The 115,343-nt window shown below is 50.1% G+C and carries 102 protein-coding genes and 2 riboswitches (2 of these 104 running past the window's edge); of the genes, 55 read left to right on the forward strand and 47 right to left on the reverse strand.

Features of this window, described 5'->3' with window-relative positions; genetic code table 11:
• The 7 genes from EP073_RS03050 to EP073_RS03080 all read right to left on the reverse strand — a co-directional run.
• Positions 1 to 666, reverse strand: the 5' portion of a protein-coding gene (locus EP073_RS03050) for an acyl-CoA dehydratase activase (protein ID WP_128465698.1). It extends 84 nt beyond the left edge of the window; only the first 666 of its 750 coding nucleotides appear in the window; the start codon lies at positions 664 to 666; its stop codon lies off the left edge, out of view.
• Positions 656 to 1,654 (reverse strand): 2-hydroxyacyl-CoA dehydratase family protein, encoded by a 999-nt coding sequence (locus tag EP073_RS03055; protein ID WP_128465699.1) that lies wholly within the window; start codon positions 1,652 to 1,654, stop codon positions 656 to 658. The genes EP073_RS03050 and EP073_RS03055 overlap by 11 nt, the downstream gene beginning before the upstream one ends.
• Positions 1,651 to 1,938 (reverse strand): hypothetical protein, encoded by a 288-nt coding sequence (locus EP073_RS03060; protein ID WP_128465700.1) that lies wholly within the window; start codon positions 1,936 to 1,938, stop codon positions 1,651 to 1,653. The genes EP073_RS03055 and EP073_RS03060 overlap by 4 nt, the downstream gene beginning before the upstream one ends.
• 94 nt (positions 1,939 to 2,032) lie before the next feature.
• Positions 2,033 to 2,329, reverse strand: coding sequence for an FAD assembly factor SdhE (locus tag EP073_RS03065; protein ID WP_128465701.1), 297 nt, complete (start codon positions 2,327 to 2,329; stop codon positions 2,033 to 2,035).
• Positions 2,326 to 5,148, reverse strand: coding sequence for a cache domain-containing protein (locus EP073_RS03070; RefSeq protein ID WP_128465702.1), 2,823 nt, complete (start codon positions 5,146 to 5,148; stop codon positions 2,326 to 2,328). Before EP073_RS03070 ends, EP073_RS03065 begins: the two co-directional genes overlap by 4 nt.
• 69 nt (positions 5,149 to 5,217) lie before the next feature.
• Positions 5,218 to 6,792 carry an NFACT RNA binding domain-containing protein gene (locus EP073_RS03075; protein ID WP_128465703.1) on the reverse strand — a complete coding sequence of 525 codons (1,575 nt, stop codon included), beginning with the start codon at positions 6,790 to 6,792 and terminating at the stop codon, positions 5,218 to 5,220.
• Entirely contained in the window at positions 6,792 to 7,877 is a 1,086-nt protein-coding gene (locus EP073_RS03080; RefSeq protein WP_128465704.1) for a type IV pilus twitching motility protein PilT, read from the reverse strand. The genes EP073_RS03075 and EP073_RS03080 overlap by 1 nt, the downstream gene beginning before the upstream one ends.
• 311 nt (positions 7,878 to 8,188) lie before the next feature.
• Here EP073_RS03080 and EP073_RS03085 point away from each other — a divergent pair, with 311 nt between their 5' ends.
• Positions 8,189 to 10,012, forward strand: a complete 1,824-nt coding sequence (locus EP073_RS03085; RefSeq protein ID WP_128465705.1) for a hypothetical protein — start codon at positions 8,189 to 8,191, stop codon at positions 10,010 to 10,012.
• A 179-nt stretch (positions 10,013 to 10,191) separates the two neighbouring features.
• On the opposite strand, the gene EP073_RS03090 is transcribed toward EP073_RS03085, so the two are convergent.
• From EP073_RS03090 to EP073_RS03125, 8 genes are all read right to left on the reverse strand, one after another.
• On the reverse strand, positions 10,192 to 10,449 hold the full coding sequence (locus EP073_RS03090; RefSeq protein WP_241654040.1) for a metal-sensitive transcriptional regulator: 258 nt from the start codon (positions 10,447 to 10,449) through the stop codon (positions 10,192 to 10,194).
• A complete protein-coding gene (gene copZ, locus EP073_RS03095; protein ID WP_128465707.1) occupies positions 10,446 to 10,655 on the reverse strand; it encodes a copper chaperone CopZ in 210 nt (69 codons plus the stop codon). Before copZ ends, EP073_RS03090 begins: the two co-directional genes overlap by 4 nt.
• A complete protein-coding gene (locus tag EP073_RS03100; RefSeq protein WP_128465708.1) occupies positions 10,655 to 12,820 on the reverse strand; it encodes a heavy metal translocating P-type ATPase in 2,166 nt (721 codons plus the stop codon). The genes copZ and EP073_RS03100 overlap by 1 nt, the downstream gene beginning before the upstream one ends.
• A 71-nt stretch (positions 12,821 to 12,891) precedes the next feature.
• Complete coding sequence (locus EP073_RS03105) at positions 12,892 to 13,302, reverse strand: response regulator transcription factor (RefSeq protein WP_128465709.1); 411 nt, start codon at positions 13,300 to 13,302, stop codon at positions 12,892 to 12,894.
• Between the two features lie 51 nt (positions 13,303 to 13,353).
• Positions 13,354 to 14,607 (reverse strand): YhjD/YihY/BrkB family envelope integrity protein, encoded by a 1,254-nt coding sequence (locus EP073_RS03110; protein ID WP_164885253.1) that lies wholly within the window; start codon positions 14,605 to 14,607, stop codon positions 13,354 to 13,356.
• Positions 14,608 to 14,635: 28 nt separating this feature from the next.
• Positions 14,636 to 15,508 (reverse strand): M15 family metallopeptidase, encoded by an 873-nt coding sequence (locus EP073_RS03115; RefSeq protein WP_128465711.1) that lies wholly within the window; start codon positions 15,506 to 15,508, stop codon positions 14,636 to 14,638.
• 18 nt (positions 15,509 to 15,526) lie between these two features.
• On the reverse strand, positions 15,527 to 16,009 hold the full coding sequence (locus EP073_RS03120; protein WP_128465712.1) for a hypothetical protein: 483 nt from the start codon (positions 16,007 to 16,009) through the stop codon (positions 15,527 to 15,529).
• 158 nt (positions 16,010 to 16,167) lie between these two features.
• Entirely contained in the window at positions 16,168 to 16,410 is a 243-nt protein-coding gene (locus EP073_RS03125; RefSeq protein WP_128465713.1) for a hypothetical protein, read from the reverse strand.
• 426 nt (positions 16,411 to 16,836) lie between these two features.
• On the opposite strand from EP073_RS03125, the gene EP073_RS03130 reads away from it, so the two are divergent.
• From EP073_RS03130 to EP073_RS03150, 5 genes are read left to right on the forward strand one after another with little or no spacing between them, the layout of a single operon-like run.
• Positions 16,837 to 18,543 (forward strand): FAD-dependent oxidoreductase, encoded by a 1,707-nt coding sequence (locus EP073_RS03130; protein ID WP_128465714.1) that lies wholly within the window; start codon positions 16,837 to 16,839, stop codon positions 18,541 to 18,543.
• Between the two features lies 1 nt (position 18,544).
• Positions 18,545 to 19,738: a class II glutamine amidotransferase domain-containing protein gene (locus EP073_RS03135; protein WP_128465715.1), complete on the forward strand. Its 1,194-nt coding sequence runs from the start codon at positions 18,545 to 18,547 to the stop codon at positions 19,736 to 19,738.
• Complete coding sequence (locus tag EP073_RS03140) at positions 19,731 to 22,454, forward strand: glutamate synthase-related protein (RefSeq protein WP_128465716.1); 2,724 nt, start codon at positions 19,731 to 19,733, stop codon at positions 22,452 to 22,454. Before EP073_RS03135 ends, EP073_RS03140 begins: the two co-directional genes overlap by 8 nt.
• A 59-nt stretch (positions 22,455 to 22,513) precedes the next feature.
• On the forward strand, positions 22,514 to 23,296 hold the full coding sequence (locus EP073_RS03145; protein WP_128465717.1) for a helix-turn-helix domain-containing protein: 783 nt from the start codon (positions 22,514 to 22,516) through the stop codon (positions 23,294 to 23,296).
• Positions 23,297 to 23,299: 3 nt separating this feature from the next.
• On the forward strand, positions 23,300 to 23,761 hold the full coding sequence (locus EP073_RS03150) for a VOC family protein (RefSeq protein ID WP_128465718.1): 462 nt from the start codon (positions 23,300 to 23,302) through the stop codon (positions 23,759 to 23,761).
• Between the two features lie 20 nt (positions 23,762 to 23,781).
• Here the strand turns inward: EP073_RS03150 and cowN are convergent, their stop codons facing one another.
• Both cowN and EP073_RS03160 read right to left on the reverse strand, forming a co-directional pair.
• Entirely contained in the window at positions 23,782 to 24,102 is a 321-nt protein-coding gene (cowN, locus tag EP073_RS03155) for a N(2)-fixation sustaining protein CowN (RefSeq protein ID WP_128465719.1), read from the reverse strand.
• A 147-nt stretch (positions 24,103 to 24,249) separates the two neighbouring features.
• Positions 24,250 to 24,666: a CoA-binding protein gene (locus EP073_RS03160; protein WP_128465720.1), complete on the reverse strand. Its 417-nt coding sequence runs from the start codon at positions 24,664 to 24,666 to the stop codon at positions 24,250 to 24,252.
• A gap of 69 nt (positions 24,667 to 24,735) precedes the next feature.
• Here EP073_RS03160 and EP073_RS03165 point away from each other — a divergent pair, with 69 nt between their 5' ends.
• Positions 24,736 to 25,359 carry a flagellar hook-basal body complex protein gene (locus EP073_RS03165; protein WP_164885254.1) on the forward strand — a complete coding sequence of 208 codons (624 nt, stop codon included), beginning with the start codon at positions 24,736 to 24,738 and terminating at the stop codon, positions 25,357 to 25,359.
• 12 nt (positions 25,360 to 25,371) lie between these two features.
• Here EP073_RS03165 and EP073_RS03170 read toward each other — a convergent pair whose 3' ends face one another.
• The 9 genes from EP073_RS03170 to EP073_RS03210 all read right to left on the reverse strand — a co-directional run bounded on the left by EP073_RS03170 (position 25,372) and on the right by EP073_RS03210 (position 37,482).
• Entirely contained in the window at positions 25,372 to 26,523 is a 1,152-nt protein-coding gene (locus EP073_RS03170; RefSeq protein WP_128465722.1) for a trans-sulfuration enzyme family protein, read from the reverse strand.
• Positions 26,524 to 27,681: a trans-sulfuration enzyme family protein gene (locus EP073_RS03175; protein WP_128465723.1), complete on the reverse strand. Its 1,158-nt coding sequence runs from the start codon at positions 27,679 to 27,681 to the stop codon at positions 26,524 to 26,526. It lies immediately after the preceding gene.
• A 264-nt stretch (positions 27,682 to 27,945) separates the two neighbouring features.
• A complete protein-coding gene (gene cysK / locus EP073_RS03180; protein WP_128465724.1) occupies positions 27,946 to 28,887 on the reverse strand; it encodes a cysteine synthase A in 942 nt (313 codons plus the stop codon).
• Positions 28,888 to 29,050: 163 nt separating this feature from the next.
• On the reverse strand, positions 29,051 to 32,242 hold the full coding sequence (locus tag EP073_RS03185) for an efflux RND transporter permease subunit (RefSeq protein ID WP_128465725.1): 3,192 nt from the start codon (positions 32,240 to 32,242) through the stop codon (positions 29,051 to 29,053).
• A 1-nt stretch (position 32,243) separates the two neighbouring features.
• Positions 32,244 to 33,365 (reverse strand): efflux RND transporter periplasmic adaptor subunit, encoded by a 1,122-nt coding sequence (locus EP073_RS03190; RefSeq protein ID WP_128465726.1) that lies wholly within the window; start codon positions 33,363 to 33,365, stop codon positions 32,244 to 32,246.
• On the reverse strand, positions 33,343 to 34,608 hold the full coding sequence (locus EP073_RS03195) for a TolC family protein (RefSeq protein ID WP_128465727.1): 1,266 nt from the start codon (positions 34,606 to 34,608) through the stop codon (positions 33,343 to 33,345). The genes EP073_RS03190 and EP073_RS03195 overlap by 23 nt, the downstream gene beginning before the upstream one ends.
• Positions 34,609 to 34,670: 62 nt before the next feature.
• Positions 34,671 to 35,066, reverse strand: a complete 396-nt coding sequence (locus EP073_RS03200) for a FixH family protein (protein WP_128465728.1) — start codon at positions 35,064 to 35,066, stop codon at positions 34,671 to 34,673.
• Between the two features lie 233 nt (positions 35,067 to 35,299).
• Positions 35,300 to 36,379: a tRNA 2-thiouridine(34) synthase MnmA gene (mnmA, locus tag EP073_RS03205; protein ID WP_128465729.1), complete on the reverse strand. Its 1,080-nt coding sequence runs from the start codon at positions 36,377 to 36,379 to the stop codon at positions 35,300 to 35,302.
• A complete protein-coding gene (locus EP073_RS03210) occupies positions 36,373 to 37,482 on the reverse strand; it encodes a cysteine desulfurase family protein (protein WP_128465730.1) in 1,110 nt (369 codons plus the stop codon). Before EP073_RS03210 ends, mnmA begins: the two co-directional genes overlap by 7 nt.
• A 169-nt stretch (positions 37,483 to 37,651) precedes the next feature.
• Here EP073_RS03210 and EP073_RS03215 point away from each other — a divergent pair, with 169 nt between their 5' ends.
• A complete protein-coding gene (locus EP073_RS03215; protein ID WP_128465731.1) occupies positions 37,652 to 38,113 on the forward strand; it encodes an RrF2 family transcriptional regulator in 462 nt (153 codons plus the stop codon).
• A gap of 62 nt (positions 38,114 to 38,175) precedes the next feature.
• Entirely contained in the window at positions 38,176 to 39,588 is a 1,413-nt protein-coding gene (gene pyk, locus EP073_RS03220; RefSeq protein WP_128465732.1) for a pyruvate kinase, read from the forward strand.
• Here the strand turns inward: pyk and EP073_RS03225 are convergent.
• The gene (locus tag EP073_RS03225; RefSeq protein WP_128465733.1) at positions 39,585 to 39,833 is read right to left on the reverse strand and encodes a hypothetical protein; all 249 of its coding nucleotides are present in this window, start codon (positions 39,831 to 39,833) and stop codon (positions 39,585 to 39,587) included. The two genes, pyk and EP073_RS03225, sit on opposite strands and share 4 nt — an antisense overlap.
• 121 nt (positions 39,834 to 39,954) lie before the next feature.
• Here EP073_RS03225 and EP073_RS03230 point away from each other — a divergent pair, with 121 nt between their 5' ends.
• On the forward strand, positions 39,955 to 41,175 hold the full coding sequence (locus EP073_RS03230) for a class I SAM-dependent rRNA methyltransferase (protein ID WP_128465734.1): 1,221 nt from the start codon (positions 39,955 to 39,957) through the stop codon (positions 41,173 to 41,175).
• A 56-nt stretch (positions 41,176 to 41,231) separates the two neighbouring features.
• Here the strand turns inward: EP073_RS03230 and EP073_RS03235 are convergent, their stop codons facing one another.
• Together EP073_RS03235 and EP073_RS03240 are read right to left on the reverse strand one after the other, a co-directional pair.
• Positions 41,232 to 41,885, reverse strand: coding sequence for a potassium channel family protein (locus EP073_RS03235; RefSeq protein WP_128465735.1), 654 nt, complete (start codon positions 41,883 to 41,885; stop codon positions 41,232 to 41,234).
• Between the two features lie 5 nt (positions 41,886 to 41,890).
• Positions 41,891 to 43,177, reverse strand: a complete 1,287-nt coding sequence (locus EP073_RS03240; RefSeq protein WP_128465736.1) for a TrkH family potassium uptake protein — start codon at positions 43,175 to 43,177, stop codon at positions 41,891 to 41,893.
• A 233-nt stretch (positions 43,178 to 43,410) separates the two neighbouring features.
• Between EP073_RS03240 and typA the strand changes: the two genes are divergently transcribed.
• From typA to EP073_RS03265, 5 genes are all read left to right on the forward strand, one after another.
• Positions 43,411 to 45,246: a translational GTPase TypA gene (typA, locus tag EP073_RS03245; protein ID WP_128465737.1), complete on the forward strand. Its 1,836-nt coding sequence runs from the start codon at positions 43,411 to 43,413 to the stop codon at positions 45,244 to 45,246.
• 155 nt (positions 45,247 to 45,401) lie between these two features.
• The gene (locus EP073_RS03250) at positions 45,402 to 47,204 is read left to right on the forward strand and encodes a sensor histidine kinase (protein ID WP_128465738.1); all 1,803 of its coding nucleotides are present in this window, start codon (positions 45,402 to 45,404) and stop codon (positions 47,202 to 47,204) included.
• A gap of 226 nt (positions 47,205 to 47,430) precedes the next feature.
• Entirely contained in the window at positions 47,431 to 49,260 is a 1,830-nt protein-coding gene (locus EP073_RS03255; protein WP_128465739.1) for a DEAD/DEAH box helicase, read from the forward strand.
• Positions 49,261 to 49,472: 212 nt separating this feature from the next.
• Positions 49,473 to 50,690: a DUF438 domain-containing protein gene (locus EP073_RS03260; protein ID WP_128465740.1), complete on the forward strand. Its 1,218-nt coding sequence runs from the start codon at positions 49,473 to 49,475 to the stop codon at positions 50,688 to 50,690.
• Positions 50,691 to 50,828: 138 nt separating this feature from the next.
• Entirely contained in the window at positions 50,829 to 51,200 is a 372-nt protein-coding gene (locus tag EP073_RS03265) for a VOC family protein (RefSeq protein WP_128465741.1), read from the forward strand.
• Between the two features lie 605 nt (positions 51,201 to 51,805).
• Here the strand turns inward: EP073_RS03265 and ribB are convergent.
• Positions 51,806 to 52,456, reverse strand: a complete 651-nt coding sequence (ribB, locus tag EP073_RS03270) for a 3,4-dihydroxy-2-butanone-4-phosphate synthase (protein WP_241654041.1) — start codon at positions 52,454 to 52,456, stop codon at positions 51,806 to 51,808.
• Positions 52,457 to 52,531: 75 nt separating this feature from the next.
• Positions 52,532 to 52,672: riboswitch (FMN riboswitch) on the reverse strand.
• Between the two features lie 303 nt (positions 52,673 to 52,975).
• Here ribB and EP073_RS03275 point away from each other — a divergent pair.
• The 24 genes from EP073_RS03275 (at position 52,976) to EP073_RS03390 (ending at position 78,186) form a co-directional block, all read left to right on the forward strand.
• Entirely contained in the window at positions 52,976 to 53,377 is a 402-nt protein-coding gene (locus EP073_RS03275) for a response regulator (RefSeq protein ID WP_128465743.1), read from the forward strand.
• Positions 53,374 to 53,565 carry a hypothetical protein gene (locus EP073_RS03280; RefSeq protein WP_128465744.1) on the forward strand — a complete coding sequence of 64 codons (192 nt, stop codon included), beginning with the start codon at positions 53,374 to 53,376 and terminating at the stop codon, positions 53,563 to 53,565. Before EP073_RS03275 ends, EP073_RS03280 begins: the two co-directional genes overlap by 4 nt.
• 424 nt (positions 53,566 to 53,989) lie before the next feature.
• Positions 53,990 to 54,790, forward strand: a complete 801-nt coding sequence (locus EP073_RS13960) for a methyl-accepting chemotaxis protein (protein ID WP_241654070.1) — start codon at positions 53,990 to 53,992, stop codon at positions 54,788 to 54,790.
• A gap of 9 nt (positions 54,791 to 54,799) precedes the next feature.
• On the forward strand, positions 54,800 to 55,150 hold the full coding sequence (locus EP073_RS03290) for an STAS domain-containing protein (protein ID WP_128465746.1): 351 nt from the start codon (positions 54,800 to 54,802) through the stop codon (positions 55,148 to 55,150).
• Positions 55,150 to 55,515 carry a response regulator gene (locus tag EP073_RS03295; RefSeq protein WP_128465747.1) on the forward strand — a complete coding sequence of 122 codons (366 nt, stop codon included), beginning with the start codon at positions 55,150 to 55,152 and terminating at the stop codon, positions 55,513 to 55,515. The genes EP073_RS03290 and EP073_RS03295 overlap by 1 nt, the downstream gene beginning before the upstream one ends.
• A gap of 4 nt (positions 55,516 to 55,519) precedes the next feature.
• Positions 55,520 to 57,583: a chemotaxis protein CheA gene (locus tag EP073_RS03300; RefSeq protein ID WP_128465748.1), complete on the forward strand. Its 2,064-nt coding sequence runs from the start codon at positions 55,520 to 55,522 to the stop codon at positions 57,581 to 57,583.
• 47 nt (positions 57,584 to 57,630) lie between these two features.
• A complete protein-coding gene (locus tag EP073_RS03305; RefSeq protein ID WP_128465749.1) occupies positions 57,631 to 59,628 on the forward strand; it encodes a HAMP domain-containing methyl-accepting chemotaxis protein in 1,998 nt (665 codons plus the stop codon).
• A 16-nt stretch (positions 59,629 to 59,644) separates the two neighbouring features.
• Positions 59,645 to 60,142, forward strand: coding sequence for a chemotaxis protein CheW (locus EP073_RS03310; RefSeq protein ID WP_128465750.1), 498 nt, complete (start codon positions 59,645 to 59,647; stop codon positions 60,140 to 60,142).
• Positions 60,143 to 60,316: 174 nt separating this feature from the next.
• Positions 60,317 to 62,368 (forward strand): HAMP domain-containing methyl-accepting chemotaxis protein, encoded by a 2,052-nt coding sequence (locus EP073_RS03315; protein WP_128465751.1) that lies wholly within the window; start codon positions 60,317 to 60,319, stop codon positions 62,366 to 62,368.
• A gap of 76 nt (positions 62,369 to 62,444) precedes the next feature.
• Complete coding sequence (locus tag EP073_RS03320; RefSeq protein WP_128465752.1) at positions 62,445 to 63,293, forward strand: CheR family methyltransferase; 849 nt, start codon at positions 62,445 to 62,447, stop codon at positions 63,291 to 63,293.
• Between the two features lie 49 nt (positions 63,294 to 63,342).
• Positions 63,343 to 63,804, forward strand: a complete 462-nt coding sequence (locus EP073_RS03325; RefSeq protein ID WP_164885255.1) for a chemotaxis protein CheD — start codon at positions 63,343 to 63,345, stop codon at positions 63,802 to 63,804.
• Between the two features lie 4 nt (positions 63,805 to 63,808).
• Positions 63,809 to 64,873, forward strand: coding sequence for a protein-glutamate methylesterase/protein-glutamine glutaminase (locus tag EP073_RS03330; protein WP_128465754.1), 1,065 nt, complete (start codon positions 63,809 to 63,811; stop codon positions 64,871 to 64,873).
• A gap of 16 nt (positions 64,874 to 64,889) precedes the next feature.
• Positions 64,890 to 67,244 (forward strand): sensor histidine kinase, encoded by a 2,355-nt coding sequence (locus EP073_RS03335; RefSeq protein WP_128465755.1) that lies wholly within the window; start codon positions 64,890 to 64,892, stop codon positions 67,242 to 67,244.
• A gap of 41 nt (positions 67,245 to 67,285) precedes the next feature.
• The gene (locus EP073_RS03340; RefSeq protein ID WP_128465756.1) at positions 67,286 to 69,172 is read left to right on the forward strand and encodes an ATP-binding protein; all 1,887 of its coding nucleotides are present in this window, start codon (positions 67,286 to 67,288) and stop codon (positions 69,170 to 69,172) included.
• 14 nt (positions 69,173 to 69,186) lie between these two features.
• Positions 69,187 to 70,578 (forward strand): sigma-54-dependent transcriptional regulator, encoded by a 1,392-nt coding sequence (locus EP073_RS03345; protein WP_164885256.1) that lies wholly within the window; start codon positions 69,187 to 69,189, stop codon positions 70,576 to 70,578.
• 107 nt (positions 70,579 to 70,685) lie between these two features.
• Entirely contained in the window at positions 70,686 to 71,084 is a 399-nt protein-coding gene (locus EP073_RS03350) for an RrF2 family transcriptional regulator (RefSeq protein ID WP_128465758.1), read from the forward strand.
• 46 nt (positions 71,085 to 71,130) lie between these two features.
• Positions 71,131 to 72,540 (forward strand): cbb3-type cytochrome c oxidase subunit I, encoded by a 1,410-nt coding sequence (locus tag EP073_RS03355; RefSeq protein WP_128465759.1) that lies wholly within the window; start codon positions 71,131 to 71,133, stop codon positions 72,538 to 72,540.
• Positions 72,541 to 72,552: 12 nt separating this feature from the next.
• Positions 72,553 to 73,437 carry a cbb3-type cytochrome c oxidase subunit II gene (locus EP073_RS03360; RefSeq protein WP_128465760.1) on the forward strand — a complete coding sequence of 295 codons (885 nt, stop codon included), beginning with the start codon at positions 72,553 to 72,555 and terminating at the stop codon, positions 73,435 to 73,437.
• 10 nt (positions 73,438 to 73,447) lie between these two features.
• Entirely contained in the window at positions 73,448 to 73,636 is a 189-nt protein-coding gene (locus tag EP073_RS03365) for a cbb3-type cytochrome c oxidase N-terminal domain-containing protein (protein WP_128465761.1), read from the forward strand.
• 77 nt (positions 73,637 to 73,713) lie between these two features.
• Positions 73,714 to 73,884, forward strand: coding sequence for a CcoQ/FixQ family Cbb3-type cytochrome c oxidase assembly chaperone (locus EP073_RS03370; protein WP_128465762.1), 171 nt, complete (start codon positions 73,714 to 73,716; stop codon positions 73,882 to 73,884).
• Positions 73,881 to 75,089, forward strand: coding sequence for a 4Fe-4S dicluster domain-containing protein (locus EP073_RS03375; RefSeq protein WP_128465763.1), 1,209 nt, complete (start codon positions 73,881 to 73,883; stop codon positions 75,087 to 75,089). Before EP073_RS03370 ends, EP073_RS03375 begins: the two co-directional genes overlap by 4 nt.
• Positions 75,086 to 75,508 (forward strand): FixH family protein, encoded by a 423-nt coding sequence (locus EP073_RS03380; protein ID WP_128465764.1) that lies wholly within the window; start codon positions 75,086 to 75,088, stop codon positions 75,506 to 75,508. The genes EP073_RS03375 and EP073_RS03380 overlap by 4 nt, the downstream gene beginning before the upstream one ends.
• 109 nt (positions 75,509 to 75,617) lie before the next feature.
• On the forward strand, positions 75,618 to 75,767 hold the full coding sequence (gene ccoS / locus EP073_RS03385) for a cbb3-type cytochrome oxidase assembly protein CcoS (protein WP_128465765.1): 150 nt from the start codon (positions 75,618 to 75,620) through the stop codon (positions 75,765 to 75,767).
• Entirely contained in the window at positions 75,745 to 78,186 is a 2,442-nt protein-coding gene (locus tag EP073_RS03390; protein WP_128465766.1) for a heavy metal translocating P-type ATPase, read from the forward strand. Before ccoS ends, EP073_RS03390 begins: the two co-directional genes overlap by 23 nt.
• Here the strand turns inward: EP073_RS03390 and EP073_RS03395 are convergent.
• Together EP073_RS03395 and EP073_RS03400 are read right to left on the reverse strand one after the other, a co-directional pair.
• Positions 78,183 to 78,842, reverse strand: coding sequence for a sulfite exporter TauE/SafE family protein (locus tag EP073_RS03395; protein ID WP_128465767.1), 660 nt, complete (start codon positions 78,840 to 78,842; stop codon positions 78,183 to 78,185). The two genes, EP073_RS03390 and EP073_RS03395, sit on opposite strands and share 4 nt — an antisense overlap.
• 3 nt (positions 78,843 to 78,845) lie before the next feature.
• Positions 78,846 to 79,292: a hypothetical protein gene (locus tag EP073_RS03400; protein WP_128465768.1), complete on the reverse strand. Its 447-nt coding sequence runs from the start codon at positions 79,290 to 79,292 to the stop codon at positions 78,846 to 78,848.
• Positions 79,293 to 79,698: 406 nt separating this feature from the next.
• Between EP073_RS03400 and EP073_RS03405 the strand changes: the two genes are divergently transcribed.
• The 5 genes from EP073_RS03405 (at position 79,699) to EP073_RS03425 (ending at position 86,344) form a co-directional block, all read left to right on the forward strand.
• On the forward strand, positions 79,699 to 80,139 hold the full coding sequence (locus EP073_RS03405; RefSeq protein WP_128465769.1) for a DUF2318 domain-containing protein: 441 nt from the start codon (positions 79,699 to 79,701) through the stop codon (positions 80,137 to 80,139).
• Positions 80,140 to 80,147: 8 nt separating this feature from the next.
• Positions 80,148 to 81,389, forward strand: a complete 1,242-nt coding sequence (locus EP073_RS03410; protein WP_128465770.1) for an ABC transporter permease — start codon at positions 80,148 to 80,150, stop codon at positions 81,387 to 81,389.
• A 5-nt stretch (positions 81,390 to 81,394) separates the two neighbouring features.
• Complete coding sequence (locus EP073_RS03415; RefSeq protein WP_128465771.1) at positions 81,395 to 82,081, forward strand: ABC transporter ATP-binding protein; 687 nt, start codon at positions 81,395 to 81,397, stop codon at positions 82,079 to 82,081.
• Positions 82,082 to 82,236: 155 nt separating this feature from the next.
• Positions 82,237 to 83,985, forward strand: a complete 1,749-nt coding sequence (locus EP073_RS03420; RefSeq protein ID WP_128465772.1) for a histidine kinase dimerization/phosphoacceptor domain -containing protein — start codon at positions 82,237 to 82,239, stop codon at positions 83,983 to 83,985.
• Positions 83,986 to 84,637: 652 nt separating this feature from the next.
• On the forward strand, positions 84,638 to 86,344 hold the full coding sequence (locus EP073_RS03425; RefSeq protein ID WP_128465773.1) for a sensor histidine kinase: 1,707 nt from the start codon (positions 84,638 to 84,640) through the stop codon (positions 86,342 to 86,344).
• 45 nt (positions 86,345 to 86,389) lie between these two features.
• On the opposite strand, the gene EP073_RS03430 is transcribed toward EP073_RS03425, so the two are convergent.
• The 3 genes from EP073_RS03430 to EP073_RS03440 form a co-directional block, all read right to left on the reverse strand.
• Positions 86,390 to 88,057, reverse strand: a complete 1,668-nt coding sequence (locus EP073_RS03430) for a Na/Pi cotransporter family protein (RefSeq protein WP_128465774.1) — start codon at positions 88,055 to 88,057, stop codon at positions 86,390 to 86,392.
• Positions 88,058 to 88,193: 136 nt separating this feature from the next.
• A complete protein-coding gene (locus tag EP073_RS03435) occupies positions 88,194 to 88,871 on the reverse strand; it encodes a class I SAM-dependent methyltransferase (protein ID WP_128465775.1) in 678 nt (225 codons plus the stop codon).
• A 9-nt stretch (positions 88,872 to 88,880) separates the two neighbouring features.
• Positions 88,881 to 89,744, reverse strand: a complete 864-nt coding sequence (locus EP073_RS03440) for a hypothetical protein (protein WP_128465776.1) — start codon at positions 89,742 to 89,744, stop codon at positions 88,881 to 88,883.
• Positions 89,745 to 89,893: 149 nt separating this feature from the next.
• On the opposite strand from EP073_RS03440, the gene EP073_RS03445 reads away from it, so the two are divergent.
• Positions 89,894 to 90,616: an SDR family oxidoreductase gene (locus EP073_RS03445; RefSeq protein WP_128465777.1), complete on the forward strand. Its 723-nt coding sequence runs from the start codon at positions 89,894 to 89,896 to the stop codon at positions 90,614 to 90,616.
• Here EP073_RS03445 and EP073_RS03450 read toward each other — a convergent pair.
• Positions 90,613 to 93,345, reverse strand: a complete 2,733-nt coding sequence (locus EP073_RS03450) for an EAL domain-containing protein (protein WP_128465778.1) — start codon at positions 93,343 to 93,345, stop codon at positions 90,613 to 90,615. The two genes, EP073_RS03445 and EP073_RS03450, sit on opposite strands and share 4 nt — an antisense overlap.
• Positions 93,346 to 93,485: 140 nt before the next feature.
• Positions 93,486 to 93,596: riboswitch (SAM riboswitch) on the forward strand.
• Between the two features lie 120 nt (positions 93,597 to 93,716).
• Between EP073_RS03450 and EP073_RS03455 the strand changes: the two genes are divergently transcribed.
• Positions 93,717 to 94,991 (forward strand): O-acetylhomoserine aminocarboxypropyltransferase/cysteine synthase family protein, encoded by a 1,275-nt coding sequence (locus tag EP073_RS03455; RefSeq protein ID WP_128465779.1) that lies wholly within the window; start codon positions 93,717 to 93,719, stop codon positions 94,989 to 94,991.
• 457 nt (positions 94,992 to 95,448) lie between these two features.
• Here EP073_RS03455 and EP073_RS03460 read toward each other — a convergent pair whose 3' ends face one another.
• Genes EP073_RS03460 through EP073_RS03470 form a run of 3 tightly spaced genes read right to left on the reverse strand, consistent with a single transcriptional unit; the run spans position 95,449 to position 100,626 of the window.
• The gene (locus tag EP073_RS03460; protein WP_128465780.1) at positions 95,449 to 96,888 is read right to left on the reverse strand and encodes a sigma-54-dependent transcriptional regulator; all 1,440 of its coding nucleotides are present in this window, start codon (positions 96,886 to 96,888) and stop codon (positions 95,449 to 95,451) included.
• A gap of 7 nt (positions 96,889 to 96,895) precedes the next feature.
• On the reverse strand, positions 96,896 to 98,029 hold the full coding sequence (locus EP073_RS03465) for a sensor histidine kinase (RefSeq protein WP_241654042.1): 1,134 nt from the start codon (positions 98,027 to 98,029) through the stop codon (positions 96,896 to 96,898).
• Positions 98,005 to 100,626, reverse strand: a complete 2,622-nt coding sequence (locus EP073_RS03470; protein WP_128465781.1) for a tetratricopeptide repeat protein — start codon at positions 100,624 to 100,626, stop codon at positions 98,005 to 98,007. The genes EP073_RS03465 and EP073_RS03470 overlap by 25 nt, the downstream gene beginning before the upstream one ends.
• A 191-nt stretch (positions 100,627 to 100,817) precedes the next feature.
• On the opposite strand from EP073_RS03470, the gene EP073_RS03475 reads away from it, so the two are divergent.
• Genes EP073_RS03475 through EP073_RS03485 form a run of 3 tightly spaced genes read left to right on the forward strand, consistent with a single transcriptional unit; the run spans position 100,818 to position 103,509 of the window.
• On the forward strand, positions 100,818 to 102,503 hold the full coding sequence (locus EP073_RS03475; protein WP_128465782.1) for a glutamine--tRNA ligase/YqeY domain fusion protein: 1,686 nt from the start codon (positions 100,818 to 100,820) through the stop codon (positions 102,501 to 102,503).
• A 16-nt stretch (positions 102,504 to 102,519) separates the two neighbouring features.
• Complete coding sequence (locus tag EP073_RS03480) at positions 102,520 to 103,041, forward strand: nitroreductase family protein (protein WP_128465783.1); 522 nt, start codon at positions 102,520 to 102,522, stop codon at positions 103,039 to 103,041.
• Complete coding sequence (locus EP073_RS03485; protein ID WP_128465784.1) at positions 103,042 to 103,509, forward strand: EVE domain-containing protein; 468 nt, start codon at positions 103,042 to 103,044, stop codon at positions 103,507 to 103,509.
• On the opposite strand, the gene EP073_RS03490 is transcribed toward EP073_RS03485, so the two are convergent.
• On the reverse strand, positions 103,506 to 103,913 hold the full coding sequence (locus EP073_RS03490; RefSeq protein WP_128465785.1) for a MarR family winged helix-turn-helix transcriptional regulator: 408 nt from the start codon (positions 103,911 to 103,913) through the stop codon (positions 103,506 to 103,508). The genes EP073_RS03485 and EP073_RS03490 overlap by 4 nt on opposite strands.
• Positions 103,914 to 104,099: 186 nt before the next feature.
• On the opposite strand from EP073_RS03490, the gene EP073_RS03495 reads away from it, so the two are divergent.
• From EP073_RS03495 to EP073_RS03505, 3 genes are all read left to right on the forward strand, one after another.
• Positions 104,100 to 104,375 carry a metal-sensing transcriptional repressor gene (locus tag EP073_RS03495; protein WP_128465786.1) on the forward strand — a complete coding sequence of 92 codons (276 nt, stop codon included), beginning with the start codon at positions 104,100 to 104,102 and terminating at the stop codon, positions 104,373 to 104,375.
• A gap of 6 nt (positions 104,376 to 104,381) precedes the next feature.
• Complete coding sequence (locus EP073_RS03500) at positions 104,382 to 106,250, forward strand: heavy metal translocating P-type ATPase (RefSeq protein ID WP_128465787.1); 1,869 nt, start codon at positions 104,382 to 104,384, stop codon at positions 106,248 to 106,250.
• A 130-nt stretch (positions 106,251 to 106,380) separates the two neighbouring features.
• Positions 106,381 to 107,817, forward strand: a complete 1,437-nt coding sequence (locus tag EP073_RS03505; RefSeq protein WP_128465788.1) for a sensor domain-containing diguanylate cyclase — start codon at positions 106,381 to 106,383, stop codon at positions 107,815 to 107,817.
• Here EP073_RS03505 and EP073_RS03510 read toward each other — a convergent pair.
• Complete coding sequence (locus EP073_RS03510; protein ID WP_128465789.1) at positions 107,814 to 108,692, reverse strand: DMT family transporter; 879 nt, start codon at positions 108,690 to 108,692, stop codon at positions 107,814 to 107,816. The genes EP073_RS03505 and EP073_RS03510 overlap by 4 nt on opposite strands.
• A 154-nt stretch (positions 108,693 to 108,846) precedes the next feature.
• Between EP073_RS03510 and EP073_RS03515 the strand changes: the two genes are divergently transcribed.
• The 3 genes from EP073_RS03515 to EP073_RS03525 are packed head-to-tail and all read left to right on the forward strand — an operon-like array spanning position 108,847 to position 110,421.
• Positions 108,847 to 109,350 carry a DUF2589 domain-containing protein gene (locus EP073_RS03515; RefSeq protein WP_128465790.1) on the forward strand — a complete coding sequence of 168 codons (504 nt, stop codon included), beginning with the start codon at positions 108,847 to 108,849 and terminating at the stop codon, positions 109,348 to 109,350.
• A gap of 11 nt (positions 109,351 to 109,361) precedes the next feature.
• Positions 109,362 to 109,925: a DUF2589 domain-containing protein gene (locus EP073_RS03520; RefSeq protein ID WP_128465791.1), complete on the forward strand. Its 564-nt coding sequence runs from the start codon at positions 109,362 to 109,364 to the stop codon at positions 109,923 to 109,925.
• Between the two features lie 19 nt (positions 109,926 to 109,944).
• Positions 109,945 to 110,421 carry a hypothetical protein gene (locus EP073_RS03525; protein ID WP_128465792.1) on the forward strand — a complete coding sequence of 159 codons (477 nt, stop codon included), beginning with the start codon at positions 109,945 to 109,947 and terminating at the stop codon, positions 110,419 to 110,421.
• Here the strand turns inward: EP073_RS03525 and EP073_RS03530 are convergent.
• The 6 genes from EP073_RS03530 to EP073_RS03555 all read right to left on the reverse strand — a co-directional run.
• Positions 110,411 to 111,106: an N-formylglutamate amidohydrolase gene (locus EP073_RS03530; RefSeq protein WP_128465793.1), complete on the reverse strand. Its 696-nt coding sequence runs from the start codon at positions 111,104 to 111,106 to the stop codon at positions 110,411 to 110,413. The two genes, EP073_RS03525 and EP073_RS03530, sit on opposite strands and share 11 nt — an antisense overlap.
• Positions 111,073 to 112,284, reverse strand: a complete 1,212-nt coding sequence (locus EP073_RS03535; RefSeq protein ID WP_128465794.1) for a carboxylate-amine ligase — start codon at positions 112,282 to 112,284, stop codon at positions 111,073 to 111,075. The genes EP073_RS03530 and EP073_RS03535 overlap by 34 nt, the downstream gene beginning before the upstream one ends.
• 2 nt (positions 112,285 to 112,286) lie before the next feature.
• Entirely contained in the window at positions 112,287 to 113,744 is a 1,458-nt protein-coding gene (locus EP073_RS03540) for a RimK family ATP-grasp domain-containing protein (RefSeq protein WP_128465795.1), read from the reverse strand.
• Entirely contained in the window at positions 113,741 to 114,466 is a 726-nt protein-coding gene (locus EP073_RS03545; protein WP_128465796.1) for a C39 family peptidase, read from the reverse strand. The genes EP073_RS03540 and EP073_RS03545 overlap by 4 nt, the downstream gene beginning before the upstream one ends.
• A gap of 71 nt (positions 114,467 to 114,537) precedes the next feature.
• Complete coding sequence (locus tag EP073_RS03550; protein ID WP_241654043.1) at positions 114,538 to 114,882, reverse strand: DMT family protein; 345 nt, start codon at positions 114,880 to 114,882, stop codon at positions 114,538 to 114,540.
• An 82-nt stretch (positions 114,883 to 114,964) separates the two neighbouring features.
• A protein-coding gene (locus EP073_RS03555; protein ID WP_128465797.1) for a formate/nitrite transporter family protein crosses the window boundary here: on the reverse strand, positions 114,965 to 115,343 show its 3' end. The gene runs 476 nt beyond the window's last position; 379 of the gene's 855 nt are visible here — the last part of the coding sequence; the start codon falls outside the window, past its right edge — the gene reads right to left on this strand; its stop codon occupies positions 114,965 to 114,967.

The raw sequence follows: 115,343 nt of genomic DNA on the forward strand, positions 1-115,343 counted from the left end.
GTGAATAAGCGCGCTGTTTGCCGCTACGCCGCCCGCGGCGAAGATTTTCTCCGTTCTGAATTTTTTCATAAGCGGGTACAGCCTGCGGGCTATGGATTCGTTAACGCCCGCCCCGATCTCCTCCGTTGTGTAGCCTTCGGCTATTTTGCCGATTATTTCGCTTTCGGAAAATATGGCACAGGTGGAGCTGAGCTTTACGGGGTTTTCGATCATTTCCGCCAGCTCATCCAGAGTTATCCGCAGTATGCTGCATGCGTTCTCCAGAAAGCGTCCTGTACTGGCGGCGCATTTATCATTCATCACGAAATCTTCTATATATCCGTTCTGCACGCAGATAACCTTGCTGTCCTGCCCGCCGACATCCACCAGAACGAAGTCCCTCTCTTTAGTTGCTTCAAGTGCGCCTTTGAAGTGCGCTTTTATCTCGGAGATTACGTTAGCGTTTGCAAAATTAAGCAGATTGCGTCCGTAACCCGTTGCAGTTATTGAGTCAGCATGTTCAAGTCCGGCGGCATCCAGATCTATGACGAGCCCCTCAGCCCCTCTTCTCACGAATGAGCGGTAAAACTCAGCCGTGTCCCACCTGCGGTAGGTGATTTCGCCGTTTTTCAGAAAGGCGAGCTTAACGTACCTGCTGCCGAGGTCTATTCCCGCTTTAACGGTCATTTTTCCGTGCCTCCAGCATCTCTATGAATGATTCTATGCGTATTTTAGTCCTTGCGTCTATGCCGGAGGGGGAATCACCCTCTATGGTGAGTACGGGCACGTCCATATGCTTTCTGATGGTGATGTCCTGCATCTGGCGGTAGCAGAACGACTGCACATAGTGTATAAGTCCGTCTATTCGGCGCTCTGCCGTCTGCTGCCTGATGTCTGCGATGCGCCCGAAAACATCATACGGATAAGTGTATTCGGCGTATCTTGCTATATAGTCCGGGTTTGCGCTGGGGATTGCGAACTGCCGCTGGATCTCGTTGAAAACAACGGATGCCCCCTTCTCCTCTATGAAGCCGTACATATCGTCATATATGGTGGGAACGCCAAGAACGCCTATGCGGATTTTCCGTCCTGCGCTGCCGCGCGCCTCTATCTCCGCCAGCTTTGTGTCAAGCTCCGCTTCGTAGGCAACGGGTTCCGTATTAAAGTCAGTGGAGGTCACAAGCCAGAGGTGGTTCTCGAATCCTGATGCTTTCTCCTGTGCAGTGAGAGTATCCAGCCTGCGGAGCTTCTCCCGTATAGGGTCTGTGCGCTTTGTATATTCCTCTGCGGCTTCGTATGTGGTTCCGAGTGATTTTGCCAGCGAGCGGAACTCACGCTCAAGGAAGCTGCGCCTGTCCTCTTTTCCGAAGGGGTAGGCGAAGCTGTGAACGGGGATCCCGTGCTCCATGAAGAGTTCAGCCAGCGCATGGGAATTGCTGCAATCCCCCTCGGTCACGGCGATAACTTCGTCTATGCTGCCCCGAATCACAGCTGTGTATATCCCCTTGATCCATGCGCAGATGTTGCGGGGCAGGCCTTCCGTCTCGGCGTAGTCGATAAAAACCGTCGGGTCTTTGTCGGTTATAAAAATATTATTGAGATCCACGGGAACATGTCCGGCGGCAAGGATAATTTCAACGGGGATTGTGGTGGTGAAGCCTATGCGTTTTTTCATGTAATACTGAAGTCAATATACCTGCGGACTTCCTTATGAAGCCCTCTGCGGTTGCGGAAGATTATTCCGTTTTCCTCAAACATTCTGTCCATCTCGGCGAAGTCCACCAAATCGTAAATTTCGTCCGTTACCGTGTCTTTAAGTCTGTAAACTCTTGTTGTCTCGTTCTTTATGACGAGAGAGCACTCCAGATCCTTTCTTTTTTTATAAATATGGACATGAAACACGCCGCCCTTTTCCTCAAGGCGCACTTCGTCCCATGTCATGTCCTCGCGGACAAGCATCCACCTTTCCTGATACATAAATCACCTGTTAAAAATGTAAGAACGGGGATAAATATACGCACATATGCTCTGAAAAACAAGACTTGGTGAGGGACTAGTTCTTTGTCTTTTTGTTTTCACGGTAGAGAGCGGCGTATTTTTCTATGTCTTTAAGCAGGCGGACGTTATACTGCCCCTCAAACTGCTCCGCTGTTTTCTGCCCCATGATTACATCGAACAGGTCGTTGTCGAAAATCTTCAGAAGCAGCTCACAGAGCTCTTCCATGTCTTTCTCCGTGTAGTATTCGGGAAGATTGTGTTCCACAAACTCACGTACTATCATCTCGTTTTCCAGCATGGCGCGCCTTGCGGCGAGAAAGATGGCTTTTTTAAAAAGAGGGGAGTCTTTCATCCGTTACCGACCTTTAAATGTTTTTGTAATGTTTCCCTCATAATATCAATACTTACAGGCTTTGCAAGATAATCATCCATTCCAGCCTCAATAAAGCGCTCCCTGTCCCCTTTTATGGCGTATGCGGTGAGGGCTATTACGGGCACATGCTTAAAAAAGTTTGCTTTCTCATATTCATTTATGAGCTTTGCCGCCTCTATGCCGCCGAGCTCCGGCATATTTATGTCCATTATCACAATATCAAACCCGCCCTGCCTGAACGCCTCAACAGCCTTGCGCCCGTTGTCCACACAAACGCTCTCAAGCCCGAGCTCCTTGAGTATCAGCCGTACCATCTTCTGGTTTACCGGGTTGTCCTCCGCCACAAGAGCTGTTCCCTTGAACCCGCCCGTTCTGCCGTTCTGCTTTTCGTCCCTTATCGGCTCATCATTCATGTAGCTTGTTGCTATGTATACTGATTCGTATATATCCGAGAGCCCGATTGGTTTGAATAAAACTGACGAGGCACGCTTTCTCAGGTCTTCCTCCTCAAAACGCCTGTGTATATCCATAATCAGAACGATCGGTACACCTTCGTGTGTGCGGATGCTCTCAAGGAATTTATCTTTGGTGTTTTCCGAATATACATAAAAAACCACGTCCAGAAACGGCAGTTTCTCAATATCATCCAGAGAGGAAAAATAAGAAACCTCATTGCCGAAGGCTTTTAAACAGCGCATTATCTGGCTTTCAGTCACTCCGGGGTCGCCCATGTCGTCATTAATAAAAACAGCGGAATAACAGTCGCTCACTCTAGCGGCGTCCACTGATGGTTTTGCGTTTATCACCCTGAAATCAAGCTCAAACCAGAAGACAGAGCCCTGCTTCTCCGCTCTGTAAAAGCCTATTTCACCGTGCATGAGCTTGACAATATCAGATGAAACGCTTAAGCCTATGCCGCCCAAGCCTTCAAATCTTTCGGCTATTTCGGTGTCGTATTCAGAGAAGAGCTTTTCAAGCTCCGTCTGTTTCTCATCGCTGACGCCGATTCCGTTGTCCTCCACAGAAAAGCGAAGCCTTACCGCATTCTCATTGCGGCGGACGGCTGTTATATCAAGCATGGCGCAGCCGCCCGGGGCATTGAACTTCACTGCGTTTTCCACAAGATTTGAGAGAATCTGGCTTATGCGCACCACGTCACCTTCGAGTTCACAGGGGATGCTGTGATCCATATAAAGAGCGAACTCCATACCGCTTTCCGATGCCATGAAGCCGAAAAGCTCACTCATGGACTCAAAAGTGCTTAAAGGGCTGAATCTGTCGTAATTGAGCACAAGGCTTCCTGTCTCCAGTTTGGAGAAATCCAGTATGTCATTCACCACACCCACAAGGTTGCTGGAGCTGTGCTTAATGATCCGCAGAAACCTTTTCTGAATTTTATCCAGCTCCGTTCCGTCCAGAAGCTCAATAAATCCCAGAACACCGGTCAGAGGCGTGCGCAGCTCGTGGCTGATGTGGGAGATAAGCTCCGACTTGGTGCTGCTCGCCTTTCTTGCGGCGGCAGTGGCCTTTTCAAGCTCCAGCGTTTTCCGTCTGTTCTCATAATTCATGCGGTTGGCGTAAAGAGCAAGCTGCCTGAATTCCTCATAATTCATGCTGTCTGCGTCTATCTCCGCGCCTTTTTCCGCCGCGCCGGAGAAAAAGTCCAGAAATTTTGAGAACTCACCCTCAAGCTTGCCGGAAAAGCGTTTGGCGATGAGGTAGGCCGCCGCGAAGACTATTAAGAAGGTTAAGCCCACTATAGCCATGGACTGAAGCAGGCTCACCTGAAGCTCATGTTTGCCCTGATCTATGATTTTCCGCACATCTTCGAGATAGATCGCAAAGCCTATCACCCAGTTCCACTCAGGATATTTCAGGTTGTATGAAGCCATGGAGGACGGGGTTTCTGCGTCCTCTCTAATCCAGTCAAAACCGTGGTAGCCTTCACGGCTGTTTTCGGCAAAGGTCAGGATCTCCTTAAGGGAATCACGCTTCACAGGGTTGTCTATTTCATTTATGTTTTTGCCGATGAGATCTTTTTCGGAGTGGCTGAGCATATTGCCGGAGCCGTCCAGAATATAGAAGAACGCCTTCTCACTGCTCACAAGATGCTCTATCCTTTGCAGAGCCTCCCTTTTCACCTCTTCCGCGACATCCTGAACATAGCCGCCTGTGCCTATGATCAGTCCGTAGGGCTCAAAATAGCGTACGTAGGATATTTTTCCGTAGGAAAAGTCGTTCACGCCGGGCTTTTTCCATTGATAGGTGACAAAGCCGCCCCCCTTCATGGCGGTTTCCTTTATTTCACGGACCACATATCTGCCTCTGTAGTCCTTTATTTCAGAGAGGTTTACATGCTCCGGCAGACCAAAGTCACCCTGAATCTGCCTGAAATTCTTATCGAATATAAAGAAATAGCTGTCTGCCCCGAAGGTAAATTCGGAAAAGGTTTCGGTTATTCTTCTGATAACTTTTTCTCTGGGTTCGGTTTTTCCGTATTTCCCGTGGATATTCTCAATAAAGCCGAAGCCTTGGTCAAGCCTGCTGCGCACCTGCGTTTTCAGTTTTTCCTCGGCGAGACCTTGTTCATTTTCCAGAAATGTAGCAACTTTGTAGGTCATCGTCTGGAGATTTTCCTTACCCTCTTTGAGAAGTTTTTCGTCCACGGCATCGCTTTTTGCCGTGAAATCCCTGTACTCGTTATAGGCAAGGAACGATGAAAAAAGTATGATAAACAGAAAAACCGCAGCCAGACTTGTCAGAAAATATGTTCTGCCAAGAGAGTAAGTTTTATACACTTCTCACCTTAAATAAATATTTAAGTAATTTTAGCACTGAAATAGTTATTTTCCAATAAAAGCAAAAAGTTAATCAGCTTTCAAACTGCCCAGTTCCTCCTCTGAGGAGGGCTGAACCGTGACCGAGCCGAATTTATGGTAGATAACAAACCCGGGCGGTGTGCCCTTGGGCTTTTTCACATGCTTTTTTCTTGTGTAATCCACCGTTACCTTAGCCTCGCCTTTGTGCTTGCTGAAGGCGGCTGTTATGGCGGCTGCTTTCAGTATGTCTTCCTCATCCGGCTGGGTTTCGCAGCGGAGAATCAGATGGGCGGAGGGTATCTTCTGGGCGTGGAACCAGTAGTCCTCCGGTTTTGCGAACTGAAACACCAGACGGTGGTTGGTAACGGAGTTACGTCCTGCGTAAGCCTTGCCGCAGGGGAGCTGAAAGCACATGAACTGCTTCTGCTTTATCTCCTGCTTGGTTTTGATTCTGTCGCCGCGGCGCATCTCATCCTCAAGGGCTAAGAGCTCCTCTTCTCCGGCGGAGTTTTCTATGAAGTAAATCTGCTCCTCAATCCCTTCGAGAAACTGCTCTATCTCCTTTATTCTTTCCTCAATCCTGAAAACCGAGCGCTCCATCTTAGCGGCTTTCCTGAACAGCTTTCCTGCAAGGGCAGAGGGGTTTTCGCCTTCGGGAATCATAAATCTGCGCATTTCCACACCGCTTTCGGTGTAAAAGTTAAGCTCCGTCTCGCCCGTTCGCCCGTCTATTTCGGCGAGATTATCCCGCAGAAGAACTCCTTTTTCGTAAGTGTCTTTCCATGCGGAGGCGTCACTCAGTTCCTTTTCAAGCTCAAGGGTCAGAGCTGTGTATTTCTTTCTCTGCTTTTCGTAAAATCTTAAAAGACGCTTCTTCGCCGCGCCGCTTTTTCTGACTTCAGCGTCACCGCTGAGGATGCGGGCATACTGCCCGAGCTCCACGCTCTCTTCCGCTTCGGGTGATTTAAAGGGAATAACCTTGCCGTTTTCGGTTATGTAAAACCCGTCGTCTTCAAAGAGGGAGCTGTTTATGTACATGCAGGTTTCGGCGAAGGAAAAGCCGGACATTTTCAGCTTTTCCGCATGTTTTACAGTGAGAGGGTAAAAGCCGGCAAGCTCGGCGAAGCTGCCGCAGTTTTCGTGATTTTCGAGATTAAGGCGTTTGTTCGCTTTAGGCGCGGCGTATTTTTCGCCTATTCCGAACGCTCTGTCAGCATCGGCATTGCTCTTATTCAGGAGAAACAGCACAGTCCCCTCACCGTCGGTCACGGCGACGTTGGACATGCGCCCTATCAGCTCCGCCATGAGTCTGTACTGAATGACCTTTCCGCTGGGGCGGCGTTTAAGGAGGGTGAATCGCACAAGTCGGTCGTATTTCCGGCAGTCTACGGACTTGAGAGTCGCTCCGCTCAAGGCTTCCAGCCTGTCGGACTGTGAGCCGTCGCACCTGTCCGCGGGGAAAAGGGCAGGGGAGTCCCCACAGCGTATGCGTATACATTTCACCCCGTCCGAGTAAAGGGAGAGGTACATTGAATCATCAGTGAGACCTATGCGGTTAAGCTTGCTTCCCGCGAATTCTGCGTTCAGCAGACGGACGATTTTGGTAAGTGTCAGCCCGTCCATTAACTCTCGGCTTCCGCAGGAGGATTGTCCAGATATTTGGCGAACGCCTTCTTGTCAAAGCATTTGGCATATGCCTCTTCCGGAGATATTCTGCCCGCCGTGAGCAGTTCCTTTATGGCGCCGTCCATAAGCTGCATCCCTTCGCCTCTGCCGGTCTGAATGCTGGAAGGGATCTGGAATGTTTTGCCTTCCCTTATGAGGTTGGCTATGGCGCTGTTGACAAACATTATTTCGAGAGCGGCGACACGCCCGGACTTATCAACTCTTTTGAAAAGCTGCTGGCACACAACCCCCTTGAGTGATTCGCTGAGCATGGCGCGGATCTGCGCCTGTCTGCCTTCGGGGAAAACATCTATTATCCTGTCCACAGTTTTTGCCGCGGAGTTGGTGTGAAGCGTACCGAAGACTAGGTGCCCCGTCTCGGCGGCGGTTATGGCAAGCTCTATCGTCTCAAGGTCGCGCATCTCGCCCACGAGAATAACATCGGGATCCTCACGGAGCGCAGCCTTGAGCGCCGCGGCGAAGCTCTGTGTGTGCGCGCCGACTTCACGGTGGTTTATGAGGCATCTGGCGGGCTTGTGAACAAACTCCACCGGATCCTCAACCGTAAGAATATGGTCGGGTCTGTTTTTGTTGATGTAGTCAATTATTCCGGCAAGGGTGGTTGATTTACCGCTGCCCGTGGCTCCGGTAACGAGTATCAGACCCCTGCTGTAGTCGGCGAATCTCAGCACCTGCGGCGGCAGACCAAGCTGCTCCACAGTGAGTATAGTATCGGGAATTATCCTGAAAACGGCGCCCATTCCGCGCTTCTGGCAGTAGTAGTTGGCACGGAAGCGTGCCTTGCCGGTAATTTCGTAGGCGAAATCGAGGTCTTTTTTATCAAGAAACTTCTTCCACTGTTCATCGCTGCATATTTCCGAGAGAAGCTCGGTGAGCATCTCGTTAGTGAGTTTATCATACTTGAAAGGGATTTCCGTGAGCTCGCCGTGTTTTCTCATCTGCGGCTTTACCCCTGCGGAAAGGTGCAGGTCGCTCCCCCCCTCATTCATTAAGTGGTTGAAAAAAGCGTCTATCTTAGCCATGTTCCCCTCCGCAGAGTGATAATTATGTCAGTTTACACCACATTTTCGGGGATTTAAAGAGCTTATGGAGAACGGAAAATATTAGCGTGAAAATTTTCATGCTTAATTCGGACTTTTTTTGTTGACAAATAAAGGGCGGAGACCAATGTTATAAACAAGGAAATTTTCCCTCCCCTCCTTAACACACATGCTTGGCCGGTCGCTTCCCCAATGCGGCCGGCATTTTTTATGTGTTAATCTCCGTAATGTTCCGCACTTTATGTAATCCTCTGAAAAACATGGTACTATTGTTATTTATAAGAGGTGCGGGGATGCGCGGGAAGTTTTTTGCTATTTTCATTTTTTTCATCATGATGATGCCGGTATTAATTACAGGCTGCGGCTCAGGACCGGGTTCTTCGGACGGCGGGGAATCGGTCTACTCCATGCTGCCGGAACCGGAAACAGGGAACACAGCCTCCCTCAGCTCCTCAGGTTTGTTTAACATTACTCAGACAAGCCTGCTCAGCGGGCAGATAGGCGGTTCGCCTTTGTCGGACTATGCCTCCTACGCAGCCAGAGACAACATGGCGGGGTGGGCATTCGGGCTGGACAGGGATGCTCTGGAAGCAACTCTGGGTGAAAGCGTCGCCAGCGGATACGAAAACAGCATTGCGGAATTTATTGATGAAATATTCACTCACCCTTCGGTAACTGCAAAGCTGCATGCGGCAGTCGAAAACTTCCCGCTGTTCAGCGGGGTAAACGACATAGCTTCTCTGAGCACCCTGCATTCAGTCAGGCTTAAGTCCGTCTCCGTTGCCGACGGGGTTTATACGGAAAGCGGGGCTCAGAAATCTGTCATTACCCTCAATTTTATCCTTCCATTTGAGCTGACATCGCAGAATCCGGATCTTTCCGCCTGCTCTGACGCAATAACGGAGATTGAGACAAACGATAACCTCAGCGAGTTTATCAGCCCCGTAAACACGGAATGGAGCTATGAAATAAGCGCCAGTCTCGTTTTCTTTGCGGATGATTTAAGCGGTCAGCATGATGAAGCGCTTCTCACCAAAAACAGCGATATTCTCGGCGAGGAAGAGGAGGCTGCCGCCGCTCGCAACTTCGGACAGATCATATGGTTTCTGGAGAACCTGAACAGTCACCAGATTCCCTCATATGACGCTATGTTCGTGTTCAGCGCCTCAAATAGCCTTATTTCATCGACTCTCGGCAAAATCCACGGAACAGCGAAAGGAAATGAAGATGTGGGCTGCCTCATGGCGGTTGACGCACTCATGCCCGAGGCGGCGCTTATCATTCCCAACATAACTGATGAGAGTTATCTCGACACGGATTACGAATATTACACGCATACATATAACGATGATCTTGACGGCGTTACGGACGGAGATGAGCACGGCGCCGCCTGCCTCCACGATAAGGACGGAAAAATAGTGATAATCGACGGTGAATCCTCCTGCGCCACAGCCACAGGGACATATGACTTATCCGACAATCTGTCCGCTGCGGGAAGCTCTGTGCTTTCCGGCATGACAGCAGAAAGAAGCGTACGTACGCCCTATCAGAAGATTGTGCAGGGCGCTGAGCATTCCCATGATGACGTATCGGTCAGATCCACTTCCGGCATATGCAACAAAAGCCCGTGGAGCCATCTCCGGACCCCCAGATTCGGCAGAGGGATAAGGCTCGCCGTGAGCGAATGGGCAGTACACGGACAGGTGGCGGATCACTGGAATATTCATTGGTATCAGAGACCCGGCAGCGCTCTTGCCCAGTCCGCTATAAGCGATGCCGCCTATCTGATCAAGCTTATCGCGCAGGATACCCTTGTGGGGGGCTCATGGTGGGGGTTTGCCTTCGCCTCTGCGGGGCAGGCTTATAAATATGCCTCAAAGTTCAACATTTCCGTTGCGGGGCATAAAATGGGCGGCGATACCAACAGCCGCATAGGGGATCTGATAGTTGCGCTGATCCGTTACGGAACAATGGCTTCAAGCGTGAAGCAGTATCTCACGTCCATAGGCATCTCCGAGACGGTGGACGGTATAGCCCAGATGATTCAGACTCAGGCAACGGGATGGCAGGACTACTACAGCGGCTCGCACAAGGTATGCGGCTATCAGTTTAATTAAGGCAAAGCATAGCATAAGGCTGTTCATCGCTTGCAAAGTCTTTTTTAAGAAAAAGCGTACGCTCTTGCAAAAACTCTCTTTTCCCCCTCCTTTGTAAAAAGAGGGGGTTTTCATTTTAACAGCAATAACTTCCCCATCTGTTAAGGGTGGATTGATGTGGATTTGCATGTACGGCTTAACTATTTTATGTACCTTTGAATAGTGCCCATCAATTCTTCGATGACGGCGTCGGGATGGTCTTCCTTGATGGCGGAGGAGACGCAGCTTTTCAGATGCTTTTCCAGCACCATGAGAGTGACCTTGTCAAGCCCGCCCCGCACGGCGGAGATCTGGTTCACTATGTCTATACAGTATGAACCGTCCTCCACCATGCGGATGATGCCGCCTATCTGTCCCTGAATTTTTTTCAGTCTGTCCAGCGTATCGGCGTGTTTCAAGATTTTACCTCATAGCCTTCGTCCGTTATGGTTTCCTTAATGTCATCAAGGCTTACCTTTGCTCCGTCAAACTCTACCTCAACGGATTTCGCCGCAAGATCAACCTTAACGGACGCCACGCCCGCAACCCCGCCGAGGGCTTTTTCCACTGCCATTTTGCAGTGACCGCACTTCATTCCGTCAACTTTAAGTTCCGCTTTTTCCATTACTGCACTCTCCTTAAGTATTTGTCAGGGTTCCACCTCTTGAGCCTCAGCGCGTTCAGCACCACGGAAACGGAGCTGAACGACATCGCCGCTCCCGCTATGATCGGGCTCAAATAGCCCATGGCAGCGAGGGGGATTCCCAGTATGTTATATATAAGCGCCCAGAACAGGCTGAGTTTTATGTTGTTCATTGCGCTGCGGCTTATTTTCAGCGCAACCGCGAGCTCCTTCATCGTGCCCTTGAGCAGTGTCACGCCCGCTGTCTCTATGGCGACATCCGTACCCGTGCCCATTGCTATGCCCACATCAGCCAGAGCGAGAGAGGGGGCGTCATTTATGCCGTCACCGACCATCACAACGCTTCTGCCGTCCGACTTGAGCCTTTCTATTACATCCTTTTTGCCGTCGGGCAGGACTCCGGCTATGACATTTTTTATTCCTGCCTCATGCGCCACCGCTTCCGCCGCCTTCTGCGTGTCTCCGGTGAGCATGAATACCTCAATACCGAGCCTTTCCGCATATTCCACAAGGGCTTTCGCGCCGGTTTTTATTTTGTCCGAAACGGCGATCAGTCCCGCCGCCTGTCCGTCTACTGCCACATAAACAAGCGTACGCCCGAGAGCTTCGAGCTCTTCCGCGCGTTTGTCGAGGGATGAGAAGTCCGCATCAGTGAGCCTTCTGCTCCCCACGGCAACCGTTCTGCCGCTGACCGTCGCCTTTATTCCCTTGCCTGCGTCAGTTACCGCGTTTTCCGCCTGCGGGAGCTCAAGCTCCGCCGCCGCTTCTATGACAGCCTTAGCCAGCGGATGCTCCGACAGCTTTTCCGCTGCCGCCGCAAATTTCAGCATATCGTCCCTGCTGAATCCGGGCGATGTTTCAGTCTCCCTCACCGCAGGCTTGCCTTCGGTCACCGTGCCTGTTTTGTCAAGCACAAGAGTGTCTGCGTGACTGAGCTTTTCCAGATGCTCTCCGCCCTTGAACAGCACTCCGAAGGAGGCTGCTCTGCCTGTAGCCGTCATCACCGAAGTGGGAGTGGCGAGCCCCAGAGCGCAGGGGCAGGAGATCACTATAACGCTGGTGAATATGATGATAGCCTTGGTGAAGCCAGCTCCGAGTATGAAAAACCAGAGAGTGAACGCCATGAGCGCAAAGATGATAACCAGCGGCACGAAGTATGAGGATATGACATCCGCCATGCGCTGAATCGGCGCCTTGATTGCCTGAGCGTCCTCCACCATACGGATTATCCTGCTGAGGAGAGTATCAGCGCCCACACGGGTTACCCTGACGAGGAGTGTTCCTCCGCCGTTCACCGTTCCCCCGGTTACCTCTGCGCCTGACTCTTTCAGAACGGGAAGGCTTTCCCCCGTGACCATGGATTCGTCTATGTATGAGGAGCCGGAGATTATCTCTCCGTCCAGAGGGATCTTTGTCCCGGGTTTAATCACGAGTGTTTCGCCGATCATAACAGATTCGACTCCTACCTCAGCCTCTTTTCCGTCATGAATAACCACGGCAGTCTTTGCGCCGAGCTCCATAAGGCTCCTGAGCGCATCCGCAGTGCGTGATTTGGCTATGGATTCCAGATACTTGCCGAGGAGGACGAGGGTGATCAGCATGGCTGATGCCTCAAAATACAGATGCCCGTCAAAGAACATGCTCACCACGCTGTAGAGGTACGCGGTTGTGGTGCCCATGGCTACAAGAACATCCATGTTGGTTGAACCGTGTTTCAGATTTGCGTAAGCGCCCTTATAGAATCGCCACCCGCCCACGAACTGAACGAACGAGGCAAGAACAAACTGCACCCACTTATTCATGAATATCAGCGGAAACATATTGAGCTCAAAAACATGGTCGAACATGGCGAGGCTCATGGGGAGAGTGAAGATGACTGAGAGGATCAGTATAATTTTTGTTTGCTTTTCCGCCTCAGCAGTGTCGCCCGCCTCTTTGGAGGCTCCGAAGCCTATGTCCTCAATGAGGCGGATTATGTCCCCTTCATTGAGAATGTCTCTGTCGTAAGCAACACGCCCCTTGGCTGTGCTGAGGTTTATGGCAACTTCGGATATGCCTTTCTGTTTAGAGAGTTTTCTTTCTATTCTTGATGAGCACGCAGAGCATGTCATTCCGGTAATGTTGAGCTTTACACTTTCTTCTTTCATACATATACCCCGTAAGGGTATAGTACGCCGATTACATTACAGATCAAGGGGAAACTTGCTGAAAAATAAAATCAGGAGTTCAGGCGCTTGATTTCGGCGGCTTTGTGTCCGGCTTCTTTCAGAACCGCTTCAAAATCCGCCAGAGTGAACGGTTTTTTGAGAAAACCGAAAATACCCAGATTCTCAGCCCGTTTTTCATAGTCCGGAACATCATATGCGGACATAACCACCACTACAAGCTCAGGGTTGTGCGCCTTCATTCCGGCTATCATCTCGAATCCGGTCATTTCAGGCATCCATAAGTCTGTAATTACTATATCCACGGAGGTTTTACCGAAAATATCCAGACCGTTTCTGCCGTTATCCGCAAGCACAATCTGCCCGAAAAGATTCCGCAGAATACTTTCCATGGCTCTTCTTGCGTAGCTGTCATCCTCCACAAAAAGGGCTGACAGGATTTTCAAATCATTCAGTTCCGACATTGCAATTCTCTCTCAATAAAATAAAAAATTAGGAAGCGCCAAGTTTCCCGATCATAAGTATAGCTTTTCATCCATATCTTTCAACCTTTCACAGAGAGAATTAATAATTCTTAATGAAAGTCTGTGGTTTAATCCTATGAGCTCGCTGAAGGCATCGGGCTCGATTCTGAATATGACTGAATCCGTCCCTGCAACTGCCGTGGCGGTTCTGGGGGTTCCCAGAAGGTTTGCCATCTCTCCGAGTATGTCACCCTCTCTTACTGTTCCCACAGGTTTTTCGATACCTTCCAGATATATGTCCACGCTGCCTTTGTATACGTAATAAACCTCACGGGAGGTATCTCCCTGTCTGAAAAGCTCTCTGCCCTGCGGATAAAAGTCTGAGTAGCGTTTCATTACGGATGAGTTATGCCCGAAGAAAAAACGCTCAAATATGTTGCGCTTCTCTTCCTTATGAACGCTGAAAACCTTGTTTATCACAAGAATGTCCGTTCTGTCGCAGACGTATGTAAATTCGGCGCAGATGAAAAATACCTGACAGACCACATAAACCCAGAGAAGAAGAGCTATGAGTGCGCCTATGACACCGTAAAGGATGTTCATTTTTGCCATTCCGGTCATGAAGCCGAAGGCGAATTTCAACACAAAAAGAAGAAAGGCGAACAGAAGAGCTCCGCTTAAAGCCGCCGGGGTGGACGGACGGCGAACGGGAAGATACCTGTAGCAAACGAAAGCGCCCGCAAAAGCTGCAATAACGGGGAGAATAAACCCCAGCCCTCCGAGACGTCCGATGATTTCGGCGCCGGCTCCTGCCTGCATCAGCATTCCGCTGATGAAACCGAGGACAAGCCTCAGCCCCGCAAAAAAAGTAACCAAGAGGAACACGGCGGGGATTATGACTATGGAAATGAATGCGGTTATTATGAAATTTCTGCTTTTAGGGGAGGGGAATATAACATCGAACGCCCTCTGGACGGACGCTAGGATCAGTCTTGATGTCCAGAGGAGGTTCAGCGCGCCGAATATGCCCACGGCTCCAGCGACACTGCCGCTGAGTCCGAACCGGGCAAGAAACTCCCTGTCGAGGTTAGGGCTGAAACTGCCGAGTATGCGGAAAAAATCCTCCGAAAACGCCGCGTGACTGTCCAGAAAGGATTCAAAAATAGTAAGCATCAGGAGTATGATGGGGATGATTGACAAAAGAAAGTAATAAGCCACGGCGCCGGCGTGGTTGGTGAGCTCGTTCTCCATGTAGCGGCTGCATGCGATATAAAACTTCTGGATAAACGGTGTGCGGTTTTTCATATGTATGGCTCCGCGGCGGCGGGAAGAATCAGACAACCTTAACATGCCAAGGCTCAAAACGAACGCCGTAGGGATTTTTCCTGTCGTAGCGTATGCGCATGTAGCCTTCTTCCATCAGTCGTGAGTATTCTCTGGTGGTGGCGAACCTGTCCGTAAAGTTGAAGTGTCCCCAGCCCTTTATGCCCACGTCAAAGTCGCCTGTGCCGTGGTATGAGTAGCCTATGGGCGCTATGGAGCGGGATGCCATGGAAAGGTTCCCTTTTGTTTCAACAACTTTGGCAAGGAAAAGTCCCGCCTGCTTGACGATGCTCCTCACACCGGAGGTGAGTATGAGCGTTTTCATGTCCGCGGTGATTTTGGCGTAGGTGGCTTCCGCCTTGCCCTTATATATGAAGTGTCCTGTTCCGGGCATTTTGAGCACGTGTTTATCTTTTACCTCTTCATAGAGGCTGTTAAAAATCCTGTCCCCGTAGAAGCCGTAAACAGAGGCGCCGCGGCGGAAGAATTCCTCCATGAAGTTTTTCTCCTGCGGGGTGAACTCCGCCAGAGATCCCCTGAGACTCATGGTGGAGAGAGCGTCACGGTAGGAAAGCACATTGAAGTTGCCGAAGCCGACAAATTTCATCAGTTCCCGCAGCTTGACGTTGCAGCTCCGGATGAGGGCAAACTCCGCATGTGAGGCTATGACATCATCCTTGAAGCTGTGATTAAATTCTTTTATTTTCTTGAAATACTCGCTGTTATAAAGCTTCTGTCCGTCCTCAATGCGGCATACGGCGGAAGCGGGGTCTTTTTTTTCATCGGGAAAAGGGAATACGAAGCCCAGAGCATCCTGTGCGCTTAAAAGGCAGGAGGCTGCGGGAATAGCGGCTGCAAATTTCAGAAAAGTTCTTCTGTTCACGGTAAAGCACCATGTTAATTATTCTGCGGAGCAGTAAGCGTCAAATCCGTTACGTTCGGCATAGGCGAAAATATCAAAGCCCTCAGGGGCGCATCCGCTGAAGTCACAGGCGGCGGCGAAGCTTTCCCATCCGTTTCGGACTTCGGAGGCGTCCTTCTCCGTCAGGATACCGTTTTCACAAATATCCGCGAAAACCAGTTCCGCCTCTCCGAAGCCGCCTTCAACAGAGGCAGCCCGGGAGCTTCCGGAATATGTGAGCAGCGTTGTCTCCGTTCCGTTTTCGGAAGCGTACAGGAATGAGCCGGAAGCGCTGTCAAGAGCGGCAAAAGGCTCTTTTTCACCTATAATGTAAACGTAAAATATGTATCTGTTTTTATCGGTTTTGTTGTCTGAGACATTATCGCCTATATCCACTCTAACATGATCCGACCTTACACTGAGGAAAAGATCGCATCCGGAGAGCATAAACATAAACAAAAAAATGACCGTAAACTGTTTCATAGCCCACTATACAGCATTAAGGCGGAATTTGAAAGAAATTAGGGATAAAAAATATTGGAAATAAAAGAGGGAACCGTGCCGGAACTCCCTCTCTGTTTGTCGGCAAAGTAGTTTTGTTTCGCTGCCCGCCTGAAGCGGACTGTGCCGCTTCTTTTGTATCAGTAATTTATGCCTGCTGCCTGAACGCTTTCCGGATCATGGCTGTGGCAGGGAGTCACACCGTATGTCATGTCGCAGTTGGGGCATTTTGCCTCATAGGTTTCCATGGAGAAGCTTTCCTCACAGTTGGAGCAGTGGATAACCATGGGCATAGACATGGGCATTGCGCTGTAGCCCATATTTCTGAGCTTATTGACTACCTGTTTTCCGTTTTCAAATGTTCCTGAACATCCTTGGTGCATAATTATTACCTCTCATTTAATAGCAGCAAACCGTACGTCCTGTCGGTTTGCTGTACACGCTCGCGGGTGGGTAAACCACCCTTCGCTCCGCACGGCGCAACTCCTTCCTTGGAGTTGTGGGATTCTTCGTGTCTCCTGAAACAGTATGTGTCACTGCGAGCTTCAGCGAAGCAGTCTCTCAATATTTTGTGACTGCCGCGTCACGTTGCTTCCCGCAGTTCAGAGCGGAACGTACTTAACCTTTCTTTGTTTTGAAAGAATACATCCATTGCGTTATAATTAACTTGACGGAGATCAAAAGCCGCAAAAAAATCTTTATCGTTTTAATTTTATGTATTATAGTGCTTTTGTTAGGAAATATTGACAAACATCATTAGATTATTATTTTTATAACGGTTATAAGATTATTTTCCATGGAGGTAAGCATTGAAAAAATTGCTTCCGCTTTATATCAACAGGCTTAGTCCCTGTTACAGCCGTGATCATCTCGGCAACCACGGCTGCTATGCCAGAAACGATATACCCAGATTCCTTCACCTTACGGCTCTCGGCAGGTTTGATGAGGCGTTTTATGTGCTTAAGGAGACAAACCCATTCAGCTCCGGCTGCGGAAGGTTCTGTGACCACCCATGCGAGACAGCCTGTAACCGCACTAAGTTTGATCAGCCTGTGGACATAAAGGCTCTTGAGCGTTTTGTGTCCGATGCCGGTTATGAAAAGGGTCTCAATCCTGTTATGACCGGAGAGCCGAAAGATAAAAAAATCGCCATAGTCGGCTCCGGTCCCGCAGGGCTCTCATCAGCTTATTTCCTTGCCCGCTGCGGCTACAGAGTGGAAGTCTTCGAGAAGCATGAGGTTGCGGGCGGTCTCCTCACCGAAGGCATACCCGCCTACCGCTACCCCCGTGAGGTTTTTGAGAAGGAGCTCGCCTTCATAAAGGAGACGGGCGTTACAATACATACATGCGCGAATATAAACAAGGAAAGCTTCAAGGACTTGGCAGGAAACTATGACGCGGTCATAGTCGCCACCGGAGCCCATAAACCCGGCGAACTGGGTATAGAGGGTGAACAGCTTGAAGGTGTTGAAAACGGCATCGCATTCCTGAAAAAGGTAAATCTCGGACAGCTTGATAAGCTCGGCATAAAAAAAGGCGAGAAGATAGGCGTAATCGGCGGCGGCTACACGGCGATGGACGTTGTGCGCTGCGCGGTGCGTCTGGGTGCGGAGCCCACAATGGTTTACAGGCGTACATCAGCCGAAATGACCGCTCACCACGGCGAAGTTGAGGAAACCAAACAAGAGGGCGTAAAGTTTAAATTCCTCCGAAGTCCTCTTAAAATAGAGAAGGCGGATGACGCTCTCAGGCTCACCGTGCAGAAGATGAAGCTCGGTCCCGTGGACGAGAGCGGACGCTCCAAGCCCGTCGCCGTCTACGGTGAGACGGAGACTTATCACTTCGACCGCATAGTTCTTGCCATAGGCGACAAGCCGGATCTCTTCTTCGTGGGCGAGAAGTTTACTGTGGATTTCCCCCGGATGATATGCCGTGATCTGTCAGAGGACGCGCAGAGCAAAATTTTCATCACAGGTGACGCCGCCATGGGCGCAACTGATAATACCGGAATGGTAGTCCGTGTTGTGGGGCTCGCTCAGGATACGGTGAAAAGCGTGCGTGAGTACCTCGGCGAAACGGTTGAAACGGATAAAGACAGAAAAACAGCCTTTTATAATACACTCAACATCAAATACTTTGAGAAGAGCGGCAGACTCATAGAGGAAACGCTGCCCATTGAAAAGAGGATCGGCAATTTTGAGGAGATAGTGAAAACCGTGGACGCTGACCTTGCTCAGCTCATGGCCGGCAGGTGCTTCAACTGCGGAATCTGCATTCAGTGCGACTGGTGCTGGCATTATTCGGACGGCAGCCTGATCAAGCTCGACAGGGAATGGACACCTGAGAAGGACGCTTTCTATTATGAATTTCTCACTGAGAAGGTATCAGACGCCACCTTTAAAAGTGTGGAAGCCTGTCCCAGAGCGGCGCTGAGCATATCGTCCGCAGGCAGCTCCGCAGAAAACCTCCGTGAGGAGCAGTACATAACCAAAAACGAACTCGAAGGGAGAAACTGATATGATAAGTGACGGACTTTCCCGTTCGGGAAATTTGAGCGTATTTGAGTTCTCCGGCGGAGAAGAGGGGATCGCAAGCGGTGCCTGCGGTCTTCTCGGTGTCGTGGGGGATTTCAGCCTCGGCGCTGTGCTCAAAGCGGCAAGATGCCTCCAGTACAGGGGGCGTGCCGGAGCGGGCGTAACCCTCAAGGGGCTTTATAAGGACACTAACTTCTACAATTTTCACATAATGTTCCGCAGCAAGGACAAGATAAGCGAGCTTGAAAACGTTATCGGAAGCTGGGGTGTGCGCATTCTGGATAAGTTCAACATGGTGCAGAAGAAATATTATTACGACTACGACCTGCCCATAATCATGCACTACTCCGTCGTACCTCCTTCCGTGGACGAAATGATGTACAGGGAAAAGATGAATGATGAGGCGCTGTATATGGTGAAGATGGTGAGCCGCTTCAACACGGCGTTCAAGGACGATGCCCGCATCTTCTCAAGCTCCAAATACAACGGAACCTTCCTCACCGCCTTTGAGCTTCAGGACACCATAGATATTTACAACCTCCACCAGTTTGAGGAGCATTACTACGAGGCATGCCTGATCCACCTCCGCTGGCCCACCAGCAAAGGGCAGGGGCTTTGGTGGGGACCGCAGCCGATCTCACTCGGCGAGGTTGCCGGAGCGCACAACGGGCACCTTTCAAGCGATGTTTCCAATGCGAGAGCCTTGGAACAGCTCGGCATCCATCTCCATGTGGGTACGGATTCGGAGGCGTTGTTTCTCCAGACTGAATATCTGCTTAAAAAAGGCTATTCTCTCAAGGAGATAGAATGGATAATCTGCCGCAAGTTCCCGCAGGAGCTGGCGAACATGAACACTGAGGATCTTGCCCGTTATAAGGAGATTCTGAATAATCCCGTTCTGGAAAGAATGAAGATTTCAGGTCCCGCCACGGGGATAATTCTTGTGGGCGACGTGATGGTCGGTCTCACCGACAGGGATCACCTCCGCTCATTCAGCATAGGGATAAACGACAAGGTGGCTCTCATGGGGAGCGAGCAGAGGGCTGTAATCAGCGCCGCTTACTTCATGAATGAGGAACTCACAATGAGCGACCCCGAAGCCGGCAGAGTAGTCGGCTTTGAGGTTAAGGACAGGAAGGTTAAACGCCTTGACTACGGGTGGAAGAACAATGCTTGAATATAAAAAAGAGATAGTCGTAAAACGGTCAATAAGATACACGGAACCCACTGACACGGGGATATTCGCTCAGGGCGCCAAGTACTGGGTGAAGGTCACTGACGATGCCGAGGAGCCCGGCAGGGGCTGCGTACACTGCGCAACCTGCGTGGAATCCTGTACCCATAACCTCACCAAACCCGAATCTGGCATGGGAGTCTTCAGCATGGAGACTCGTTATCTCGATGCTGACGGCAGTCGTGTGGAGCCGGAGGAGAAGGACAGGGCGGCTTTTCTGGAGAAGATACTCTGGATCAACCCTGATGAGTGCTGCAACTGCAAAAGATGCGTGAAAATGTGCCCCCAGAGGGCGATCAAGGTTACGCACAATCCCGACTATCAGGAGGTCGGCGTAACCCTTTCCGGCTCGGAGGTTATCAACAACATAATCAGCCGTGCCGCGGGGAAATCAACCGTATCCAGCGCGCATCTTGGCAAATATCCTTCCAAAATGGATCAGGACTGGCTGATAGACGCGGCGGAGATCCTCTCTCCTCAGCGTGACCACCTCCATGAGTTTGCGGGGCAGATGCGTAAGATGACTCTCGGTAAGAGGGGCGCCCGCTTCGTTTGCGATACGCCTATATTCGATGTTCACCAGAGCTACGGCTCAAACAGCCATGAGGCGATACTCGCCAGAATGACGGCGAGCATCAAGCTTGGCAGACCCTTTTTTACAGGGGAGGGATATATCCACCCTGATATGATGCCCGCAGCCAAGCACTGCATATTGCAGTTCGGCTCAGGGGGCTACGGTCCGTGGCTTGAGCTTGACAAATTCGCCGGAATCTCCATGAAATACGGTCAGGACGCCAAAAAAGGCAAGGGCGGCAGGCTTCAGGATAAGAAAAACGATTACGAAATAGCGCTGCTCCGCTGTGTGGAGGCATTGCGCCACCTCACTGCGCCGAACCCCCAGCACCTCCAGTATTCCATTGAGGAACTCCCTATGAGGGTGGAATCACTCCGCATGCTTCTCGGGGATGATAAGCTGATCGGCGCCGATGTTTACGGCACAGCTTGGAACTTTCCCGAAATAGCAGTGGCAATCGCAAAGGCGGGCTTTGACTACATAACAATAAAGGCGGGGGACGGCTCCACAGGGGCGGCACACTCCGTTGACCTGAAAAACCGTGGACTGAACGTAGTTTATCTTACCCATGCGGCTGATCTCGCTCTGCGCAGGGAGGGCTTAAGAGAGGATATATCCGTGATAGCCGAAGGCGGCGTGATGGACAGCTTCCACGCTTTTCTAGTTATGCTCGCCGGAGCGGACTTCGTGGGGATGGGTATGCGCCACCTTCATGTGCTCGGCTGCACCCTTTGTCAGAGATGCCACACCGGTCAGTGCGCATGGGGAATAACATCCCGCCCCTACGGTCACAGAATAGACCCCGAAACCGCCGGTGACAGCATAGTGAAGATGGTTCACAGCTTCCATGAGGATATGGAAGGGCTCTCCGCAGGGCTCGGCATGAGCACCCACTCGGACGTTGTCGGTTCACGCCGCTTCCGCTACCACGGCAGCGATCCTCTTCTGTTTGACACCTTCGGGCAGAAGGATTTTCCTAAACAGGTGCAGACAATAATAATGAAGGAGAGCAGAAGCAAGGTCTTTATCCCCGAAAAAGAAGCCTCGGAGGGACTCAGGGATAAGTTTGAGGCGGTTCTCTCCAAAATCGAAGGCGACAGCCTCACAATTGACATAGGTTTTGACCAGATAGAAAGTCTCGAACTTAACTTCATGATGAAGGAGGCTGTGCGCAGAGGCGTGAAAAAGTTCTTCCTTGACAACGTCATGGGGCAGAGAGTCATAGGCACGGGCATTAAGTGCGATGAAATAACCGTACGGGGGCTTGTGGGGAACCACTCCTTCGCCTTCGTGAACGGAACAAAGATAAACGTAATTCCCAACCACTCCACAGTTACTACCGTTCCCGCCAACGCTCAGGTGGGCGTGGCTAACACGGCAAATCCCGGCGAAATAAACATAGCCGGAGACGTGAGTGACCTTTTTGCCGCTTACTCGGTAAGCGGAACTTACAGAGTCGCCAAAAGCGGCGGCGTTCGCAATCTTCTCCTGATGAAGGCGGGTGTGCCGGAAGAGTGGAGGAATATAGACACGGAAAGGTTTGAGAATGCTCCGAAGGACGAAATTCTCCGTGAGCTTATAATGAAATACCAACGGAGAAGGGCGGTGAGAAGCAGAATGAAGTGGTCTGACTTCGTGAAGCTCGCCGAAGCCAAGCTGAAAAAACGTAAGCCTCCGGTTGTGGTTTACGGTCTCGGCGGTGAAAGACGCATGGGCGACTACTTCATGGAGTACGCTCAGGGCGGAATAGGCGTTGTGCTGAACGTGGCGGATATAGCAAACCCCATCGGCTACTATGTGTGCAGCGGAATGACCGCAGGCTCGGCTTACATCAGGGGCGAAATCCTCCCTGAACAGCTCGGAGCGGGCGTTCGCAGGCTGGATTATCTTACGCCGGAGGATCGGAGCTTCCTCAAAAAGCAGATAGAGGAGTTCATCGCCCGCTTCATAGATGTGGATATAGACGAAAAATACAACGCCCAGCTTAAAACCTTTGCGGAGACCTACGCAAAAGACCCTGAGAGGATATTCTCAGGCTTCTGCAAAATTATTCCGAAGGCCGCTCCGGCTCACAATAACGAATAATAACAGTAACGCCGTCCCTGATATGTCGTGGGGCGGCGTTTTTCATAACAGGATCAGGTATGTATTCTCTGAAAAGATTTCCGCCGTCCGTAAAAAGCGCAAAGTACATAGCAGATTACTGGCATTTTCGTTCGGCTGCCGCAGAAGCGGCGGAAATCAGAGTATTTCCGGACAGCTATTTCAGCGTTATCTTTGACCTCAATTCACCGGAAAACACATTCATAACCGGAACAATGAACCGCTCTGTGAAAAACCTCATAGACGGCGGCTCGCGTCTTTTCGGTGTGCAGTTGAGACCGTTTCTTGTTCCGTGCCTTCTGAAGGATTCCGCAGCGGGCTTTGTAAACTGCGTACTGCCTGCGGATTTCATCCGCGGGCGTGTCGGGGAGATATGCGGAAAATTAAAAAACTGCCGCACTGAGGACGAAATGGCGGCAGCAGCTGAATCCCTTCTTCTTCCCGTTCTTGAGCATGCCGGAGTGGAAAACAATGTGTTCCGCAGAGTGTCGGAAGCGATGCTGAAGGGCAGTGCGCCTGCAACCGTCAGGGAAACGGCGTTTCTCGCCGGAATATCCGAAAAGCAGCTTGAGCGGTATTTTATGTTCCACACGGGGCTCGGGGTGAAGGAGTTCGGTCTTTTAACAGCATTTGAGCGGAGCTGCCGTATGCTGGAAAACGGTTCCTCATCCACGCTGTGCGCCCATTCCCTCCGGTTTTACGATCAGCCGCATTTCATCAAAAACTTTCGCCGTTTTTCGGGCATGACTCCCACGGAATACTTAAATGTCGGATTTTTACAATACAGCAGCCGGACATCAGGCTATGATTCTGCCGTGAGGTGAGCTATGAAACTGGCTTTAACTGCCGTATTTGTTAAAGATATGGAAAAATCAAGGGCATTCTACTCCGGCATCCTCGGGCTGAAAGAGCATATGGACAGCGGTGTGCATCTCTCGTACAACTGCGGTCTTTCCCTCTGGCAGGAGGACGCCGCGCTGGGCACGATTCATTCTGAAAAGGTTCCGGCTGGCGGCGGAAGCAGGTTTGAACTTTGTTTCGAGAGTGAGGATCTTAAGGCGGATTTTGCCCGTGTCAAATCGGGCGGCGCCCGGGTGATCTCTCCTGTCGCAGAGCAGCCTTGGGGGCAGCGGGTTTTCCGCGTCTATGATCCGGACGGACATATAGTTGAGGTGGCAGAGCCTTTGACAATGACCGTTAAACGGTTTATCTCCGCCGGTTTAAGCGTGCGGGAAATAGCCGATAAAACAACTATTCCTGCGGAAATTGTGGAGCAGATGGCGAAATAGGGAACGCTGCGGGGTGCTGCTCAGCAGCACTCCTGCTCGCACTTGGTCATGGCGTGGATCGCTTCCTCATCGTCCGCTTCCTCAAAAAAGTCCATGATGAACGGGGCATTCTTGCAGACTATGTAGAGCAGCACCTCTCTTGAATCCAGCTTGGGGTCTCTGGCGTAATATGCTTCGGGGATAAGGCTTATGAACTTGTCCCAGAAGGCGTTGCCCGTGTCTGTCTCTTTCAGTACACGGAGCAGGTTGTCCACCACTGCGCAGGCGTTGTCGAAGCAGTTTATATTTTTAAAGCTCGTGTAGCTTTCATCGACATTAATATTCTTTTTGCAGTCACACACTAGACGCCCCCTCTCTTTCAAATAAGGTATAACTATATAAGGTTTTGAGGATTTTTCCATAATTTTTGAAATAAATATTAAGCCTGATTTGTGCTTAAAAGGAAAGATTCAGCGCCCGAAGCGGCTCTGCGGGCGCCGATTAAAGTTTTATCCGGTTATTCCCAGTCTCAGGTATTCCTTAAAGATGCACCTGTCCATTACAAACGGGATATTTGCGTATTCCGCCATGCGCTTACCTTCTTCCGTGATCACATCCTCCTGAAGCCAGATGAGCCCCGCTTCCCTGCCTATCGCCTCACGCACCACTTCGGCGGCAACGTCACTCCTGCGGAAAACATCGACAATATCAGGCTTAACGGGAACTTCCGCTACGCTGTCATAGGTGGGCACACCCAGAACCTCTTTCTCCACGGGGTTCACGGGGTAGACTGTATATCCGTTTTTCATAAGAAATTTCATTATTCCGTTGCTCGCTCTTTCCGGCTTGTTAGACGCGCCGACTATGACCACGGTCTTTGCTCCGGTAAGGAGAGATTTTAACTGGTCATCGGTTAAATTAGTCATGGCTTCCTCCGTTATTTTATATATATTATGATCTACATAAACCCTAAGCGTGTCAAGGAAGGATATGAAATGATACAGAGCCTCTACAGCTCCTCATCCGCATTGCTGGCTTATTCCAAAGCGCAGGACTCAACCGCGCACAATATAGCCAATGTCAATACGCCTGCGTTTCAGTCCTTTTCACAAACCTTTTCGGAGCTTGCTAATCAGGGCGGAGTGAAGCTGAATTCCGTCCGCACCGATGAAGGCACGGGCTACCTCATCCCCACCGGCAATTCCCTTGATTTCTCCATAAACGGAAACGGCTATTTCAAAGTGACTGATGCCGAAGGAAACGAGTCCTACACCAGACGCGGGGATTTTTCCGTGGACGCGGCAGGAGATCTCGTTACGAAGGATGGGGGCATTGTCGCCGCAGGCGTAGCAGACGGCGGACGGCTTGAAATCGCCGACAACGGCGAGATATTCTCTGACGGAGCCTACAAAGGGCGCATAGAGGTTGTGGACAAAAACGGCAACCCCATGCCCGAGGACTCATACGGCATAGAGCAGGGAACTCTTGAAGCCTCAGACACGGACATAGCCAAAGAGATTGTGGACAGCATGGTCTACCTCAGTTCATATAAGGCAAACATAGTCACCACACAAACCGCAGATCAGATGCTCGGAACCATCATCGACATGATGGCGTGAGCGGACACAAGTCTATTCTATTATCCTTAAAATATCGTTAAGCACATCTTCCGTGTCCTCCACTCCCAGAGAGAGGCGGACGAGGGAATCACTTATTCCTCTGGCGGCTCTCTCAGCAGGGGGCATAGCCGCATGGGACATCATGGGAGGATATGAGATAATGCTTTCCACTCCGCCGAGGCTCACAGCGAATGCAGCGTACTGCATCTCCTTCAGCAGCCTGTGGGTGAGCTCGGTGCTTTTAAGCTCAAAGGAGAGCACAGCGCCCGCTCCGTCACTCTGCGCCCTGTTTATTTCATAACCCTTGTGTTTTTTCAGTCCGGGATAGAGAACCTGCTTTACGTTCGGATGTTTCTCCAGAGCTTCGGCTATTGCCTGCGCCGATTTCTGCCCCGCTTCCATGCGCACTCCGAGTGTCTTGAGCCCTCTGATAACCAGCCAGCAGTCGTTAGGCGGGAGAACAGCGCCCACTGAGTTCTGTATGTATTTTATCCTTTTTCCCAGCGCCTTGTCAGCGGTTACGGCGAATCCGCAGAGAACATCACTGTGTCCGTTGAGGAACTTTGTTCCGCTGTGAAGCACTATGTCACACCCAAGTTCCAGCGGGCGCTGGAGGTATGGGCTCATAAAGGTGTTGTCCACCAAGGTAATGAGGTCATATTTCTTTGCCAGAGCGCTCATAGCCCTGAGATCGGTGATTTTCATCAGCGGGTTTGAGGGTGTTTCAAGGTACAGCGCCTTGGTTTTGCCGGGGATTATCGCCTTTTCAAACGCGCTCAGGTCTGTAGCATCGGCGAATGTCGCCTCTATTCCGAAGCGGGAGAGCAGCCCAGTGAGCACACGCCATGTTCCGCCGTACACATCCTCACAGACCACAAGATGATCCCCGGGGGAGAATATCATAAGCGCCGCGGAGATTGCCGCCATGCCGGAGGCAAAGGCGTATCCGTGTGAGCCGCCTTCGAGATCCGCTATGATTTTTTCCAGCGTCTCTCTTGTGGGGTTGCCCGAGCGGGAGTAATCATATTCGCCGAACTCGGTGACGGATTTCTGCCTGAATGTCGAGGCGTGTATGAGGGGGACGCTAAGGGCGCCGGTGTGCGGGTCTGTGTCATAGCCTGTGTGAACAAGGCGGGTGTTTCTGCCAGCTTTTTTATCAGTCATTTATACTTCTCCGTTTTCGATTGCGTTTCTGAGGTCTTCTATGAGGTCGTCCGCATGCTCCACACCAATGGAGAGGCGGAGAAGCCTGTCCGTTACTCCGAGGCGCTCCCTTATCTCCGGCTCTATGTCCGCATGGGTCTGGACTGCGGGGAAGGTGACGAGCGATTCTGTTCCGCCGAGGCTTTCGGCGAAGTGGAATACCTTTACGCTTTTAAGAATCTGCGGCACGAGAGCAGGAACGTCAATCTCAAATGATACCATGCCGCCGAAGCATTTTGCCTGCTTAGCCTGAACATCGTGCCCTTTGTGGCTTTTCAGCCCGGGGTAAAAGACCTTTTTCACTTTCGGATGCGTGTTGAGAAATTCCGCGATTTTTTGCGCGTTTTCCGACTGCTTTTCGATGCGGAGATGCAGGGTTTTAAGCCCTCTGAGCACAAGCCAAGCGTCATTCGGAGCAAGGATTGAGCCGACGGAGTTCTGGAAGAAGAACAGCCTCTCCCCGAGCTCCTGTGTCTTCGTCACAAGCACTCCCGCAACCACATCATTGTGACCGCCGAGATACTTGGTGGCGCTGTGGAGAACTATATCCGCCCCAAGCTCTAAGGGGCGGAGTGAACAGGGAGAGAGGAATGTGTTGTCAACAACGTATATTACGCCTTTCTTGTTTGCAAGCTCACCGAGAGCTTTTATATCCGCCACCCTCAGCATGGGATTGGTGGGCACTTCCACAAAGAGCATCTTGACCGCAGCGTCCTCAAGCGCCGTCTCAACCGCCGCAGTGTCGGACGTGTCGATGTACACCGCCTCAATGCCGTACTGGGCGTACACCTTCCGGAAAATGCGGTATGTTCCGCCGTAAAGGTCTTCGGTTATCAGAACCTTATCCTTCGGCGCAAGCAGGCGGATCACGTTATCCACCGCAGCCATGCCTGAGGAGAAGGCGAGCCCTCTTGCTCCGCCCTCAAGCTCCGCCATTGCCGTTTCGAGTGCTTGTCTGGTGGGGTTTGCCGTTCTGCTGTAGTCAAAGCCTGTGCTCTCCCCGAGAGCCGGATGGCGGAATGTGGCGCACTGGTGGATAGGCGTGCTGATTGCCCCTGTGTGCGGATCTCTTCTGCTGCCCGCCTGAGCGAGAATGGTATCTATATTTAAATTTTTCATGAAAACACCTTATTTCTTTTATGTAAGGGTATGTGCCTGACGATTTTGCCGGTGAGAGCCCCGCAAGGGAGAAAATGTCTATGATCAGCGCATTCGTGCGCCGGATACGGCAATTTCTTCCGTGCGGGTGCTATTGAATGAGGGGAGGGGGGACTGCGGGCAATTGATTTCGGAAAAGTTTGATTCGGTCATAATCTGCTCCTTTAACATATAAAAATACAGGGCTGACGCTTTTGCCGCATACAGCCCTGTGCAAGTTTATTGTTATGCCGTGACTTCGGGATCGGCGTAAAGTGTTGTGGAGAGGTAGCGCTCTCCGGTATCGGGGAAAACGACAACGATGAGCTTCCCTGCGTTTTCGGATCTGGAGGCTATTTCCTTGGCGGCGTGGAAAGCGGCGCCGGAGGATATTCCCACAAGAAGCCCGTCCTCTTTGGCAAGGAGGCGTGAAGCGGCAAATGCCTCAGTGCTTTTGACTCTGAATACTTCATCCACTGCCGTTCTGTCAAATACCTGAGGCACGAAGCCGGCTCCTATACCCTGAATTTTATGGGGTGCGGGGCTTCCACCTGAAAGCACGGGGGACTCATCCGGCTCAACGGCGATTATCTGAACGGAGGGCTTCTTCTGCTTGAGAACCTGCCCCACGCCTGTGATTGTTCCGCCTGTGCCCACGCCGCCTATTATAATGTCAACCTTGCCGTCTGTGTCACGCCAGATCTCCTCCGCGGTAGTAGTCCTGTGTATGGCGGGATTTGCGGGGTTGTTAAACTGCTGAGGGATGAATGAGTTGGGCGTTTCCGTAGCGAGTTCCTCAGCCTTTGCCACTGCGCCCTTCATGCCGAGGGGTCCGGGGGTGAGTACGATTTCCGCTCCGTATGCTTTAAGGAGCGCGCGGCGCTCAATGCTCATTGTTTCGGGCATAGTGAGGATCAGTCTGTAGCCCCTTGCCGCGCTGACCAGTGCGAGGGCTATACCAGTGTTGCCGCTTGTGGGCTCTATGATGACAGTGTCTTTATTGATGAGACCCGCATCTTCTGCGGATTTGATCATCGCAAACCCTATTCTGTCCTTCACACTGCCGCCGGGGTTGAATGATTCGAGCTTCGCCACGATTCTGCCCTTTGCGCCCTGAGCCGCGCGTCCGATGGCGAGCAGCGGGGTGTTGCCGATTAAGTCAGTGAGTGTTTCTGCTATTCTTCCCATATGATTTCTCCTTTTATATATAAATTCTATGGATTTTATGTAGTTTTAAGAAAAATAGATCAGATACAGTACGATGTCAATAGTATATTTTAGCATAAAGTAAGCCTCCGCTGTTCCCCGCTGAGGCATTTTGCAGGGAAAGCGGAAGCAGGAGAGAGCGCCGTCAGACTTTGTTAACGGAGTTCATGCTCTTTTTTATTCCGAACTGCCGCCACGTGTAGTAAACGGCAGGGATTATAACCAGAGTGAGAAAGGTTGAGGTGACCATGCCCCCTATCATAGGCGCTGCGATTCGTTTCATAACATCCGCCCCGCTGCCAGTAGCCCACATAATGGGTATTAGCCCTATGATCAGCGTGGCGACGGTCATTATCTTCGGGCGCACTCTCTGCACCGCTCCGTAGATAACCGCCTCCCGCAGGTCTGAGAGACTGTTCATTTTTCCCGCCGTTATGCGTTCGTCATACGCCTCATCCAGATAGACTATCATTATGACGCCCGTCTCCGCCGCCACTCCGGCAAGGGCTATGAGCCCAACCCAAACCGCCACGGAGAGGTTATAGCCGAGGAAATACAGGTACAGAAAGCCGCCTATCAGGGCGAAAGGCACAGAGAGCATCACTATCGCCGTTTTGGTTACCGAGCGGAAGTTCAGGTACAGAATGATGAATATCAGCACGAGGGTGAGAGGAACCACTATGTTGAGCTTCTCCTTCACACGCATCATGTATTCGTACTGACCGCTCCACTGCATGATATAGCCCTGCGGAACAGTGACTGCTCCGTCAACCGCTTTCATGGCACGTTCAACGTAGCTGCCTACATCCGTGCCTGCGTCAATGTCGACATATATATATGAAACAAGGAGTCCGTTTTCATTCTTAAGCATGTCGGGACCTGATTTCATGTAGACGTCCGCCACTTCCCCGAGGGGAACATAGCCGCTTCTGCCGCCGGCTTCACCCTCTGAACCCATGCCGCCGGATGCCGGAGCCGCAGCTCCGCCCATGCCCACGGGGATCAGAACGTTTTTGATCGATTCAATGTCCGACCTGAACGCTTTTTTGTAGCGCACGGCAACGGGGTAGCGTTCCCTGCCTTCCACTGTTCTGGTGACGGGCATGCCGCCGATTGCGGATTCTATCACCATGTTCACGTCCTCAATTGTGAGCCCGTGCCTTGCCAGCCTGAACCTGTCCGGCTCTATGTAGAGATAGTAGCCGCCGTCTGTTCGTTCGGCGTAGACGCTCCTTGTGGCTTGAACGGTTTTCAGCACTTCCTCAAGCTTCTGCCCCGTCTCCTGCAAAATAACCGGATCTGCGCCGTATATCTTTATTCCCACAGGGGTTTTTATTCCCGTGGAGAGCATGTCGATTCTCGCCTTGATGGGCATTGTCCATGAGTTTACCCAGCCCGCCACCTGAACCTTGGTATTGAGTTCCTCTATGATTTTGTCCCAAGTCATCCCTTCCCGCCATTCACTTTCCGGCTTGAGAGTTATCACTGTTTCAGCCATTGAGAGCCCTGCGGGGTCAGTGGCGCTCATGGCGTTCCCTGCCTTGCCGAAGACTGTTTCCACCTCAGGCACGCTTTTTATCAGCCTGTTCTGCGTCTGGAGGCTTTTTGCCGCCTCCGCGGCGGATATGCCGGGCAGGGTGGTAGGCATGTAGAACACCGTGCCCTCGTTCAGCGTGGGCATGAACTCCGAGCCGAGCCTTTTAACGATCGGATATGAGGCGCCGACGGCTATGATTGACAGAACAATCACAGCATACCTGAACTTAAGCGCCAGATGCACAAAGGGGCGGTAAAGGAACACGAGAACTTTCGTAACGGGGTTTTTGTCCTCCGCCAGAATTTTACCCTTAATGAATATAACCATCAGCGCCGGAACCAGAGTCACCGAGAGGAAGGCGGCAAACATCATCGCAAAGGTTTTAGTGTATGCCAGCGGCTTGAACAGCCTGCCCTCCTGAGATTCCAGAGTGAACACAGGCAGGAACGAGACGGTGATGATAAGCAGTGAGAAGAACAGAGGGGCGCCCACTTTCTTGGCTGCGTTTATTATAGTTTCCACTCTGTCCGCTTCGGGGTTGTGCTCAAGCTGCTTGTGGGCGTTCTCCACCATAACAATGGCGGCGTCCACCATGGCGCCGATTGCGATCGCTATTCCGCCGAGAGACATCACGTTTGAGGTAAGGTTGAGATAACGGAACATCACGAAGGACATAATAATGGCAACCGGCAGGGTGATGATCGCCACCATAGCCGAACGGAAGTGGAAGAGGAACACCATGCACACAAGGCTGACGATTATAATCTCCTCTATAAGCTTATCCCGCAGGGTTTTGATAGAGTTGACGATAAGCTCCGAGCGGTCATACACGGGCACAAGCTCCACGCCTTCGGGGAGAGTTTTTTTAAGCTCCTCCGCCTTTGCCTTCACTCTCTCTATAACCTCAAGGGCGTTTTCGCCGTAGCGCATTACTATGATGCCGCCCACAGTCTCACCCTCGCCGTCAAGATCAGCTATGCCTCTGCGCATGGAGGGACCCGTCTCAACAGAGGCTACATCACCTATGAGAACCGGCACGCCCCGTTCGTCAAAATCGACTACTGTATTCTTTATATCCTCCGTTGAGGAGATGTAGCCCAGCCCTTTTATCATGAAGTCACGTCCGCTGAACTCAACGGAGCGCCCGCCCACGTCACGGTTGCTGTTTCTTACCGCTTCGGTGATTTTCGTCACGGGTATGCCGTATGCCCTGAGCCTGTCCGGATCGAGGTTGATCTGGTATTCCTTTATATGTCCGCCCACTGAGGCAGTTTCCGCCACACCCTTAACCTCTTCAAAGGCGTATTTCAGGTACCAGTCCTGAAGGGAACGGAGTTCCGCGAGGTTGTACTTATGCGCAGTGTCTTTCAGTGCGTACTGATATATCCAGCCCACTCCCGTGGCGTCCGGTCCCAGAGAGGGGTTCACGTCCGGCGGAAGCTGACCCCTTATTTTGCTTATGTATTCGGAAACACGGCTTCTCGCCCAGTATATGTCCGTGTCATCCTCAAAGATTGCGTAAACATACGAGAACCCGAAGAACGAATAACCCCGCACAACCTTCACCTTCGGAGCGGCAAGGAGGCTGCTCACAAGAGGGTAGGTTATCTGATCCTCCACCAGATCAGGGCTTCTGCCTGTCCACTCGGTGAAGATGATCACCTGAACATCACTCAGGTCGGGTATTGCGTCCAGCGGGGTCTTTTTAACAGACCATATCCCCCAGCCTGTGATCATAAGCGTGAGGAGGATTATGACAAATTTGTTTCTCGCCGAGTATTCAATGAGTTTTTCTATCATGTCAGAACCCCTTTACGGGACTGATGCCTTTAAGCTGCGCTTCGGAATCCAGCAGGAAGTTTGCTCCCCTAGCCACAGTCTCTCCTTCGGACAAGCCCTGACGAACCTCTGTAAAGCCTTCATTCTGAGCGCCTGCGAGTATCTCACGGGGTTCAAAACGCCCTTCGCCGAGACTGACAAAGACTATTTTCCGCCTGCCGTCGTCTATAACAGCGTCGGACGGAACCGCAAGAACCCTGCCCGCCGGAAATTTAGCCAGAATCTCAGTATACATAGCGGGCTTCAGCAGTCCGCTGCTGTTGTTTACCAGAAAGCGCACCTTAAGGGTTCTGGTTCTCTGTGAAACCTCGGGGTAGATGTAGTCCGCCGTGAGCTCATAAACCACGTTCGGAACCCCTGACAGTGTCACTTTCGCCTTGCTTCCGACTCTTATATATTTCAGTTCGTCCTCATACACATCCGCTATGATCCAGAGGTTAGCGAGGCTCACAGCGCTGAAAAGTTCCATGCCGGGCTCGGTTTTCATCCCTTCGCTGACGTTTTTCGCCGTGACATATCCGGAGGCGGGGCTGTATAGCGTGACAGTTTTTTTCACTCTGCCTGTTTTCTCTATCTCCTGAATCTGCTTTTCCGTGATGTCCCAGTATCTTAGCCTTTGTCTGGCGCTTTCGGTGAGACGTTTTGCGTCCTCAGAGAACACTTTTCCGTATGCTCCGCCGGAGGACGGGCTGACATTTGCCGAATGCTTGAGAAATGCCAGATACTCTTCCTGAGCGGCTACCGCTTCCGGACTGTATATTTCGGCGACCCGTTCGCCTTTTTTGACATTTCTGCCCTTGTAGTCTATGTAAAGCTTCTCGATCCATCCGCCGAACTTGCTGTTGACGGAGAATGAAGATGTTTCGTCAACCTGAACTATGCCCGGGAGTTTCAGCGTTTTTACCGACTCTCTGTATTCCGTTTTTGCGGGCTTAACGCCGAGCTTCTGTATCAGTTCGCCGGAAAGCTGAATGGACGGGGCATCCTCAAACATGCTGAAATCATCCGCATACGCGGCGGGGGTAATGAGGAGCGCCGAGGCTAATAGAGGTAAAAATGTTTTATTCAGGTATCTGCGTGCCATAGAGCGTTCCTCCGGTCAGTGTATTAAGGGCGCTGAGCTTCTTTTGTCTCAGGGCGCTCTGCTCAAGGTATTTCATTTCGTAATCAACGGATGTGCTCACCGCAGTGATAACTTCAGAGGCGGGCATCATCCCCTGACGGTATCCGGCGAGAGCCGAATCCCTCAAAAGGCGGGAACGTTCAATTACGCCGCCTCTGTATATTTCCATTATTCTTTCAGCCGCCTCAGCGGAAGCGACAAATTCAGTCACCATGCTTCTGAGCTCGTGACGCATGTCGGCAAGGAGCGTGTCCGCCTTGAATTTCTTTGCCCGCGCGGAATCCGCAGCCGGCTTCTGCTTTGTTTTATAGTAAAGAGGGAGATTGAAGCTCACGCCTACAGTCCACACATCGTCCATTTCGCTGAATCTGGGTTCGTAGCCGGCGGATATGGTGAAATCGGGATACATCTCCAGCTCCTTCATCCTCACCTCCGCTTCCATCTCACGAACTTCGCTCTCCATTGCTTTTACAGTGAAGGAGTTGTTTCGGGCGAGGATGTAAATTTCGCTTATGCTTTTATCAAGGGGTAGCTCGGGGAGGCGGGCGAACTCGCCGAAAACGTCCGAATCCTGTCCTGTTATGTGGGCGAGGGAGGTTTTCAGCATCCTTTCCTGCTCCTCAAGCATCTCTTTTGCTTCAAATGCCATGTATTTTTCGCGCTGAAACATCAGCACCTCTGCCGATGAGCCCTGAGCGGAGCGGAATCTTGCTTCCGCCGCAGACTCCAGAAGCCCGAGGAAGCCAATCTTCGTATCCAGAAGCCTTTCGGATTCCTGAATGCGGTAAAGGTCAAGATAAAGCGCTTTTATATTATAGATAATACTGAGCTTTTCGTTCTGTCTGTTTATCTCTGCGGTTTTTGTTCTGAAACCTGCCTGTTCGGTCTGTGTTTTGAGTTTCCCCGGAAAAGGGAACATCTGGCTGAACATCACAGTGAAACGGGTCATTCCCGCCGTCTCGTCGCCGATGGTGATTCTGTCCGTGCCTTCGTTTATGTAGCCGAGGCTAACCATCGGGTCGGGCAGGCTGCCCGCCACGGATTCGAGAGATTTTGACGCTCTCACGTCATATTTCATGGATTCAAGCCTTGTGTTTCCTGAAAACGCCTTGGTTATAAGGCTGTCAATGTCCACTGTATCGGCGGAGGCACTGAGTCCTGTTAAAATCAATGCCGCAGTTACGGCAATTGCTGTAAGCTTCATTTCCCTGATCCTTCTTTAAAAAACAGGCGGATTCCGCAAGATGCGAAACCCGCATTTGACAGTTATCTCACGTCTACCGTGAAAGCCGCTTTGTTCATGGTTTTTGAAGGGGGAGCAACGAAGCGCACTTCCACGTTCCACGGACCCGTCATGCTGAGATCAAGAACGGCTGAATAAACGCCGTTTTTGAATTCCGCCATTGCTTTGTAGTCCATGGCGGGCATGCCGGGCATAGCGGGCATGGAGTAATACACTGCGACTTTACCGTCCTGAACAGCTTTGCCGCCCTTGTCTTTGATTACGACAGAGACAGCGTTTTTGCCTTTAACGGGGGGATTTTTATCCAGAGAGGATATAACGGTGAAGTCACCTGCCTGTTTCGTGACCTCAAAGGGTGCGGCAAATGCCGAAACAGCGAGAATCAGCATGAGCGCCATAGATAAAATGAGTTTTTTCATTGATTGCCTCCTAAGTGCAAATCTTTATTTTAACCCGCAGAGGGTTATAAAAAGTTTCACAGTTTTTCCGCCGCTAACGGAAAAACAGAGGCTTTCAGGACTTTTTTTTCGGGGGAGAAATGTGCGGTTTCCGCAAACCGTTTTTAAGTGCATAAAATCTATAGTTTGTATATGGCATACTGTATGTCGCTAATCATACAAAGTCAATAGGAAAAAAATGAGCGCGAACCGGATCAAGTTTTACCTTTTATCCAGCCTCTGCCCAGCACAATATCGTTTTCATAAAGGACGACAGCCTGTCCGGGTGCGGCTGCCTTTTCCTGTATTTCAAAGTCTATTCTGTATACGCCGCCGTCTTCGGCGTAAACGTTTGCTTTCACCGGCTTATGTCTGTATCGGATTTGGGCGAGGCACGAAAAGCCGTCCGCAGGTATGAAGCCCTCCCGCCATGAAAAACCGTCCGCCATAATGGATGGGCTTAAGAGGTTTTTCTGATCATCGGTGATTATCACACGGCTGTTTGCCGCATCTATCTCCTTTACCCAGAAGCGTTTGAAGGTCGTCAGACCGAGATTTCGCCTCTGACCGACGGTGAAGCCGTGGAAGCCTTTGTGCCTTGCCATCACTTCGCCCCTGTCAGTGACAATCTCACCGTGTTTAGCCGATGAACCGAAACGGCAGCGGAGCATCTCGGCGAAGCTCTCAAACCCGCCGACAAGACAAGCGTCCTGACTTTCGGTGCTTTCAGCTGTGGGCAGGTTCAGGCTGCGGGCGTATTCACGAACCTGCGGCTTGTCCATTCCGCCGAGAGGGAAAAGCGAGCGTCTGAGCTGCTCCCCTGTGAGCCCTGCGAGGAAGTAGGACTGATCCTTGTTTGTGTCGCTGCCTCTTTTCAGTACGGGCATACCGTTTATAAAGCCGATCTGCGCATAATGTCCTGTTGCCACGTATTCAGCGTGCAGGCTGCGGGCGAAATCCTGCAAAATGCCGAATTTCACATATTCGTTGCATAGCAGGCACGGATTGGGCGTTCTGCCGGAATCATACTCCTTCCATGATCTTTCAAGCACAGCTTTTTCAAAGTCCTTCACACAGTCATAAACATAATGACGTATTCCCAAAGCATTCGCCGCCGCACGGGCTTTCGTCATGCCGTCTATGCCGCAGCAGGAAGGGCTGTCAGATGCTTCGGAGCATTCGTGAAGTTTAAGCGTTACGCCTATCACCTCATAACCCTGCTCAATGAGCATCGCAGCCGCAACGGATGAGTCTACTCCGCCGCTCATGGCGGCTACTACGCGTTTTTTTACCATGTTCTGCCTCTCATTGCGCTGACTGTCTCAGCAACAATTTCCGCTGCCCGAAAAATTTCCGCTTCCGCTGTTTCTCTGCCGAGAGAGAAGCGGACGGACGAGCGGGCTTCATCCTCCGTGCGTCCCATGGCGGTTAGCACGTGTGAAGCCTTAAAGTCCGCCGAGCTGCAAGCTGAGCCGCCCGATACGCACAGACCGGCGAGATCAAGGTTTATTATAAGCGAATCACCTTTCAGCCCGCTGAAGGATATGTTTGATGTGCCTGAAACTCTGGGAGCTTCCGCCCCGTTCACCAAGCAGCCGTCGACATTTGATTTTATCAGTGTCTCAAGCATATCCCGCAGGCGGGCTATACGCATTTCATCTTCTTCCATGCGTTCTTCCGCTATTTCACAAGCCTTTGCGAACGCAGATGCCAGCAATGTGCTTTCCGTTCCCGGGCGTGCCGCTTTTTCCTGATTGCCGCCGAACATCAGCGGGGACGCTTTAAGCCCGCGTCTCACGAAAAGTGCGCCTATACCTTTCGGGGCATACATTTTATGTGCCGAGATCGAAAGCAGATCGACTCCCAGCTCCCGCACGTTAATCCTTATCTTGCCCGCCGCCTGAACTGCGTCTGTGTGGAAAAGCGCACCCTTTGCATGCGCTTCTTCCGCCGCTTTCCGCACAGGCTGTATGACTCCTGTATCGTTATTGACGAGCATGAGGGAGACTATTGAAACTCCGTCCGGCAGGCTGTCTGTGCTGATTATGCCGGATGAGCCCGCCGGAAACCGGTGAAGCTTAAGCCCCCTTGCGGCAAGGAACTCAAACGGCTTAAGGACGGAGCTGTGCTCAATCGATGAAACAGCCGCCGCGCTGTCCGTGAAGCCCTGAACGGCAATATTGTTCGCTTCTGTTCCGCCGGAGGTGAAGACTATTTCATCGGGAAATGCCCCTATAAAGGCGGCGATTTTTGCCCTTGATTCATCCAGAAGACCGCGTGCTTTCTGCCCCTCTTCATGGAGACTTGATGGGTTTCCGTAGATTTCAATGGTGCGGAGCATTTCTTCCCTTACTTCCGGCGCGGTTGGTGTTGAAGCGTTGTGGTCAAGATATATCATCGATTTTCCTTGCAATACGGGCTATAAAATATATATATTTACTGGACGAAAATAGATAATCCCTGAAAAGGTGTCAAGGTTAATTGCGGCTTAATCAGGCAAAACCGCTATTTGTTGACAACTATTAGCGGATTATGTACATTTCTGTAACTGAGAAAGGATTTGTTTTATGTTTTCAATGAAAACCGTTTACGGACTGAAGGCTCTCCAGTACCTCGCTATGCACGGAGCCGGAAGACATGTGCTTATATCTGAGATAGCTGAAAAGGAAGGGATACCCAAAAAGTTTCTCGAAACAATACTCCTTACCCTCAAGAACGACGGTCTTCTTATCAGCAAAATAGGCAAAGGCGGCGGCTACCAGCTTGCGGTGGCACCCTCGGAAGTTACCATGGAGCACATTATCCGTGCTCTGGAGGGTCCTGTGGCTCTTGTTCCGTGTGTTGCGGACGAAAACAGCAGCAAATGCGACTACTGTGATGATTTTGCTACCTGCGGCGTGCGTCTTTCCATGACCCGCATAACGGAGAAGCTCATTGATGTCATGTCGCAGACAACCCTCGCAGACATGCTTGAAGATGTTGACAGAGCCGTTCAGAACAAAAGAAATATCCACAATTACGTCATATAGCCTTCATTACCTCCCTGTTTTGGTGTATTCTAACTTGATATTGTTATTTCAGGGGGAAACACATGAGACGCACAAAAATAGTGGCAACACTGGGACCTTCCTCATCCGATCCGCAGATAATTTCCGAGCTGATAGACGCCGGACTTAATGTAGCCCGCCTCAATTTTTCCCACGGGGATCACGAAAGCCACGGCAGAATGATAGACCTGATCCGTTCCATAGCTGCGGATAAAAATACATGCGTGACAATATTACAGGATCTCTGCGGTCCGAAGATCCGTCTCGGGATTCTCCCTGACGAAGGGATTGATCTTGTAAAGGGGGAAACCTGCGTTCTTGTTTCTGAAAGCAATGCAGAGGAAGGAGCGCTTCCCGTTCAGTATGAAAACCTTGAATCCGATCTCAAAAAAGGCGACCGAGTGGTTCTGGCGGACGGCACAATGGAGCTCACTGTGGAAAAGACAGAGGGTAAAAGAGTGATCTGCCGCATAGTGCGCGGCGGAAGGGCTTTCTCCCGCAAGGGTGTTAATATGCCCACATCGAACCTCAGCGTTGTCGCCTTCACGGAGAAAGACCGCAGGGATCTTATGTTCGGGCTGGCAAAGGGCGTTGATGTCGTGGCGCTCTCGTTTGTGCGCAGCGCGGCGGATCTGGTGAAGATACGCTCAATTCTCGCCAAGGAGAAGAACCCGCCAATGCTCATAGCCAAAATAGAAAAGCCTCAGGCTGTTCAGAATATAGATGAAATCCTCCCCATGGTCGACGGAGTGATGGTAGCCAGAGGGGATCTCGGGGTGGAGATGCCCCTTTTCGATGTGCCCGTGATCCAGAAACAGATAATCCGCAAGGCACGCAGAGAAGGCAAGGTGACTATTACCGCTACGCAGATGCTTAAAAGCATGGTGGACAGCAACCTGCCCACCAGAGCGGAGTGTACGGATGTGGCAAACGCCCTCTTTGACGGAACATGCGCAGTCATGCTCTCAGAGGAGACAGCCTCCGGAATGTACCCTGTCGAGGCAGTGAAGGTTATGGACGCACTCGCCAGAGCGACCGAGCATCACGTCATCAGCGAATACAGCATGAAGAGCGATGAGCACGTCATGGATAAAAAAAATATAGCGTGGGCTGTGGGGCGCTCCGCATGCTGGCTGGCGAAGGATATTGAGGCGGGAGCGGTTGTGGCTTATACCGAATCAGGCTTCACTGCGGCAAGCGTGGCGAGATTCAGACCCTCTGTGCCCATACTGGCGCTGACGCCGAATAAACGGACATTTACCAAGCTGAACATGCTCTGGGGGGTGGTTCCCGGACTTACGGAAGGCTTCAGTGATATTGAGGAAATGTTCTCAAGCGCCGCCGAAATCGCCGTCGCGAAAGGGCTTGCCCGGAAAGGGGACAGCATAGTTATCACGGCTGGTGTTCCATTGGGCGTCAAGGGTTCTACAAATATGGTAAAAGTTTACGAAATCTAGGATATTCTGCCGGATATTTCCGCACGGACGGGGATAAGCACCTCGTCCGTCTTGGGCAGTGAGGGGGAACAGGGCTCTTCATCCTCTTCCAGCATAATCTCCAGAAGGTTGTTGAGAACCTCCTCCGCAGTTTCCAGAGCCTCCTCATATGAACGGCTTTCTGCCCGCAGCTCCTTGAAATCCCTGAAACATATCCGGTACGCATCATTTTTCAGTTTTATCCTGCACGGATAAGCGAGTTTCATCTGAGCACTTCCGTTTTCTTAACTATAATTAAGTATAGCCTCCGCCGGAGGCTTTTCAAGCAAGCCTTGCTTTAACTTCCTATTTTGTTTAATATCGCCGCATAAAGACATGGAGCATTAAATGGCTGATATAGCGATAGAGAGGATCTCCTTCCAGCTTACCCCTTCTGCGGAAAGGGAAGTTAAGAAAGGTCATCCGTGGGTTTTTGATAAAGGGATAGTTAAGCAGAATAAAGACGGGCAGACGGGCGCCTTCGCTGTGATATATGATAAGGATCGCACTTTTGTGGGGCTGGGACTGTATGATCCCGATTCGCCGATCCGTATCCGCATGCTCCACAGAGGTAAGCCGGTCACCATTGACTCAGACTGGATGAAGGACAAAATAAGCGCGTCCATCTCCGCCCGCAGGAAGCTTTTCGCTGATGGAACCACAACGGCGTTCCGTCTTATAAACGGGGAGAATGACGGTCTGCCCGGAATCATAGCTGATTATTACGAGAAAACCCTTGTGATCAAATTGGATTCAGGCATCTGGATTCCCTACATCGATCTTCTTACATCGCTTTTTGATGAGCTGCTGAAGCCCGAGTGCGTGATCCTTCGCCTCAGCAGAAGCATAGACATAAAAAAAATACCCGAAAAAATCCGTGACGGAGCAGTGCTTAAGGGTGCGGCGCCCAAGGGTGCTGTTATATTCAGAGAGAACGGCATACTCTTTGAGGCGGAGCCGATCCACGGGCAGAAGACAGGCTTCTTCCTCGATCAGCGTGATAACCGCGCAAGGGTCGAGAAATACGCCAAGAACCGTGACGTGCTCAATGTTTTTTCATACACTGGCGGCTTTTCGCTCTACGCAGCCAGAGGCGGCGCATCCTCCGTTATAAGCCTTGATGTGAGCGAACCTGCCCTGAAAGCGGCAAACAGAAACTTTGAGCTGAATAAAGACGATATACTTATCTCCGAATGCAGACACAGCACAATCTGCATGGACGCGTTTGAGGCTTTGACTGAGCTTGCCAAGCAGAAGAAAAGGTTCAGCATGGTGATTGTGGATCCGCCTTCATTCGCCCGCAAGCAGTCGGATGCGGAAAGCGCAGTGGCAGCGTATCAGAAACTTACCCGCCTTGCGGTGGGTGTTCTGGACAGCGGAGGGATTCTTGTTTCCGCCTCCTGCTCGGCGAGAGTTACGTCTCAGATATTTTTCGACGCTGTCTCCAAGGCGGCGGCTAAGGCCGGGCGCCCGTTGCAGATAATGCAGAAAACAGGTCATGCGGCAGACCACCCTGTGGGCTTTCCCGAAGGGGAATACCTGAAGTGTCTGTTCGCTTTTGCGAAATAGATATTAACGGGTATATTTTACGGCAGGCTGTGGATATATCATTCACAGTCTGAATCCTATTTCGCAAATGCCTTTATAATATCCTCTTCCTTTCCGGCGACAATGAGCTCGTCACCCTCGTGCAGAACCATGTTGGGATTGGTGATAATGCTTGTCTTGCTGCCGTTTTTCTTCACCATCACGGCGTTAATCTGGAACTCCTTCCTTAAATCAAGATCAAGAAGGCTCCTGCCCTCCATGCGGGCGGGTATGGAAATGTTGACAAGGCTTACGTCACCGTCCACTGTGAGTATCTCCATCATGTCCGGTCTGCTTATTCTGTCCGCCAGACGCTTGGCAACCTCTCTTTCGGGGAGTATTACTTCGTCCGCGCCTATTTTAAGAAGAAGCTCTTCGTGGATCTTCCTGTTAGCCTTGGCGATTACATGCTTGCAGCCTATTTTTTTCAGATCCGCCAGCGTGAGCAGAGCCTGCTCAAAGCTGCTCCCGATGCCGATTATCACTGTATCAAATTTATCTATCCCAAGCTCCGCAAGGGTTCCGTGATCCGTGACATCGGCTATGACAGCCTCTGTGACATTATCCTTAATCTGCTCTATTATGGTTTTATCTCTGTCAACAGCGAGTACGTTATGCCCTTTTCTTGTTAGTTCCGTGGCTATGCGGAAGCCGAATATACCCAGTCCGAGCACTGCTATGTCTTTCTTCATTTTCATCACCCCAGAATGATTTTTTCTTCAGGATAAGCGAGTTTCGATTCTTTCTTTTTCCCTGTCATGGCGATAAGCATCGCGCTGGGTCCCACCCTGCCTATGAACATGCAGGCGGTAAGGATCAGTTTTTCCGCCGTGCTCGCCTCTGCCGTGAGCCCCAGAGACAGACCGACAGTGCCTATGGCGCTGACAACCTCAAAAAGAACTCCGAGAAAGTGACTCTCTCTGAAAAGGAGAATGAGAGCTGAGGCGAAGCACACCACAACGGAATACAGAAAGATTATAGTAAACGCCTTAAGTATATTTGACGGCGGTATTGTCCGCCCGAAGATTCTCACTCCCGTCTCCCCTTCCACTGCCCTGCGGACGGAAACAGCGGCGAGGAATGCCGTTGTCGTTTTGATTCCGCCTCCGGTGGAACCCGGGGAGGCGCCTATGAACATGAGGATTATCATCAGCATGAGGCTGACGCTGTGCATGCCCGCAAGATCAACAGTGTTGAAGCCTGCCGTCCTTGCTGTGACGGACTGAAACAGAGAGTCGATCACGCTCATCTGACCGTATTCTGTGAAATAAAGCAGAACAGCTCCGCCGAGGCTGAGGGACGCGGACATGCTGAGAACGATTTTTGTATGAATGCGGAGCCTTGTCTTCTCTTTGATCTTGCGCATCAGATCGAATATCACATAAAATCCCAGCCCGCCCGCTGTAATAAGCAGCATAACCACTGTTTTCACCATGCTGCCGGAGTCGGAGAGACTGTTGTCGAATGTGCTGAAACCAGCGTTGCAGAAGGCGGAAACGGCATGGAATACCGCAGGATAAAGCGCTTCGCCGATTCCGTAACCGTCCGTCACAAACCCTATCCAGAGGAGGACGACTCCCACAGCTTCACATATGAAGGTGTAGGATACTATGTAGAACAGAACATTTTCGATTTCCCGCAGGCTGTAGCTCTCCGCCAGACGTGAAGCCATAAGCCTTGTGCCGAAGTCGAGATCTCCTGTGATAAAAAGAAGCAGGGACGAGCTGAGGGTCATTATCCCCAGAGCGCCGAGCTGTATCAGTGTCAGGAGTATGATTTGCCCGAATAAGGTAAAGTCAGAGGTGTTCATAACGGAAAGCCCCGTGACACAAACGGCGGAAGTTGACATAAACAGCGCATCCGCAGGGCTCAGACCGCCCGAGGCTGTGACAAAGGGTGTCATAAACAGCAGCGCGCCGGCTGCGATAAGCACAAGGAAGGTCAGTATAAGATAGCCCTGAGGCGAAGGACGGCGTTTCTTCATAGAAATTTATAGCATTTCCGGCATATTTTTTACACTCAATTTTTCTTTATGCTTCCAGACTGTTATAACAGTACGACACAAATATTTCTTTTAAAACAAAACACGGCTATTTACATTTTCAAATATTTTCAGTAGAAGATAGAGCCTTCAATTTCGGCTGATTGCGTTAGTAACCCCCGTCAGGGGAAGATATGAAATCATGAAACATAAAATAAATTCAGGAAAAATCCCGCATGGCAAAAGCATTTAACCAGAAACTCAGGAATATTGCGATCATAGCGCACGTTGACCACGGCAAAACAACCCTTGTGGATGCCCTTTTCAAACAGGCAGGCGTTTTCAGGGAAAATCAGGCGGTGGACGACCGCCTCATGGACAATATGGATCTTGAGCGTGAACGCGGAATCACCATTGCCGCTAAAAACTGCTCCGTAACTTACAGCGGCGTTAAGATCAACATCCTTGACACACCCGGACACGCCGATTTCGGCGGTGAGGTGGAAAGGGCACTTTCCATGGTGGACGGCGTTATCCTCCTTGTGGATGCTTCCGAAGGTCCGCTGCCCCAGACACGCTTTGTTCTGGGCAAGGCATTTGAGGCAGGGCACAAGGTCATAGTGGTAATTAACAAAATAGACCGTCAGGACGCCAGACCGGATGAGGTGCTCAACGAGGTTTACGACCTTTTCATAGATCTCGGCGCTGATGACGACCAGATAGAATTTCCCCTGTACTATGCTATAGGCAGGGACGGAATATGTCAGACAACGCTTGAGGAAAGAGGAACGGACATGCGTCCGCTCTTCGAGGCTATTGTAAACCACATCACTCCGCCCGCCTATGACGATGCGGAACCCTTTCAGATGCTGGTGAGCGACCTCAGCTACTCCGATTATCTCGGAAGGCTTGCCGTGGGCAAGGTTATCAACGGTTCCGCTCACACGAACGAGACCCTTGTGTGCATAAACGAGAAAAACGAGCAGGTTCCCCTTCGTGTAAGCAAAGTGCAGACATATGAAGGAACAGGCATGAGGGATGTGGAAAGAGCCGAGCCCGGCGACATTATCATCCTCTCCGGTATAGAAAACGTCATGATAGGCGACACTGTCTGCACCAAAGAAGCTCCCAAGGCGCTGAAAAGGATCAAGATAGACGAACCTACGGTATCAATGAAATTCTCCATCAACACCAGCCCGCTTGTGGGTAAGGAGGGCAAGTTTGTTCAGTCCTCCAGAATCCGTGAGCGTCTGTTCAAAGAGGCGATGAAAAACGTTGCCATAAGGGTTGAGGAAACCGATTCTCCCGACAGCTTCATAGTTAAGGGCAGAGGCGAGTTCCAGATGGCAATCATAGTCGAGACCATGCGCCGTGAAGGGTTTGAGCTCTGCATCGGACGTCCCGAGGTTATCACTAAAACCATAGACGGCGAGTTCTGCGAGCCGATCGAACATCTTTTTATCGACTGCGACGGAGCCTTTGTAGGTGTTGTAACCGAAAAGCTCTCACTGAGAAAGGGCAGGCTGACCAACCTTGTCAACAACGGAACGGGCAGGGCGAGACTTGAGTTCTCCATCCCCAGCCGCGGTCTTATAGGCTATCGCGACGAATTCCTGTCGGATACTAAGGGTACAGGGATTATGAACTCTCTGTTTGACGGCTATGAACCCCACAGAGGCGAGATAATCTCCCGCTTCACCGGTTCCATAGTTTCAGACCGTGCAGGCAAAGGCGTGGCTTACGGGCTGTTTCACCTTGAGCCCAGAGGCGTGCTTTTTGTCCGTCCCGGGGAGCCAGTTTATGAGGGGATGATCATAGGCGAATACAACAAGGACAATGATCTTAACGCTAACCCCTGCAAGGAGAAAAAACTCACCAACATGCGCGCCTCCGGCAAGGACGACGCGGTAACCCTCACCCCCGTGATGCCCATGACTCTGGAAAAGGCGATCCACTTTATCGCCGAAGACGAGCTTGTGGAAGTAACACCGCTTTCCGTGCGCCTGAGAAAAAAGATTCTCTCTCAGCAGGAAAGACACACTGACAGATCAAGAAAACTTACATCTAAATAAATCATATGCTCAATACCCCGCTGCCTGCAAAGGGCGGCGGGTATCTTTTTCTCTCATATAAAACAGCTAGATATAATTATTGAGATTGCGAAGCCCGCTTTCAGAGGCTATTCTTTTATAGCAGCCGTGTTTCATTATTATTTGGGGATATATATATGAAGGCTTTTCTGCGTTTCGGGATTCTTATTGTCCTCTTCATTGCGGCATTTGCCGCTCTTTATGTCTCTTATGCGGAAGTGCGCAAAAAGAGTCTTGAAAAGCTCGGAGAGAGACAGATGCTCCTTGCAAAGCAGGCTGTGACGGGGATTGAGGAGTTCTTCAACAGCTACACAAACATGTTTATGCAGTATGCCCTTGCCCCGGAAATGGTCAATTTCAATAATGAAGGCAAACGCCTGATCCGCACCCTTTATGTATTCAACAAAAAACAGTTCAGAGCAGTCACCAGATACGATGAAAACGGTATCATTCTTTATACTTTCCCGCAGAGACCCGAACTGGTGGGAACTAGTATAGCCGATCAGGAGCATGTGAAGCTGATGCTGAAACTGCGGGAACCTCTGCTCAGTGATGTTTTCACCGCCCTTCAAGGGTACCGGACAGTTGCGCTTAATGTACCTGTTTATGACGGATCGGTTTTCAAGGGTGTTCTGGCGGCTCTGGTTGATTTTGAGTATGTGGCTTCAAAGTATATAGGCAGTATAAGCATCGGCGAATCGGGCTATGCGTGGATGATCGATAAGGAAGCAAACCTGCTTTTCAGCCCTGCTCACGGGAAAAATCTTATCAATGTCAAATTTGAGGCGGAAAAATACCCCGACTCACGGGAGCTGGGCGACAAAATGCTCATGGGCGAAACAGGCTTCAGCGAGTACACGTATGACACGACACGCGGCGATAGAGTGGTGCCGGTGAAAAAACTCGCCGCGTTCATGCCTGTTCATGTGCTGGGCAACTTCTGGTCGCTGGCGGTTGTCATACCGGAGGATGAGGCTTACGACGATCTCTCCGGTTTTTATAAGAAAATGCTTTTCATAATGGCGGTGATGTTTGCCGCCTTTGCGTTTTACATCAGCGTTGTTTTCAGAATGATGAAGCTTTCCCTCATGAACACCGAGCTTGCCCAAAGGGTGGCGGAAGAGGTGGAGAAAAGGAAGGAGCAGGAGAAGATGCTGCTCCAGCAGGCGAAGTTCACCTCAATGGGCGAAATGATAAACGCAATCGCACACCAGTGGCGTCAGCCGCTCACAGCCATAGGCTTCGGCATTCAGGAAATGGGGGAAATGGCAAAGGAGAAACACCACACGGATGAGCATTTAGACGATTACGTCAGGTTTCTTATGGACATAGTGATGCACATGTCGGAAACCATCGATGATTTCAGAAACTTCTTCCGCCCCGACAAGGACAGGGTGGAGCTTGACATCAGGCGTACCATGCTGGCTGTTTACCATATAATCGGTTCTCAGTTTGCAGCCGCCGGCATAAAAGTCAGCATCCTGTGCGAGACCCCCGGACGGAAGTATGAGATTCACGCGGAAAAGGACATAACCGACGAAGACACTGAGCTTTATACTGTGGAGGGGTTTGAAGGGGAAGCGAAGCAGGTTTTTCTCAATATTCTCCAGAATGCCCGTGATGCGATAATCCCCAGAACAGAGCTTATAAAAATGAATCAGGGCAGTGTCTCTGTCACGGTTACACCGTACGGCAGGTATATAGACATTGACTTCATTGATAACGGCGGCGGCATCAAGGCTGAGTTTCTGGACAGGGTGTTCGACCCTTATTTCACGACAAAGGGCGAATCCGTGGGGCTGGGCATAGGTCTTTTCATGTCCAAAACTATTATTGAGGAGCATATGGGCGGGCTGCTCATGGTGCGCAATATTAAGGAAGGTGCGAAATTCACCGTGCGTCTCAACAGAAAATACCCTGATATTACAGGCGGTGAGTAAAATTTTTGAGAAAAATAATTGGTTTTGTTTTAATTCAGGTAAATATTACGTTGCAAATTCTTGAATAATCGTTATTGTGTAATCGACAGGACGGTAGTATAAGAATATCCCCCAGATGATTTCCTTATCCTAGAGTAAGCATCCCCCGCAGTGATTTGTCTTAAGCATAACAGCGTTAGCCGGTCGGCTGCTTCAAGCGTGCCTGAAAAAATATAGTGAGATAATAATGAACGAAAATGAAACAACAGGCTTCGAGCATTTTGGGCTCAGCGCTGAAGTAATGCAAGGCATCACCGAATGCGGATTCAAGTCACCCAGCCCCATCCAGCAGCAGACTATCCCCCTTCTTCTTGAAGGCAGAGACATGATAGGACAGGCGCATACGGGAACAGGAAAAACGGCGGCTTTCGGATTACCGTCCATAAGCAGACTCAAAAAGACAGGCGAAGTTGAAATGCTTGTCATCACCCCCACAAGGGAACTCGCCATGCAGGTGAGTGACGAACTCTACAGATACGGCAAATATGCCGACATCAACACAACAACTGTATACGGCGGTCAGTCATACGCACGCCAGTACGAGCGCCTCAGAAGGGGAACACCCATAGTTGTCGCTACCCCCGGCAGGCTTCTTGACATTCTTTCATCCGGCAAGGTCAAAAGCTTTGCTCCTTCCATAGTGGTTCTGGATGAAGCTGACGAGATGCTGGACATGGGTTTCCTTGAGGATATTCAGAAGATTTTCACATTCCTCCCCGAGGACAGACAGACACTTCTCTTCTCCGCCACAATGCCTGATTCCATAAGGAAGCTGGCAGCGAACATTCTCAAGAATCCCGCTCATATCAGCGTGATGAACAAAGAGAAAACGGTAAAAGACATTGACCAGAGATATTATGTTATCGAAGAACAGGAACGTGATGACGCTATCATCCGTCTCATAGACAGCTTCGAGCCCACACGCTCAATCATCTTCTGCCGCACCAAAAAAGAGGTGGAGCGCATATGCACCACTCTCATAGGCAGAGGCTATTCCGCAAAGGGTCTCCACGGTGATATGGAACAGCACCAGAGAGAAGAGGTCATGACCTCCTTCCGTGACGGGCGCATCTATACACTTGTGGCAACAGACGTTGCAGCTAGAGGGCTTGATGTTAAAGACGTAACGCACGTTTTCAACTACCACATGCCCTTCGATTCAGAAAGCTACATACACCGTATCGGCAGAACAGGCAGAGCGGGAAGCAAAGGTATAGCCGTAACCCTCGTCACTCCGCAGGAGCTCAGAGGACTTAACCGCATTCAGCGCAGCATAGGCGATGTTATGACTCAAAAATTCATTCCCACTCTTTCAGAAGTAAGAGATGAGAATATAGCCAAGCTTGTGGACAAAGTTGCCGCTTGCGAAATAGACAAAAAAGCAGCAGAAGTGCTTGAAATGCTCACCTCAGAACACAGCGAAGTGAATATAGCTCTCAAGCTTGTTTCCATGCTTCTTGACAAGGAAAGCTGCGCAGGTCCCAACCAGATTGGTCTCAGCCCGAAAAGAATCGAAAGGGTTCTTGAAGACGAAAAACGCGACCGTATGGACAAATCGAAGGGCAGAGGCGGCAACAGACGCTCAGCCGGCGGCTCACGCGACCGTTACAGCCGTGACAGAAGCGAAAGAAGCGGCGATTCCAGAGGCAGCGGCTACAGCAGAGAGCGTTCATCCTCTGACCGTTTTAACAAGGACAGAAGCGAGCGCCCTGCCGGAGACAGATTCAGCAAAGACAGAAGCGACCGTCCCGCCGGAGACAGATTCAGCAAAGACAGAAGTGAACGTCCTGCCGGAGACAGATTCAGCAAGGACAGAAGCGAACGTCCGGTTGGAGACAGACCTGCCCGTGACAGAAAAGAGGGCGACCGCAGCAGCGGCAGTTTCAGGGATAAACCCCGCTCAGCCGAAGGGCAGCCACGTTCCGGCGGCTGGAGCAAGTTTGACAAGGAACCCCGCCCCGAAAGGGAAAAAACAGGCGGCGATTCCTTCTGGAAAAAGCGCAATAACGATAAATAATAAGAATACACAAGCCTCCCTTTTCGGGAGGCTTTCTGTTTGTTGACAAAGTCCTTTTTGCTCCATCTCTGCGTCATTCTGAACGTTAGTAAAGAATGACCGCAAAAAGAAGCTTATGTTTATCATCAATCTGCAACCTCCCCCCGTGGAGGTTTTTTTTGTGCTATCCGCCGTTATCTCATGTTAAGCTTGTATAAAAAGCGGAGGTGCACATGAGCAGGCACGGCGGATTCTCGGAGGAAAGAACAGAGTCTCTTTTCGGACTTTTTTCCGGATTTATTGACGGCAGAGACGGCAAAGAGCTTTTCGATACATTCAAACCCAAGCTGGACGGGCTTACCCCGCTTGAAGTTCTTGTTATGGGGGAGCGCCTGCTGAAAGCGGGATATTCCGTGGAAAACATAAAGAAGCAGGTGGAGAAGGTTTTCAACATCATTATCCCCGCGTTGAAAGAGTACGAATGGACAGAACCTGATAAAGAGAGCGCCGTCTGCTGGCTCATGGAGGAGAACCGCGCCTTGGCTGCGCATATGGACGGGATGAAGGGCAAAATAAGGGAACTGAGTTCTCTGGAACCCTCCTCTGTGGCTTATTCGTCTGTATATTCCTCATTGAAAAAGGATTTCCGGCGGCTTGCGGAGTTTGAGCCGCATTATCTTAAAACGGAGAATGTTCTGTTCCCGTTTCTTGAAAAACACCAGTATTTCGAGCAGCCGCTTAAAATTATATGGTCATTGGATGATGACATCCGCACGGTTATAAAAGAGGTCAATTCCGCCCTTGATTCGGCGGACAGTCTGGGCATAGAGGAGCATGTAATAATCGGCAGACTTTTCATGCTGATGATGCGCATGACGTATAAGGAGAATCTGGTTATCCTCCCCGCTGCCGCAGAGTGTCTGAGCGGAGCGGAAAACACCCGCATGCTCAGCATGTTCGGAGAGATAGGCTTTGCGTTTGTGGAACCGCCCGCATGCTCCTCCGGTTCTGAGGAACAGGCTGAATACACCGGCGGACTGATAAAAATGGGCGAAACCGGAGTGCTCACTGTCAGCCAGCTTGTCAGTATGCTGAACAGTCTCCCCGTTGATATAACTTTTGTGGATGAAAACGATCAGGTGAGGTATTTTTCTTCGCCTAAGGAGAGGTTCTTCACCAGAAGCCCCGCGATCATTGGGCGAAAGGTGCAGAACTGTCACCCGCCGGACAGCATAGACACCGTTAACCGCATAGTGGAATCATTCAGGAGCGGGAGTAAATCAGAGGCGAAATTCTGGATAAACCTGCGGGGCAGGCTGCTCCTGATCAGTTACTACGCCGTGCGCGATGGGAAGGGACACTACATGGGCACGGTTGAGGCTACACAGGATATTACGGAGATAAAAGAGCTTCAGGGGGAGCGGCGTTTGCTTGAGTGGGATCAAGATTAACCTGAGACAAATATGTACAATGAAATATGTAAAAATGATTTGACAACTATTTATGAAAAAGACCTTGAAAATATGTTGCCGATATTGCAGATTAAGTTCTTTGTCTTACCAATAAAGCGGTTAACCAGAGGGATATTGATGCAGTTTAAATTTTTACACAACAACATTAACGTATTTGATCTCGGCAAAAGCCTTGAGTTCTACAAAAAAGCCCTCAGTCTGAATGAGGTTCGCAGATATAATCAGGAAGACGGGGATTTTATCCTTGTTTATCTCGGCGATGGAGTAACCCCCCACCAGCTTGAGCTCACATGGCTGAGAGACAGGGAAGAGCCCTATGATCTCGGCGAAAATGAGGTACACATAGCCTTCGGAGTGGACGACTTTGAGGCAGCTCACAGGCTTCACACAGAAATGGGCTGCATCTGCTTTGAAAATAAAGCCATGGGCATATATTTTATCGAAGACCCTGACGGCTACTGGGTTGAGATTATTCCTAATAAAAAATAGCCGGAAGTGTGTAAACACCTCTATGGATAGAGGTGCGCCGTGCGGCGGATCGAGTCACTGCGGGGAGGGCACAGCCTGACGCGGCAGCCTCAGGATATACACAGAGATTGCTTCACTCCATGCGGAGTTCGCAATGACGCTGCTGGAAGGCAAGCCCTGAATTGCGCCGTGCGAAGCGAAGCCGCATTTACTGCGACGCGAGCGTGTGCAAAAATTTCCATGGATGGTAAATTTTTGCTGTAAAGTCAGCACAGCCTGACGCGGCAGCCTCAGGATATACACAGAGATTGCTTCACTCCATGCGGAGTTTGCAATGACGCTGCTGGAAGGCAAGCCCTGAATTGCGCCGTGCGAAGCGAAGCCGCATTTACTGCGGCGCGAGCGTGTGCAAAAATTTCCATGGATGGTAAATTTTTGCTGTAAAGTCAGCATATCCTGACGCGGCAGCCTCAGGATATACACAGAGATTGCTTCACTCCATGCGGAGTTCGCAATGACGCTGCTGGAAGGCAAGCCCTGAATTGCGCCGTGCGAAGCGAAGCCGCATTTACTGCGGCGCGAGCGTGTGCAAAAATTTCCATGGATGGTAAATTTTTGTTATTAGATCAAACTAAGGCAGTATCCATGCTTTTTATATAGCTGATCAGGTCTTCGATGGTCACTACAGGATACCCGTGCGCATTTCCGAATGCCAGCACTTCCGGCGTTCTCGCCATTGTGCCGTCCGGATTTGTAAGCTCGCATAAAACTCCGCAGGGCTTGAAGCCCGCCAGCCGCACAAAGTCCACAGTGGCTTCTGTGTGCCCCGTTCTTTCCAGCACTCCGCCTTTTCTCGCCCTCAGCGGGAATACATGACCGGGTCTGTTCAGATCGGACGGCTTGGCTCCGTCCTTTATAGCGGCTCTCACCGTGGTTACCCTGTCAGCGGCTGAGACGCCCGTGGTTACCCCTTTTGCCGCCTCTATGGTAACTGTGAAGCCTGTTCCGTAGCTGCTGGTGTTGTTCTGCACCATCATGGGCAGCTCAAGCTCTGCGGTCTTCTCCTCTGTGAGGCAGAGACAGACTATGCCGCTGCACTCTCTTATGAGAACAGCCATCTGCTCGGGGGTGATTGTTTCTGCGGGGAAGATAAGATCCCCCTCGTTCTCCCTGTCCTCATCGTCAAGGACAAGTATCCCGCCGCCGTTTCTCAGCGACTTAAGGGCGTCTTCTACTCTTTCGGGAGATGTTTTGGGTAAAATACATTTCTGATTCACGGTAAACCTCTTCATTTTCGTAAATCAGGGCAAGATTAAAGGGGAAAATTAAGGCATGGAGTTTCTTGGCATGCGTTTAATCCTCTTTCGTCCGGACTGTACCGTCGGCTTCGGAATCTCACCGAATCTGCTGACCTCCGCATCTGCGGAGCGCTCGCGGGCTTGCCTGTCGGGCTTACCGCCGGTGGGGAATTTCACCCCGCCCTGAGAATATGGTTCTATTATAGTCTTTTATATTCCTCTGTCAATATTCAGCAGTATTGTTATATCATTCTGTACACACGTACGGTAAACTAATATTGACACATGACGTAAACCTCTATTCAAAGGTAATTGACTGTTATTCGGATTATTTGTCATCAAAAGTTGACATAATTCTAACTCCTTAGAGATAAAGCTTTTTCATTTATTTGCTATTCTTTGTCAATTATCGTTGACATAGATATAATATGTATCATTTTGTAACACGTTGTTATTTAAGGTGTTTATTTTTGGCACACCTGTTGCTTAACTATCCGTATGGAAAACACCGAAAATCTTGAAATACTTTTTGCAGAAGACGAAGAAGAACTGAGAAGGGGCGTATGCCTTTACTTCAGAAGATTCGGATATAAAGTCACTGAAGCCGCCAACGGATTGGCGTGCATTGAGAAAATTAAAGAAAAAGAAAAAGGCGGAAAAGGTTTTGACCTTATCCTTCTGGATGTGATGATGCCGGAGATGACAGGGCTTGAGGTTCTTGATTTTCTGCACAGAAACGGACGCAGTACCCCCGTTCTTCTCATAACAGGCTATCTGGATGTGAGACCGGAGGACGAGTATATGAAAGAAATGGTGATAGGTCTTCTTCATAAACCATTCAGCCCATCTGAGCTCATTGAGAGTACACACACAATTTTGCAAAGGAGCAAAAAAACATGAACTCAGTTATTTTCGGAATCGGCGTTACGGTTACAGCAGTATCGGGAATTTTTATGGCTTTATTCGAGTATTTTCATATCAGCACTGTTTCCGCCGCGCAGATGGGACTCTTCCTTACTTTGTCCTTCTCAGGAATAGCGGCAGCGGCAATAAAAGCAAAAAGGACATACTATGCGAGAACTGACTGACAAGACAGGTATATACCTGTCGCTTTGCTCCGGTGCGGCAGCCTCAGCGGCTGTTTTTTTCACAGGGGGCGCACTATCGTTTTTTATCACGCTTCTTCTTGCGGCAGCGGGCGTTTTTGCGGTTTATTTTTCTTCCGTTAAAACAGCGGAGAAATGCGGAGTCCGCGCCGAGGCAGAGAAGCAGGCTGAGATGAACAAGCTTCAGGAGTTTATGAAGTGCACCAAAAAGCTTCTTGATGACAGAGCGGAGCTTATGCCTATGTTTTCCGTTCAGCTCCAGAAGGTTATTAAGGATACGGAAGAATCTTCAAACGAAATCAGCAGCAACTTCATGAGCATTGTGGATCAGGTTGAATCGCAGGGCGAACTCGCCGGATCCGCCATCCTGAACCTGATGGATAATGACAGAGGCGGTCAGTCCATGATGGAAAAAAACAGGATTGTTCTTCTTGAGGTCATAAAAACACTGAAGGAAACCGGTTCCTTTTCTGATCTGGTCAGCTCCCGTTTGAATCTGATAATGGAAGGGGCGAGCAAGGTCAACGCCACAGTCTCTCAGGTGGAGTACATTGCGGATCAGACAAACCTTCTGGCGCTTAACGCAGCCATAGAGGCAGCAAGAGCCGGAGAGCACGGACGGGGCTTCGCTGTTGTTGCGGATGAAATCAGAAAACTCTCCGAGCAGTCAAACCGCTTTGCCATGGACATAAGAAACTCTGTAAAGGCGATTACTCACGATATAGAGGGAATATACAATGAATCATCCGGAAACGCGGAGAAGATGAACGAGCTTGCCGCGTCTTCCGAAAAGGATGTGGATGAGGCGCTGAGTCTTCTTGACGGCGGTATAAACTCCGCAAAGGAAACTATCGGGCGCCTTCAGGAAGAAACAGCGAAAACCGCAGAGCGCATAAGAGGAATCGTTATCTCCCTCCAGTATCAGGATATAAACAGACAGAGGATTGAACACGTAATCGAACCGATTGACATAGTCGGCAAGGATCTCATTAACCTTTCCGCCGCTATGAATGATGTAGGCGGAAACCTGTGCACCCTGCGCCTGAGTGACTTAAGCACCCACCTTAAAACCATGTACACCATGGAAAGTGAAAGAGCGATATTTGAAAAACACATAAAAGGGTTCGGCGGAAGCGGCAAAAGCGGAAACGGTGTAAGCCGGAAAAGCAAATCAGCCGTTGAAGCGGACAATGTCGAATTATTTTAGGAGTATGCAATGCTAGACATCACAGAGGAAAAAATCGGTTCGGACTGCGTTCTTTCCTTATCGGGCGATCTTACCGTATGCAACATAGGGCAGGTGCGCGAAAAGCTTATGGAACTTTATTCCACGGAAAACAGCGTAAGGGTGAACATAGCCGGGGAATCCAGCATAGATTTCACGTTTTTTCAGCTGATGTGCTCTGCCCACCGCACCTTTTCGTCGGTAGGCAAAAATATATCGTTCGATAAAACAGAGGGCTGCCCGCTGGAATTAAAGAAATTCAGCCTCGGTTTTTCAAGGCGTTCGGGATGCAGTCAGGATAAATGCGGAAGCTGCCTTTGGGCGGTAAAGGAGAATGTTTAATGGGGAAAATAATTCTTAGCGTGGATGATTCCGCCAGCATACGCCAGATGGTGAAGTTCACTCTGACAAAGGAAGGCTACGAGGTTATAGAAGCCTCAGACGGCGTTGATGCACTTGCAAAAATAACCGGCAAAAAGGTTGATATGGTTGTGACAGACCTTAATATGCCCAATATGGACGGCATAACACTCATAAAAGAGCTGAGAAAACAAGCTGCGTACAAATTTATACCCATAATAATGCTGACCACGGAATCTCAGGATTCAAAAAAACTGGAAGGAAAAGCGGCAGGCGCTACGGGCTGGATAGTAAAACCTTTTAAGCCCGAACAGCTTCTGGGAGTAGTAAAAAAAGTATTAGGATAGGCTTATGTCCGCTGATATTCACAAACAGGCATTTGTAACCGAGGCAGGAGAGCTCCTTGAGGAGCTTGAGCAGTCTCTGATGGAGCTTGAAAACACACCGGATGATTCTGATCTGGTAGCCAAGGTTTTCAGAGCTATGCACACCATCAAGGGCTCCGGTTCGATGTTCGGATTTGACAATCTTGCCGCATTTGTTCACGGCATAGAGACCGCTTACGATCTCGTGCGTGAAGGGAAACTGGCAGTGACTCAGGAGATGATAGAAAACTCACTTAAGTCCTGCGATGTTATCAAAGAAATGGTGGCTGATGAGACCATTGATTCATCTGGAGGCGTGGCAGCCGCTCTCAAGAATTTTTTCGCTGCTCTTCAAGGCGGCGGAGCTTCCGCAGCTAAACCTGCGGAAAAAGCCAGAGAACGCAAAAGCTCGCTGACCACGTTCAGGGTTCAGTTCAAGCCCCACGAGGACATTTTCACCAGAGGGGTAAATGTTCAGCTTCTTCTTAATGAGATTGCGGAGCTGGGCGAATGCAAGGTTATAGCACATCCTGAGAATGTTCCTTATCTGGATGAGCTTGAAAGCGAGAAATGCTACGTTAACTGGGACATAATACTCACAACGGATAAAGGCGAAAACGCCATACGCGATGTATTCATCTTTGTTGAGGACGACTGCGACATAACTATAACCCCCGTGGCTTTTTACGATGGCGAGTCAGCGGATGATCACGAACGGATCGGGGAAATACTTGTAGAAAAAGGTGACATATCCAGAATTGAGCTGGAGGCGATTCTCTCCGAGAAAAAACGTCTGGGCGAAATACTGGTGGAAAAGGGCGCTGTGGCTCCGTCTGCCATTGATGCGGCGCTTGAGGAACAGAAACACATCAGGGAAATAAAAGCCAAAAAGAGTGAGGCGGAGGGCATGACCTCCATAAGGGTTCAGTCGGATAAGCTGGATTTTCTTGTGGATCTCGTCGGCGAGCTTGTCACGGTGCAGGCACGCCTCAGCCAGACGGCGGCGAGGAAAAACGAGCCAGAGCTCCTCAAGATAGCGGAGGATGTTGAAAGGCTTGTGTGGGATCTGCGGGATAACACAATGAGCATCAGGATGCTCCCCATAGGCTCCACATTCAGCAAGTTCAACAGGCTTGTGAGAGACCTTTCCCACACTCTGGGCAAAAAGATAGATCTCGTCACCGAAGGCGCTGAAACCGAGCTTGACAAAACTGTTATCGAAAAGCTTAACGATCCCCTTGTTCACCTCATAAGAAACAGCATAGACCACGGTCTCGAAATGCCCGAGGAGAGAAAATCGGCGGGCAAGAAGGAAACAGGAACAATAACGCTCAGCGCCAGACATTCAGGCGACAGTGTTCTCATACAGATAACCGATGACGGCAGAGGCATAGACCCTGAGAAGGTACGCAGAAAAGCTATCGAAAAGGGGCTCATCGCTGAAACAGTGGAACTCACGGCTAAGGAAGCATGCGAGCTTATACTCGCCCCGGGCTTTTCCACCGCGGAAGCCGTTTCCAACATCTCCGGACGCGGTGTCGGCATGGATGTGGTGAAAAGGAATATAGAAGCGCTTAAGGGCACGCTGGATATTACATCAGAGAAGGGGAAAGGCACGGTGATAAGCCTGAAGCTTCCTCTCACTCTGGCGATAATAGACGGGCTTCTGATCAAAGTCTCGGATCAGTTCTTTATAATACCTCTGGCTGTCGTGGAGGAGTGCATAGAGCTCACCCCCAAGGACATAGCCAATTCCCACGGGCGGAGCATAATTCAGGTGCGCGGCGACATAGTTCCCTACATCAAGCTCCGTGAGCTCTTCGGTATCAGGAGCGAAGTGCCGGAGATTCAGCAGATAGTCGTTACTGAGATAGACGGAAGAAGGGTTGGTTTCGTGACGGATTCGGTTATAGGCGATCACCAGACAGTTATAAAATCACTCGGCAAAATATTCAAGGAGGTTCACGGAGTATCAGGAGCATCGATACTCGGCGACGGATCGGTTGCGCTGATCATAGATGCCGTGAAGATATATCACGGCATAGAGTAGATACATTTTAAGTAAATTTTTTTTATCTGAAAACCTTGGAGGTTGTTATGTTGAAGAATCTGAAGATCGGCATGAAGCTGCTGATAGGCTTCGGTATTGTCCTTCTGCTTACCCTTATGGTAGGTCTTGCGGGATACACCGGAATGAACAAAGTGCTCGGAAGCGTGGAGTATTCCGAGGATATGTGGACAGTGGGCGAATTTATTCTCAATGCCCGCACGCAGGAAAAGAACTACATCATAAGAAAGGATCAGGCTTCTCTGGACAATATACACAAGGAGCTTGACGGGCTTAAGGCAAGGGCTGAGGAAACAGCCAAAAAAATGGACGATCAGGCGATCACCGCTGATATAAACAAGATAATCGATGGTGTGGGCAAATACGAAGCTGCTTTTGATAAGTATGTGAATGTGGATAAATCAAAAATCGATGATGAAGCAAGGATGGTTGTTGCCGCTCTGAACGCCATATCCGAGGCGGAGAAAACAGCCAAGGATCAGGTTAAGCAGTTTAACGATATTCTTTCCTCATCAAAAGACGCTGCGGCGCTTGATGACAAAATGAACAAGGTCAACAGTTCTTACATCATCATGATGGATATAGCGGAAGCCAGAAGGCTTTTCTGGCAGTTTAAGAGCACAGGGGATCCTAAAGACGCCGAAAACGTCCGTGAGCGTATTGAAAAAGCCAGAGCAGCGGCAGAAGCTCTGAAGGCTTCATTCGTTAACAAACACAATATTGAAAGCGCCGAATCACTTATAAAGTCAATCAAGGACTACAGCGACAATCTTACGGTTTATGTTGAACGCACGGCAGAGCAGGTAAACATTGATCAGGAAATGGTAGACAGCGCCAGAGCGGCGGCGGAAGTTACAGCGGTTGCCAACGCCGCAAGCTCCGAGATGATGATGTCCGACTTCAGAAGCGCTCTTGTGATGATCCTTATTATGTCCGCGGCGGCTTTGGTTTTCGGTGCTGTTGCGGGTGTGGTTATAGCAAAAGGGATCACAGGGCCTATTAACATGGGTGTATCGTTCGCGCGGGAAGTTGCAAACGGTAATCTGGACGCCGATATGAATCTGGAACAGAAGGATGAGGTGGGGATGCTCGCCGCAGCCATGAAGGATATGATAAATAAGCTCCGCAGTATAGTTCTGGAGGTCAAGGCGGCTTCGCTTAATGTTTCCTCCGGAAGCGGACAGCTCAGCAGCGCGGCGCAGGAAATGTCTCAGGGAGCGACAGAGCAGGCGGCAGCGGCGGAAGAAGCTTCAAGCTCAATGGAAGAGATGACCTCCAACATCAATCAGAACGCCGACAATGCTCTCCAGACCGAGAAAATAGCCCGCAAGGCCGCCGACGATGCTAAAGAGGGCGGACACGCAGTAGACCAGACAGTGAAAGCGATGAAGGATATAGCGGGTAAAATCTCAATCATAGAAGAGATAGCCCGCCAGACAAACCTCCTTGCCCTCAACGCCGCCATAGAGGCAGCACGGGCAGGGGAACACGGAAAAGGCTTCGCAGTTGTGGCAAGCGAGGTTCGCAAGCTCGCCGAACGCTCACAGGAAGCAGCGAGAGAGATAAGCGACCTTTCCACCACCAGCGTGGAAATAGCGGAAAAAGCGGGCAGTCTGCTCCAGCAGATCCTCCCCGATATACAGAAAACTGCCGAACTGGTTCAGGAAATAACTGCATCAAGCAGTGAGCAGAGAACCGGAGCGGAGCAGATAAACAGCGCGATACAGCAGCTTGATCAGGTTATACAGCAGAATGCCGGCGCGTCCGAAGAGATGGCGTCAACAGCGGAAGAGCTCTCAAGTCAGGCGGAAGCACTTGAGCAGACAATGCAGTTCTTCAAAATGAAGGACAACTCGGGCATATCCTCATCAAGAGGCAGAAAAACCGCTATCAAAGCCGCGCACATTAACTCAAACAAAACCCCCGCGCTGAAAGGCGCCAAAGGCAAACAGCAAGGGGATGGAGTGGAGCTGAACCTTTCGGGCAGCGACCACGATAAACTTGATGACGAGTTTATAAGTTACTGACAAATCGGAGGTAGTTATGTCGGAAAGCATAAACGACACTGGAAGCTGCCAGGTGCTTACCTTTAAGATGGGCGAAGAGGTGTTCGGAGTGAACATCATGTCCGTCAGGGAGGTGCTTGACTACACCAATGTTACCAAGGTTCCCCAGACTCCGGATTTCATGCGGGGGGTCATAAACCTGCGGGGCAATGTTGTTCCTGTTATTGACCTTAAGCTGAAGTTCGGCATGTCTGCGACGGAGCGCACAGTGAATACGTGCATAATCATAGTCGAGGTTTCCCTTGACGGTGAGAGCGCTATTCTCGGCGCACTTGCGGACTCGGTGCAGGAAGTGGTGGACTTTGAGAAGGAGTTCATTGAACCCGCTCCCCGAATAGGCACGCAGCTCAACACTGAGTTTATTCAGGGGATGGCGAAAAAGGGTGAAGGTTTTGTAATCATACTGAACATTAATAAGGTTTTTTCCGCTGATGAGCTGAATATGTATTCGGGCTTACAGGAGAACGCTTCTTAAACAGGGATTTATCCCGGAATTTTATATCTGACGACGGATGAGCCGTCACTTTTTATCTGACGCCCTTGTGAGCGGTAAAGAAGGGGGGAGGATTTCCTCCCCCCTGAAACCGTTATATCTGATCTCTGCATGTGAGCAGCTTAGTTCATTGCTAATACAAAGCGAGGGATCGAAATGTTCAAGAATATGAAACTTGGAATGAAACTCGGCATGGCTTTCGGGCTGCTTATTCTGATTATCGCCGTACTGGGTTCAGTGGCGATGCTGAACATGTCAAGGGTTAAAACGGAGTCGCTCAAGCTCTCCGAGGAATATGTGCCGGAAGTGGATCTGGCAGGGAAGATTGAAAGGACAAATGCCTCCGTCATGCTGAATATGCGTACATATCAGTATTCTAAAAACGAAGAGGATTATAAGAAGGCACAGCAGGGCTTTACCGAGCTGAAAAGGTACATAGCCGATGCGCAGGCTCTGGCAGGCAGATCCAAGAACCTTAAGGCTCTGAACGCGGAAGCGGAGAGTGTGCTCAACGCTGCCAATGAATACGAGGCTCTGGCGAAGTCCACTGATGAGATAAACAGAGCAATACTCGGAACTCTGAATAAAATGGGCACAGCCGCAGCAGCTTTTATGCAGAACTCCGAGTCCTTTCTGTATGAGCAGGAAAGGGAGCTTCTCAGCGAAATAAGAAGCGGACTGAGCGCAGACAAGCTGGCTGAAAGAAGCAGCAAAGTTTCCATGATGAACAGTATTGTAATAGACGGCAACTTCATACGCATCGAGGTATGGAAGGCGCAGTCGACCGGGGATATAGAGGCTCTTAAGGGGACGTTTGCTAAATTTGCCGAAATCGAAGAAGTGCTGAACAAAATGACATCCGTCACCCGCAGGCAGAACAACCTGAACCAGCTTGCAGGCATTAAAAAAGCGCTGGAAGATTATGAAAAGGGCATGCAGGAGCTTGTCAGCGCATGGGAAGAGTCAAACAGGCTCGGAGAGAAACGCGGCGCTACTGCCGCAAAACTCCTTGAAGGCGCACAGACTATAGCCGTTGCGGGCATGACCCAGACATCGGAGATAGCCAATCAGGCGGTATCTGTTCTCAATGCTTCTTCGTTTACCGTTATGACCGGACTGATAATCTCGCTTGTCATAGGTGTTATTCTTGCGGTAGTAATGACAAGGATGATCACCAGACCGCTTTTCATGGGAGTCGAGTTTGCCAGACAGGTTGCGGCTGGTAATCTTGATGCGCATATAGACCTCAGCAGCAGGGATGAGATAGGGCAGCTCGCCGCCGCACTCAGAGATATGATAAGCAAGCTGAGAGAGATAGTCTCGGATGTGAAGAATTCATCCGAAAACGTTTCCTCCGGCAGCGAACAGCTCAGCAGTTCCGCTCAGGAAATGTCGCAGGGCGCAACCGAACAGGCGGCAGCGGCGGAAGAGGCTTCCAGCTCAATGGAAGAGATGACCTCTAACATCAACCAGAACGCCGACAACGCCCTCCAGACCGAGAAAATAGCCCGCAAGGCGGCTGACGATGCCAAACAGGGCGGAAGCGCCGTGGCACTCACTGTAAAAGCCATGAAGGATATAGCAGGCAAGATCTCAATCATTGAAGAGATAGCCCGTCAGACAAACCTCCTTGCACTCAACGCCGCCATAGAGGCCGCAAGGGCAGGGGAACACGGAAAAGGCTTCGCCGTGGTGGCAAGTGAGGTTCGCAAGCTCGCCGAACGCTCACAGGAAGCGGCAGGAGAGATAAGTGAGCTCTCCATCAGCAGTGTAGAGGTCGCCGAACGCGCGGGATCACTCCTTGAGCAGATACTGCCCGACATACAGAAAACAGCGGAGCTTGTGCAGGAGATAACCGCCTCCAGCACGGAACAGAGAACAGGAGCCGAGCAGATCAACAGCGCAATTCAGCAGCTTGATCAGGTTATACAGAGAAACGCCGGAGCCTCCGAAGAGATGGCGTCCACGGCGGAAGAGCTTGCCAGTCAGGCGGAAGCGCTTCAGCAAGCCGTTGCCTTCTTCAAGATGAGCGGCGGTTCATCCGCAGACAGCGGCTACAGATCGAAACCGTCCGGAGGACGCAGACAGGGGAGACCCTCTGCTCTGCCCTTAAACAGGGAACCGAAGGCAAAAAGCACTTCAAAAGGTGTGAGTCTTAATCTTCATGAAGATAACGACAAGCTTGACGAAGAGTTTGTGAGTTACTGACATGAACGTTATATAGAAAAAAGCCCGCTCCGCGGATGCAGTATTCTCCGGAGCGGGTTAATATTAAAGGTGAAGTATGTCTTCAAATTTTGATGTTTTCCGCCAGAATCTTTCATCTGCGGAGTTTGAGAGAATAAAGCATTTTATTGAAAATCACTGCGGAATCAAACTCCCGCCCACAAAAAAGCAGATGGTCGAGGGACGCTTAAGAAAACGGCTGAGAAAACACGGCTTCACCAACTATGAGGAATATCTCAACTTTGTTTTCAGCTCCGGCGAAGGAGAGGAGGAGATAGTCAGCCTCATTGATGTGCTTACCACCAACAAAACGGACTTCTACCGTGAACCCGGTCATTTTGAATACATGCGGGACAGGGTTCTTCCTTATCTGCTGAAGGATAACGACAGCGCTAAGGTCAAGGTCTGGAGCGCAGGCTGTTCCAGCGGTGAGGAACCGTACACCGTTTCCATGGAGCTGCACGGCTTTTTTGAGAGCATTAAAGGCTGGAATTTTGAAATTCTCGCAACGGATATTTCCACGGAGGTGCTGAGAAAAGCGTGCACCGCTATCTATGATGAGGAGAAAATAGCCTCCCTTCCTTTTGAAATCAAAAAAAAGTTTTTTCTGAAATCCAAGGACAAAAACGACTGCAAGGTGCGTCTGAAGCCGTTTATAAGAAAATCGGTGAAGTTTGCGCGGCTTAATCTTATGGATGAAAAGTTTTCCCATGATAAGGATTACGATATAATATTCTGCCGTAATGTTATAATATATTTTGACAGAGAAACTCAGGAGAAAATCCTGAGCAGGCTCGTGAGTCATCTGAAGCCGGGAAGGTTTCTTTTTCTCGGACATTCGGAGACAATACACGGGATGAATCTTGATGTGGAAACAGTCGCACCTACAGTTTACAGAAAATTATGACTCCGGAATAAAACCTTTGATCAAAAATATTTATCTGAAGCCTTGTGAAATGTACCTTGATAAGGAACCTGCGGTGGTCAGCACTGTTTTGGGTTCGTGCGTTTCCGTGGTGATGTTTTGGTCTGCGGTGAGGATCGGTGGCATGTGCCATGCCATGCTCCCGTCCGCCAATTTCTGCGTTGTCGGTGAAGGAGCGTCTTATACCAATAAATTCGTTGACGCTTCAATATCTTACATGCACAGTCGCTTCTATGCGTGGGGGGCTTTTCCTTCGGATATAGAGGTAAAGGTTTTCGGCGGCGCGGATATGTTCCGCACCGAATCGGGTACAATGAAGAGAGAGACCATAGGCGCAAAGAATATTCAGGCGGCTTTTACAAAACTTGCCAGCCTTGGCTATAGAATCACCGCGCAGGATGTGGGCGGAGATATGGGCAGAAAGCTCTATTTTTATTCCTCAGAAGGGCGCGTTTTTATGAAAAATCTTAGGAATACAGTAAACGCAGGTTGATAATATGGGTCTGAAGGTTCTTGTTGTAGATGATTCAGCCGTTGTCAGACAGACTCTCACTGAGATTCTTTCATCGGATCCTGAAATAAGCGAGGTCGCTTCCTGTCAGGATCCCTTTTACGCAGCGGAGAAGATGAAGCATTTTATTCCGGATGTCATAACTCTGGATGTGGAGATGCCCCGCATGGACGGCATCACTTTTCTCAAAAAGCTTATGTCACAGCATCCCATTCCGGTGGTGATGTGCTCAAGCCTTACTGTTGATAACTCCCAGACGCTGATGAAGGCAATGGAATACGGTGCTGTGGATGTTATCCAGAAACCGAAATCCGGCACAAAGGCGTTTCTGGAGGAATCCAAAATCCTCATCTGTGATGCGGTTAAGGCTGCCGCGAAGGCTTCGGTCAGGAAAATATCCGCGTCCTCATATACTGTTCAGCCTAAGTTTACGGCGGATGTCATAATGCCTAAGAGCACCAACAAGGCGATGATGGAAACCACAGAGAAGGTTATCCTTGTGGGCGCTTCCACAGGCGGAACCGAGGCTCTTACCGTCTTTCTCACGGCTATGCCGCTTGATTCGCCGGGGATAGTGATAGTTCAGCACATGCCCGAAAACTTCACCGCCTCCTTTGCCCAAAGGCTGGACTCCCTCTGCAAAATAAGCGTGAAGGAAGCCGAGAACGGAGATACTGTTCTGTCCGGCAGGGCGCTCATTGCCCCGGGCAACAGACACATGCTGATCAAGAGAAGCGGAGCCAGATACTTTGCCGAAATAAAGGAAGGACCTCTGGTCAGCAGACACAGACCCTCCGTTGACGTGCTTTTCCGCTCCGGAGCCAGATACGTCGGCTCAAACGCGGTTGCCGTCATTATGACCGGAATGGGGGATGACGGAGCCAAGGGGCTTCTTGAACTCAAGGAGGTGGGAGCCTACACAATAGCGCAGGATGAAGCAACAAGCATTGTTTTCGGAATGCCGAAGGTCGCAATCGAGCTGGGAGCCGCCCAGAAAATTCTCCCGCTGGGGAGCATAGCTCCGTTTGTTGTCTCATATTGCAGAAGCTGAGACAGGAGCGGATAGTATGAACACCGGCTACATTCATGAAATAATAGGTATTCTCACGGCGTCCGTCGCAGTGATGTTCATGTTTATGTACCTTTACATTAACGAAAAGAACGACTACCTGAAAATTTGGGGCTACAGCTGGTTTTTTAACACTCTCAGATATATGGTGCAGTTAATCATCTGCATTCAGGGTGAGACTGCTGTTCTGGTTTTCCTCAAGCTCAGCTTTGTGCTCGCCGGGGCAGTGCTCCTGATTATGGGCGCTCATATGCTGATAGACAGAAAGAAGCCCCGTTTCATAGTTCCTGCGTCGCTTGCCGCGGAAGCAGTTCTGCTGGTGGCTGTGTTCGCCGGAGTTAACTTCTACACGGCGGATACGGCGGTTTTCATACTTTCATCCGCCTCGTTCATATACACTGGCGTGATTATAATTATATCAAAATCGTTTTCGGGTTTCGGAAAAAATATCACGGGAATCTCCCTGATCCTCTGGGGGATTCATAAGCAGAGCTATCCGCTGCTGGAACAGAGCGCAAGGGAGGGTACTGTGAATATACAGTATTTCTCTGCCGGTTTTCAGCTTGCCGCGTTTTTCACATTCACTGTTTCTGTGGGTGTAATCATCATGCACTTTGAAAAAGTGAAAAAGCTGGAGAGGCACCTCTCCGTTATTCTGGACAAGCTGAGCAGCGCAGGCAGCTCAGCCTATTACAGCTTCAGCTTCAGACCACGCCCTTCCGTGGAGGTGCTCAGTGCCAACGCCTCAAAGCTCATGGGATTCAGCGGGGATGAAAACAGAAACTCGGAAATAATTACCCGTATTGCCGATTATGAGAGAAGAAGGGCGAAAGCGGAAAATTCAGCCGACATGGAATCGCTGCCTTTTACCGATTCGGAAGGGAGGCTGAGGTGGCTGGAGTTTTACAACATGGCGGAATATGCCTCGGACGGGAGCTTTTCAGGGCTTACCGGTTTTGTGTTTGATGTTTCGGAAAAATACATGAAATTCAGGGAAAGCCTCAACCGGATGGAATGGTATGAGGGCATGTTCCGGCTTTCCGGCGCTCCCATGCTTTTCATAAACATAAACACTCTTATGATAGAGGACGCTAACCGCGCCGCCGAAATCTTTTTCGGAACAGGCGTGGGGATGATGAAAAACCGTGCCCTTTCCGATTCTTTTTTCAGGGAAAATCCTTTCTCCTCAGAATTTCTCAGGAAAATAGAAACCGAAGGACAGGGGAAAATGCAGTGTACCCTGAAAAGTGAAAAGGATGTCACCAAGGATTTCCTCCTTCTTTGTGCCAAGGTGCGTTTCAGGGAGATGGAATATATTTTCGCGGTCATAATGGATAAAAGCAACGAAAAATACCTGACAAACCGCCTGTTCAGCCTTGAGAGCATACATAAGGCTCTTCTTAACGCCATGGACGAAGGGGTGACTGTTTTCAACGGAGCGATGAATATAACCTTTATGAACAACTCAGCGGCGCGGATTCTGAAATATGTGCCTTCCGCCCAGCCTGAAAATATCAGGGATATGCTTCTGCCCGGAGCAGAAGGGGAGGAATCGTCCATACTGGAGGCGGTGGCTAAAAACAGAGGAATACACAGAGGTGAGACCTCCTTCCGAAACAGCGGCGGAAGTGTTATTCCCGTTGCCTACAGCATCAATAAAATTGAGCACGATTCATATGACAACGGCGGTGTGCTTGTTTTCAGAGATATTACGGAAGAGCGGAATATAAAGGACGGACTCATAGCCGGACTGGAGGAGAAGAATTTTCTTATAAGAGAGATACACCACAGGGTCAAAAACAATCTCCAGATAGTCAGCAGCCTTCTCAGCATTCAGAGCGAGTATCTGAATGACGAAAAGGCGGTAAGCTATTTCAAAAACAGCATACAGCGAATAAAATCCATGGCGATAATACATGAAATGCTTTACAGGGGAGACAGCGCACAGGGGCTTGACTTCCGAGCGTATATAACAAGGCTTGTCGGGGAAATAGCCATGACATATATCTCGGTCTGCCCCGTTTATGTGGATGTGGACTGCTGCGAGATGCGGCTTAATCTGGACGAATCCATAGCCATAAGCCTGCTCATAACAGAGATAATCACTAACTGTTATAAGCACGCATTCAGTAAAAACTCTGTTGATGCACGCATAAATATACGTGTATGCTTTACTGATGACGGAAAAAGAGAGGTCCGCATATCTGACAACGGAACAGGGATAAATGACGCTGAAAGCTTTAGAAGCTCAGATACCCTTGGCTCACAGATAATTACGTCTCTTTCAGCTCAGCTTGCCGGAGATTTGCGGATCGAAAATAACGGCGGAACTGCTTTTATTTTGAAATTTTAACCTGATCTTTGTTAAAATTGCTATGAGCAAAAGGAATTATTATGGGAAAGATACTGATAGTTGAAGACGAGGCTCTTATAGCAATGGATATAAAGTCGAAGCTCCTGAGCTTCGGCTACTCTGAAATCGTGTACGCGGTGAGACCGGAAGACGCGATGAAGGAGATAGAGAAGGAAGTACCCTCCCTTGTCCTCATGGATATAAATCTTAAGTCTGATCTGGACGGCATTGATCTTGCGGGAATCATAAACACAGCTTACAGAATCCCTATCGTGTTTCTTACAAGCTATTCGGATATAAGCACAATGGACAGAGCCAGCGAGGCGGCCCCATATGGGTATATAGTCAAGCCTGTGGATACTCAGTCCCTTTATTCCGTTGTGTCCATGGCGATCAGAAGAGCTGCTGTGGAGCGCAATCTTGTGGAGCAGAACGGGCTTTTCGAGGCAGTGCTTGAAAACTCCGCGGAAGGCATAGTCGTTGCGGACGAGACACTGAAAATAAAATACTTCAACCACATCTTCATGGAAATTTTCGGCATAGAAAGAGGCGATATATACGGGGAAGACGTTGACAGAGTGATCACCGACATTGAACCTTCGCTCAGGGGTTTTGTGCCCGCTGTGCTTGAGGGCAGGGAGAGCAGCGCCAGAAGGCTTGATATTCTCCGGAACGGCAAACAGAAAACGGTTTTCATGAATATCTCCTCATTCAGTCTGGATGGGGAAACCACAAGATACCTTTTCATTTTTTCCGACTTAAGCGAGCTGGAAAGAATGAAGAACGAGCTGGACACCACCGCCAGAAATTTTGACGAGATTTTTGAGAAAAGCCGTGATGCTCTCGTGCTGCTTAAAATACCCGAGCACACTGTATCAGACCTGAACCCCGCCGCTGAAAAGATGTTCGGCTTCAGAAAAATGGAGATGCTGGGCAAGGTTCCGGAGGAGCTGATCCGTGTTCTGGCGGTGAGCGGCTGTATTCTGGGGGATTCAGGACAGGATGAAGCGGTATGCGTTATGACACGCCTCACCGGTGAAACGTTCACCTTCCTTGCAAATTCCCAGAGACTCAGTATCGGAGGCACGGAATATCTTTATCTCTCCCTGAAAGATATAACCGAGGCGAAAAAGCTTGAAAAAAGAGAGCGTCAGTTACAGGAAAAACTCATACAAACCAATAAAATGACGGCGCTCGGAACTCTTGTGTCGGGCATTGCCCATGAAATAAACAACCCCAACAACTTCATAATGTTCAACAGCAAGATGATGCTGGATCTGTGGAAGGGTTTCAGCGCTGTTCTGGACAGGGTTTATGAGAGAGAAGGGGATTTCGAGATAGAAAACCTCCCTTACTCGGTTCTGCGGGAGGATATTCCGAAGCTTCTGGAAGGGATAGCCGGCGGTTCGGAGAGAATCAAGAAGATAGTTCATGAGCTCAAAACCTTCTCAAGGGGAGACACCGAGAACATGGACGACAGAATAAGCATTGACGAGGTTGTAGCCTCTGCGGTGAAGATTTTAAATCAGCATATACTCAGGTACACCGCCCACTTCTCAGCAGAAGTAGTTAAGCCTGTGCCTTATTTCAAAGGAAACAGGCAGAAGGTTGAACAGGTGCTTATCAACCTTATACTCAATGCCCTTGAGGCGCTCAAGGATAAAAACGGCGCAGTGAGGCTTGTCTGCTCTGCGGATGAGAGCGGAAATCTGAAAATATGCGTTTCGGATACCGGTGTGGGCATCCCCGGGGATATAATAAGAAGGATAACCGAACCCTTCTTCACCACAAAGCTCAAGGACGGCGGAACCGGACTGGGGCTTTCAATCGTTTATACTTATGTGAAGGAGCATAAAGGGGAGCTGGACTTTTTCTCAGAGCCGGAGAAAGGAACCTCTGTAACGGTGACATTTCCCGCACAGGGATGAGCGGGAGGAATTTTATGCTGAAATATGACGTTCCGATACTTCTCGTGGATGACGAGGAGGATATTCTTTTTTCGTACAATTTCGCTCTTAAAAGCGCCGGATATAAAAATATTACCGCTGCCTCCGGCGGCAAAAAGGCGATGGAAATTCTCGGACAAAGAGCGTTTGCTCTTGTGGTGCTGGATCTCTATATGCCCGAAGTGGACGGTAATGACATTCTGGATTTTATATCAATCAGGCATCCGGGCACTCCCGTAATAATCATTACCGCCGCGGACGATTCCCAGACAGCGGTAAACTGCCTCAAAAAGGGCGCGGACGACTATATCCTCAAACCCGTGGACAGTCTGCGCTTTATCACCACTATCAAAAATATTCTGGAAAAAGAAGAGCTTAAACGTCAGGTAGAGAGCTTTGCCGAGGCGGCGGAGGCATCTCACCTGAAATGTCCCGTGGACTTCGGCTCCATCGTCACCAAGGAAAGCAGCATGTACGCCGTATTCAAGTATATTGAGGCTGTGGCGGGCGGAATGCAGCCTGTTCTCATATGCGGTGAAACAGGCACAGGCAAGGAGCTCATGGCGGAAGCGGTGCACAAGGCGAGCAAGCGCAAAGGGGCGTTTGTACCCGTGAATGTGGCGGATGTGGACGACACTGTCTTTTCGGACACTCTCTTCGGTCACAGAAAGGGCGCCTTCACCGGAGCGGACAAGGTACGGCGGGGTCTTCTGCTGGAGGCATCCGGCGGAACGATTTTTCTGGACGAGGTGGGCGACATCTCGGAAAACTCTCAGATTAAGCTTCTCCGGTTCATTCAGGAAGGCACATTCCGTGCCATGGGCAGCGATACAGAGGACAAGGCGGACGTGCGCATCGTTCTTGCCACCAATGCCGACCTTGAAAAGAAGGTGGAGGACGGCAGGTTCAGAAAGGATCTTTATTACAGAATAGCCACACATAAAATCCACATGCCGCCGCTCAGGGATAGGAAAGGGGACATACCACTGCTGTTCGCGCATTTTTACAAACTGGCGGGCAAGGAGCTTGGCACCCCCGCCAAAACGTTTGAAAAAACGGCGGCAGGTGTTCTTTCATCTTACACTTTCCCCGGCAATATACGTGAGCTCCGCTCTATTGCCTACGACCTTGCGGCAATAAGCGGGGATATGCTCACCGCAGGTGAGGTCATTGCCTATCTGGAATCCACGGGAAGAAGCAGAGGAGCGGTAAGCACCGTCTCCCCGGGCGGCACACAGTTCACTTACTCCGGCAAGTTCCCTTCACTGAAGGATATGGAGGATATTTTAATCAGCGAGGCGCTGAAAATCAGCGGCGGAAACCAGAGCAAGGCGGCGGCGCTCCTTGGAATATCCAGACAGGCAATGAACAAAAGAGTCAAGGGCTGAGAAGAGCTGTTTTCATTTCCTACCAGTGATATAGGATTAAATCTGTCTTTTTAAATCTGTTGACACAGGAGAGAAAGAGGGGTATTGTTGACCTATGAGGTAAACAATTGGACTCGTTCATTGCAAGGGAAGGCGACTACGCCATACGTATTGTTGTTTATTTAGCCGAAAACGGCGGGATGAAAAAAGTGGAAGAAATAAGCGCAGCAATCGGGGTTCCCAAGCCCACAACTGCGAAAGTGATCAACAGACTTAAAAAAAGCGGTCTTATCACGACGCGCACGGGTAAAAACGGCGGCATTGAGGCTGCCCCCTCTGCTCTTGATTCCAGTCTCTATGATATTCTCAAATGTATGGGCGTTACGCTGGACATAAACGTGTGCGTCGCACATCCGTCCGCCTGTTCCAGAAAACCCTTCTGCCGCGTTACCCACAGGCTCGCCGAAATCCAGTCCGTAATGACGGAACAGCTTATGAACTCCAAAGTTAAAGACTTCATTTTTTAATTTTTTATACATGTCGCTGCTATAAAAAGGCAGCAGGAGGTTCTAAATGAATGAATACTCATATGACTACAGAACGGTGCAGGGGTTTATACTCTCTGCGATCTTCTGGGGAGTCATCGGGCTTGTCATCGGGCTTCTTATCTCCGTGCAGATGTGGAATGCCGATTTCAACTTCGGTGAATACTTCTCCTACGGAAGGCTGAGAACCATCCACACCAACGTCCTTGCCTACGGGCTGGGAATCGGCGCGGAGTTCGGTGTTTTCTACTATCTCACAATAAGGCTTACTAAGAGGAACCTTGTTCTCGGCAAGCTGGCCAGATTCCATCTCTGGCTGTTTAATGTCGGCATGGTTCTGGCTACTTTCACGCTTTTCATAGGCATGAACCAGTCACTTGAGTACGCCGAGTTTGAATGGCCCATCGACATAGCCATTGTTATTCTCTGGGTGATTTTCACCATTGTTATTCTCACCAACATTTTCAAAAGGAAAGAGGAGCATATGTATGTTTCACTCTGGTACATTATCGCAACACTTATTGCCGTTGCTATCCTGTATATTGTGAACAACCTGCATATCCCCGCTACGCTGACAAAATCTTACCACCTGTTCGCAGGGACAAACAGCGCGAACGTTGAATGGTGGTACGGACACAACGCCGTGGGCTTTCTTTTCACAACGCCCATACTTGCGATGTTCTATTATTTTCTTCCCAAAGCGACAGGACTCCCCCTCTACAGCCACAGACTTTCCATTATATCTTTCTGGTCGCTTATATTCGCCTACCTCTGGACAGGCGCACACCACCTTGTCTACACCCCCCTGCCCGACTGGATTCAGACTCTGGGCATAGTGTTCACGCTGTTCCTTATCGCTCCGTCATGGGGTTCCGTTATCAACGGCTACTTCACGGTTGACGCCGACTGGGGCAAGATGAGAACAAACTACCTCACTAAGTTTTTTGTACTAGGCATCACCTTCTACGGTCTCCAGACCATTCAGGGTCCCTCACAGGGGATCAGGGTGATAAGTTCGCTTATCCACTACACAGACTGGGTTCCCGGTCATGTTCACATGGGTACGATGGGCTGGGTCACTATGATAATCTGTGCCTCTGTATATGTGATCATTCCTCACATATACAATACAAAAATCTTCAGTGAAAAGGTGGCGAACATCCACTTCTGGCTTGTTCTTGTGGGACAGCTGATGTTCTCCATCACAATGTGGGTTACAGGCATTCAGCAGGGCGCTATGTGGAAAATGACAAACGCCGACGGCAGCCTTAAATATACCTTCATGGAAACTCTTGTGGGCAACTACCCCTACTGGCAGATGAGAACCGTAGCCGGAGTTATCTTTGTAGTGGGCATGCTGTTCTTTGTTTATAACGTATTCATGACTATCAGACAGGGGCAGGCGAAGGCTTCCCTTGCTGATGTGAAAGCGGCGTAGGGAGGTGCGGTGATGAGTCAGAAAAAAGATATTTACTCCAAAACCATACCGTTTGCGCTGATGGTAGCCGTGACAATCCTTATAGGTACTGTCGTGACTATGTTTGCGCCAATGTTTACCAAGGGCATGCACCCGAAGCTTGAAAACCTTCAGCCTTATACAATACTTCAGCTAGCCGGGCGTGATATTTACCAGAAAGAAGGCTGTGTAAACTGCCACACTCAGACAGTAAGACCCCTCAAGGCGGATGTTCTCCGTTACGGCGACTACTCAAAAGCGGGTGAATTCGCATACGATCGTCCGTTCCTCTGGGGCTCAAAACGCACTGGTCCCGACCTCGCCAGAATCGGCGGCAAATACCCCGATGAATGGCACATTCAGCATATGGAAAATCCTCAGGCATTCTTCCCGAAATCGAACATGCCTAAATACCCGTGGCTGAAAGATAAACTCCTCAATGTCAACGAGATGAAGGCTAGAATGAACGCCCTCGGCTTCCCTTACACTGAGGAAGACCTCGCACAGGCTGCGGAGTCAACAGAGCTTGACGCAATGGTAGCTTATCTCCAGATTATAGGTACGGCTGTTGAGAAGGAAGGCGCAATGGTTATAGAGGAGGATTCCGTTGAGGAAACCAATCCTCTCGCCGGAGACGCCGCTGCTCTTGAAGAAGGCAGAGCCCTGTACGCGGCGGAGTGCGCAGGCTGCCACGGTGTCAGCGCTGAGGGCAACATAGGCGCGTCCCTTGTGGATTACGCTGCGTCTGAGCCCGCTTCCAGAGATACTTACCTTGTGGTAGCCAACGGCTACGAAGGCGTGATGCCCGGTTTTGCCTCAACTTTCAGCAAGGAAAGGATATGGGCACTGGTTGAGTACATAGAATCTCTCGGTAAATAAGGAGAAGGTCATGCAGAAAGAAGAATTCGACAACTTTGAAAGCTTTAGCCGCAAGGACACGGAGCATAAGCTCCCCTTAGGCTGGCTTGTGCTTTTTTTCGGGCTGATTCTCTGGGGTGCGTACTATTTTGTTATGTATACTCCCTCAATCAGCGGCTGGACACAGGAAAAGGCATATCAGGAAAGTATAGAAAAGTAACCTGACATAAACAAAAACCCTTCGCCGCAGACGCTACACCCTGCGGCGGAGGGCATATAAAAAGGACGGATAAGCTGATGAAACCGGATGTACTGTCATTTCTGTTATACGGCATTCTCCTCTCCGCTGTTTTTGCGGGGCTGATCTTCTACTACTTTTCATCCAAACGCAAAGACAGGGTGGAAAAGCCGAAGTACAGAATGCTTGAAGACGACGACGAGCAGGATGAGAAAGAAGAGAATAAATGACCGCTGACTTGCAGTTCTACAGAAGGGCTGTGCGCTGGGGAGCGACACTGCTGTTTTTTGCTGTTCCCTTCGTGCGCCTGAATGATGAAAGCCTGCTGAGGTTCGATATAGAGACCCTCAGGCTGTTTTTTTTCGGGAAAGCAATATGGATAGAGGATTTTTTCCTGATTCTTCTGTTCATATTCGCGCTGACGTTTCTGTTCATATCCGTCACCCAGCTTTTCGGGCGGGTGTGGTGCGGGTGGCTCTGTCCGCAGACACTGATAGTCGACTTCACCAGAAAGATGGACAGAAAAAAGCAGACGATGCTTTCAAGGGCGGAAGGGCATATTTTCACAGCGGTTTTCAGCATACTGATCTCCGCCTGTATGATATGGTACTTCATATCACCATACGACTTTATAACTGATCTGGCAGGACTCAGGCTGGGCAGCGTCACCCTGTGGTTCTGGGGCGTGCTCTCGGTTATCACATATATAAACTTCGCGTTTTTCCGCCACGGCTTCTGCACCACTGTCTGTCCCTACGCCAAGCTTCAGGGGATTATGTTTGACGCGCACACCATGGCGATCACCATGCACCCCGAAAGGCGGGATGAGTGTATAAAGTGTCTCGCCTGCGTTAAAACCTGCCCCACAGGGATTGACATACGCCAAGGCTTCTCGCAGGGGTGCATCAACTGCGCCGAGTGCATTCAGGCATGCGGCAGAGTGATGGCGAAAAAGGGTAAAACATCGCTCATAGGCTATGTGTACGGTCTTGAGAACAAGCCTAAGTTTTTCAGGGCTAACGTGCTGATAACTGCGGGGCTGTTTCTGGTATTTACGGTTCTTTTCTCCGTGAGACTGCTGTTCAGCGATCCGTTCGGCTTTGAGGTTTATCCGGCTTCAAAGATTATGCCGAGGGAACAGGGGGGGCGGATAATAAACGCCTTCGATGTGAGGCTCACAAACCGCACAGGCAGCGAAATGAACATAAGACTCAGCCTTGAGGAAGCAGAAGGATACGAAATTCAGCCGGAGCGCCGCTTTGAGCTCGGCTCAGGTGAATCTGTAAGAAAAGAGATATACATTGTCCTGCCGGAGGCGGCTTTCGGGAAATATCCGGTGCGGACATTTAATTTAAAGGCGGAGACCGAAGGGGATAACCCTGCGTCCGTATTGGCGGAAGCCGGGTTCCGCAAACCCATAGGGAGGAAAAAATGAAAGTGACTCTTCTGATATTTCTGCTGGCGCTGATCACCATCGCTCCTTCAGTGGTAGTGGGTAAGAAGCTTTTTGACGGCAGAGTTGAGGACAACTCATACGAAAAAGGGCTCGTCTATGACGACATGCGGCACACAGTAATGGAAAAGGGACTGAAACTCACTGTGAAAAAAATCGAGCAGACGGATAAAAACGTCATGCTTGATTTCAGTCTCGGCGGAACCTGCAAGCCCGCCGATATAAAGGCGGAGATTGAAAGACCCGTGGGCGGCAGAACGCTTGAGGTAAAGCCGTCTGAGAGCGCCGAAGGCTATACTGCGTCTCTCCCCGCGCTGGAAAAAGGCTACCATATTCTTAAAGTGAGCTTTGCTGTTGACGGCAAAGAGGTAAGGCTCAAAAAGAACTTTTATATTAACTAATTTTCATTTCAGGAGGTTTTTTATGAGAAAGGGAACAATTCTGATGATAATAAGTCTGATCACGATGATAGGCATCCCGCTTCTGTTCGCGCTTAAATACGCCGGATAAATGGCAGCCTTATACCTGCTGATTCCGGTCAGCCTGATCCTCGGCGCTATTGCGCTGGGGCTTTTCCTTTACGCGGGCAAAAAAGGGCAGTTTGACGATATTGAAGGTCCTAAGTACCGGATGCTTGATGACGACGAAGACGACAAATAGGAAGTGCGCGCACTGCCTGCTGGATGTTAAGGAAAACTCCGCCGTAAAAATCGAAAAAGACGGAGAAACCCTATACTTCTGCTGTCACGGCTGCCTGAGCGTTTACGGACTGATTCATAACGCGGGACTTGATTCCTTCTACATCCGCCGCACGGACTGGAAAGAGGGCGGGGTGGATTCCGCCCGCATTTCGGATGAGCTTTTTGAGGATGACCTCACTGAAGCGGACGGGGAATGCTCTCTTGATGTGGTGCTTTCCGGTGTCCGCTGCTCCTCCTGCATATGGCTGGTGGAAAACTTCTTCCGCAAGGATGAAAACATAACCTATGTGCGGGTGAACTACGCCACGCACAAGGCGAGAGTGCGCTGGAAAAAAGGCTCACTGAGCCTGAGCGACATGCTGGAGAAGTTCCGCTCTCTCGGCTACCCGCCCATGCCTGCGGGCAAAGGAGGCAGGAACAGCGTCCTTGAGGAGGAGCGCAGGGACTACTTCTACCGCTTCTCCGTCGGTTCGTTCTTCGCCATGAACGTAATGCTCTACACATTCGCCATGTATGCCGGATATTTTCACGGCATGGATGACGGGCTTAAGAAATTTTTCAAGCTTCTCTCATGGGCGCTCGCCACGCCTGTAATGTTCTATTCCGGCTATCCGTTCATAATAAACAGCTTTAAATCTGTCCGAAACCGTGTGCTGAATATGGATGTTCTGGTTTTTCTCGGTTCGTTCAGCTCATATATCTACAGCGTGAGCGCTGTTTTCGGCGATCAGGAAGTCTACTTCGATACCACCTGCATGATAATAACCCTCATTCTTCTGGGGAGATTCATAGAAACCGGAGCCAAGCTCCGCCACAGCGGCGCTGTTACCCGTCTTTTGTCATACCAGCCGCAGACTGTGCGGCTGATAAGGGATTTTGAACCCTCTGCATACGCCGAAGGGAGGCTTGAGGCTGTGCTTATTCCTGTCAAATCGGTGAAAACCGGTGATTTCCTTGAGGTTCTGCCCGGTTCCTCCGTGCCAGCTGACGGACAGGTGATCCACGGTGAGAGTGAGGTGGACGAATCCATGCTCACAGGGGAAGCATCCCCCGTGTTCAAGACCGAAGGAGCAGATGTGTTCGCCGGAACGTCAAACCTCAACGGAAACCTTGTGATAGAATGCTTTCAGGCAGGGAACGGAACTGTTCTCTCCCGTATTGTGAAGGCAGTTGAGGAGGCTCAGGCGGAAAAAGCGCCGATCCAGAATCTTGCGGACAGTCTGGTCGGCTGGTTTGTGCCCGTGATAATCACCATAGCCGCGGGAACCTTCTGCTGGTGGTATTTCCGCTCGGGGAGCGGGCTTGAAGGACTGATGAACGCCGTATCCGTTCTGGTTATTGCCTGTCCGTGCGCCTTGGGGCTTGCCACGCCTCTGGCGGTGATGATCTCCACCACGAAGACAGCCTCCTTCGGCGCACTGGTGCGCAGCGGAGAAGTAATGGAAACACTCAGCCACATAAACTGCTGGTGCTTCGACAAAACCGGAACAATTACCAGAGGCGAGATGAAGGTGGCGGATATTTATGATTTAGGCTCGGGGCGGACGCTGGCTTTGGCTGCGTCTGCGGAGCGTTTTTCATCCCACCTCATATCAAAAGCCGTCACCGACTATTATGACGGTGAATTTCTTCCGGCAGAAAACTTCCGTGAAATCCCCGGGAACGGTGTGGAAGCGGACATAAACGGAAAAAGGGTCAGAGCAGGCAAGCTGAAATTCATCGCCGAGTACGCAGAAGTAACGTCCGAAATGCGGGAGCAGCATGACTATTTCTCCGCAAAAGGGCACACTGTGGCGGCGGTTGCGGAAGAGGACGAACTCATCGGCTTCATTCTTCTTTCCGATTCAGTGCGGGAAGAGGCTGGCTACACTCTGACTGAGCTTATGAAGCGCAGAAACAGGGTGCTTATACTCACAGGCGACAGCCGCAAGGCGGCGGATAAGCTTATCAGCGCACTCGGAGCGGACGGAGTAGAATGTCTGGCTGAGGTCACCCCTTTTGAAAAGGCGGAAACAATCAGAAAGCTCAGGCAGGAGGGCTATAAAGTCGCCATGGTCGGTGACGGCATCAATGACGCTCCGGCGCTCACCGAAGCGGATGCGGGCATAGCCATGGGCAAGGGGACTGATATAGCCATAGAAAGCGCGGACGCTGTGCTGATGCGTGGAGATCTCTCCGTGATCTTAAAGTTAAACAAAACCGCTAAAAAGACATTTACTATCATAAAGGAAAACCTTTTCTGGGCTTTCTCCTATAATTTTATCGCCGTTCCTCTCGCCGTGACAGGTAAGATACACCCCATATTCTCCGCCGCTTTCATGGCGGTGAGCTCTCTGATCGTGGTGTTCAACTCAATGCGGATCAACTCGAAGGACTAAAACCTCACTCCCTGCCAGATGAACCACACTCCCATACAGATAAGCAGAATGAGGCTGAGCAGATTGAAGATTCCTCTCCTGCCCATGATGAAGTTGCCGAAGACTGCGGCGAGCATCATAGCGGTTATAGTGCCTATGCCGAACAGGAACATGGAGAAGGCGCCCTTGGCGGCGTTTGCTGAGGCGGAGGCGGCGATAAGCGCACCGTACACAAGCCCGCAGGGTATGAGCCCCAGAACAAGCCCGCTGCCGAAGGCGGTTTTCGGCTGAATCCTTTTGATCAGGTTCATTATTTTCTCGGCGGCGAATCTGTTTTCCAGCTTGTTCAGCAGGTTATAGCCGAAGAAGGACAGCAGTCCGTAAAGTATGAGGAACACGCCTGCGAATACGGCGGATGTTTTCTGTATACCCGCCATGTTTCCGGCAAGGGTAGCTATATTACCCAGCGCACCCGCCGCCGCACCCATCACAGCGTAAGTGACTGAGCGTCCGAGGTTGTATTTCAGATGGGGCGCATACATCTTGGAGTAGCCTCTGTTTCCGCCCACGAATCTGCCTGAGATATACAGGACGAAGGGGTGGCACATGCCTATACAGTGCCCGAACCCCCCGAAAAAACCGAGTGACAGAAACCCCAGAAGATCAAGGTTCTGCAAGGCTTACTCCTTTTTGTTGGGTATTTTGAAGAAAAATACCTTGGAGCGCTCAGAGCCCTTGTGGGAGAAGGTGAGCTTGCCGAACCAGATTTCCCCGCCCATCATGCACTTGGGTAGAACAGCCGTTGCGGTGTATTTTCCGTCCACCTTGGCGAGGTCATAGGAGTATTCGCCCATGTCCATCTTCATGTTGAATTTGATTTTACCGTTTTCAACAGCAACGGGCGCGCCTTTTTCAGAGAAGGCGAAAGTGAAGCTGATGGGCTGGAAGGCGGCTGTGGGGCGTGACATAGCGGCGGCTATTTCTATACCGTCAACGGTGAAGGTCTTGTCCGCCGTGTAGAGGTCGTTTTCCGCATCAAGGGGGATGACGAAGCGCTCCGCAGCGAAAGCGGCAGAGAACATGCACATAATCATTACCGCAGTTAAGAATGTAATAAATTTTTTCATAGGGAATACCTCCGCAATATTCATATGATATTACTCCTTTTATAGATCGTGTTCAAGCTAATGTGAGCATCAGCCCAACAAATATGATCTGTGCAGAAACTGCACAGAGAAACGGAGAAAAAATGCCAGAGGAGTATTTTCTCTATGATTATTCCGTGCATGTACAGATACTTTATTTCTTGTTATAAATAAGTTATCAGATATAATTTTTTTCCTAAGTAAGCTGTTGCCACATGAAATTCAGTCGTCTATATTTCCTATAAAGCAGATATGAATACGGCTTTCAGGACTTCTCGGGGGAGGAGTCTTCCGCAGACGGCACTGCCCACTCCGCAGGGGGCAGTGCCGCATGGGCGGAACTTTTTCCGCTCTGAATGGTTCATACATAAATACACATGGAGGAAAAATGAAGATTTTGTTTAAATTAATGCTGTTAGGCATTCTTGTTATGTCGGTTGCGGCTTGGAGCTGGGGCGGCAGCAAAACAAAAGAAGCAAAGGCTCAGAACGGCGTGGTCAAAATCGCTCTCAAAGATGTAAACGATGGAAAAGCTCACTATTACCATACAGAAATCAACGGCAAGGACGTCAAGTTCTTTGTTCTCAAAAGCAGTGACGGCGTTATCCGTGCGGCGTTTGATGCCTGTGACGTGTGTTACCGTGAAAAGAAAGGCTATTCCCAGCAGGGTGATTTCATGGTCTGCAACAACTGCGGTATGAAGTTTCACTCCATGAAGATCAATGAGGTTAAGGGCGGCTGCAATCCGTCACCCCTTGCCAGAACGGTGGATAAAAACTTTGTCTATCTCAAGACAACTGATATAGCCGCAGGCTCGATGTACTTCTAGGAAGGCTGATGAATCTTTTTACAATACCTTTAAAGAATTTGCGCCGTAAAGCGCTGCGCACAGCCATGCTGACGCTGGTTTTCTCGGCGGGGATAATCTCTGTTGTGGGGCTTTACTATGTTTCCGCCACAGTTGGAGAGAGTCTGGAGCAGAAGCTCACCGCATACGGAGCAAACATTCTTGTGCGTCCCCATTCCGAAAGTCTGGACGTGAGCTACGGCGGTTTTTCCATGGGAAACCTTTCCTACAATGTTCATAAGCTTAATATGGAAGAGGTGGAGAAGGGAGTGAGAAGCATAGGCTACAGGGAGCGCATAAGCTCTGTCGCCCCCAAGCTTCTGGAAACATCTTCCTTAGACGGCAGAGAGTTTGCCGTGGTAGGGATAAACTGGATAGAAGAGCTTAAAATAAAAAGCTACTGGTATATAGACACCGCCGACCACAAGGCGCACGGGCATGAACCGGCTGAACTTCCCGAAGGCACGGAAATGGTCATGGACGGTCTTGAACAGGGAAGCGAGTTCGGACGCTATGACATAATAGCGGGCAACACCGCTGCGAAGCTTCTCGGGCTTGAAAAAGGCTGGGAGACGGAGATTGAAGGGAAAACCTTCAATGTGGCGGGCGTGCTTGCTCCCATGGGCACGGATGAGGACAAGCTCGTGTTCATGGACATAACAGCTCTTCAGGAACTGAAGAACAAACCCGGCGAAGTGACGTTCGTTGAGGTGTCCGCCCTCTGCTCCGGCTGCCCCATTGACGACATAGTGGCGCAGATCAAGCAGGCTCTGCCTGATGTGGACGTGACGGCGATGCAGAGCGTGGTTAAACAGAGGATGTTCACAGTCAATTTCGTTAAAAACCTTGTGCTTGTGATAAGCGCAGTGATCCTCGTCATAGCGTGCTTCATGCTCGCCGTGTTCATGATGGCATCGGTGGCGGAGCGCAGGAGTGAGATAGGCATACTCCGCTCAATGGGCTATTCAAGATTCAAGATATTCTGCCTGTTCAGCTTTGAATCGCTGGTAATAGGCGCCGCGTCAGGCATAGCCGGCTTCGGCGCGGGATATTTCACAGCGGTGAAGATCCTTGAAAAGATGGAGCTTACGGACGGCGCTTCGGTGCATTTTGAGCCTGCTCACCTGCTTCTCAGTGTGGGCGTTGTCTGCCTTGTTTCTGTGGCAGCATCGGTTATTCCGGCTCTTAAGGCTGCCAGAACCGAACCGGCAAGCGCCATTATAAGGCTGTAGGTGAAATGATGCTTAAGGTAAATGATATATATAAAAGCTACAACGGCAGCGGAGTCGTTACTCCTGTATTGAGAGGGGTTTCCCTTGAAGTGGGCAGAGGCGAGTTCGTTTGCCTTCTGGGGCGTTCCGGCTCGGGTAAAAGCACTCTGCTTAACATAATGTCCTCCCTCCTTGATGCGGACAAAGGTGATATAGTGTACATGGAGAAGCCTTTCAGAGGCATGAAGCGCTGCGAGACAGACCGCTTCCGCAGGGAAGAAGCGGCTATGATATTCCAGTTTCATCACCTCATGCCCTATATGACCGCCTTTGAGAACGTAATGCTTCCGTTTCTTTCGGGTATCAGACCAGCAGGGAAGGAGCAGAAAGCAAGTGCGTATGAAGCCCTAGCCAAGGTCGGGCTGGAGGGCAAGGAGAAGCGTCTCCCCTCGCAGCTTTCCGGCGGCGAGCAGCAGAGAGTGGCAATAGCCAGAGCCATAGTCGGCAAGCCTGCGATCCTCTTTGCGGACGAGCCCACGGGCAGTCTGGACAAGGCGAACGGGGACGCCGTTATGCGGATACTCAGCGGGCTGAACAAGGAAGGGCTGACTGTAGTCATGGTGACTCACCAGAGAGATTATGCGGAATATGCCCACAAGGTTGTGGAGCTTTCCGACGGGAATGTAGATAAAATAACTGTTAAATCAGCATAAAAGCATGGCTGCCATCATGGCGGCCTTTTATTTTCTAATAGTTTATAAGTATTAAAAAATTTAGTTTTCTAATCAAAAAAGCTCATATCCCTTGGAAACTTCACTATTGAGATGTAAAATAAAAGTAAACATACAAGCATACATCGGAGTTTTTAATGCGTGAGGAAATCAGAAGGGTTAGGCTTTATTCAGTGCTGCTTGTCTGCATCTGGACCGGTCTTATGGCTGTGCTCTGGTTTCTTCAGTTTCTGGAGATACATAACTCCACCAAGAGGATCGCCGCGATAATGGCGGAATCCGCCTTCACAAAGGATGAGCTTTACAGAAGGTGGAACACCAGCCACGGCGGAGTTTATGTTCCCGTCAGCGAAAGCACCAAGCCTAATCCTTACCTCAGCCATGTTCAGGACAGGGATATTATTACAGACTCTGGGAAAAAGCTTACGCTGATGAATCCTGCGTATATGAGCAGGCAGGTCTTTGAAATGGCTCAGGATACAGATGTCATACAGACGCATCTCACCAGCGATATTCTCATAAATCCTGTCAATAAACCGGATACATGGGAGAAGCTTGCTCTTGCAAAGCTTTACGGAGGCGCACAGGAATACGTCTCTGTGGACAGCATAAACGGTGAGGAATATCTGCGTTTCATGCGCCCTTTTATCACAGTTGAAGGATGCCTGAAGTGTCACGCTGTTCAAGGCTATAAAGTCGGCGAGATAAGAGGCGGGATAAGTGTGAGCGTGCCACTGACAAGGCTTGCTTTTATTGAGAATAATGAAGTGATTCTCGCTTCGCTGACACACGTATTTATCTGGGCTGTGGGGCTCATGGTTCTTGCCGTGGGTTATAGGAGAATTTACGGTATGATGTACGAACTGGCTGAAAACAAAGATAAACTTCAAGATATGAACGAGCAGAAAACGACGATCCTCTCCTCCACCGGAGAGGCTATTCTCGGCGTGGACAGCGCTGGGGTTATTGTTTTTGTGAACCCTGTTGTTGAGCAGATTACCGGATATTCAAGAGAAGAGCTTCTGGGCAGACCTCACTCTGTCCTCCACCGTATGGACAAGCAGGAAGAAGGCTCTGACGAATCCGGCTGTTTTGTATACCAAACCATTCAGGACGGCGAGAGGAGAAAGGAAGAGCAGGTTTTCAGCCGTAAGGACGGAACCTGCATCAATGTGGCGGTTTTGGCAGCCCCCATCAAAAAAGCCGGCAGGGTTCAGGGCGCGGTGGTTTCCTATTATGATATAACCGAGCAGATAAAAAACAGAGAGACCATAAAGCGCTCTCTGAATGAAAAGGAGATTCTGCTTAAGGAGATACACCACAGAGTTAAGAACAACCTCCAGATAATAAGCAGTTTTTTAAGCCTCCAGAAGGAAGCCAGCGGCTCAAAGGAAACAGAAGACGCACTTGGCGAGGCGGAGAGCAGGGTCATGGCAATGGCTCTTCTGCATCAGTCTCTCTACCGTTCGGAAGATATGTCGGTGGTCAGGCTGGATACTTATTTCCACAGCCTGCTTGACAACATGCGCAAAAACATGAAGTGCATTCCCGTGGAGATTAAAGAGGATGTTGAGCCAGTTTCTCTGATGATAGACACGATAATGTGCTGCGGGCTGATAGTGAACGAGCTGGTGACGAACAGTATTAAATATGCCTTTACCGCCGAGAGTGAGAGCCCTGAGATAGTCTTCTCATTCAGAACCGAAGGAGAGCTCTGTATAATGACTGTCAGAGACAACGGCAGAGGTTACCCTGAAGGGTTTGATATAAATTCTCTGGAAACCTTGGGTCTGCCCATTGTTGTCAACCTTGTAAAACAACTCGGCGGGGAGCATACCTGCGGAAATGACGGCGGAGCATGGTTCAGGGTTTCATTCAAAATATAATATTCAGCCGGAACAGTTTCTTTTCTTTTCTCTTCATGTTAATAATTGTATTGATGCCGCTGCGTTCGCCTGCTTTTGCAGAGTCGGGCTGATGGCAGGTTAATGAAGTTGATATTGCAGATTGATGAGATTGCTTCACTAACGTTCGCAATGACAGTAAATTATGTCACTGTGAGGAGCAGGGCTCCGCAGCAGTCTCTGCTTTACAGACCGCGAGCGTGTATCTCAAATTTTTACGGATGGTAAATTTTGAATAATATAAATGGATGGTAAATTTGGAATAATCATGCACAACACTCCCATGGAAGGGGGTGCGCCGTGCGTAGCGAAGGTCTGTTTTACAGACCGCGAGCGTGTATTCAAAATTTCCATGGATGGTAAATTTTGAATAATATAAATGGATGGTAAATTTGGAATAATCATGCACAACACCCCCATGGAAGGGGGTGCGCCGTGCGTAGCGAAGGTTTGTTTTACAGACCGCGAGCGTGTATCTCAAATTTTTACGGATGGTAAATTTTGAATAATCATGCACAACACTCCCATGGAAGGGGGTGCGCCGTGCGTAGCGAAGGTCTGTTTTACAGACCGCGAGCGTGTATTCAAAATTTCCATGGATGGTAAATTTTGAATAATATAATAGGAGCTGACAATGAGAATCTACATACGTCTTTTCTCTTTTATAATAATTCCGGTTATGTGCTTGACACTGCTGATGTTTTTTTCTTATCAGCGGCAGCTTCTCGCAAATGCCGAAGATGAGCTCATCCACGAGCTTAAAAACAAATGGGAGATAATAAACGCATCGGGCGTTCTCGAACTCCCTCCCCATGAATCCCGTGCGAGGCTTGAATCCATAAGTCTCGCCACGCCTCTGAGAATAACTCTGATCAGTTCCGAAGGTGTGGTTATCGATGATTCTTACGTTGCGGCAGATTCCGTTCCGGATATTGAAAACCATAAATCCCGACCGGAAATTCAGGATGCTTTTACAGAAGGCGAAGGAGTGGAGAAGCGTTTCAGCGCAACCACCGGACAGAGAATGATTTACTACGCAAAAGAGCTTAAGGAAGGCGGCAATGTTCTCCGCATAGCTTACCCCATGCTTTATGTGGAAAGCCTGAAGAAGAAGATGAAGGAGCAGGCATACGCAACGTTCTTCGGTCTGTTTGCCGTGCTGTTCGCGGTTCTGTGGTTCATAAGCCTGAGAGTCAGCAGACCCGTGGTGAAGATAAGCAGGATAGTTGAGGATATAGAAAGCGGCAGACCGCCCTTGTTTCCCATATTTAAAAGCAGGCTCATGGACAAGGTGGCAGGGCTGATTTACCGCACTTACAACGCACTGGAGAAGCAGAAGCATACGCTTGAGGCGGAAAAGAAAAAACTGAACGGTCTTGTAAATCTTCTTGAAGAGGGAATAATCAAGCTGGATGAAAACGGCAGGGTTGAGCTTGCCAACAAAAGAGCTGAAAAGATACTCGGCTGCTCCCTCCGGTACGGGGACGATGTTCTGGGCAGGGTCACGGACAGAGACGCCATAGTGCTGGCGAAGGAGATCCTCTCCTATGAAGCGGACTGCACAAAGGTCTACGAACTCCAGAATAAGGTTTATGAAATCTATGTGCGCTTCATGGAGGGCTCAAGAATTATAGTGCTCACGGATATAACAGACAGCGAGCGCTACAGCACTTACAAAAGCGAGCTCATAACAAACATCTCTCACGAGCTGAAGACCCCGCTGGCGCTTGTCATGGGGTATGCGGAAACACTTATGGAGCACCCCGACATGAAGCCGGAGGACAGAGAAAAATTCCTCGGCAAGGTCTACAAAGGCACAATGCAGCTTAATCAGCTTATTAATGATGTTATAGAGCTTCACAGATACGAGTCCTCATCAGAGGAAGATATTGAGGTCGGAGAGGAGACGGAACCCGCTGAATACGCGGAGGAGATCAGGGAGTATTACTCCGATAAATTCGCACCCGGGATAAGGATTACCGCCGAAGGGGTGCCTGTGAAAATAAACAGGGCGCACCTGAGCAGTCTGGTGACAAACCTGATTGAGAACGCAGTCTCCTATTCCGGCGGGGATTATATTGAGGTGAGAATGCTCAGCACGGTGGACGAGTTCAGCCTTGACGTTGAGGACGGCGGTCCCGCCATACCCGCAGAGGAGAGGGAGCGGATCTTCGAGCGTTTCTACACCGTTTCCAAATCACGCAATAAGAATATATCAAGCACCGGACTGGGGCTCTCCATAGTGAAGCACATATGCAGGCTGTACAGAGGCGGAATAAGCCATGAAACAAACAGCAGGGGCGGCAACTCCTTCAAAGTGCGCATTACTCAGCCGGAATAAACGCCGTTTCCGGGGAGACTTAAAAAAGCTCTCCCCGTAATACGCTCAATGAGGGTTGGCTACGGGGGCGTTTTCGCCCGCCATAAGCACCTGAGCGATGTTGAAAGTATGGTCGCCTATTTTCTCAAGGCAGTTGAGTATATCAACGTAAATAAGTCCGGCGTCTATGGTGCATTCCCCTGCGTTGAGCCTTTTAACATGGTTCTTCTTAAAGCGTTTTCTAAGGCTGTCTATTATGTCTTCATCTTCCGTGTCTATTTTTGATGTGCCGTTCATGTAGCTGTTCATGGTGTGCGTGTAGAATCTTTCCACAACATCATAAATGTTTTTCAGCTCTTCATTGGCTTCGGGGGTGAAGACGATCTGTTTCTTTTTGATTTTTTTAATTGAGTTGTAGATACTTTCGGAATAGTCGCCTATTTTTTCCAGATTATGAACGACATGGTGCATTCTGTTGATCTGGTTTGCGGAGTTCTGGCTGATATTTTTCATGGACAGCTTAACAAGGAAAGCAGAAATCTCCTTATCGAACGTGTCCAGATACCCCTCAAGGGTTTTAACATCCGCAAGCCCTGACTCATCCCCATCGACAAGATATTTTCTTGTAGCCACCACCATGCTTTCCGCATAGCCGGACATGCGCATAAGCTCCTTTTTTGCCTGCTCAACGGCTATGGCAGGTGTGCTCATTATATTGTCGCTGAGGCGCACCATCCTGTTTTCATCCGGCTTGTCCGGCTTGATGATAACTTCGCAGAGTCTGGCAAGGTAATGTATAAACGGCAAAAACACGAGCATGTTGATCAGGTTGAACATTGTATGAAGGTTCGCTATGTGGCGGGCGATATAAGGTTTGGAGCCGTCTGATGCCACAAAATCAGCGTCATGGGGAGTCATAATATTTACGAAATCCACCAGATAACGGAGTAAGAACAGCATGTAAACAACGCCTATGAAGTTGAGCAGAAAGTGACCGAAGGCAGCCTGCTTCGCCGTGCGGTTTGTGCCTATAGCGGCGAGATTTGCGGTGATTGTCGTACCTATGTTCTCTCCGAGAACAAGGGCGCAGGCGCCGTAAAAGTCTATGAGTCCTGTGGTGGCAAGTGCTATTGTTATACCTATCGTGGCTGAGGAGCTCTGAACGATTACTGTGAGAAGCGCCCCCGCAGTGACTGCCAGAATGGGGTTGCTGGAGAAGAATACGAACATATCTCTGAAACCGTCTGTTTTGCGCAGAGGCACGAAGCCGTCTTTCATTATCTCCATTCCTATGAAAAGCATTCCGAAGCCGAGGAGAATCTCGCCCCAGTACTGCTTGGTTACGTCCTTGGAGAACATTTTCATCATCATGCCTATGGCTATGGCGGGGAGCGCGAACGCCTCAATATCAAAAGCGATGAGCTGCGCTGTGACGGTCGTTCCGAGGTTTGCCCCCAGAACAACGCTGAGAGCCTGTGTGAGGTTCATCAGACCTGCGTTGACAAACCCCACCACCATTACGGTTGTGGCGGAGGAGCTTTGTATGACGGCGGTAACCGCCAGCCCGACAAATGTTCCTACAAATCTGTTGCTGGTGAGCTTTTCGAGGGCTTTTTTAAGCCCCTGTCCCGCGGATTTCTGAAGTGCTTCGGACATGAGCTTCATGCCGAAAATGAAAAGACCGAGACCGCCGAACAGTCCCGCGATCAGGTTAAACCAGTCTGATGACGTCACAAGATTCTCCTTTGGATGACAAAAATCTGACAGGAATATAACTGAATCCTGACAAATTTGACAACCTTAACATGAAGGGAGAATCAAAGTTTTTTAAGGAAACCGCCTAACGAACTGATGGTAATAAAGGCTTTATTTACTTGCCCAGTACGCTGACGAGCATGAAGCTTTCTGCTTCGTTAAATGGTGTGCCTGCAAAATCGCCGTAGTGGACACAGGATGAAAAACCTGCCTTAACTGCCGCTTCTGAAAGCTCTGTATGGGTGAGCGGATAAAGCATTACGGATGATGAGTATGCCTGCCCGCCTGCGGTGAGCGAACCGATGAACTCTATTCTGCCGTCCGTGTACCTGTATTCTCTTTTGAAGCGTACACCTTCCGTTTCGATAAGCGGAAGCTCAGCCGGACGCTTTTCAAGTATTCCGGCGTAGTTCAGGATCTGGATTACTGCTGTGCCGCCGTCTTTCAGCGAGCGGGCAAACCCGCTGAGGATGCTGCGTGCGTCTTCAGCGTCTGTGCAGTGGGCTAGGGTGTTGCCTATGCAGTATACAAGGGAGAACCTGCCCGAGAAGCTTTCCGGCAGGCGGCGCATGTCTCCGGCGGATATGTTTATGCGATACTTCATCAGCTCCGGCACATACTCAATCCCTTCGGCTTCGCAGCCTTCCTCATGGAACCTTTTTACGTAGGCGCCGGTGGCGCAGCCCACGTCCAGCACGCTTGTTCCGGCATATTTTCTGAGGAAGCCGAAGGTGGTTTCGGAAAAGGGGAAAACCTCATCGTAGGCTTTTGCGAGTATGCGGTAGAACTCCATTTATCTCTCCTAGAACATTATGCGCAGTTCGGCGCTGCCTGTTGCTCCGCCGCTGATTTTTTTGTCGCGGAGAACTTCATCGTCATCATCCAGAATATAGTATCTGGCGCTGGTGATCATCCCTGCGGAGAGAACAAGCTTGGCGTATTCGTAAATATCTTTCTCCGCCTCAAGGCTGACGGAGGCTATGCGTATTTTGAGCTCGGAATCCTCAGGATAATCTCTCCCGAGATAGTATGTGTCCGTGTCATTTGAGTATACCAGAGAAGTTCTGAAATCCCTGCTCCAGTGGTATGTTCCCTTCACTTTGCCCTGTCCCAGAACGGAGAGCGAGGCCTCAAAGCTTACCTTCTCCGCCGGTTTCCACTTAATCATATTAAGCGAACCCGCCAGAATATAAAGGTTTGGGGCGGTGTAGGAATAGCCGAAGGCTGGCAGAATGTACATGTCGTCCAGAAGTTCTTTATTGGAGGCGACCAATCCGAGATAAAATTTATGCGGTCCGCTTTCGTAAACGTTTTTTGCAGCCATAATTCCGGCGAAATAACCGTCCGACTCTTCAAACGGCTCATCGGTTGATACTCCTGCTTTCAGGTTGAACAGGTATTCGGGTCCTGTTATATCAATCCCCAGCGCAGCCTGCGTAAGGGTATCGGGCATGAAGCCTGCCGCGTCGCTGAAATCGGTCATTTTATAATCCGCAGAGAGCTTGAGCTTATGGTTATTCGGTATATCGATTGTTTCGGAAACCTCCGCCCCGTAATACACGGCTCCCAGATCATCAGGGCTTGTGAAGCCGCCTTTGAAGCCGATTTCAGCGGCGGAAACAGGAAGCGTTAAAAAGCATAACAAAAAAGCTGCTGCGTATTTCATGAATTATTCTCCTTTTCCGGGTTTGTCATAAGTCTGAATATATTATATTATTTTATGCGGCATTTGTTGTTAATTTTACAGCTGCAATATTATTTAACAAAATAAGGACAAGGACGGCGGACAATAATTCACTTAAATGAGAGGCTGTCATGACTAAATGTGTGCTTATAACAGGCGGAGCGGGCGGCATAGGTCTCGGGTGCGCCCTGTATTTCGCTGATAAGGGCTGGTCTGTTTTCATCGCTGACATAAACGGGGAAGCCGGCAGGGACGCGGCGCAGAAGATCGGCGGCGCGGATTTCGCCTTGACGGATGTTGCCTCGGAGGAGAGCGTGAAAGCCTGCGTTGAAAAATGCGTTCTCAGATTCGGGCGGATTGACGCCCTGATAAATAACGCAGGAATAGCGGATCCCTTTACGGAGCCGCTTGAGAAGCTCAGCCTTGAGCGCTGGAGCAGGATAATAAGCGTTAATCTCACGGGAGCCTTCCTTATGACCAAGCACTGCGCCGCGCACCTCAGAAGGGCAAACGGAGGCATAATCAACATGGCTTCCACAAGGGCTTTTCAGTCGGAGAAAAATTCAGAGAGCTACGCCGCGTCAAAGGGCGGTCTCTTGTCATTTACCCATGCCTCGGCAGTGAGTCTGGGACCTGATGTGAGGGTGAACTGCATATGCCCGGGATGGATAAATGTTTCCGGTTATCAGACATCGGAAAGGGATCACTCGCAGCACCCCGCCGGAAGAGTGGGAAAGGCGGAGGATATAGCGTCTCTGGCGTATTATCTGGTTTCGGATGAGGCGAAGTTCATCACGGGACAGAGCTTCACAGCGGACGGCGGCATGACCGTTAAGATGGTATACGTGGACTAGTCGATAAGCTCTTTTTCCGGTCTGCCTATGTGATAGCCCTGAGCATAGTCCACGCCGAGACTGGCTGCCGCCTTCAGAAGCTCTTCGCTGCTTATGAACTCGGCTATGGTTTTCAGCCCTGTCTGGCGGGCAAAGGTCACAATGGAGCGGACTATCTCCGTCGCTCTCTCGTCCTCAAGCACGTGTCTCATTATGCCCGCGTCTATCTTAACATAATCGGCGTTCAGCTTAATGAGATACTCAAAGTTGGAGTAGCCCGAACCGAAGTCGTCAATGGCTATTTTCACGCCCTGATTCTTGAGTTCCTTCAGTAGGGTGAGAACCTCCTCGAATGCCTGAAGCTCCTCAGTCTCAACTATTTCGATCACAAGCCTGTTCAGCACATCGTGGCTCTTGGCGTAAGTGAGCAGGTATTCCATGGTCTCGTCATTCATCAGGTCTTCTATGGTGAGGTTAATGGAAAACTCATGGGGCAGGTTTTTGAACTTCTGCACGGATTTTTCTATTATGATCAACGTAAGGCGGGGATATATCCTTGTTTTCTTACTTATATCCATGAAGTCGCCCGGAGTGAGTATTCTGCCGTTTTCATCCTCAGCCCGCATGAGGCATTCGTATTTTTCTATCCTGCCGCTTGCTATGTTGTATATCGGCTGAAAGACAGGAAAAACTCCGTCATTCCTGATTGCCGCGTATATGCTTTTCAACACCGCTATGTCTTTTCCGTAACTCGCCGCCATCTGGCTGTCGGCGGGGTCATATATGAAGAAGTCGGTATTTTTGACCTTGGCGTTGTTAAGCGCCATATCCGCATAGGCTAGAACATCCTTGCTGCCTTGAGCTATGCCGCTTCTCAGGGTTACGGGTATCTCCTCACCGTCTGTTTTCACCCCGGTGGAGGCTATGCTGTACTGAACATCTCTGATGTCGTTCATGAAACGCTCAATATCCGTTCCGTCCGCCAGAACGGCGAAGGTGTCGGCGTTGACACGGTAGAAAGAGTAAGGCTTTCTGCTGAGCCTGCGAAAAATACCGGAGCCCACCTCACGTATTACCGCGTCCCCTGTCTTGTTTCCGTAGTGGTCGTTTATGGCGCTGAAACGGTCAATGTCGAGGAGCCCCAGAACAGGAACAGCTGTTTTTTCTATATCAGCCAGAAGCTTCATTCTGCTGCCGAGGCTGGTGAGCACATCCGTATTGAATATGTTTTCAAGCTTGTCTCTGTTTTCCATGAGCTCGGTTATGTCATGCCCTGAGGAGATGTATTCGATTATGCTGCCGTTTTCATCCTTAAGCGGAACAATGGTAGCGCTTTTGTAGTAGCTTGTGCCGTCCGCCTTTTTATTTTTCAGCACACCGTGCCATACCTTTCCGCTGCTGATTGTTTCCCACATTTTACGGAAGGTTTCCCTTGGTGTGGCGGGATGGCGCTCAACGTTGTGGGATTTGCCCATAACATCCTCTTTGGCGTAAAGAGTGGTGGAGCAGAACTTATCGTTGACGTAGTTTATCCGCCCTTGCAGGTCTGTCTTCGAGACGATGGACGAAGCGTCCAGAACAAGCTTGTACTGCTCCAGCATGTTCATTTCACGCAGGCGGCTTCTCTCTATTTTACGGATATATATATTGATATATATGCTGATCAGCGCCGTTATCAGGATGATGATGCCGAGAACGGCGGCAATCCTTATGATGTCATTGTAGAAAATACCCTTCAGCTCGCTTCTTTCCCTGTCGAGATAGGAATTAAAGTCGCTGGAGTAAAACCCTGTCGCCAGTATCCAGTTCCAGTCCGGAATTTTTGCGATGAAGGTGATCTTTTCCTCCGGCTCCTTCCCCTTAGGGGCTTCCCAGCGGTAGGAGACGTATGCCGAGCTCTCTGTCTTCAAGGCGGATGAAAACAGACCGCCGAGGTTTTTGCCGCTTGTATCAGCTATATCAAAAGTGCTCCTGTTTTCAAGCTCCTTCATTACAGGGTGCATGAGAATCCTGTAGTTCTCGTCCATGATGAAGAAATAGCCGTAGTCGTTGTAGCCGAATCGTTCTTCTCTTAAAAGTTCCAGAATGTATTTTTTCAGTCCGGCGTCCTGATATTCGGTGTATGAGGCGGCTGCCACAAATAGCCCCAGCTCCGGCACTGCCTTTGCGAAGGCTATTTTCGGGTACAGGTCGTTTTGGTCTGAAAAGGGTTTAGACCAGTCGTAGGAGCCGAAGGTTTCGTTTTTCTCCCTGAGATCCGTAAGAAATTTTTCCAGTCCGCCGTTGCCTTCCACCGCATCCTGTATCTTTGTGCCTGTGAGAGCCTTGTTTCCGCCGTGGAAAATAAACCTGCCGCTGCGGTCAAAAACGAAGCAGTAGCCTGTTCCGCTGTCCCATTTTATGCTGTCCAGCGTCTGCGTGATTAAGGAGGCGGGGGCATCGACAGCGTATAGATTCTTTAAGATTTCCTCTGTGTTTTCAGCCCTGTTTTTCAGAAAGTCTTTTATCGCTTCCTGCCGCATGAGCCGCATGATCTCAATTTTTGCCGCTGCGCTGCGGATCTCGGTCTTTATGTTCGCTTTCTGGGTTGCGATAAAGCGCTCGCGTATGTTTTCAGCGCGGGCTTCAAACTCCTTTTCCGCTTCATAAAATATAAAATAGCTTATAAGACATATAAACGACACAGAGATAAACAGCACATTAAGCATATTAAGTGTTGGAACAGAGACCTTCGGCTTGCGGTTTATCATATAAAATTACCTGTATCAGCGGATTCTAAAGGATTATAGCCTAAATCGCCTCTTTTTCAATCAATAAAGCGGGGTGTAATACATAGTAAATCTATAGGTTTTATCTTGACAAAAGAAAAATATGGTTTATGCTTGAAATATGCTTATCCAGAGCGGCTGAGGGACGGGCCCGATGAAGCCGCAGCAACCCTGCGCACGAAGGCGCAAAGGTGCTAACTCCCGCCCTTCATATTTTCAGGGGCAGATAGGCGGAGAAAATTCTCCGGTTATAGAAACTCCAAGCCCCCTGATCGTTTACCTGCGGTCAGGGTTTTTTTATAGCCGAATTATTCTCCCATCCGCATCCCCCGGCGTATCCAGAGGAGGACACTATGCCGCACAGACAGGAAACCATAGCCGTAAGAGGGGGCTATAAACCCGAAGAGCACAACGGTTCTATCACTGTTCCCATCTACCAGACGAACGCTTATCAGTTCAGGGATATTGAGCATGCCAGAAATCTGTTTGATCTCAAGGAGTTCGGGCATATATACACTCGGATCACCAACCCGACGACGGCAGTTCTGGAGGAAAGGCTCTGCCTGCTTGAGGGGGGAGTGCACGCAGTGGTTACGTCATCCGGTCACTTTGCGGAGTTCGCCGCGATCAGCGTTATCGCAGGCGCAGGGGATGAAATAGTCTCCTCATCCAGACTCTACGGCGGCTCGGTGAACCTGTTTACCTATTTCCTCGGTAACCTCGGCGTTAAGGTGAATATTGTTGATCAGTATGACCTTGCCGCAGTGGAAAACGCCATAAACGAAAAAACAAAGGCTCTTTTCATAGAAACCATAAGCAACCCCTCATGCGACATAGCGGACTTGGAGGCGTGGAGCGCAATCGCCAAAAAGCACAGGCTGCCTCTTATTGTTGACAGCACGCAGGCTACACCGCTTCTCTGCCGTCCGAAGGATTTCGGGGCGGATATAGTTATCCACTCGCTGACCAAATACATAGGCGGACACGCCAACTCAATGGGCGGAGTCGTGATCGACCTCGGAACATTCGACTGGGCAGGCTCCGGCAGGTTCCCGTCATTTACCGAGCCGAACCCCAGCTACCACGGAATTGTATTCGCTGAAGCCTTCGGAGCGGCAGCATTCGGCGTGAAAGTGCGTGTTGAGGCTCTGAGGGATGCCGGCGGCTGCCTCTCGCCTCAGAACTCGTTTTATATACTTCAGGGTATCGAGACTCTTCATCTGAGGATCAAGGCTCATTCTGAAAACGCTCTTGCTCTCGCCCTGTTTTTGCGGGCTCATGAAAAGGTTGAGTGGGTGAACTACCCTGCGCTTCCCGACAGCCCCAACAAGGCAAGGGCGGATAAATATCTGAAAGGATACGGTTCAGGAGTGCTGAGCTTCGGAGTGAAAGGCGGTTTGGACGCTGCCGTAACGGTTATTGAGGCGCTTAAGATAGCTAACCATGTGGCGAATTTCGCCGATGTGCGGACCCTCGTCACTCACCCCGCAAGCACCAGCCACAGACAGCTTACCAGCGAAGGCAGGAAAGCCGCAGGCTCACCCGACGAGCTTATCCGTGTTTCAGTAGGCATCGAACACATCGAAGACATCAAGGAAGACTTTGCCCAAGCTTTGGCGCAGATATAAAAAACGCTCCCAAGGATGGGAGTGCGCCGTGCGAAGCGAAGGCGGGTTTATCCCGCCGCGAGCGTGTATAAAAAATTCCCATGGAGGGAGAATTTTTTATAGTTAAGACAGAGCAGGTATAAAAAACGCTCCCAAGGATGGGAGTGCGCCGTGCGAAGCGAAGGCGGGTTTATCCCGCCGCGAGCGTGTATAAAAAATTCCCACGGAAGGAGAATTTTTTATAGTTAAGACAGATGGGAGTGCGCCGTGCGAAGCGAAGGCGGGTTTATCCCGCCGCGAGCGTGTATAAAAAATTCCCATGGAGGGAGAATTTTTTATAGTTAAGGCAGAGCAGGTATAAAAAACGCTCCCAAGGATGGGAGCGCGCCGTGCGAAGCGAAGGCGGGTTTATCCCGCCGCGAGCGTGTATAAAAAATTCCCACGGAGGGAGAATTTTTTATAGTTAAGACAGACGGGTTCAGTCGCTGTAATGCCCTGACTCCCTGTATTCGTTGAGTTTGTTGCGCAGAGTGCGCACTGTTATCCCGAGGAGATCCGCAGCCTTGGTGCGGTTTCCGCCCACTTCCTCAAGGGTTTTCAGAATAAGCTCTCTTTCCATCTCTGCGATGGTGACTCCGACTGTGGTGACAGACGGCACGGTTCTGCACACCTCTTCACCCGATGCGGTTTCGGTGCATACAGTTGCCTGCTGAGCGGGGAGTTCTTTCTGAAAATCGCTTTCCAGCAGAAACTGCTTTATTGTTATCCCGTGGAGGAACAGATCCCTCTCGCTTATCACCTTATCCCGGCAGAGAACGACAGCGCGCTCTACGGTGTGCTCCAGCTCACGGACATTCCCCGGCCAGTCATAGTCTATCAGAGCCTGAAGCGCCTTTTCGCCGAGAGAGCATGAGCCCTTGCGGTTTATTTCGGCGTATTTCAACATGAAAAACTCGGCAAGTTCACGCACATCCTCCCTGCGCTCTCTGAGAGGAGGGAGCTCGATCGCTATGACATTTAGCCTGTAGAACAGGTCTTCTCTGAAATTGCCTGATGCCACTTCTTTTTTAAGGTCTCTGTTGGTGGTGGCGAGTATGCGGACATTTATTTTTTCGGGGCGAATGGAGCCGAGACGCTCCACCTCACGCTCCTGAAGAACCCTGAGCAGCTTAGCCTGAAGATGGATAGGCACTTCTCCGATCTCATCCAGAAGGATTGTGCCGCCGTCCGCCAACTCGAATTTTCCCGCTTTGCGGTTTATAGCTCCGGTGAAGGCTCCCTTCTCGAATCCGAAGAGTTCGCTCTCAATAAGGTTCTCGGGAATAGCAGCGCAGTTCACCGCAACGAAGGGACCGTCCGCTCTGGAACTGTTGTCATGTATGTAGCGGGCGAGAACTTCCTTGCCGGTGCCTGATTCACCTGTGATCAGAACTGTCGCCTCACTGCCTGCTACGTCCTTTGCCAGTGCGAACAGACGTGCCATGAACGCACTGCGGAAAACCGCCTTGTTCTTTTTGCGTTTGCCACCTTTATTGAGGCTTTCTATCTCGAATGTGCGTCTTATGAGCTCTTCTATGACTTCCGGCGGAAACGGCTTGAGTATGTAGTCCGAGGCGCCCAGCTTCAGCGCTGCCACCGCGTTTGACACAGTGCCGAAGGCAGTGATGAAGCAGACCGGAGTTTCTATGCCGGAGGAGCGCATCATGTTGAACATCGCCAGTCCGTCTATTTCCGGCATACGCATGTCGCTTACGATCAGATCATAGGGGCGGGAGGACGCCTTCTCGAACCCTTCACGTCCGTTTTCGGCTGTCTCCACCGAAAGCCCCATGCGGCGCACCGTTTCTTTGAGGGCTTCACGCATGTTGTCGTCATCATCGACTATGAGAACTTTTCTGCTTTCGTTTTTATCGCTCATTAAACACCTATACCGGAACCGCAACACGGAAGGTCGTGTAGGTTTTGCCGTCGCTGTCAGCCTCTATATTGCCGCCGTGCGCCTTAACTATCTTGTAGACAATGGCGAGCCCCAGCCCTGTTCCCTTCGCCTTGGTGGTCTGAAACGGCATGAAGAGCTTGCCTGTCATGGAGGGTTCAATGCCGCTGCCGTTATCCGTTATGGTAAACCAGCTTTCATTTTTGTCCGCTCCGGCTTCGATGCGTATCTCACCGCCGCTTTTCACGGCGTCCACCGAGTTGTGGATAATGTTCATCACAACCTGCTTGAAGAGCTCCGCGTCGCACTGTATCTTCTGGTTTTCGCCTATGCTGTTGATGAAGCGGACTTCTTTGTCACGCATTATATGCTGAAGGTAAAGTATAACATCGTCTATTATGTCGGACAGGAAATGCTCTTTTATCTCAAGCTGTATCTCCTTGGTGAAAAGGAGGATATTGGAGATTATGGAGTTTATTGTGCGCACACCCTTGATTATGGAATGAGTGAGGCGCTTCTTGTCCGGCGAATCCTCCAGATCACGCCCGAGGAGCGAGGCGAAGAGCTCAATGCTACCAAGCGGGTTGCGTATTTCGTGGGCGATGTTAGCCGCCATCTCCCCCATGAGCATCAGCTTCTCGTCCCTGTGCTTCTCCTTTTCAAGGGCTTTCAGGTCGCTTATGTCATCTATGACGTAGACAGTGCCGGATATGCCTTCTGCGCTGAGCTTGCCGAGGCTTATCTTGAGGTATACGCCCCTTTCCGGCTCGTGCTCATAGAGCCCGGGTTCGATGAAGCCCGCCAGCATGGCGAGGAATTTCTCCTGCCCGAAGGCTGAGGACATTTTCTCCGCTTCCTTGTTCAGCGTGAGTATGGAGCCGTTTTTACCGATTGCGATTATGGCGCTTCCGGAGTTCATTAAAACCCCTTCCAGAAGGTTGCTGAGGGCGGACAGGCGGCGGTTTTTCTCCTCCACCTCTTCGCGCAGCTTGCGCGCCTCCTCCTGAATAACGCTGTAGGAGTCCTCCAGCTTGGTGGTGGCGAGGTTGAACGACTCCATAAGGAGCTTAAGCTCTTCGATCCTGCTGTCTTTCACTGTCAGTTCGTCAGACTTTTCCGCCACTGTATCTCCTCCAGTTCCGAACGTGCGGCGCTTGCGTAAACAGAGCTTGGCACGCTTTCCAGAAGCTCCATATAGTTTTTCACCGCATTGTCGTTGTCCTTCAGTTTAAGGTACGATTTGCCCATATAGTAAAGCCCTTCGGCTCTTTTGTCATCTCTCGGAGCGTAGCTTTTCAGGAAAACACTCAGGGCGTCCACCGCTGGGCGGAAGCTGTTCTTTTTATAGTAAAGTATTCCCATATCAAGTGAAACTTCTTCGTATCCGACAAAGCGCTTGTTAGGGTCGCTGCTTACGTCCTGATATATTCTGACGAGAAGCTGCTCCCTTTTGGCATCATCTGAAATATTTTTTGATATTTTAAACTTCTGCTTCGCTGCGAGCTTGGGGTCTTTGGTGTATTCATTCAGCAGCTTCACCGCAGTGTCGGGGTTTTTCTTTTCAGCCTCATCCGCAAGGAATACCAGTGTTTCGGGGTCAAGGGAGTTAACCTGAAAGTTTATATCCCCGTTGTCGAGGAGAAGGCTTGTGAGCCAGTAAACCGGAGTCTTGGTTTTGCCGACTGCGGCAAGCAGCTCCGCCGCCTTGTCAGGCATGGACATTTTATACAGAGAGAACGCCGCGTAAGCCTTCACTGTGTCTTTGAAGGGCTCCTGCGGGGATGAGTCTATTATCTGCTGATTTTCCGAATAAGCCTGAATGACATCAAGGAATCTGTCACTCTCAAATCTCCGGCGGATCACGGTGAGCGTGAGTCTCTCCGCCATGCTGTTTATTTCCTTTATGTGGGTTCCGTCATTGTCGAACTGAGCGATGTACTGTTTGGCGTTAACCAGCGCCTGCGGCACTCTGGCGGCGTCAAAGTCCTTCTTCACCATGCCGAAATAGGCGTTGTCAAGGAGGCTGTTCCACTTGGCGGGTTCTATCACTTCTGTTTCGCCGGTGAGAAAGTTTTCTATGTAGTCTATAACGCCTCTGAAGTCTCCGTTTTTGTATCTTGCTTCAGTTTTGCCGTAGGATACAGCCTGACTGATGGTTTTAGCCTCAAGTCTGTAAGGTGAGTCGGGGAACTCCTTAAGGAGAGAGCCCACATACTCCTGAGCCTGATCGAATCTGGTTTCATCATACGCCTGTCTTGCCTGCTGAAGCCTGATCTTTTGCTTTATTTCATAAACGGCGGGCATCAGGGGCGAACTGTAGCTTCTTCTTCCGAAACGCTCTATCCTCTCAAGAGCCTTGTCATAAGTCTTTTCATTGAAAAGGGATTTTATGATCATCAAATCCGCCTGCTCAAGGATTTCAATGTCTTTTGAAGCCAGAGCCGGAGCGAGAAATTTTTCCCAGTCCTGCGTATTTTTATCGCTTATGTGCGAATTGGCGTATCTGATCGAAGCCAGAAGCCCGCCGGATTTTGCGGGGTGTTTTTTCACAGTGTCCAAAAGCTGCGTATCCGCCTGTTTTCTGTTGCCCATTTTCTCATACATCTGAGCTGCGCGGTACATTGCCATATCCGCTTTCTCGTGAGACGGGTAAAAACCGAACACTCTTCGGAAGGCGTTCAGCGCCTCTTCCGTTCTGCCTCGTTTGTCGAACACTTCGCCCATGGCGTAAAGGGAATCTGCCGTGAATTTGGAGTAGTCGATCTTCCTTCCTGTGAGACCTTGGAAATAACGGAAGGCGGTATCCGTATCCCCTTTATCGGCGTAAAGCATGCCGATGATCGCCGCTTGGGGGTCTCTGTCGTCCCTGAAGCGTTTGAGATAGTTTTCTCTCGCCTCTATAGCGCGGTCTGTCTGTCCCAGCGTCTGGTATATCTCGGCTATTTTTCTGGAGGAGTTCTTCTGTATATTCTCGTTCTGCACGAGTCGGATTATCTTTTCATGGGCGAATATGGCTTCGTAATACATATCGGCCTTTTCTTTTGAATCGGCGGATCTGACAAGAGCGTCCCTGAATAGGTATGAGTCGGGGTAAAGGTTTATAAAGTCGTCAAATATCTGAGATGCGGTGATGTAGTTCTTATATGATTTGGCGCCCATTTCATAATAGGCGTTTCCAAGGCGGAACAGGGCTTCCTGTCTGTAATAGTTGTTAATATCCGAAGCCAGCAGACCTTCGAGTGTCACAGCCGCCTGCTCATGAGCGCCTTTTGCCATGAGCTCATCGGCTACTCCGAGCTGCCTGTCCGCCTCGGCGTTTTCTATAATGCCGCTTCCTTTTTTGATGATTGCCTCTTCAATGCCGTAGCCGAGCTTAATATCATCGGCTTTTTTCTTGCGGGAGGCAACTATCTTGGCGTCCACCCCTTCGGTCATGAAGGTGAAGTCCGTGTCCTCAGCGAAGTCCAGAGTGAGTGTGGCGCCCTTGACGGTGATTTTTGAGATGAAGCGGTCGTCCAGTCTGCCCGAAAAACCGGCCGACAGGTTTTTGGCGAACAAAAGAGTGATGGTTCTTTCCCCTTTTTTTACATCTTTTATGTTTTCTGCGGCTCCGGCTATGACCAGTTCGGTGAAAAACCTGTTCTTTTTCAGGTAAATATCCTGAGCATTCGCGGTGAAGACAATAAGAAGGGCAAAGACAATAAAGCCAATATTTCTCATTACATTATTTTTAGACTAACACGCAATTAATAGCAATCCGATTTTAGAATGCTATACGTCTTTTAGGGGGCACCGGAATACTGCGCGGCTCAATGAATGAAATCTTCGGAAGAACCGTATCCGTCCGCTGTTGCATTCGGCGTAAATTTCCCTTAATATTTGAGTTTAACAAAAAATAAGCGGTGAAACAGATGAGCGAGTCAAAAGAAACTTACAAGGGTTCAAATTTTATCAGGAATATAATCATAAAAGACCTTGAGGAAGGCAGGAACGGGGGCAGGGTTCACACCCGCTTCCCGCCGGAGCCTAACGGCTATCTCCACATCGGGCATGCCAAATCGATCTGCCTCAATTTCGGCATGGCGGAAGAGTTCGGCGGAAAGTGCAACCTCCGCTTTGACGACACAAACCCCCTGAAGGAGGACACTGAGTATGTGGAATCGATCAGACGTGATGTAAAGTGGCTGGGGTTTGACTGGGAAGACAGGGAATACTTCGCCTCCGACTACTTCGGCAGGTTTTACGAATACGCTGTCCAGCTCGTCAGGGACGGACTGGCGTTTGTGGACGACCTCACGGCAGAGGAAATAAGGCAGTACAGGGGTACACTCACCGAATCCGGCAGGGAGAGCCCGTACAGAAACCGCAGCGCCGAGGAGAACCTTGATCTCCTTGAGCGTATGAAGAAGGGCGAGTTCAAAGACGGTGAGAAGGTTCTGAGAGCGAAGATAGACATGAGCTCGCCGAACATAAACATGCGTGATCCGGTTATTTACCGCATAGCGCACGCTGAGCACCACAACACCGGAAGCGACTGGTGCATTTACCCTATGTATGACTTCGCCCACGGGCTTGAGGACTCCATAGAGGGCATAACCCACTCCATATGCACACTGGAGTTTGAGGATCACAGACCGCTTTATGACTGGTTTTTGGAAAAGCTCGGCGTGTATCACCCGCAGCAGATAGAGTTTGCGAGACTGAACCTCACCAACACCGTAATGAGCAAGCGCAAGCTGCTTAAGCTCGTGCAGGAAAAATATGTAAACGGGTGGGATGATCCCAGAATGCCCACAATAGCGGGTTTGCGCAGAAGAGGATTCACGCCGGAATCGATCCGCATGTTCACAGACATGATCGGCGTTTCCAAAAGCAACAGCATAATAGAATACTCCCTTCTTGAGAACTGTCTGCGGGATGACCTCAACAAGCGTGCCCACAGGCGCATGGCGGTGATTGATCCCCTTAAGATGGTGATAGTGAATTATCCGGAGGACACAGAAGAGCTTCTGGAAGCTGAAAACAATCCTGAAAACGAAGCGGACGGCAAAAGGATGATCCCTTTTTCCAGAGAGCTTTACATAGAGCGGGAAGACTTCATGGAAAACCCGCCTAAGAAATATTTCAGGCTTTTCCCCGGCGGGGAGATAAGGCTTAAACATGCCTATTACGTAACCTGCGTTAACGTGGTGAAGGACTCTGACGGCAACGTTACGGAAGTTCACTGCACGTACGATCCCGCAAGCAAAGGCGGCTGGACTGAGGACGGGCGCAAGGTCAGGGGCACATCCCACTGGGTGAGCGCGAAGCATGCCGTTAAGTGCGAAGTCCGAATGTATGACAACCTGTTCACCAAGGAAAACCCTGATGAAGCGGGAGACGGACAGGATTTCACGGCGAACATCAATCCCGATTCCCTCAGAATTGCCGAGTGCTGGGGCGAACCCGCACTTGCGGAGGCAAAAGAGCTTACGTCATTTCAGTTTATGAGGCAGGGCTACTTCGTGGCGGATCCGGATACATCAAAAGAAAAACCTGTGTTCAACAGGACAGTTTCGCTCAAGGACTCATGGGCGAAGGAACAGCAGAAAGGCTGATTAGTGAGGAGGAGACATGCAGATACTTGAGGCTATATTCAACAGGAGAAGCATCAGGCGCTTTTCCGTCGTGAAAAAGGTGGAGAAAGACAAAATCGAAACACTGCTTAAGGCGGCAATGAGTGCTCCATCCGCAGGGAATCAGCAGCCGTGGGCTTTCGTGGTGATTGAGGATGAATCAACCCTGAGGGAGATCCCGTCCATTCACCCTTACGGAGCTATGTTCTCTCAGGCTCCGCTTGGGATAGTCGTCTGCGCCGATCCCTCAAAGGAGAAACACAAGGGCTACTGGCCTCAGGACTGCGCCGCCGCCGTACAGAATATTCTCCTTGCCACTCAGGCTCTCGGGCTTGAGGCTGTGTGGTGCGGACTTTACCCCAATGAAAAACCGGAAGCGGCTGTGAAGGAACTGCTTAAAATTCCGGAGGACATACGGGCTATGGCGCTTATAGCTATCGGTTACTCCGATGCCAAGGGACACCCCGCTGATAGGTTTGATGCGGGCAGAGTGCACAAAAACCGCTGGGGCGGCAAATAAATGAAATACTGGCTGATGAAGTCCGAGCCGGAATCCTACTCAGTTGACAGGCTGGCTAAGGAAGGGAAAACCTTCTGGGAGGGCGTGCGGAACTATCAGGCACGCAACTTCATGATGAATGAGATGAAAAAAGGGGACAAGATCCTCTTTTATCACTCAAACACCGCAGAGCCCGCAGTTGTGGGGCTTGCGGAGGTGTGCGCCGAAGAGTGCGTGCCGGACTTCACTTCATGGGATAAATCAAGCAGGTATTACGACCCGAAATCCCCGAAGGAAAAACCGAGATGGTTCATGACGGAGGTCAGGTTCGTCAAGAAACTTGATAAGCCTGTGACGCTTAAGGATATAAAAAATATGCCCGGGCTTGAGGGGATGAAGCTTGTCCGGAAAGGGATGCGCCTCTCCGTTCAGCCCGTTACGGCGGAAGAATACGCGGTGATCCTCGAAATGGCGGGGGAAAAAGCCTAAAACGCCCGCATCGCTTTGGTGAGAAGCCTTTCCAGAATCTGCCCTTCCTCCGGCGTAAGCTCGCTTAAGATCTCCTCCGTGAGCTCAATATGCAGCGCATGGTGGCGGCGGTAAATCACCTCCCCCTCTTCGGAAAGGGTCACATAATAAGACCTTCTGTCTGTTTCGTTCGGCTTTCTGATCACATATCCCAGCCGCACAAGCTTGTCTATGTTCACCGTGAGCGTGCCTGTGGTTATTCCCATCTTTTCCGCCAGTTCCTTCATGCGGAGGGGTTCGCAGCCGCCCAGAACCTCTATGGTGTGCATCTGGGGCAGGGTAAGCCCGGTATCCTTCACGACAGAATGCTCCCATGAGGAGAGCTTTTCATAAAATTCAACGATAACGTTTGACAGCTTTTCCATTTTTTCATTTTTCCATAATGATATAGTTAGATTCTAAGTGTATCAGGATGGCTGTTTTTTTCAACTGAACTTTAATTTCCGTATAAAGTTTGATGTTCAAAATAAATTTGTTGACTGCAACAAAGAACCGGAGTAATTATACCCATACCCCTATGGGTATAGCCGGCATAGCTATAGGAGGTTGAAATGCGTCAGTGTATGGACGTTCCGAAGGTACGGACACGAATAAAAAAGATTGAAGGTCAGCTCAGGGCAATTTCGGATATGGTTGATAAGGATGTCCCATGCGAGGATATACTCATTCAGATAAACGCCGCCAAAAGCGCCTTGCATAAGGTGGGGCAGCTTGTTCTGGAAGGGCATCTCCAGCACTGCGTCCGTGACGGGATAGAGCACGGGGACGCTGACAAGACCATAGCCGAATTCGCGAAAGCCGTGGAGCACTTTTCGAGGATTGGTTAGCGAAGAATGGATAAAATAAAGGAATTAATTGAGGATGAGGACAAACGGACGGTTATATTTCTGATACTGTCCTGCCTGTCCCTTGTTGTGAGTTTTTTTGAAATAAGCGTGCTGCCGTTTGATGCCGCATGGGTCGCGATTATACTCTGCGGCGTACCGATAATGAAGGGAGCCGTTATAGGGCTTTTCACTGAGTTTGACATTAAGGCGGATGTGCTTGTGGCGCTTGCCCTTACAGCCTCAGTGATAATAGGCGAGACCTTCGCCGCCGGTGAGGTGGCGTTCATTATGGCACTCGGCGCTATGCTTGAGGAGCGCACAGTGGCGAAGGCGAGGGCGGGCATAGAGAAGCTTGTTCAGCTTTCACCAAGAACTGCGAGGATAATAACGCCGGACGGAGGCGAGACTGTCATCCCCGCCGAAAATGTTCAGGTCGGCGATCTGCTCCGTGTGCTCCCGGGTGAGACTGTGGCAGTGGACGGTGTGATCGTTTCCGGACAGACTTCCATAGACCAGTCTGTAATGACCGGCGAATCCCTCCCCGTTGACAAAGGTGTCGGGGATGAGGTGTCCAGCGGCACGGCGAACCAGTTCGGCGCTTTTGACATGAAAGCGGTGAAAGTGGGTGAGGATTCATCATTGCAGCGGATGATCCGTCTTGTGGAATCCGCCGACGCGGGTAAGGCGAAGATTGTCGGGCTTGCCGACAGGTGGGCAACGTGGATAGTGGTAATAGCCCTTGTTTCCGCCGTCGGCACATGGTTTGTAACAGGCGAGATAATCCGCGCGGTGACCATACTCGTTGTTTTCTGCCCCTGCGCCCTTGTGCTTGCCACGCCGACAGCTATTATGGCGGGCATCGGCAACGCCACAAAATTCGGAATACTGATCCGTGAGGGTGATGCCCTTGAGAGGCTGGCGAAGGTGACAAAAGTCGCTTTCGATAAAACAGGCACACTCACCTACGGTAAGCCGGAGGTGGCGGCTGTGGAGAGCTTTGATCCCCAAATATCCGCCGATCTGCTTCTGGAGCTTGCGGCGGCGGCGGAAGCCAGATCCGAGCATCCCCTTGGCAAGGCTGTTGTGACAGGCTTCAGAGCGAAATTCAAAACTGCCCCGCAGGAACCGAAGGATTTTCTTATGACCGCAGGCAGAGGGGTTAAGGCTGTTGTAGACGGCAGAACCGTGCTCGCCGGAAACGCGGATATGATGATTGAAAACTCTGTTGAGCTTTCCGAAAAGCTCAAAACTGCCGCGTCCGTCCACAGAAAGGAGGGCTGCACGGTTATCTACATAGCTCTTGACGGCAAAGAGGCAGGCTTCATTGCCCTTGCGGACGCATTAAGGAGTGATTCAGCGGAGACTGTGCGGCAGCTTCTTAAGCTTAAGATAGAAAGCGTTCTTCTCACGGGGGATCATCAGGAAGCGGCAATGCACATAGCGAAAAACGCCGGAATCCCCAAGGTGCACTTCGACTGCCTGCCGGAAGACAAGATGTACTACATAGGCAAGTATCAGAAGCAGAAGCGGATGGTCTGCATGATAGGCGACGGCATAAACGACGCGCCCGCTCTGAAATGCGCCCATGTCGGCGTGGCAATGGGCGGAATCGGCAGCGATATAGCTGTGGAGGCGGCGGATGTCGCTCTTGTGGGGGATGAGATAAAGGCTATTCCCCACCTGCTGAAGCTGGCGAGAAAAACCATGTCCACCATCAATCTCAACATAAGCCTTTCGCTTATTCTCAATTTCGTGGCTATATTCATGGCTATGGGCGGGCTGCTTAACCCTGTTACCGGAGCTCTGGTGCATAATCTCGGCTCCGTGGCGGTGATTATAAATTCCGCTCTGCTGCTCAATTATAAAAGTCTTTAACTGCACAGGGCGCCCCGCGCGCCCTGTGTTTCCCTGAAAAACTCTTTTGACGGAATTTTTACACTGTTAATGCGATATTTCTTCACTATTGCTGTGTAATATTATATGAAAGAGAGTAAGAGGTATCAGAATGGCTGTCTCCGTGAAACCCAAGCTTATAACAATTTTATGTCTTATTCTTTTTACCGGATTCTTATGCGTGAATCTCATTAACTATTTCTCAGTAAAGGAAACAATGCGTGAGAATGAGATATACGGCTCGCTCCCTCTCACAAGGGACAATATCTACACCGAAATTCAGCGGGACCTCATGCGTCCTGTGTTTGTCTCATCACTCATGGCGCACGACACCTTTCTTAAGGACTGGGTGCTGCACGGGGAGCTGAGCACGGGTGTGGTGGAAAAATATCTTCAGGAGATAAAGAATAAATACGGTTTTTTCACCGCATTCTTTGTTTCCGAGAAAACAGGGAAATACTACTATCACGGCGGCGTGCTGAAAACCGTCAGTGAGGAAGACCCTCATGATGTCTGGTATTACGGTTTTAAAGATCTGCACAAGGATTACGACATAGTGATTGACGAAAACGAAGCGGAGGAGAACACGCTTACAGTTTTCATAAACCACAGGCTCAACGACTACGATAACAATCTTCTCGGCGTAACCGGAGTGGGGCTTGAGCTCCAGCGGATAACAAACCTTCTCAGCGCCTATCAGGTGAAATACGACCGAGACATATACCTTGTGGACAGAACAGGCGATGTACAGATGTATCCGGGAGGGAAGAGCCTTGCGGATAATATATACAAAGAGGAAGGTCTTAAGGATGTGGCAAAGGACGCCCTCACAGTGAGTGAGGCTTCCGGCTTTTACGAATATAAAAGAGGCGGGGACGACATTTTCCTCACCGTACGCTATATTGAGGAACTGGACTGGTTCCTTTTTGTGGAGAACAACCAGAGCAAGCCCCTTGAGGGTTTGCGCAAAAACCTGTGGCAGAACATGTTTCTGGGCTTCTTCGTAAGCATTCTTGTTATTCTCATTAACATATTCACTGTCAACTTCTTCCAGAGCAGGCTTGAGAAAATGGCATCCACAGATGAACTAACAGGGCTTCTGAACAGGCGAGCCTTCGAGAACGAGTTCCGCAGGGCAGAGTCCTTTGCCGACAGGAACGGAACTGTCTTTTCGATTATTCTCTTCGATCTTGACGGCTTTAAAGCTATAAACGACACCTGCGGGCACAGCACCGGTGATGAGATACTGAAAAAGGTTACCCTCACCGCGGCGGAGAAGATCCGTCAGGTGGACGTATTTGCCCGCTGGGGCGGTGATGAGTTCATAATTCTTGCTTACGGCGGAGAGGAGATAGCCGCCGCCATAGCGGAAAGGATAAGATGCGGAATAGACATCATAAGCTGCGGCGGGGCTCCGAAGATCACGGCAAGCTGCGGTGTGGCGAAATACATTCCGGGTGAAAACATGGACAGCCTTATAAAAAGGGCGGACGAGGCTCTCTATCTGGCGAAAAAATCGGGCAGGAACAGGGTCAGCACCTGCGTTTAGGAACGCAGAAAGTAGAATGTGGCGATGACGGAGGTAGCAATTCCCGGGATTACCGCCGCGTGGGGCAGCCCTTTTCCTATGACAGTCTGAATAATTATCACGAATATAGGCGTCAGGTAAATATAGCTCATTACCTTGCTCACCGGAAGCTTCTTGCTGGAATACTGCACGATGAAAAAGGTGGCTATGGTGGCGAAAACGGTAATATACGCCACTCCCGCGAAGAAAGCGGCGTCCAGCAGGCGGATGTTTATTTCAAGTATTTTCACATTGGCGATCAGAAGCAGCCAGACAGTTCCCGTTATCATAGTCCAGAGAGTCAGCACAGGCATGGGCTCGCCCTTATGAAGTTTTTTGGAAAGCGGCGAATACAGCCCTATGCACAGACACCCGATGAGAAAAATTATGTCCCCTTTGTTGAAGTCAAGCTCAACGAGCCTTGACGGAGAACCGTCTATTATAACCCACATAGCGCCGAACATAGCGGCAAGCAGCACGATGAAATTCCTTAATGAAACCCTCTCTTTCAGCAGAAAGATCCCGTATACGGCGGAAAACAGCGGAACCACGGTGTAGGTTATGGCTGTGTTCAGCGGAGTCGTATAGCGCAGAGCCTCAAACATCGCCCAGAAGTAGAAGATCATGCTGGCGCTTATGGCGAAGTAGCGGGCTAAATCACTCGGAGATGGTACTCTGACCTCATACCGCGGGAAAACATATATCCCGAAAAGCACGGAGCCCATCAGGAACCGCACGAAGGTAAGCACTGTGGAGTCCATATAATTTACAAGAAAATGACCTATATGGAAGGAGCCTGAAACAAGCACTGTGTAGAGAAGCATCAGAAAATGAGGGTTGCTGTAATTATTTTTCATCGGCGGAGATTATCACAAATCAGTAAAAAATAAACATATAATTACGAATATTTTTTTGCCTTAAAGATATTTTTATTTGCTTTACGTGTATAAATGGCTTAATGTATTGCTGAGATCTATTATTATAAGACAGTAAATTAATTCGGGCAGGTTTATGTTCTGGAAACAGAAAACAGAGGATACACAGACATTCTCAGACCTCATAAGAGGCTTGCAGCACTCCATAAGCTCCGCCATGGAGATGATCGAGGCACGGAACATCGAAATACTTGGCAGGTATTTTGACCCGGCAAGCGGAGAGCCTGTCACCCGCCGCCTCCGTCTGGATGAGGAAACTGTCATAGACGTTCCTCTTATATCAGTTGTGAATCCCTCCACTCTGAATATCAAAGAGGTGGAGATGGATTTCTCCGTGAGGGTTAACCAGACGGAGCTCAAGCAGCGGCAGCCCGACACGTCACTTTTAAACAATAAGGAGAACAAGCTTTACGCAAACCGTGTCGAGCGTTCAAGCCTGAATGTGAGCTTCGGCGGCAAGGGCGAATCTGTGATGAATGTACGGGTGAAGTTCAGAGCCGCCCCCATACCGGAGGGGATGTCCAGAATAATAACCGATTTTGACAAAACCATACAGCCCAGAAAAGAAACTAATAAATAAAGGAGTTTACCATGCCTAACGTTGGTTCGGAGTTCAGGGGACTGCCCATTGAGGAGCTCATAGCCGCGCCTCTTAAGGCGGCGTGCGACGCGCAGAAGCATCTGGCGGTTTCAGCTTTTGCTTTTATGAAGGAGATAGGCTTTGACGGCGATAAGCCGAGGCTGCTTGAGTTTAATCTTCAGCGACCGCTGGGTGATCAGGGCGGAGTGTCAAATGTGAAGGTGCAGGCGCCTTTTATCGGACTCGTGCCGATTCCGTCGCTCCTTGTCGATGATGTTCAGATCGACTTTCAGATGGAGGTCACAGACACCGCAACGGCAAAGGAGACAGATTCAAAGAGCGTGGACGCTGATGTTAACGCTAATTTCAAGTTCGGTCTATTCGGCAGCGGCGGGATCAAGATTCACGGCAATGTCACCTCCACAAGAGAAAACACCAGAAGCACCAACCAGACAGCGAAATATCAGGTTCGTGTTTCCGCCAGACAGCAGCAGCCCACGGAAGGCTTAAGCCGCCTCATGGACATTATGGCATCCTGCGTTACGCCGATTCCTGTTTCCGGCAGCGGCGGCTGACGGAAACAGGAGAATACTCATGTCTTTCTCGGCGCTTTTCAGAAGGGAAATAGTTAACTGGATTGGTGAAAACGAGCGTAAAATAAACTATATCAGCAGGCTGCCCGGCGGTTTTGAAATATGGTTTCAATGCGAAATGGCATGCTTCTTTAATTCTAATAACGTGTTCTTTGAGCGTGAGGTGAATGTATACCGTAAAGCGGATTTAAAGGCTGACTTTTTACTTCATTTTGATGGCGAAAGTTATGTGGCTGAACTGAAATGCCAGTCATTCTATAACCGCGGGGCATTTTATCCGAGCATAATAAGAGATATAGAGAAGTTTTCGCAGATAAAGCGTGAATACAAGGACTATAGGAAACTTGTTTTCGGGCTTATTACAGACGGTTACAGAGGGGAACTGCTGGAGTATGAGCGGGGTGAGAAGGAGTGCGAGCTGTGTTCTATAGACACCAGAGGTGCTTTGGGCTACGCTCTTATCTCTTTCAGTCCTTAAGAAGGGCTGCCGTTTTAGCGATTATTTCCTCCGGAAAGCGCCCGTCCGTGAGGAGTTTTTGATTGAGTTCAAGTTCAATGCCGGAGTAATCCGCATCGGGTATGAGCTTGCGGAGCCATGCAGCCGTGCCGTCGGATTTGCCCTGATATGGGCTGTTTTTCATCACCTTATACGGCAGTGTCTTAAGTCCCCTAGCTAGGGCTGCTGCCGCCGCTTTTTCGCTCTCTCTTGCCGGATTGTAAAGAATGCCTATGTCCGCCTTCCGTATATCGCCGTTCAATACCGGAGTGAATGAATGAACGGAAATATGGAGCACAGGTCTTTTCGCTTTTTCCGCAGCCTCAAGAACTTTTTTTCTGAACGGCGTGTGGTATTCATCGAAAAGCCTCTGTTTTTCCGTTGTACTGAGGTTTTTGGAAAATTCCGAGAAGACCGCCCTGTTGTGCGGCGAGCGGTTGAGGTCGATGATCAGGCGTGTGATGCTGCCCGTGATCGGAGTTATGCCGAGCAGCTTTCCCAGAAGAAGTGCCGCCTCAGCCGCTCCCGCGTCATAGCCTCTGTGTGATCGGAGAATGTCTTCATTTCCCCTGAACATATACCCGAACTCCGCAGGTACAGTGTTTACGGCGTGCTCACAGATGACTATTACGCTCATGGCTGAAAGAATCTGTTTTCCGCCAGACACTCAGCCAGTTCTCCGTAAACTTCCCTGAGCCTGCCAACGGAAGGTCTGTTTCCAGTTTGGGACATTATTCTCTCCGCAAGGGAGTCAATGGAGCAGAGCTTCACCGCTTCGGCTTTATACGGCGCGTTTTCGGGCATCCTTTCAGCCAGCTCAAGGAGCAGCTCAGCCGCCGTCACCTTGCCTTCGATGTTCAGCAGGCTGAGATACGCAGGGTTTTCTATGTCCACATTGCGGGCGTCTTTCGCGCATTTATTCATGAGGTCAACCAAAAAAGCCTGATCCGCCTCCTTCTGTGAGGAATAGGTGCTCCACCCGCCGCTGATCAGCTTTTTCAATGTCTCTGTTATAAGAGAAACCGCCGCCATATCCGCCTTGGGGCATTCCTGTATATCCATAAGGCGTATCTCTATCGCCCTGCGGTCAAATCTCGCTATGGCTCCTCTTGAGTTCAGCCACTCCTCCTGAAGTATGCACTCCGGATCATAGGGTGCTATATCTCTGTACATGGGCTCCAGTATCCCCTTTTCGTAAGCTTCCCATGAAAAACACGGCTCGGGGATCACCTGTCCGGTGATGAAGGGGATCTTCTTCTGATTGTTTCTGTAAGTGATTATTCTTGTGTCCAGCCAGCCGGTGTGTTCCCCCTCACGGAACGGGGAGCTTGCGGCGAGAGCCGGAATCAGCGGCAGAAGAACTCTGATCGCCGCATGGAGTCTGCCGAATTCCTCGTCAGTGGCGAAGGGAAGGTTAATGTGGGTGCTCTGAAGATTTGACCAGCCGTGCCCCTTGCAGTTGAAAATCCTGTTGTATGTTTCGTATATTTCCTTATCGCCGTGGTTCCAGAGGTGCATGTCCGTATCGGGGTTCATGAACGGGTGCATGGCTGTGGGCATGAGCATCCCGCCAGACCCGCTGAGGATTGCGTTTATTTTTGCGATGTTTTCGGCAAACTGAGTGTCCAGCCCGCTGATTTCCTTCGCCGGACCGTTTGTCTTAAGCTCTATTACGTGCAGAACAAGCTCGTTTGACCAGCCCACCGCTCCGTGCTCAAAGCACTGGGTTATTTCTCCGGCGGCGGCTTTAAGAAGCTGATCGCTGACGGGCAGTACTCCGAGTCCGTCTTTTGAGACTATCATGTACTCCAGTTCTATTCCGCAAACGGAAAAAAGTCCGTACATAGTTACTTTACCTTCCTCGCGACAAGCCTGTTCACAAATTCGCCGATGATTATCTCATAGAGCTTTTTGCCCAGCACATTGTCCTCAACATCAGATTCTATGCTTGGGTTATCGTTTACCTCTATGACGTAGAATTTATCGCCGACCTGTTTTATATCCACTCCGTAGAGTGAGTTGCCTATGCACTTAGTCGCCTTGAGGGCAAGCTCCACTACTCCGGCGGGGGCGGCTTCAACGGGCATTGTGTCGAATTTTCCGTTGTGGAGCTGCCCGTTTTCATCGCATTCCACAATCTGCCAGTGATTGCCGTGCATGAAGTAACGGCAGACGTAAATCGGCTTTCCGCCTATTACTCCCACACGCCAGTCAAAGCTGGTGGGCATGAACTCCTGCGCCACCACAAGGGCGGACTTGTCGAGGAGCTTTTCCATGGCTTCCTTGTATTCCTTCTCGTCATTGACCTTCACCACACCCTGAGAGAATGAGCTGTCAGGCTGCTTGAGGATGATCGGGAAGGGGAGAACCTTCTTTGCGTGGTTCATGTTGTGCCTGTGCAGAATGGTGGTTTTGGGCGTGGGTATCTTGTTTTTCTGCATAAGCTCGGACAGATAAACCTTGTTGGTGCAGCGTAGGATCGAGGCGGGGTCGTCCATCACAACAAGCCCTTCCGTCTCCGCCTTGCGGGAGAAACGATATGTATGGTGGTTTACGCTGGTGGTCTCTCTTATGAAGAGCGCGTCAAACTCGGGTATGCGGGTGTAGTCGTCCTTGCTGATTATCTCAGCGTTTACCCCTTCCTTCTCAGCAGCTTTCATGAAACGCTGAATCGCCACATCGTCAGAGGGTGGGGTCTTTTCAGAGGCATTGGTGAGTATGGCAAGGTCGAATCGGTAGTTCTTTTTCTGGGCTGCTCTGGGCTTACGGACGAAGAACTCTCTGGCAGCCTGCTCCACAAAGCCGAAGTGCTCTTCCGGAACCTGCGTCATGGATATGGGAGCTATGGCGTGGATCATCCACTTTTCCTTGAGCTTCACAAAGTCCGCCCGCACCATGGGGGCAACGAACATTCCGAAAAGGCGTGAGCTGAGCTTGTCGTATCTCTTGGCGAGGTTGCGCCCGAAGTATATGCTTAAGGTAAAGCTTTCGGATGTGAGATGTCCGAGGCTCTTCTGTATAAGCTCGTCTATTTCATCGGAAATAAGCTTCGCGAACGCCTTTGACTTAAAGTCCTGAATGGTCATAACATTCGGATAGGGTATATGGTTTCTGGCTGCCGCCAGAAGCGAAACATAGTATCCGTAGCTCTGGTACTGGTATGAACGGCAGAGGTTGAAAACCTTAGCTTTTTTCATGGTGTTGAATTCAGGGTCTGTGAGGTAGTTCCATGCGGAAACCACTCTTGCGTCGGGAGTGTCGAACTTCCATTCTGAGGGTGTGTTAACTACTATAATATTTGTCATTTCTGCACATCACCGTCCGTTTCATTTTTTTCGATAACCAGCAGTTTGGCATCGTATGTGAGAACGCCCAGAAGGATGGCATTTATAAGATGCGTCATCCTTACGCTGTAGCGGCTTGTTTTCATAAACGGGTTGGGGAGCATGGGATCAGCCACGCTCACTTTTTTCGCCGGTTTATCGTATCCGGTTATGACAACAAAGTGACCGGAGGGTTCGCCTCTCAGGTCGTCATAGTCGGTGTTCTCAGGTATCTCTCTCGGGCTGCGGTAAAGGTATGTGGCGCTCAGCGCCGTTATTATGGGAGTCTGCCTGTCCAGATATTTCCGTATGAGGGCAGGGGAGAGATCCGCGAACTTCAGCTCACCGCCGAGTGTTAGGAACTCTATATACTTTTTGGAAGTATAGCGCAGTTTGCTGTCATTTTTCACTTCCATCTGCATTTTCAGCTTTTTAATCATACCGTCAGGGGGCAGCCTGAACCATGTAGGGTCGAAAACCATAAGGTTGTAAGAGTAAATCGTTGCTTTATAGCCCTTTTTCAGTGCGTGCAGACCGAGGATCACGGCGAGGGTTCCGCCTGTTTCCAGCTCGGTTATTTCATCTCTGAGGGTAGAAAGCTCTATGTCTTCGCCGTAGTAGGAATAAACGGCGTGAAGGCATGTCGGACCGCAGGAGGTATCATCCGGCTGCGGAAGAATGCTTATGTTCATGTCTCTGTTCATATGCGCTCATCCATAATTGTATATTTTACCTTTGAAGATAAATTATCAAGTATAAGTTAAGGTTTCTCCGCTTAAAGAGCCGCAGCGTCTCTGAATATGAAATACGCGGCACCCACCAGACACATAGAAGCGTAGAAAAAGTTCCGTGTCACAGGCACATTCATATACCACACTGCGAAAACTGCGAATACCCCCATGGTTATTATCTCCTGCATAACCTTGAGCTGAGGCAGGGTAAACATGCCGAAGCCGTGCCTGTTTGCCGGAACCTGAAGACAGTATTCAAAAAAAGCAACGCCCCACGAAACAAGAATAGCGATCATAAGCGGCTTGTCTCTGAGAGTCTTGAGATGACCGTACCATGCGTAGGTCATGAAAATGTTGGACAAAACGAGAAGAAAAACTGTGCGGAACAAAGCCTGTACCTCATTCCCGTACCTGAAAATATAGTGGACGGACGAGATCAGACTATAATCCTATTTATGAGCAAATCAATATTTATTTGACGTGTTGCTTTCTGTTTTTCCCGCCGTATGCGAACAGCATGGCGCATGCGACCATGAGCCCGCCTCCGGCAAGGTTTCCGAGGGTTACGGCGATTATGTTTCCGGTGAACATGCTCCCCCAGCCGAGAACAGAAAGGGACGCCGGCTCAAGCCCGCTTGCAGTGACTGCCGCGGGAAAGGATTTGGCGAATATACCGGCAGGGATGAAGTACATATTCGCCACTGAGTGCTCAAACCCGCTGGCGACAAAAGCCATTATGGGAAAAAAGATTCCGAGTATTTTCCCGCCAATGTCCTGCGCACTCATCGCTATGAGAATAGCTAGGCACACCAGCCAGTTGCATAAAAGCCCCCTGAAGAAGTAAGCGTAT

The sequence above is a fragment of the Geovibrio thiophilus genome (assembly GCF_004087915.1).
GTDB classification, from domain to species: Bacteria; Chrysiogenota; Deferribacteres; order Deferribacterales; family Geovibrionaceae; genus Geovibrio; species Geovibrio thiophilus.

What these genes read in the sequence shown, in the direction of transcription:
- EP073_RS03330 (WP_128465754.1), top strand. Translation starts at nt 63,809, where the DNA reads ATGGGTCTGAAGGTTCTTGTTGTAGATGATTCAGCCGTTGTCAGACAG.
- EP073_RS03295 (WP_128465747.1), top strand. Translation starts at nt 55,150, where the DNA reads ATGGGGAAAATAATTCTTAGCGTGGATGATTCCGCCAGCATACGCCAG.
- EP073_RS03185 (WP_128465725.1), bottom strand. Translation starts at nt 32,242, where the DNA reads ATGATAGAAAAACTCATTGAATACTCGGCGAGAAACAAATTTGTCATA.
- EP073_RS03300 (WP_128465748.1), top strand. Translation starts at nt 55,520, where the DNA reads ATGTCCGCTGATATTCACAAACAGGCATTTGTAACCGAGGCAGGAGAG.
- EP073_RS03315 (WP_128465751.1), top strand. Translation starts at nt 60,317, where the DNA reads ATGTTCAAGAATATGAAACTTGGAATGAAACTCGGCATGGCTTTCGGG.
- EP073_RS03325 (WP_164885255.1), top strand. Translation starts at nt 63,343, where the DNA reads ATGTACCTTGATAAGGAACCTGCGGTGGTCAGCACTGTTTTGGGTTCG.
- EP073_RS03195 (WP_128465727.1), bottom strand. Translation starts at nt 34,608, where the DNA reads ATGAAGCTTACAGCAATTGCCGTAACTGCGGCATTGATTTTAACAGGA.
- EP073_RS03365 (WP_128465761.1), top strand. Translation starts at nt 73,448, where the DNA reads ATGCAGAAAGAAGAATTCGACAACTTTGAAAGCTTTAGCCGCAAGGAC.
- EP073_RS03390 (WP_128465766.1), top strand. Translation starts at nt 75,745, where the DNA reads ATGACGACGAAGACGACAAATAGGAAGTGCGCGCACTGCCTGCTGGAT.
- EP073_RS03375 (WP_128465763.1), top strand. Translation starts at nt 73,881, where the DNA reads ATGACCGCTGACTTGCAGTTCTACAGAAGGGCTGTGCGCTGGGGAGCG.
- EP073_RS03420 (WP_128465772.1), top strand. Translation starts at nt 82,237, where the DNA reads ATGCGTGAGGAAATCAGAAGGGTTAGGCTTTATTCAGTGCTGCTTGTC.
- cysK (WP_128465724.1), bottom strand. Translation starts at nt 28,887, where the DNA reads ATGGGAAGAATAGCAGAAACACTCACTGACTTAATCGGCAACACCCCG.
- EP073_RS03170 (WP_128465722.1), bottom strand. Translation starts at nt 26,523, where the DNA reads ATGACTGATAAAAAAGCTGGCAGAAACACCCGCCTTGTTCACACAGGC.
- EP073_RS03085 (WP_128465705.1), top strand. Translation starts at nt 8,189, where the DNA reads ATGCGCGGGAAGTTTTTTGCTATTTTCATTTTTTTCATCATGATGATG.
- EP073_RS03405 (WP_128465769.1), top strand. Translation starts at nt 79,699, where the DNA reads ATGAAGATTTTGTTTAAATTAATGCTGTTAGGCATTCTTGTTATGTCG.
- EP073_RS03340 (WP_128465756.1), top strand. Translation starts at nt 67,286, where the DNA reads ATGGGAAAGATACTGATAGTTGAAGACGAGGCTCTTATAGCAATGGAT.
- EP073_RS03435 (WP_128465775.1), bottom strand. Translation starts at nt 88,871, where the DNA reads ATGGAGTTCTACCGCATACTCGCAAAAGCCTACGATGAGGTTTTCCCC.
- EP073_RS03345 (WP_164885256.1), top strand. Translation starts at nt 69,187, where the DNA reads ATGCTGAAATATGACGTTCCGATACTTCTCGTGGATGACGAGGAGGAT.
- EP073_RS03100 (WP_128465708.1), bottom strand. Translation starts at nt 12,820, where the DNA reads ATGAAAGAAGAAAGTGTAAAGCTCAACATTACCGGAATGACATGCTCT.
- EP073_RS03370 (WP_128465762.1), top strand. Translation starts at nt 73,714, where the DNA reads ATGAAACCGGATGTACTGTCATTTCTGTTATACGGCATTCTCCTCTCC.
- EP073_RS03275 (WP_128465743.1), top strand. Translation starts at nt 52,976, where the DNA reads ATGGAAAACACCGAAAATCTTGAAATACTTTTTGCAGAAGACGAAGAA.
- ccoS (WP_128465765.1), top strand. Translation starts at nt 75,618, where the DNA reads ATGGCAGCCTTATACCTGCTGATTCCGGTCAGCCTGATCCTCGGCGCT.
- EP073_RS03485 (WP_128465784.1), top strand. Translation starts at nt 103,042, where the DNA reads ATGAAATACTGGCTGATGAAGTCCGAGCCGGAATCCTACTCAGTTGAC.
- pyk (WP_128465732.1), top strand. Translation starts at nt 38,176, where the DNA reads ATGAGACGCACAAAAATAGTGGCAACACTGGGACCTTCCTCATCCGAT.
- EP073_RS03080 (WP_128465704.1), bottom strand. Translation starts at nt 7,877, where the DNA reads ATGGCTAAGATAGACGCTTTTTTCAACCACTTAATGAATGAGGGGGGG.
- EP073_RS03460 (WP_128465780.1), bottom strand. Translation starts at nt 96,888, where the DNA reads ATGAGCGATAAAAACGAAAGCAGAAAAGTTCTCATAGTCGATGATGAC.
- EP073_RS03510 (WP_128465789.1), bottom strand. Translation starts at nt 108,692, where the DNA reads ATGAAAAATAATTACAGCAACCCTCATTTTCTGATGCTTCTCTACACA.
- EP073_RS03210 (WP_128465730.1), bottom strand. Translation starts at nt 37,482, where the DNA reads ATGATATATCTTGACCACAACGCTTCAACACCAACCGCGCCGGAAGTA.
- EP073_RS03445 (WP_128465777.1), top strand. Translation starts at nt 89,894, where the DNA reads ATGACTAAATGTGTGCTTATAACAGGCGGAGCGGGCGGCATAGGTCTC.
- EP073_RS03175 (WP_128465723.1), bottom strand. Translation starts at nt 27,681, where the DNA reads ATGAAAAATTTAAATATAGATACCATTCTCGCTCAGGCGGGCAGCAGA.
- EP073_RS03280 (WP_128465744.1), top strand. Translation starts at nt 53,374, where the DNA reads ATGAACTCAGTTATTTTCGGAATCGGCGTTACGGTTACAGCAGTATCG.
- EP073_RS03310 (WP_128465750.1), top strand. Translation starts at nt 59,645, where the DNA reads ATGTCGGAAAGCATAAACGACACTGGAAGCTGCCAGGTGCTTACCTTT.
- EP073_RS03105 (WP_128465709.1), bottom strand. Translation starts at nt 13,302, where the DNA reads ATGTCGGAACTGAATGATTTGAAAATCCTGTCAGCCCTTTTTGTGGAG.
- EP073_RS03500 (WP_128465787.1), top strand. Translation starts at nt 104,382, where the DNA reads ATGGATAAAATAAAGGAATTAATTGAGGATGAGGACAAACGGACGGTT.
- EP073_RS03075 (WP_128465703.1), bottom strand. Translation starts at nt 6,792, where the DNA reads ATGGACGGGCTGACACTTACCAAAATCGTCCGTCTGCTGAACGCAGAA.
- EP073_RS03490 (WP_128465785.1), bottom strand. Translation starts at nt 103,913, where the DNA reads ATGGAAAAGCTGTCAAACGTTATCGTTGAATTTTATGAAAAGCTCTCC.
- EP073_RS03240 (WP_128465736.1), bottom strand. Translation starts at nt 43,177, where the DNA reads ATGAAGAAACGCCGTCCTTCGCCTCAGGGCTATCTTATACTGACCTTC.
- EP073_RS03540 (WP_128465795.1), bottom strand. Translation starts at nt 113,744, where the DNA reads ATGACAAATATTATAGTAGTTAACACACCCTCAGAATGGAAGTTCGAC.
- copZ (WP_128465707.1), bottom strand. Translation starts at nt 10,655, where the DNA reads ATGGAAAAAGCGGAACTTAAAGTTGACGGAATGAAGTGCGGTCACTGC.
- EP073_RS03060 (WP_128465700.1), bottom strand. Translation starts at nt 1,938, where the DNA reads ATGCTTGTCCGCGAGGACATGACATGGGACGAAGTGCGCCTTGAGGAA.
- EP073_RS03200 (WP_128465728.1), bottom strand. Translation starts at nt 35,066, where the DNA reads ATGAAAAAACTCATTTTATCTATGGCGCTCATGCTGATTCTCGCTGTT.
- EP073_RS03225 (WP_128465733.1), bottom strand. Translation starts at nt 39,833, where the DNA reads ATGAAACTCGCTTATCCGTGCAGGATAAAACTGAAAAATGATGCGTAC.
- EP073_RS03235 (WP_128465735.1), bottom strand. Translation starts at nt 41,885, where the DNA reads ATGAAGAAAGACATAGCAGTGCTCGGACTGGGTATATTCGGCTTCCGC.
- EP073_RS03360 (WP_128465760.1), top strand. Translation starts at nt 72,553, where the DNA reads ATGAGTCAGAAAAAAGATATTTACTCCAAAACCATACCGTTTGCGCTG.
- EP073_RS03515 (WP_128465790.1), top strand. Translation starts at nt 108,847, where the DNA reads ATGTTCTGGAAACAGAAAACAGAGGATACACAGACATTCTCAGACCTC.
- EP073_RS03545 (WP_128465796.1), bottom strand. Translation starts at nt 114,466, where the DNA reads ATGAACAGAGACATGAACATAAGCATTCTTCCGCAGCCGGATGATACC.
- EP073_RS03140 (WP_128465716.1), top strand. Translation starts at nt 19,731, where the DNA reads ATGCTTGAATATAAAAAAGAGATAGTCGTAAAACGGTCAATAAGATAC.
- EP073_RS13960 (WP_241654070.1), top strand. Translation starts at nt 53,990, where the DNA reads ATGGAAAAAAACAGGATTGTTCTTCTTGAGGTCATAAAAACACTGAAG.
- EP073_RS03265 (WP_128465741.1), top strand. Translation starts at nt 50,829, where the DNA reads ATGCAGTTTAAATTTTTACACAACAACATTAACGTATTTGATCTCGGC.
- EP073_RS03110 (WP_164885253.1), bottom strand. Translation starts at nt 14,607, where the DNA reads ATGAAAAACCGCACACCGTTTATCCAGAAGTTTTATATCGCATGCAGC.
- EP073_RS03410 (WP_128465770.1), top strand. Translation starts at nt 80,148, where the DNA reads ATGAATCTTTTTACAATACCTTTAAAGAATTTGCGCCGTAAAGCGCTG.
- EP073_RS03380 (WP_128465764.1), top strand. Translation starts at nt 75,086, where the DNA reads ATGAAAGTGACTCTTCTGATATTTCTGCTGGCGCTGATCACCATCGCT.
- EP073_RS03145 (WP_128465717.1), top strand. Translation starts at nt 22,514, where the DNA reads ATGTATTCTCTGAAAAGATTTCCGCCGTCCGTAAAAAGCGCAAAGTAC.
- EP073_RS03305 (WP_128465749.1), top strand. Translation starts at nt 57,631, where the DNA reads ATGTTGAAGAATCTGAAGATCGGCATGAAGCTGCTGATAGGCTTCGGT.
- EP073_RS03520 (WP_128465791.1), top strand. Translation starts at nt 109,362, where the DNA reads ATGCCTAACGTTGGTTCGGAGTTCAGGGGACTGCCCATTGAGGAGCTC.
- EP073_RS03480 (WP_128465783.1), top strand. Translation starts at nt 102,520, where the DNA reads ATGCAGATACTTGAGGCTATATTCAACAGGAGAAGCATCAGGCGCTTT.
- EP073_RS03425 (WP_128465773.1), top strand. Translation starts at nt 84,638, where the DNA reads ATGAGAATCTACATACGTCTTTTCTCTTTTATAATAATTCCGGTTATG.
- EP073_RS03455 (WP_128465779.1), top strand. Translation starts at nt 93,717, where the DNA reads ATGCCGCACAGACAGGAAACCATAGCCGTAAGAGGGGGCTATAAACCC.
- typA (WP_128465737.1), top strand. Translation starts at nt 43,411, where the DNA reads ATGGCAAAAGCATTTAACCAGAAACTCAGGAATATTGCGATCATAGCG.
- EP073_RS03355 (WP_128465759.1), top strand. Translation starts at nt 71,131, where the DNA reads ATGAATGAATACTCATATGACTACAGAACGGTGCAGGGGTTTATACTC.
- mnmA (WP_128465729.1), bottom strand. Translation starts at nt 36,379, where the DNA reads ATGGTAAAAAAACGCGTAGTAGCCGCCATGAGCGGCGGAGTAGACTCA.
- EP073_RS03150 (WP_128465718.1), top strand. Translation starts at nt 23,300, where the DNA reads ATGAAACTGGCTTTAACTGCCGTATTTGTTAAAGATATGGAAAAATCA.
- EP073_RS03495 (WP_128465786.1), top strand. Translation starts at nt 104,100, where the DNA reads ATGCGTCAGTGTATGGACGTTCCGAAGGTACGGACACGAATAAAAAAG.
- EP073_RS03505 (WP_128465788.1), top strand. Translation starts at nt 106,381, where the DNA reads ATGGCTGTCTCCGTGAAACCCAAGCTTATAACAATTTTATGTCTTATT.
- EP073_RS03250 (WP_128465738.1), top strand. Translation starts at nt 45,402, where the DNA reads ATGAAGGCTTTTCTGCGTTTCGGGATTCTTATTGTCCTCTTCATTGCG.
- EP073_RS03215 (WP_128465731.1), top strand. Translation starts at nt 37,652, where the DNA reads ATGTTTTCAATGAAAACCGTTTACGGACTGAAGGCTCTCCAGTACCTC.
- EP073_RS03255 (WP_128465739.1), top strand. Translation starts at nt 47,431, where the DNA reads ATGAACGAAAATGAAACAACAGGCTTCGAGCATTTTGGGCTCAGCGCT.
- EP073_RS03415 (WP_128465771.1), top strand. Translation starts at nt 81,395, where the DNA reads ATGATGCTTAAGGTAAATGATATATATAAAAGCTACAACGGCAGCGGA.
- EP073_RS03335 (WP_128465755.1), top strand. Translation starts at nt 64,890, where the DNA reads ATGAACACCGGCTACATTCATGAAATAATAGGTATTCTCACGGCGTCC.
- EP073_RS03260 (WP_128465740.1), top strand. Translation starts at nt 49,473, where the DNA reads ATGAGCAGGCACGGCGGATTCTCGGAGGAAAGAACAGAGTCTCTTTTC.
- EP073_RS03440 (WP_128465776.1), bottom strand. Translation starts at nt 89,744, where the DNA reads ATGAAATACGCAGCAGCTTTTTTGTTATGCTTTTTAACGCTTCCTGTT.
- EP073_RS03120 (WP_128465712.1), bottom strand. Translation starts at nt 16,009, where the DNA reads ATGAAACAGTTTACGGTCATTTTTTTGTTTATGTTTATGCTCTCCGGA.
- EP073_RS03450 (WP_128465778.1), bottom strand. Translation starts at nt 93,345, where the DNA reads ATGATAAACCGCAAGCCGAAGGTCTCTGTTCCAACACTTAATATGCTT.
- EP073_RS03290 (WP_128465746.1), top strand. Translation starts at nt 54,800, where the DNA reads ATGCTAGACATCACAGAGGAAAAAATCGGTTCGGACTGCGTTCTTTCC.
- EP073_RS03135 (WP_128465715.1), top strand. Translation starts at nt 18,545, where the DNA reads ATGATAAGTGACGGACTTTCCCGTTCGGGAAATTTGAGCGTATTTGAG.
- EP073_RS03230 (WP_128465734.1), top strand. Translation starts at nt 39,955, where the DNA reads ATGGCTGATATAGCGATAGAGAGGATCTCCTTCCAGCTTACCCCTTCT.
- EP073_RS03160 (WP_128465720.1), bottom strand. Translation starts at nt 24,666, where the DNA reads ATGACTAATTTAACCGATGACCAGTTAAAATCTCTCCTTACCGGAGCA.
- EP073_RS03125 (WP_128465713.1), bottom strand. Translation starts at nt 16,410, where the DNA reads ATGCACCAAGGATGTTCAGGAACATTTGAAAACGGAAAACAGGTAGTC.
- EP073_RS03320 (WP_128465752.1), top strand. Translation starts at nt 62,445, where the DNA reads ATGTCTTCAAATTTTGATGTTTTCCGCCAGAATCTTTCATCTGCGGAG.
- EP073_RS03525 (WP_128465792.1), top strand. Translation starts at nt 109,945, where the DNA reads ATGTCTTTCTCGGCGCTTTTCAGAAGGGAAATAGTTAACTGGATTGGT.
- EP073_RS03165 (WP_164885254.1), top strand. Translation starts at nt 24,736, where the DNA reads ATGATACAGAGCCTCTACAGCTCCTCATCCGCATTGCTGGCTTATTCC.
- EP073_RS03190 (WP_128465726.1), bottom strand. Translation starts at nt 33,365, where the DNA reads ATGGCACGCAGATACCTGAATAAAACATTTTTACCTCTATTAGCCTCG.
- EP073_RS03535 (WP_128465794.1), bottom strand. Translation starts at nt 112,284, where the DNA reads ATGTACGGACTTTTTTCCGTTTGCGGAATAGAACTGGAGTACATGATA.
- EP073_RS03400 (WP_128465768.1), bottom strand. Translation starts at nt 79,292, where the DNA reads ATGAAAAAATTTATTACATTCTTAACTGCGGTAATGATTATGTGCATG.
- EP073_RS03475 (WP_128465782.1), top strand. Translation starts at nt 100,818, where the DNA reads ATGAGCGAGTCAAAAGAAACTTACAAGGGTTCAAATTTTATCAGGAAT.
- EP073_RS03055 (WP_128465699.1), bottom strand. Translation starts at nt 1,654, where the DNA reads ATGAAAAAACGCATAGGCTTCACCACCACAATCCCCGTTGAAATTATC.
- EP073_RS03470 (WP_128465781.1), bottom strand. Translation starts at nt 100,626, where the DNA reads ATGAGAAATATTGGCTTTATTGTCTTTGCCCTTCTTATTGTCTTCACC.
- EP073_RS03065 (WP_128465701.1), bottom strand. Translation starts at nt 2,329, where the DNA reads ATGAAAGACTCCCCTCTTTTTAAAAAAGCCATCTTTCTCGCCGCAAGG.